Source organism: Pseudomonas sp. E45-MNA-CIBAN-0222 (assembly GCF_040310405.1).
Lineage (GTDB): Bacteria > Pseudomonadota > Gammaproteobacteria > Pseudomonadales > Pseudomonadaceae > Stutzerimonas > Stutzerimonas stutzeri_AC.
On record NZ_JBEOPU010000009.1, the window covers coordinates 57270 to 169663 of the forward strand.

A 112394-nucleotide genomic window follows, 5' to 3' on the forward strand; every position below is an offset into this window, starting at 1 on the left:
TACATTAAGCATCTGAAAATGTGAAAGTTTTTTAGGCGCCAGACTGACTATTTCCTCAGCACCTGCAGAACATCTTCCAGCTCTGAAATCATCTGCCGGATCAGTTGCTTGTACTGCGTAGTATCGTCGCGAGCCTCTTCGCCAGACATACGCTGCCTGGCCCCACCGATGGTGAAACCCTGGTCGTAAAGAAGCGCTCGAATCTGGCGGATCATCAAGACGTCTTGGCGCTGGTAATAGCGCCTGTTGCCGCGACGCTTCACCGGATTGAGCTGAGGAAACTCCTGTTCCCAATAGCGAAGCACATGCGGCTTCACCGCACAAAGCTCACTGACTTCACCGATAGTGAAGTAGCGCTTCCCTGGGATCGACGGCAGCTCGTCGTTATGACTTGGTTCCAGCATAGGCCTCGACTCTCGCTTTGAGCTTCTGCCCTGGACGGAACGTCACGACGCGACGTGCCGTGATAGGAATTTCCTCGCCTGTTTTCGGGTTACGCCCGGGCCGCTGACGCTTATCGCGCAGGTCGAAGTTGCCGAACCCGGACAACTTGACCTGCTCGTTATGCTCGAGGGCCTGACGAATCTCCTCAAAAAACAGCTCGACCAACTCCTTGGCCTCGCGCTTATTCAAGCCCAGCTCTTCATATAGACGTTCCGCCATTTCAGCTTTCGTCAGAGCCCCCATACGCTATTTCCTTAACGTGGCATTGAACCTTTCTTCCAGGGAGGTGAGGATTTTCTGCATCGCATCGCTCACCTCATCGTCGTTTAGAGTGCGCGATGGGTGCTGCCAGGTCAAGCCGACTGCCATACTTTTGCTAAGGGGATCAATACCTTTCCCTTGATAGACATCAAATAGCTTGAGGTCTGTCAGATTCTCGCCCGCAGCCTCACGAATACAACCCAGGATGTCTTCGGCCGCAATCTCCCGCCCGACCAGCACGGCAAGGTCTCGTCGAACTTCCGGGAATCGCGACAGCTCCGCAAAGGAAGGCATCCGCCCTTCGGCAATCTCGCCAAGCTTCAGCTCGAACATGTAAACCGGCTGATCGATACCCAAGGTGCTTGCCAACTCAGGATGGAGACTCCCAACGAATCCAACCAATCGCCCGTCGCGCTCGATACGCGCGGTCTGCCCTGGGTGCAGCGCCGGATGTTCTCCCGCAACGAAACGATAGACGCCAGCATTTCCGGCAGAAGCTAGCAGCGCTTCGACATCTGCCTTGATGTCGTAAAAATCCACCGCCTCGCGCGAGTTAGTCCAACCTTCGGGCTGACGGCTTCCGGTTAACACGCCGGCCAGCATGCTTTCCTGCTCAAGCTCCTGCAACTGACCAACAAAGCGCAACCCCGCCTCGAACAAGCGCACGCGTGATTGCTGCCGGTTGAGGTTGTACTGCAGCGCCTTGACCAACCCTGGCCAAAGCGACGCGCGCATGGCCGCCATATCCGCGGAGATCGGATTGGCAAGCTGCAACGGCTTCATATCAGGGCTGAACAGCTCGAACAGCTTGGGATCGATGAAGCTGTAAGTGATCGCCTCTTGATACCCTCGGGCGACCAGCAAACGCCGGAGCACCGGCAGTTCGGCACGAGCCTCAGGCTTTGCCTCAGGCGCAAGCCGAGCTTGCGGATAACGCACGGGCAGTCGATCGTAGCCATATAGACGTCCCAGCTCTTCGATCAGATCGACCTCAAGGCTGATATCGAAGCGATGACTCGGCACACAGACTTGCCAGCGACCTTTAGCCTCTTCGGTAATCACCAAGCCCAAGGATGTCAGCAGGCGCACCACTTCGGCGCCATCCATCTCCAGCCCCAGCATCTGGTTGATACGCTCAGCGCGCAAAGTTACCGGAGCGACTTTCGGCAAGTCGCTTTCGCTGACCGCCTCACTGATCGGCCCCGCCTCGCCGCCGACGATATCCAGTAGCAAACTCGTTGCGCGCTCCATCGCCTGACGGGCGAGCTGCGAGTCGACGCCCCGCTCGTAGCGATGGGACGCATCGGTGTGCAAGCCGTAGGAACGAGCCTTGCCGGCCAGCGCAATGGTGTCGAAAAAAGCACTTTCGAGGAAGATATCCTGGGTAGCAGTGCTTACGCCGCTGTGCTCTCCACCCATGACACCGGCGATGGCAAGAGCGCGCTGATGGTCTGCAATAACGAGCGTATCCCCACGCAGGGTGATCTCCTGACCATCAAGCAAGACGAGCTTTTCGCCCTCCTCAGCCATCCGAACCCGGATACCGCCCTTGATCTCGGCAAGATCGAAGGCATGCAAGGGCTGACCCAATTCGAGCATTACGTAGTTGGTTACATCGACGACCGCATCAATGCTACGGATATCGGAGCGGCGAAGGCGCTCAACCATCCAAAGCGGCGTCGGGCGCGACAGATCAACATTACGGATAACACGCCCGAGATAACGCGGGCATGCCTTGGGGGCCAGGACCTCGACTGGACAGGTGTCGTCATGGTGCAGCGGGGCCACGGCGAATTGCACCGGACTCACCACTGAGTCATAAATGGCGCCAACTTCACGAGCCAAGCCAGCGATGGAGAGGCAATCACCGCGGTTTGGGGTCAAACCGATTTCAATGCTTGCATCGTCAAGACCGAGATACTCACGAACATCGGCACCGACCGGCGCGTCGCCGCTCAGCTCCATCAGGCCGCTATCGTCACTACCCACCTGCAACTCGGTTTCCGAGCAAAGCATGCCGTTGGATTCGACACCACGGAGCTTGGCCTTCTTGATCTTGAAGTCGCCCGGCAACTGAGCGCCGATCATCGCAAAGGGGATTTTCAGGCCAGGCCGCACATTCGGCGCTCCGCACACAACCTGAAAGGTTTCACTTCCATTGCTGACCTGACAGACCCGAAGCTTGTCGGCATCAGGATGCTGCACAGTTTCGAGGACCTCACCGACAAACACACCGCTGAAGCTGCCAGCAACGGGCGTCACAGCATCAACCTCAAGCCCCACCATGGACAGACGAGCAACCAGCTCCTCGCGGGAAACCTGCGGGTTTACCCAGCTCCGCAGCCATTGTTCACTGAATTTCATCCTGCTCTCCTAATAGTTCGTTGACGGGCGGCGGTACTAGCGAAATTGCGCAAGAAACCGCAGATCGTTGTCGAAGAACAGGCGCAAGTCATTGACACCGTAACGTAGCATAGCGAGACGCTCGACCCCCATGCCGAAGGCGAACCCAGAGTAACGCTCCGGATCGATCCCGGACATCCTCAACACGTTCGGATGCACCATGCCGCAGCCCATGACCTCAAGCCAGCCGGTCTGCTTGCACACTCGGCAACCCTTGCCACTGCACATCACGCACTGCATGTCGACTTCTGCAGAGGGCTCGGTGAACGGAAAGAAGGACGGGCGGAAGCGAACACCTAGCGGCTTCTCGAAAAACACCCGCAGGAACTCTTCAATGGTGCCTTTCAGATCGGCAAAGCTTACGCCTTCGTCGATCAGCAGACCTTCGACCTGATGGAACATGGGGGAATGAGTGATATCGGAATCGCAACGATAGACGCGTCCGGGGCAGACGATACGAATGGGAGGTTGACGTGATTCCATGGTGCGCACCTGAACCGGTGAGGTATGCGTGCGCAGCAACATGTTGGCGTTGAAGTAGAAGGTATCGTGCATCGCCCTCGCCGGGTGATGCCCCGGAATATTCAGCGCCTCGAAGTTATGGTAGTCATCTTCAACCTCAGGACCTTCTGCCACGCTGTAACCAATGCGACTGAAGAACTGCTCGACGCGCTCCAAGGTACGAGTTACCGGGTGCAGCCCACCGGACGCCTCGCCGCGCCCTGGCAGTGTCACATCGATTCGCTCGGCTGACAATTTGGCATCCAAAGCAGCCTTCTCTAGGTCAGCCTTGCGAGCATTCAGGACATCCTGAACACTGCTCTTGGCGGCATTGATCAGCGCACCAGCCTGCGGACGCTCCCCAGCAGAAAGCTTCCCCAGGGTTTGCATCAACTGGGTGAGCTCGCCCTTCTTACCCAGATATTGGACGCGCACCTGCTCGAGAGCCGCAACGTCTTCACTTCGTTGCACAGCCTCAAGCGCTTGCGAGACCAGTGCATCCAAATTTTCCATGTACATAACCTCCAGAGGTTCTTGCAGAACCGCGCTGGTATCGTCCCGTAGCGACCGACTGCCAAGCGCCCTTTTGCAAAAGCCCCTTCTCAGATACGAAATAGGGGAAGAGCACAAGGCTCTTCCCCTATTGATGACGTTGCAACGAACCCGAAGATTCGCGATTGCCGGGGCTTAGGCCAGAGAAGCTTTGGCTTTCTCGACAATCGCAGCAAACGCCGCTTTTTCGTTCACTGCCAGATCGGCCAGAACCTTGCGATCAATTTCGATGGCCGCCTTTTTCAGACCGGCGATCAGACGGCTGTAAGACAGACCGTTGACACGAGCACCAGCGTTGATACGGGCAATCCACAGAGCGCGGAACTGACGCTTCCGCTGACGGCGGTCACGGTAGGCGTACTGGCCAGCCTTGATTACCGCCTGCTTGGCAACGCGGAATACGCGCGAACGCGCTCCGTAGTAGCCTTTGGCGAGTTTCAGAATTTTCTTGTGACGACGACGGGCTACGACGCCACGCTTAACACGAGCCATGAGTTATTCCTCTGAGTCTTGACCGAATCAACGAACGCGCAGCATGCGCGCCACCTTTGCAACGTCGGACGGGTGCACTTGCGAGCAACCGCGCAGCTGACGCTTACGCTTGGTGGACATTTTGGTCAGGATGTGGCTCTTGAAAGCGTGCTTGTGCTTGAAGCCGTTAGCAGTCTTCTTGAAGCGCTTCGCAGCACCACTTTTAGTCTTCATCTTTGGCATGTTCGGTACTCCACATTGTGGGTGATTACAAATAACCGCAAGGCCTGCCAGTGCCCTGGGGGTTACTTTTTCTTCTTGGGAGCGATGACCATGATCAGCTGGCGTCCTTCCATCTTCGGATGCTGTTCGACCGAACCATATTCAGCGAGATCATTCTCGACCCGCTTCAACAATTCCATCCCCAGCTCCTGATGGGCCATCTCACGACCACGGAATCGCAATGATACCTTGGCCCTGTCCCCGTCACTCAGGAAACGCACCAGGTTACGTAGCTTGACCTGGTAGTCCCCTTCTTCCGTCCCTGGACGAAACTTTACTTCTTTAACCTGAATCTGCTTCTGGTTCTTCTTCGCCGCAGCTACCTGCTTCTTCTTTTCAAACAGATGCTTGCCGTAATCCATGATCCGGCATACCGGCGGAATCGCATCGGCAGAAATCTCAACCAGATCCAGCTTCGCTTCTTCTGCTACTTGCAGCGCTTCATCAATCGAGACGATGCCAATCTGCTCGCCGTCAGCACCAATCAAACGGACCTCACGAGCCGAGATATTCTCGTTGATCGGGGCCTTGGGTGCAGCTCGTTTATCCTGTCTCATTTCACGCTTAATAGTCATTACTCCAATTCTTGGCGACCACGCCGGGAAACCGCTTGTGTCAGCATCTGCGCGAATTGATCGAGGGGCATGGACCCCATATCGACGCCTTCACGGGTGCGCACTGCAACGGATCGTGTCTCAACCTCCCTATCTCCGATAACCAAGAGATAGGGAGTCTTGAGCAAAGTATGCTCGCGGATTTTAAAGCCGATCTTTTCGTTTCTCAAGTCACACTTGGCACGAAACCCGCTTTGGAGGAGCGTTTTTTCGACTTCAGCGGCAAAAACGGCCTGCTTATCGGTGATATTCATGATCACCGCCTGCGTCGGCGCGAGCCATGCAGGGAAAGCCCCTTCATAGTGCTCGATCAGAATACCGATGAAGCGCTCGAAAGATCCAAGGATCGCTCTGTGCAACATGACGGGATGCTGTCGATCATTGTTCTCACTGACGTATTCCGCACCAAGACGCACCGGCAGATTGAAGTCCAACTGCAGCGTGCCGCATTGCCATACCCGCCCGAGACAATCACGCAGGGAGAACTCGATCTTAGGACCGTAGAACGCCCCCTCACCAGGCTGCAGATCATAAGGTAGGCCGGCACTTTCCAGGGCCGAGGCCAGAGCAGCCTCAGCCTTGTCCCAGAGCTCATCCGAGCCGACGCGCTTCTCGGGACGGGTAGACAGCTTCAGTTCGATGTCCGAGAAACCGAAATCGGCATATACCGCCTGAGTGAGCTTAATGAACGCCGCAGACTCGGCCTGCATCTGTTCTTCCGTACAGAAGATATGCGCATCATCCTGAGTGAAGCCACGGACCCGCATGATGCCGTGCAACGCGCCGGACGGCTCGTTACGGTGGCAAGCGCCAAACTCCGCTAGGCGCAACGGAAGCTCGCGATAGCTTTTCAAGCCCTGGTTGTAAACCTGCACGTGGCAAGGACAGTTCATCGGCTTGATCGCGTAATCGCGGCTTTCCGATTCAGTCGTGAACATGTTTTCGGCGTAATTGGCCCAATGCCCGGACTTTTCCCAGAGCACGCGATCGACCACCTGCGGCGTTCGGATTTCCAGGTATCCGTTTTCGCGCTGCACCTGACGCATGTACTGCTCGAGCACCTGATAAAGCGTCCAGCCATTCGGATGCCAGAACACCATGCCTGGCGCCTCTTCCTGCGTATGGAACAGATCCAGCCGCTTACCAATCTTGCGATGGTCGCGCTTTTCAGCTTCCTCGATGCGCTGGATATAGGCTGCCAGCTGCTTCTTGTCCGCCCAGGCAGTACCGTAGATACGCTGCAACTGCTCGTTCTTTGCGTCGCCGCGCCAGTACGCACCGGACAACTTGGTGAGCTTGAACGACTTCAGGAAGCGTGTATTCGGCACGTGCGGACCGCGGCACATGTCGACGTATTCTTCGTGATAGTACAAACCCATCGCCTGCTCGTCGGGCATATCCTCGACCAGGCGCAGCTTGTAGTCCTCGCCGCGCGACTGGAATACCTCGATCACTTCGGCACGCGGTGTCATCTTTTTGATGACGTCGTAATCGTGATCAATCAGCTCACGCATACGCTGCTCGATGGCGGCGACATCATCGGGAGTAAAGGGCCGCTCGTAGGCGATATCGTAATAGAAGCCCTCATCAATGACTGGCCCAATAACCATTCGAGCTGTCGGATAGAGCTGCTTCACGGCATGCCCGATCAGATGCGCACAGGAGTGGCGAATGACCTCCAGCCCTTCCGCATCCTTCGGCGTGATGATCTGCAGCGTCGCGTCCTGTGAAATCAGATCACAGGCATCGACCAACTTGCCGTCAACCTTGCCTGCCAAGGTCGCTTTGGCAAGGCCAGCGCCAATGGACTGAGCCACTTCAGCTACGGTAACTGGATGATCAAACGAACGCTGACTGCCATCGGGAAGAGTAATGGTGGGCATGGCGCCTCCTCTCCTAGTGGTGACCCGTACTAAAGGCCACATGGGTTGGGATGAGCCAGTAAAGCGATTCGGCGAGCATGCCTGCCGCACAATGGCAGGCGCTTGATGAGCTCACCTCGACCGAACCGAAGTCACTGGAGGAAAAACACGACTGGCGATGCTTTCAGAAAGCAGAAGCACTGACAAGCAAGCCAAAAAAAAGGGCCGCTTGCGCGACCCTTTAATCGAATTGGTAGGCACAATTGGATTCGAACCAACGACCCCCACCATGTCAAGGTGGTGCTCTAACCAACTGAGCTATGTGCCTTCGATGGGGGCGCATTCTAAGGCCTCAAAAAAAATAGTCAAGCGCTTTTTTTGCTAACCCACTGATATTTAGAAATTTTGAAAAGCCACTCCCCTGCCACCTGACGCCTAGCGACTTACGCAGTTAAGCGCTAGCATGCGTAAAAAATTCAGAACAGAGAGCCCAGTATGCCGCACAAAGATCACCCTGCCTCGTACTACGCTGCCACGGCAAATTCAGCAAATGCTCGGCCAGAGCTGCAGGAAAACAAGCAGGTCGACGTGTGCATCATCGGCGCCGGATACACGGGATTATCCACCGCTCTTTTTCTGCTCGAACATGGTTTCAGCGTAGCCGTACTGGAGGCTGCAAGGGTTGGCTTTGGCGCCTCAGGCCGCAATGGTGGGCAAATTGTCAATAGCTACAGCCGCGATCTGGACAGCATCGAGCGCAGCGTTAGCGACTCTGCCGCCAAGCTGATTGGAGAGATGGCGTTCGAAGGCGGCCAAATTATCCGCGACCGAGTCGCTCGCTACGGCATCGAGTGCGATCTGAAGGATGGGGGGGTATTCGCCGCATTCAACCCAAAACAGATGCGCCACCTTGAAGACCAAAAGGCGTTATGGGAGCGCTATGGCTACCAGCATCTGGAGCTACTCGATAACCAACATATAAAACAGGTTGTAGCGTGCGACCGCTATGTGGGAGGCATGCTCGATAAGCAAGGCGGTCATATACATCCGCTGAATCTGGCACTCGGCGAAGCGGCGGCCGTAGAGTCTCTGGGTGGAGCCATCCACGAGAACTCTCCTGCCGTACGCATCGAGCGAGGCAATGAGGCGCTGGTGCACACACCTAAAGGGGCGGTTCGCGCGAAGTTCGTAGTGGTGGCAGGCAACGCTTACCTGGGCAACCTGATTCCAGAGCTTGCAGCCAAATCCATGCCCTGTGGAACTCAAGTTATAGCCACCGAACCGCTCGACGAAGCGCTCGCCAAAAGCCTGCTACCCCAGGACTACTGTGTCGAAGACTGCAATTACCTGCTCGATTATTATCGGCTGTCAGCCGACAAGCGCCTCATCTATGGAGGTGGCGTCGTTTACGGGGCGAGGGATCCAGCGGATGTCGAATCCATTATCCGGCCGAAGATGCTGAAAACCTTCCCTCAACTGGAAAACGTGAAGATCAACTACGCGTGGACCGGAAATTTCCTGCTGACGCTATCGCGATTGCCACAGGTTGGGCGCCTGGATAACAACATTTACTACTCGCAAGGCTGCAGTGGCCACGGCGTAACCTATACCCATATCGCCGGCAAGATAATCGCCGAAGCACTAAGTAGCCAGGCAGCGCGATTTGACGCTTTTGCCAGCCTGCCCCACTACCCATTTCCCGGCGGTCAGCGTTTTCAAATTCCACTCAGTGCGCTCGGCGCGATGTATTACACACTGCGCGACAGACTTGGCTTCTAACCGCATCAGGGCAAAGAGCAGGACGGGGGCGGCTGGCATTGGGCCGCCGACTTTCCGGCCTGGACGGGCAGCGTCGCCTTGAACCGATCATCCTCGGGCGCCAGACGTGTGGCGCACTCACGCGCCAGCCGAGCGCCAGACTCGCACCCCTGCTCCGCCATCACCTGGGATAGATTGAACCAACCGATGGCAAAGCGCGGATCGCGACGGACACTAGAGCGCAACGACTGTTCAGCCCCCGCTCTATCCCCAGACGCATACTGACTGTTCGCCAACGCGAATAGCGTCAATGCGGAATTCCACCGCTCAGATGCGGCCTCGTAGGCCATTCGAGCCGCACGGTTCTGCCCCACCTCCTCCAGGTCGCTAGCACTGCGCAGCCAGACCGTTTCTTGCGCACCACGAGGGATTTGGTCTGGGTGGAGTGTCACTACCGCCCAGCGGTCACCCTTAGCCCAAGATCGCTCGAACTCACGAAAGCCCCCAACCCAACGCTCCGTCGTGCCGGAGCGAAGAACGATATTTTGTTCCGCAAGGTCATAGCCCACCACAACGGCGAAATGCCATTGGGGCCAGCGGTCGAAGGCAAGGTTCTGCAGGACTAAGACCGGGTTACCTGCCGCAACTTCAGCAAGCACATCCGTCAGCCGGCCCCGCAAGGGATAAACGAGGAGCCCGCTTGAGCGAGCAGCCGCAACCATCTCCACCTGCAGACTGCCTTTTCGCTGAGGGATATATACCTGCTCTACCAGCGCATCCGGAGTTGCGGGAATGCCCCGCTGCGAGAGCATGGTCGCCAACGCTGCAGGGCCGCACTGATAATCTTCCTGCGGATAGAACGGCACATCAACCAACTCGACCCGCACCGGAAGTTGTGCATCGTCGACGAGCGTGACCGTCGTACGAGCACAACCCCCGATCAAGCCGATCAGCAGCAGTATGACAAACCGCTGAATCAACGGTTAATGCAGTTGACGAAGTTGAAGATGTTGGTGGCGCACAGCATGTCAGTGATGATGAAGATCACCAGAAACAAAACGATCACACCCACCACACCAGCTCCAGCAGGCGCCTGATCGAGCTGCTGATTGAACTGGGCAAGTTCTGCCGTCGTCAGGCTGTTGATTCGCTTCTCCACCTGATCACGCTCAACACCCATCGACTCGAGCTTCTTTTGAACATCCTGATCGTCCAGCATAGTCAGTAGTTGCTGACGATCAACCTGTTGCTGCTGCTCTGCAACGACTTCCGGGGTGCCAATCATTGCCGCCTGCGCCATAGGAATCTGCGCCACAAGCAAGAGATGCAAAGCAGCCAGAATTGTCGCGATACGCTTGAGTAGTGGGGAAGTGAACATAGCGGAAACTCCTGGATTATTGTCAGCAAAGGATTGCAAAGCGCCATCAGGCAATAAGACGAGTTGATGCCGCTTCGGTTCCCCGATCTTCGCTGCTTTTTTGACGCTGCCTCACAGGTCATTAGCTGCCTTTGAATCGCCCCTATCGGCCCGCTCGCAACTTTGATAATAGTTGGCCTTACCGAAATGGCGAACAAAGGAGATCTCGTGAAAAGAATCAACAAGTTTATTCCGGCGGCACTGGCTGTGGCCGCAGCGCTCATGGCGGGTTGCCAATTCAGTACGACGGCAACCCCGAACACCGCTGGTCAGCCGTCAGCAAGATGTGACTCCAAAGCGGTGACGCATCTGGTTGGACAGATCGCGACCCCCGAATTGTTGGACCAAGCAAAGGATCAGGCAGGAGCGAGAACCGCTCGAATTCTTCGCCCCGACGACATCGTAACCCTTGAGTACAATTCGCAACGGCTGAACATCAACACCGACTCAGCCATGAAAATCGAACGAATCAACTGCGGCTGACGATCTCGCCCTGGGCCGTCCACGGCACGCCCGCCCCGGCTCAGCATGGATAGCTTGCTGGGCCGGCGGCTGAAGCATCTATTAGGCTATTACGTCAGCGCCTTTCCCGTATGGAAACGGGACGCCGCGATGCGCTTAGGCGGCGTAAGCAGGAAATGCAGCCGATAGCGGTTGATCACCACCTGGGCGACCAGTGGCGCAGCAATACCAATCAGCGTGCCAATAATCAGGTGCGCTGTAATGGAGTCAATGCCAAAGAATTTGCTGAGCACCACTCGCACGCCGCTGCCGGCAAGAATGTGCATCAGGTATATGGTCATCGAAGAAGCACCGATGAACAAAAACCAGTCGACTCGAAACTGTCCGAGCCACATTGACAAAGCAACCATGAAAAAGATGGATAGAGTGGCCAGCGCAAGCATGGGCAGCCCTCCATCTGTGTAGTTCATGCCGAATGTCACGTGAAACAGGTACTGCCCGGCCACGAACAACGCACCGAAGAACAAGGTCAACTGAGTGTGTCGTGCGAGGAAGAACGCTTTAACTTCGTTAAACCAAACACCCAGAGCGAAAAACACAGTATTGCCCAGAATGAAGCGTGTCATATTGTTTATGGTCAGCTCCTGCTGAAATACAAACAGCACGCCGAATAGCACCACGAATGGCAGGAAATATCGGCGATCAGCTCTCGCGTAGAGGAACGTACAAACCACAAATACTAGGAAAAGAGCGTAGAGGAACCAGAACTGCGCTCTAGGCATCCAGAGCAGCGAGAAAACTTCTGATAATGTGACCTGTCCATTCGTGTAGTTGGATAGCCCAACCTCGAACAAGCCCTGCAATAGAGACCACACAATAAATGGATAGACGATCGTATCCACCTTGGTGATGATCAGGCCGCCCCTGCCTCTCTTTTGCAGCGAGTCAAAAAAGAAGAGACCCGACAGGAAAAAGAACAGTGGCATGTGGAAGCTATAAATGATGCTATCCACAAGCACGAAGCTCGCCTCATCCATGGGGAGCCCTGCATTGAAAACGCCGCGCGCGACATGTCCATAGACAACGAGAATAATCCCGATCGCCTTGGCATAATCAACCCAAACATTTCTCTCCTGCATTGCGTTCTTCTCCTTGTGTCGGCCGATAAGCAGGCTGCATCCGCTGAGTCCTTGGAAAAGCGGATGGAGGAGATAGACAATGAATTTCGCCATTGGTTTAGCGAGCGGACTGCCGAACATGTCAGCCCCGAGTACACATCGGCAACTGGGTAGATGGCCGCATCGGTTGTCGATACGCAGGTGCCGGTGTTATATCGGAGTCTTTGCGCGAGCCATAACATGTTTGATTCAGAGCTACCCTCCTGCTCTATCTTGCTGCTTGCAGGCGGGCGAGGCCAGCGCATGGGCGGCCAAGACAAAGGGCTGATCGAATGGCAAGGGCGTCCGCTGATCGCCTGGCTACACGACGTTGTCCGCCCTCTGACCGACGAGTTGCTGCTGTCCTGCAACCGAAACAAAACGTCTTATGCTGCCTATGCAGACCGGCTGCTCAGCGACGAGAATGCCGGATATCCAGGCCCCCTAGCCGGTGTGCGCGCCGGCCTCACTGCAGCACGCAACCGCTGGATGATGGTACTTCCATGCGACACCCCACTGATCGACCAAGCACTACTGCACTCCCTGTATGCAGCCGCCACCCAGGCGCCCGAACAACCTGTGATGCTTCGCCACGGTGAGCAATGGGAGCCACTCTTCAGCATCATTCCCACCAGCCTATTGAGTCAGGTAGATGAGCGCTGGCTTGCCGGGGAACGCAGCCCTAAGCACCTACTTCTTCAACTGGGGGCCCATGAACTGCGGATTGCAGACGATGACAGGCGCCTGATCAACCTGAATACTCCGGATCTGCTTGCAATAGCCGGTACACATGCGGGAACTTCGTACTAGCACGCTTCGTCCCATGAGCATCAATACCCGCAGAAGGAACAGCGTCATGCGTCAACATACTATTCCCGCCCTCTTTCTCGCCTTAGGCTTCGGCATCCTCGCAGGCTGCGCCAATCCCAGCGTAATCACCCTCAACGATGGCAGGGAAATTCAGACCCTGGATCAGCCTGATTACGACGAAGACTCTGGCTTTTACGAGTATGAACAGATTGATGGCAAGCCTGGCAAAGTAAACAAGGACCAGGTGCGAACCGTTAGAGAGCTTTAAAACGGCAACCTACGCGCTACCGCCAAGGTAGCGCGCGGAGGGGCTGCTGACCGCCTTTTTTGGCGACAACCTTTGCTAAAAAAAACCCGCCTAACGCCTTGTGTAGCAAAACTATTTCTGTAGAATGCGCGCCATCTTCGGAGCGTAGCGCAGCTTGGTAGCGCGTCTCGTTCGGGACGAGAAGGTCGCTGGTTCGAATCCAGTCGCTCCGACCATATCCCGCAGTTCAGCCTGATGTTTAGCTGAACTTAAAAAACCGGCTTTTAGCCGGTTTTTTTTTGCGCGCGATTAATGCGCTATTGCGTTGCACACTGTAAGAAGCTGACCACTTGACCAGCCTCAAAGGGCCAGTCCAGTTCCGCGCCGGTATCCACGCGACGGAGCACAGGGATACGTAAACCGTAAACCTCCACCCACTCCACGTTCTCCGCAATATCAATCAGCTCAACCATCAGGCCATACTCGACTAGAGGCATCAGCACCTCTTCCGCCTGTTCGCAAAGATGGCAGCCCAAGGTCCCGAAAAGTTGGCATTCCGGCAACGACATTTGATGCTCTCGAATTTTGGTCAAGAAGATTCTAGCAAGGCCTTCGCAACACGCCATTGATTGCGACCACCGCTTTCCCAGATAACCGCCAAAAAATGTGAATCCGCCCCCACTCATTAGGCTATTGTGCGAACGCCATTCGACTCCGCCCCAGCAAAACGCTAGGATGCTGCGACCCGCGGCAGCGCAGATTGCCCGGCCACACCCTTTAGTCTTTAACCGCCAAGCTTAGCAACGTATTAACTGAACGTAGCTGATGCCGAATAATTGGCCGGCTGCGACCGTCTAGCACGTTGACTTGCGGGACTTGGCGACTAAAGTCTAAAGGTTGAAAAACCTCTGTAATGTTTTATTGCATGGCGCCGTAAAGAGCGACTTCAGAGCATCATCCAACGAGGAGAAATAAGAAATGCTCAAGACCCCCATCGCCCGGGGCGTGGCCCTCGCCACTCTGGGAGCAACACTGGCTATCCCAACCATGGCCCAAGCCGCCTTCATCGAAGACACCAAGGCTGGTCTGGAACTGCGTAACTTCTATTTCAACCGCGATTACCGAAACGATGGCGGTAACACCGCAAGCACCGCTAGCGGCCAATCCAAATCAGAAGCTTGGGCTCAAGGCTTCCTGCTTCGCGTTGAATCAGGGTATACCGAAGGTACGGTCGGCTTTGGCCTCGACGCACTAGGCCTCCTCGGCGTTAAGCTGGACGGTGGCGCTGGTCGTACTGGCAGCGGCCTGATGCCAGACAACTATGATAGCCAAACCCCAGATGATTGGTCTGAAGTCGGTTTCGCTGCCAAGGCGAAAGTATCCGACACGGTGCTGAAAGTTGGCACACTACAGTTCAAAAACCCAGCGATTGGCACCAGTGACAGCCGTCTGCTTCCGCAAACAATGCAGGGTGCCCAAATTGTCTCCAAAGAGATCAAAGGGCTGACGCTGGATGCCGGCTATGCGAACCGCATCAACCATCGTGACTCTACCAACAACCAGGTAATGGCGCTGAACACCGGCGGCCGCCGGGGTATCAGCATTGAGGGTGGCGCAGCAAACAATCAGTCCGATGACTTCCGCTTCCTCGGCGGTAGCTATCAAGTATCCAAGGACCTGACTGCCACTTACTACTACAGTAATCTGGAAGATCTCTATAAGCAGCATACGTACAATCTTGTACACGTACTGCCTATTGGAGACGGTCAGTCTCTGAAGACCGACCTGCGCTATTCGCGCTCCAAGGACGATGGCAGCAGCAACGTCGATAACAAAGCATTCGGCGCCATGGTGACTTACTCCCTGAGCGGCCACGCTTTTGGCCTCGGCTACCAAAAGATGAGCGGTGATACCGGCTTCGCATACGTCGGCGGGGCCACTGATCCGTTCCTGGTCAACTATGTTCAGATCAATGACTTCGCTAACGCCGATGAGAAATCTTGGCAGGCGCGCTACGACTTCAACTTTGCTTCCATCGGTATCCCCGGTCTGACTTTCATGACCCGGTATATCACTGGCGACAATTTCGAACGCTCTAATGGCACCGAAGGCAAAGAGTGGGAGCGTGACATGGACATCGGCTACACCTTCCAGGAAGGTGCACTGAAGAACCTGAACGTCAAGTGGCGTAACGCTACCGCCCGTAACAACTACGGCAACGACATCGACGAAAACCGTCTGATCGTTAGCTACACCATTCCGCTGATGTAATAGCGGCTGCCGCACTTAGTGTAGTAGAAAGAAAACCCGCTTCGGCGGGTTTTCTTCTGTCATGACGGATCTGAACCTCACAGTCGCTATAACGACCTATCCGAAGTGCAACCGTTTATGTGCTTCACTCCGCGCCAACGAAACGGGGAACCTTGCGACAAAGCCACGCTCGAAACTTTAGGCAACGGACCTTTCGTCCCTGCGAGATTCAAGAAGGAGCTGCGAATGTCTACCGAGTCCACTTTTGGCACCAGCGATAACACCCCTATCCCAGAGGGGCCTGCTGGCAGCACCCGCCCGCTGATTGACACCTCTGCCCATCGCCGCAATCTCCAGGCAGCGCAGAACGCGCTCATTGAGGAGTTTCATACCCTCATCGGTGATACCGAGCGACTGCTCAAGCACACGCAGGAAACTGCGGGTGGCCAAACTGAAGAACTGCGCGGCAAGATTAACGCCAACATTGCCAAGGCCCGCGAGATGCTCAAAGAACGGGAGAGCTCGATGCGCGATCAGGGCCAAGCTGCCATTCAGTGCACAGAAGAATACGTGCATACCCACCCTTGGCAGTCGATTGGCATCGCTGCCGGCGTCGGTTTTCTGCTTGGCCTGATTTCACGTCGCTGATGGGAGAGCCACCAATGGAAGCGAAGCCCGGCGCCGAGGCCCCCAAGCCATCGCTGAAGAAGCTGGGCGGCGCATTCGTCGGTCTGCTACAAGGCCACCTTGAGCTGGTTGGCATTGAGGTCCAAGAAGAGAAAGCACGTACTTTTCGACTGTTTCTCCTCGCAGGTATCAGCCTCATTTTAGGGCTATTGATTCTGGTTGGACTTTCGGCAGCGATCGTCATTGCCTTCTGGGAAACTCATCGGATGACTGCGATCCTTGGGCTATGCGCCGCTTATGCAGTGGTGATGATCATTTGCGTAAGCCGCGCAGTTTCGCTGGCTAAGCAATGCACCGCACCGTTTCAGGCAACCCTGGAAGAACTGGAGCGTAACCGGGAGCGATTACTGCCATGAGCCGACCGTTGAGCACGTCCAATGAACTGAGCATGCGCAAGGATCTTGTGAGACTGCGTATGGAAATGCATCGCCAACAGATGCTCTACCATGCGCAACCCCTGTCTCATCCCTTGCAGCATGTTAGAAGCCTAATGAGCTCGCACCGGCCATCTTCCGAGCCCTCTTCAGGGAAGGGCCCAATGATGATTGCGACGACAGTGCTGCTAGCACTGTTCGGCCGTCGGATGGGCAAGATCGGGAAATTGGCTCGGATCGCTCTGACTCTTTATCCGCTGATCAAAGGCCAGCAAAGACTTCGCGGAAAATAGCGCCACACCCGCACGAAGCAAGAAACTCAGCAAGCCTCCAGCCGTACAGGCCGGAGGTTTGTTGTGCGTGTTAGACATACGCTTTTGCTCCCAAGCGTGACAGTACCCATTGGGAGCAAGACGGTTATGATAGCTTTGCCCCAGCCCGATAATGGCAATACGGAGATAGTCCTTGGACTGGCACACACTGCTGACTCGCGAACGACTTGGTAAATCTGCTCATAGCAGCGAAGAGCTCGGACGTAGCCCGTTTCATAAGGATCACGACCGCATTATCTTTTCCGGTGCTTTTCGGCGTCTCGGGCGCAAAACGCAAGTTCATCCGGTATCGAGCAACGACCATATCCATACACGCCTAACCCATTCCCTCGAAGTCAGCTGCGTAGGCCGATCATTGGGCATGCGTGTCGGCGAAGTGCTGCGTGGAGATCTGCCAGAATGGTGCAGTCCAGCGGATCTCGGCATGGTCGTCCAATCCGCATGTCTGGCTCACGATATTGGTAACCCACCCTTCGGCCACTCCGGGGAAGACGCCATTCGCTGCTGGTTCCAGCAAGCGGCCGGCCGCGGATGGCTTGACGATATGAGCGATGCGCAACGCGCGGACTTCCTGAATTTCGAAGGCAACGCTCAGGGTTTTCGCGTACTGACGCAACTGGAGTACCACCAGTTCGACGGCGGAACCCGCCTCACCTATGCCACGCTAGGCACCTACCTCAAGTACCCATGGACTTCCCGACACGCCGAGGCGCTGGGTTACAAAAAGCACAAGTTCGGCTGCTACCAGAACGAGCAGCAATTGCTTGAGCAGATCGCTCAGAAGCTCAATCTGCCCAAGGTGGCAGATCAACGCTGGGCACGCCATCCGCTCGTCTACCTGATGGAAGCGGCGGATGACATTTGCTACGGGCTGATCGATCTCGAGGATGGCCTCGAGATGGAGTTGCTCGACTATTCGGAAGTAGAAGCACTGCTACTCGCGCTTGTCGGCGATGACATCCCCGAAACCTATCGCCAGCTAGGCCCTAACGATTCAAGACGGCGCAAGTTGGCCATTCTGCGCGGCAAGGCCATTGAGCATCTGACGAACGCAGCCGCGGCTGCATTCGTCGAGCAGCAATACAGCTTGCTACGAGGAGAACTACAGGGCGATCTCGTCGAGCACATGCACGGGCCCGCCAAAGAATGTGTGCTACAAGCGAAAGCAATGGCCCGGCAGAAGATCTTCCAGGACAAGCGTAAGACGCTGCACGAAATCGGTGCCTACACGACGCTGGAGATATTACTGAACGCCTTCTGCGGCGCCGCACTGGAGAGGCATCGCGGTGGCACACCTTCATTCAAGAACCAGCGGATCCTCGACCTTCTGGGTCGCAGTGCACCCTCACCAGAGCTGCCGCTCTATCAGTCGTTTCTGCGCATGATCGACTTCATCGCTGGCATGACTGACAGCTATGCGACGGAGATGGCGGGCGAGATGACCGGCCGCTCCAGCCCGGTCTGACAGCATGAAGCGCCTGCTGCGAGAAAGCATCCATTGGCATCCCGGACGCCCCGCCTGGGGCGCATCCATGGTCGCAGGTTTCGGTTGCGCCCTGCCATTATTGCTGGGTCTATTCAGCGGCCACCCAGGCTTCCTCTGGGCTACAGTGGGTGCATTCCAGGCGGCAAAGGCTAACCCCCTCCACCGCTTCGGCATGCTACGCATGCTGCTGCTCATCGCATTGGGTGCTGGCAGTGCAGGACTGGGTTTCTGGTCGGCAACCCATCCGCTGATCAGCCTCGGGCTGTTCGCATTCTATGGGCTACTGCTAGCCTGGCTGCAGCGTTACGGCAGCGAAGCGGGAAAGCTTGGTATCGGCCTTGCCATCTGCCTGTGTCTCGGCCAGGGACAACATGGCATAGGCGATTTCAACAACCCTTATGCGATTGCGATGCTGTTCGCTCTCGGGGGCCTTTGGGTGACGTTACTGGCGTTCGGTATGCGTGGGATGCATGGCTTGCGCATGTGGCCGTACATGCCCCGGCTTATGAGCATCCTGCGGGTGTTAAGGCGACATGCCAGACGCACACCTATCCGGCAATGGCGGGTACATGCGTTGACCTACATGCTGGCTGGGGCGCTGGGTGGCGTGATCGTCAATATGGCCCAACTGCCGAGAGGCTATTGGCTAACCCTGGCAGTATTCACCACGCTGCAGATGGATCTAGAGCGCAGCTTTGTGCGGGCACTGCAGGCAGGCCTGGGGATACTGGCTGCGGCCGCCATTCTGATCTACATCGGCCATGGTCTGGCCGACCCGCCGCTGATGGTGATGATCCTGCTGCCGCTTGTGGTACTGGGCAGGGCATTTCAGGCAAATCACTACGGCCTGTTCGTACTGCAGACCACCCTGCTCTTCCTGCTGCTGGCAGAGACCCTGGCTCAGGATTGGAACCTGCCACAGATACGCCTCATAAATGCCGCCATTGGCGTGAGCGTGGCACTATTGATCGCAACGTTGATGCACTTGCTTCATAGATTGCTGGCCAGGCGATCACTCAGGAAAGCCCAGCCGGCAGCAGCGAAATCAGACGAGAAAACTACCCCTCAGTCCTGATCGGATTTTCCGGATACCAAACGTCCATCAGCGGACTGACGCTGTACTCAGCCAGTTCGCTGCGACCTTTAAGCCAGGCGTCCACTGTCGCACGCTGCTCTTCGCTGACCGACCCCCGACGACCCAGGCAAACAAAGCCATAGTCTTCCCCGCCGATATAACCGAGTTCATTGGCCTCCATCGCTTCGCCAATGAATGCTTCGAGGAAGTCATCCACAGCCTTGCTTTCGATCCCTTCGCGATAGGTGAGATTGATCTCGAAGCCCAGTTCCTGGAACTCATCGACACAGAGTTTCTTGCGCAGACGACGCGAACGATTTGTAGCCATTGAATCGATCCTTTTTACTTGATGACGGCGCGCACTCTAACAGCAACCCTTAGCTAAGGCGATGATCGGCGGAAACTAACCGTGCCGTCGCGGTAGCCCTTGTACATCTATTTTTTGCAGTAACCTGGATGTCACAGCTACGCTTATCGGATAGAGGCACAGCGCCTCTACAGCCCGGGCATAATGGCCCGCATTCGTTCCCTTGGAGTAGTGGGAAATCGCATGCAAAATCGTATTGCCAGTCACTCCCCGTGCCTGCCCAGAGGCGCTCGTCCATGAACCGGATTTTTCGCGGCATCAGCCTCTTCGCGCTCGTTTTACCAATGGCCCTTCCACTGCACGCAGCCGGCGTTAATCAAACGCTGCCAGCCCGCGTCGAGCAGGCGCTGAAGGCCAATAAAATCAACAGTGATGCACTCTCGGTGGTGATGTTGCCACTCACCGGCGACGGCGTGCCGACCTTCATCAATGCGGATGTGTCGGTCAATCCTGCGTCAACCATGAAGCTGATCACCACTTTTGCGGCACTTGATCTGCTCGGGCCTAACCATCAATGGAAGACCGAGTTCTATGCCGACGGTCCTTTGGTGGACGGTACGCTCAACGGCAACCTTTACCTGAAAGGCGGCGGCGATCCAAAGCTGAACATGGAGAAGCTCTGGTTGCTGCTACGTGATCTACGCGCCAATGGAGTGAATAAGGTCACCGGTGACCTGGTACTGGACCGCAGCCACTTCGTCCAGCCCAACCTGCCGATATTCGATGATGACGGAGGTGATCAGAACAAACCGTTTCTGGTCGGCCCGGACTCGCTCCTGGTTAACCTCAAGGCGCTGCGCTTCATCGTCCGCAACGATGGCGGCAAGGTTAATATCGCGGTCGAACCCCCCATTGCCAGCGTGCGCATCGACAACCGCGTGCAAGCGCTGCCTGCAGCCAAATGCCCCGGCTGGCCCGAGGTGCTCTATAACCCGGTTCCAGATGGTGATGGTGTCACTGTGGTGGTTACGGGCAAACTCGCCGACGGCTGCAGCGCCCAGACCTACCTGGCACTGCTGGATCATGAACGCTATGCCGCAGGTGCCGTTCGCGCCATTTGGGGTGAACTCGGCGGCAGCATCCTGGGCCGTGACCGCGTCGCCACAGTACCCAGCAAAGCGCGCCTGCTGGCCAGAGCCTATTCTCCGGACCTGACAGAGATCATTAGGGACGTAAACAAGTACAGCAACAACACCATGGCCAAGCAGCTGTTTCTGAGCCTTGGTGCGGAGTTCCGTAACGAGGCGGATGGTGATGACGCCAAGGCGGCGCAACGGGTCATCCGCCAGTGGCTGGCGAAGAAGGGGCTCATTTCCCCGCACCTGGTGATCGAGAACGGCTCGGGGCTCTCGCGTGCTGAACGCGTCAGCGCGCGAGAATTTGGCAGCTTGCTGCAGGCCGCCTGGCGCAGCCCTTACTCTGCCGAGTTCATCTCGTCGATGCCGCTGGCGGCTGTGGACGGCACCATGCGCAAGCGCCTACGCAATACCCCGGTGGCCGGAAAGGCGCACATCAAGACGGGGACGTTGAACAATGTCCGGGCGATTGCAGGCTACAGTCGGGACGGGGACGGGAACGTCTGGGCTGTGGTCGCCATCCTGAATCACCCCCGCCCCTGGGGTGCCTCGTCGATCCTCGACCAGGTACTGGTCAGCTTGTACAACCAGCGCAGCGAGAGCACCGCGCAGCGCTGAAACTGCGCACAAGGCAGGCCGCTGGCCTGCCTTGATCGCTAAGCGGCATTCGCAAATGCCTGGACGCGGCTATAGTAGGTATTACCGCGCCTGCAATTTCCAGGCGCGGTGAATCCGCGGATTACGACGGAAATCCTCATCCAGTGTTGCGGCAGTGATTTCTTCAACGGCGTAACGCTCGCTCAAGCTTGCATTGAGCTCGAATTTGCGGAAGTTGTTGGAGAAATACAACGTCCCGCCCGCCGCCAGCCGTGCCATGGCAAGATCGAGCAGAGCCAGGTGATCACGCTGCACGTCGAAAACGCCCTCCATGCGCTTGGAGTTAGAGAATGTCGGCGGGTCGATAAAGATCAGATCATATTCACCACGATCCTCTTCCAGCCACGCCATTACATCACCCTGCTCCAACCGCTGACGGTCTGAAAGCCCGTTGAGCGAGAGGTTACGGCGAGCCCAGTCTAGATAGGTTCTCGACAGATCAACGCTCGTAGTACTGCGCGCCCCGCCTTTAGCAGCGTGCACCGTAGCCGTCGCGGTATAGCAGAAGAGGTTGAGGAAGCGCTTGCCGCCCGCTTCCTTCTGGATGCGCAGGCGGAGTGGGCGATGATCAAGGAACAGCCCGGTATCCAGGTAATCAGTAAGGTTTACCAGCAGCTTGACGCCGCCCTCAGCCACCTCAAGGAACGCGCCCTGAGAGGCCTGACGTTCGTACTGACGCGTACCCGTCTGGCGTTCACGGCGCTTGACCACGACTTTTTCGCGCGGAATGCCTAATGCCTGGGGAATGGCGGCCAAGGCATCAAGCAGGCGTACCTGAGCCTTTTCCGGGTCAATAGAACGCGGTGGCGCATATTCCTGCACATGCACCCAATCGCGGTACAGGTCGATCGCCAACGCATACTCCGGCATGTCCGCGTCATACAGGCGATAACACTCGATGCCCTCTCGGCGCGCCCACTTGCCTAGCTGACGCAGATTTTTCTGCAGACGGTTGGCGAACATCTGACCGCCTTCACTGAGACGCGCCTGCTCAACCGGTGCCTGCGGAGCATCTTCCTCACTCGCAGCGATGGTGGTGCGCTGGCCGGTCACGAACTGATCCAGTTCGACCTTGATCAGCAGCAGCTTGCACGGCAGCGCGCCGTTCCAGAACGCGTACTGCTTGTGACTGCGGATGCCCATGCGCTTGCCGAGATCTGGAGCACCCGTAAAAACAGCCGCCTCCCAACCCAGGCAGGCCTGGCGGAGGCGTTCGCCCAGGTTCTGATAGAGATAGAGGAGGCTCGCCTCGTCGCCAAGCCGCTCGCCATAAGGCGGATTACAGATGACCAAACCCTTCTGATTCTGGTCCGGGCGCGGCTCGAAGTCACCTACGTCGCCCTGGTAGACCTTGATCCAGCTCTCCAGCCCAGCACGCTCGATGTTATTGCGCGCCGGCTGAATCAGGCGTGGGTCAGCTTCGTAACCACGAATCCACAACGGTGGCTTGGCCAGCCCGACCTCCGCCCGCGCCAGTGCTTCGGCATGCAAACGGGTCCACAATGCCGGAACGTGCCCTAGCCAAGCAGTGAAACCCCAACGCTCGCGTTTGAGGTTCGGCGCGATGTCTGCCGCCATCATCGCCCCCTCGACCAGAAAGGTGCCGACACCACACATGGGGTCTGTCAGCGCGCCCCCAGCAGCGGCAATACGTGGCCAACCGGCACGGATAAGGATCGCAGCAGCAAGGTTCTCCTTGAGCGGCGCTGCACCCTGCTGCAGTCGATAGCCACGCTGGTGCAGGCTGTGCCCGGATAGGTCGAGCGAAAGCACCGCTTGCCCCTTGTCGAGGCGCAGATGCACACGCAGATCAGGGTCGAGCTTGTCGATGCTGGGACGCTCGCCAGACGCGGTGCGCAGTCGGTCGACGATTGCATCCTTCACCTTCAGCGCACCGAAATGAGTGTTGTCGATGCCGGAGCCACGACCACTGAACTCCACGGCCAGGCTGCCCTGCGGCTGCAGGTGTTCCGCCCAGTCGACAGCATGGACGCCTTGATAAAGCGTCTCGGCATCAGTCGTTGGAAAGCGACTGATCACCAAAAGCACACGATTGGCCAGGCGCGACCATAGGCACAATCGGTAGGCCACTTCCAACGCAGCAAAACCGCGGATGGCTGAAGTCTGCTCGCGCCCTTCTTCCAGCCCAAGTGCGGTGGCTTCTTCGAGCAAAAGGCCTTCGAGTCCCTTGGGGCAGGTGAGGATCAGTTCATGGCGATCGGTCATGGTGTTTCCATAAAAAGGTGCGTCGGACCGTCACGACCCTTTCGTCGGAACAAGCCCAGCAAAGAAAATAAAAGAAAGAAACGAAACAACCTCAAGACAGCGGCGCAAGCAGCTTAGCTAAGAGCTTTACACGTAGCGCCCTAAACGGCTTATGGGTAGAACCATAGATTCGTTACCTACTTATGACAAAACGATCATTCCAGCCTCTAGGCCATTGGGTTAGAACTTACCTCAGGCCGGCGTCGCAATGACGTCGGCGAAGCGCGCCACGCCGGCAGCGTGCTTCATTGGCAGTCTATCTGCCCGGTCTCGCCATGAGGCCACAGGAACACCAGTCAACCACTGAGGGCAATACCCAATGAGAAGACTCAAGCGTGATCCGATGGAACGAGCATTTCTGCGCGGTTATCAACATGGCATACATGGCAAATCTCGCGACCTCTGTCCTTTTTCGCATCCCAATGTTCGCCAAGCCTGGATAAACGGCTGGCGGGAGGGTCGCGGCGACAACTGGGATGGTCTGACCGGCACGGCCGGTCTGCATAGACTCAACGAACTTCACGCGGTCGGCTGATTCACCGATCCATCCGACTTGATACAGCACGCCCTATCCGGGCGGCGGGCTAGAAGCCCAGGGGCTCCAACCGGAGCCCCTTCCGGCATCATCAGCGCGCTTGTGAACGCAACGCCGCGATCGCGTCCACCGCCTCGCGGATCAATGCCGGTCCCTTGTAGATAAAGCCCGAATACAGCTGAACCAGGCTGGCACCCGCCTCGATTTTCTCTGCCGCATGACGACCCTCGGTAATCCCGCCTACCGCAATGATCGGTAGCCGCCCGCCGAGTGTCTGCGCCAGCACTCTGACCGTGTGAGTGCTTTTTTCCCGTACGGGTGCACCCGACAAGCCACCGGCTTCATCGGCATATGCCAGGCCGGCAACCCCTTCACGACCGAGCGTAGTGTTGGTGGCGATGATCGCATCCATCCCCGCCTGAAAAACCGCCTCGCCTACCAATGCAGTTTCCTCGTCGGTCATGTCCGGAGCGATCTTGATGGCCAGCGGCACACGCTTGCCATGCATGATCTCAAGATCCTCGCGGCGCAGGCGCAGCGCGTCGAGCAGCTTCTTGAGCGAATCGCCAAACTGCAGGCTGCGCAGGCCCGGCGTATTTGGCGAACTGACGTTCACCGTGACATAGCTGGCGTGGTGATAGACCTTATCCAGACAGAGCAGATAGTCCTCATCGGCTCGTTCCACGGGAGTATCGAAGTTCTTGCCAATGTTGATACCGAGCACGCCTTTGAATCTGGCGGCCTCAACCCGCGCCAGCAGCGCATCTACACCATGGTTATTGAAACCCATGCGATTGATGATCGCCTCAGCCTCAGGCAGACGAAATATCCGTGGCTTGGGGTTGCCTGGCTGCGGGCGCGGCGTCACGGTTCCCACTTCGATGAAACCGAAGCCCAGCTGCGACATTCCGCGAATGGCCTCACCGTTCTTGTCCAGTCCTGCTGCCAGGCCGACCGGATTGGGGAAATCAAGTCCCATCACTCGTACAGGCAACGCTGCCGGCGATTTGCCCAGCATTGAGTTGAGCCCGAGACGGCCACCTGCGCCAATCAGCTCAAGGGAAAGTTCATGGGAAGTTTCCGGAGATAACTTGAACAAAAGCTGGCGGGCCAGGTTATACATACGCAGCCTAAAGTCTCGGTAAATGTGGACGCGGAGTATAGCAGCCCGAGGCAAGTTCAGCGGTGGCCAGCATTACGAAATGCCGCGCGACAGTCAGGCTGGGACTACGACTACTTAAGCCGAAGCAGGCGTACCAGATGGCCCTGCCCATCAAATTCGAGTTCGAAGGAACCAAATACGCCTTCGTGTGTCAAAAACGGGCGCAAATGATGTGCAGGAAGGCTGACTCGCGTCCCGTCGCGGCTACGAATCAGGACTCGATTCGCATGGCCCTGGTACACCGCTTTCATTCGTTCGGCGGGCAGCGCGATATCCAGCACCAGATTTGGCATGGAGGCTCCTCATGATCTTTTCAGCGATATTGCCACATCGGCACCCGATGATTGGGCAGACCTGCTACGCAGGATCGAGCCACGGGTGGTGCAAAGCCCGTGCGCAAATGCTACGGGTCTGCCACACTTCGGCCGTAGCCCTGAGAGCTCAAGCATCATGATGAGCCTGCCCGAGCCCATGCCTTTACTGACATCCCAAATCGCCAGACTTGCGCAACGCCTCGGGCTGCGTTCCAAGGCTTCGCTTCCCGTTCAGGACCGAGCTAGCAGCTTACAGCTGCCTTTCACTCGAATGCCCGAGCCTGAACCAAGCATCTTCTGGAATGACGGCCCCTGTCTGCAGCGCTTGCTTGAACTCCCACGCGGTGCACTGTCCGGCCCCGTACAGGAAGACAAAGCGCGCGCGCATGCAGCGCTGACTCGCCTGATTACCAAGGATTGCGTCCGGACACAGCTTGACCTACGGCAGATCGACGGCTTTGGTGGTCAATGTAAGGATGCGCTGAGCTATCCAACTTTCGAAGCGTTCGCCACCACCTCGGCCTGCCGACAGGTGCGCATCATCAGCTACAAGGATTTTCTGCGGACGCTCGGCACCGCCCTGCCCGGTTTCGACAAAGGCTTGCCGATTGACGTACGCCAGGCAAGCTGGCTCGGCGAGCGCCTTTACTGGGCTGGCGAATACCACCTCGAAGCCTTTGCCTGCGCTGTAGCCTATGCAAGGCTTCGCGGCCTGGAAGTGATGCTGCCAGCGGACGTAACCGACTACCGGCTCGACCGTGGGGGCATTCATGCGCTGGACGCGGAATATCACGCCGTGACCATGCCAGCTCAGGCTTGGAGCGATCGTGAATTCATGGCCCTGCTTCTCGACAGCCAGGTCCCCTACGCTCGCTTGACGCTGCTGCGCGACGCCAGCAACTCGGAGCTGCTGTTGCTGGAAAAGCGCGATCCCACAGCCAATGCTATAGGCGAGGGTTTGAAGCTGGCTGGAGCGCCGGATTTGATCCGCTATCTGCGTGATCTGCCGCAAATCACTCGCTTCAAGGTCGGGCTACCGGCGCAAGACTAAACCTCCGACACTTAATACCGTTAACTCAGACCTACAACGCAAAAACAGCGCACCGTCCTGAGGGACGGTGCGCTGTCTGATCGCCTGAGGCCTGACCTTCTACGGACAAATCGTCCGCAGAAGGAATCTCACGGCCGTCAGCCATGCCCTACCGACTGCGCCAGCCCTTGCAGCTCGCGACTGGCGACTGCATAGATGGCGTAGTCGTTGCCGCTGGCAGCGCGCAGCTCGGCCAGCATCGAGCGCCAGCGCTCCAGCAGTACTGGTCGCTGAGACAACCAGGCGTCGACCCGCTCGCTGATCGCCTCCGGACCGTTCTCCATCTGCAGCACCGATACCGTGATGCTGCGCTGCTGTGAGTCGAGGTCGTCGCGGAAGCTTTCGCGCGCCAGGGCCTGCCAGTTGTTGGCCACGGGCAGATTGGTCAACAGATGCAGATACCAGGGAAGCTCCAGCGCGCCACCGACGGCAAAGTAGGTTGCCGCCACCTGCGCAGGCACCTGGCCGGTTTCGTCAGCGGCCTCGAGAATCGGCAACAGTGTGTACAGATGGCTGGTTCCGGCCACCATGCGCGCCAGCAGCTCCGGCACCCCGGCTTCGGTATAACGCTGATAGCGCTCCTGCCAACGGTCACGGGTCGAGCCCTGAAGCAGCTCATCAAGCTTCAGACCGAGGGCAGCTACCCGCGGGCCAAAATGCGCGACGTCGCGTGCGGCATCCAACTCGCTACGACGATTGCGCAGGAACCAGCGCGTCGCGCGGCGGCCCAAGCGCATAAGCTCATCCATCAGGGCCAGTTGCAGCTCGGCGGGCACCTTATGATCCAGCGCCTCGATCTGCCGGAACCAATGAGGCAGGTGGAAGATGTCGCGCACGATGACATAGGCGCCGGCGACATTCGCCGCACTCATGCCGGTTGCCTCGTTCAAGCGCTGGACGAAGGTGATCCCCATGTTGTTGACCAGATCATTGGCGATCTGGGTGGCAACGATTTCGCGCTTGAGGCGGTGCTGGAGCATCGCTTCGTGAAAACGCTCAGCAAGTTGCTGGGGGAAGGCGCTGTCCATTTCCCGAGTTAGGTAAGCGTCGTCCGGCACACGCGAATCCAGCAGCGCTTTCTTGAGCTCGATCTTGCTGTAGGAAATCAGTACCGACAGTTCCGGCCGGGTCAGCCCTTTGCCGATAGTCGCGCGCTCAGCCAGGGCTTCATCGGTTGGCAGGAATTCGAGCGCCCGATCGAGCTGCCCCGCTGCCTCCAGTGCATTGATCAACCGAACATATTCGGCGGCCCGCTCACGCGAACGATGCTGCGCCTGAGAAAGCGCCTGGGTCTGCTTGTAGTTGTTCTGCAGCACCAGCTCGGCCACCGCGTCGGTCATTTCGAACAGCAGTTGATCGCGCTGCTTGGCGGTCATGTCACCGGCACTGACAACCTCGTTGAGCAGGATCTTGATGTTCACTTCATGATCCGAGCAATCGACGCCGCCGGCATTATCGATGAAGTCGGTATTGCTCGAGCCACCATGCAGCGCGTACTCGACGCGTCCCAGCTGGGTCATGCCGAGGTTGCCGCCCTCGCCCACTACCTTGGCGCGCAGGTCGGCGCCATTTACCCGCACCGCATCGTTGGCCTTGTCGCCGACTTCGGCGTGGCTTTCGCCGCTGCTCTTCACATAGGTACCGATACCGCCGTTCCACAACAGGTCCACCGGTGCCTTGAGCAGCGCATGGATCAGTTCAGCCGGCGTCAGCTGATCCGCCTCAATGGCGAAGCGCTCTTTCATCTGTGGCGTAATCGCAACCCGCTTGGCCGAGCGCGGGAAGATGCCACCGCCTTCGGAGATCAGCGAGGCGTCGTAATCCGTCCACGACGAGCGCGGCAGGTCGAACAGGCGCTTGCGCTCGATGAAACTGCGCGCAGGGTCGGGATTGGGATCGATGAAGATATGCAGATGGTTGAACGCCGCTACCAGCTGCAGGGTTTCGGACATCAGCAGACCGTTGCCGAACACGTCACCGGCCATGTCGCCGATACCGATGACACTGATCACATCGGTCTGCACGTTGATGCCGCGCTCACGGAAGTGACGCTGCACGGATACCCAGGCGCCGCGCGCGGTGATGCCCATCTTCTTGTGGTCGTAGCCTGCTGAACCGCCCGAGGCAAAGGCATCGCCGAGCCAGAAGTCGTATTCGGCGGCGATGCCGTTGGCGATGTCCGAAAAGCTCGCGGTGCCCTTGTCCGCAGCGACCACCAGGTAGGGATCATCGCCGTCATAGCGCAGCACGTTGGCCGGCGGAACGACCTGACCTTCGTGCAGGTTGTCGGTAATGTCGAGCAGGCCACTGATGAAGATGCGATAGCAGGCGATCGCTTCGCCCTGAATATCATCCCGCGTACCGCTGGTAGGCAGACGACGCGGTACAAAGCCGCCTTTCGCGCCGCCGGGAACGATCACCGCATTCTTCACTTGCTGCGCCTTGACCAGGCCGAGTACTTCGGTGCGGTAGTCCTCTTCGCGATCAGACCAGCGCAATCCGCCGCGGGCCACTTTGCCACCGCGCAGGTGCACACCTTCGACCCGTGGCGAATAGACGAAGATCTCGTACATCGGCGCGGGCCGTGGCATCTCCGGGATCGAGCGCGGATCGAGCTTGAAGCTGAAATACTGTTTGGGTTTACCGTTGGCATCCGGCTGATAGAAGTTGGTACGCAGGGTCGCCTGAATCAGCGCCAGATAGCGCCGTAGAATCCGGTCTTCGTTGAGCACCGCCACATCATCCAGGGCAGTGAGAATCGCCTGCTCCAGCCGTTGTTGCTTGTCGGCCAGATCCTCGTCACCGAGCTTGCGCGCGAGGTAAAAGCGCATCTTGAATAGCCGCACCAGCTCACGGGCGATGTCCGTGTGGTTGAGCAGCGCGCTGGCAATGTAGCCAAGGTCGAAGCCCATGCGGATCTGTTTGAGATAGCGCGCATAGGCGCGTAGCAGGGCCACTTCACGCCAGGCCAGCCCCGCGGTCAGCACCAGCCGGTTGAATCCGTCGTTCTCGGCATGGCCTCCATAGATATGGATGAACGCATCCTGCAGCGCTTCGTTGATCTCGAGCAGGTCGATTTCCAGACCTTCGGCATAGGTAAAGGCAAAATCGTGTATCCAGTACTCGCGGCCGTTTCTGTCGCGCAGCCGGAACGGAAACTCGCCGAGCACCCGTAGCCCCAGGTTCTCCATGATCGGCAGGATGTCCGACAGCGGCAGCGGCGTATTCAGGTGATAGAGCTTGCAGTGCAGGCGGTTCTCTTCAGCCGTGATCGGCTGATAGAAGCTCATCACCAGCGGACGTTCCTCGCTGAGGTCGAGCACATGCTGCATGTCGACAGTGGCCGATTGCGGCGAGAAGCGCTCGCGATAACCGGCTGGGAAGCCTTTCGGGAACTCGCCAAGCAAATGTGTGCCCTTGGCCTCGCCAAAACGCTCGACCACCAAACTCAGGTAATCGTCCTGCCAGGTGCGGCAGGCCTGCAGCACTTCCTGCTCCAGACGCGCCGTATCGACCTGCAACGCCCTGTTGGGATCAAGGCGCAGGATGAACTGCACTCGCGTCAGCACCGATTCGGAGAAGTAGGTGGAAAACTCGCAATCACTGGCCTCGAGGCGCTCCTGCAGAACCTGCTGGATCTTCAGCCGTGTCTCGGTGGAATAGCTGTCACGCGGCACGTACACCAGGCAGTAACAGAAACGTCGATAGGGGTCGAAACGCAGGAACAACCGCAGTCGATTGCGCTCCTGGATCTGCACGATGGCGATGGCATTTTCGAACAACTCGTCAATCGGCGCCTGGAACAGCTCGTCACGCGGCAGCACTTCGAGGACCTGCACCAACTCCTTGGCCAAGTGCGCTGAGCTGCCGAAATTGGCGCGCTGCACGACCGTCTCGACCTTGCGGCGAATGAACGGAATACGCCGCACGCTTTGGGTGTAGACAGACGAAGTGAACAAACCGAGGAAGCGGCACTCGCGAACCACCCGCCCCTCGTCATCGAATTCACGCACCGAGACGAAGTCCGGGTAAGCCGGACGATGCACGCGGCTGGGCATGGCCGCCTTGGCAAAGGACAACAGCAAAGGCTCGCGCAGGTAGCTGACCGACTGGCCGGTAAGCGATTGCTCTTCTTCGGAGAGTCCGGTGCGCATGGTGCGCGACAGGCCCAGCAGCGAGCTTTCGTCATAGACGATACGCCCACCGTCGGCCTGCTCCTGCACGGAGAATTCCTCGTAACCGAGGAAGGTGAAGTGGTCGTCTGCCAACCAGCGCATGAAGTCACGGATCTCGTCCAGCTCATCGCCATCGATGCGCAGATTGACCTGCTCCAGCCGTCCTTGCAGCTCAACTGCTTTACCTTTCATGGCGGCGAAATCGCCCACCACCTGCCGCACATCAGCCAGCACACCCAGCAAAGACTGTTCGAGTTCGCGCAACGCCGATGGGCTGGCGCAGCGGTCGATTTCTACGAAGATCAATGATTCTGCGTGACTGTCAGAGGCACGCTGATCCTTCGGTAACAGCTCGAGCAGGGTGCCGTCGGCGGCGCGGCGAACCTGCAGCACGCTGGTCTGCAGGGTGTGGATGCTGTAGCCACGACGGGTCAGCTCCATACGCACCGAGTCGACAAGAAACGGCATGTCCGGGTGCAACACCTCGACCACGCTGTGGGTCGACTGCCAGCCATGCTTCTCGAAATCGGGGTTGAACACCTGCACTTCAGGTGTGGCGGGGTCGAAGCGCTCGAGCAGGCGCCAGCTGGCCAGCGTCGAACCGACCAGATCGCTCATGCGCCGCTCGGTGAGCTCGGGCAGCGCGACGATGCCGAAGAACTGTTCGGCAAACAGGCTCAGTTGCGGCAGGATTTTCGTGTCTACGTGTTGCGCTAATGCTGTCTGCAGTTGCTGCTGAAAGTCGGCTTTGCTGGCCGCTGAAAAGAACGCCATGTATGGCTCCGCTTGGCTTGCTGGGGAAAGGCTCGTCGGTAGTGACTGACGGCACAGGACGAAGGTTCAAGGTTAGTCTAGTTGAGGGTTAATGCAGTAAAGTGGCGCTTCTCCTACAGCCACCTGCGACTGTCTGTAGCAGCCGATAGCAGGCAGCGGCCCGGACAGCCGTGGCTGCCGATTTGCCGCCCACCTGGAAGACTTGAAACGATGGATCACCGTGAATCGATACTCGCGCTGCGACAGTTCCTGTCCACCCAGATTCTAGGCCAGGAACGGCTGATCGAGCGCCTGCTGATTGCCTTGCTCGCCGACGGCCACATGCTCGTCGAAGGCGCTCCGGGTCTGGCCAAGACCCGGGCCATCAAGGAACTCGCCGAGGGTCTGGAGGCGGAGTTCCATCGTATCCAGTTCACTCCCGATCTATTGCCTGCGGACATCACCGGCACTGAAATCTATCGCCCGGAAACCGGCAGCTTCGTTTTTCAGCAGGGGCCTATCTTCCATAACCTGGTGCTTGCTGACGAAATCAACCGAGCGCCGGCCAAGGTGCAATCGGCGCTGCTCGAAGCGATGGCCGAGCGACAGGTCAGCGTCGGACGCAGCACCTACGATCTGCCGCCGCTGTTCCTGGTGATGGCGACGCAAAACCCGATCGAACAGGAAGGCACCTACCCGCTACCCGAGGCGCAGCTCGACCGCTTCCTGCTGCACGTGAAGATCGGTTTTCCTGACGCCTCGGTCGAGCGCCGCATCCTCCAGCAGGCCCGTGGCGAGGCGATCAATGGCGAGGCGGCACCGGAGCATCGGGTCAGCCAGCAGGCGATCTTCGCCGCAAGAAAGGACATCCTCGGCCTGTACATGGCCGATGCGGTGGAGGAATACCTTGTGCAGCTGGTAATGGCCACTCGCACCCCGGCGAAATTCGATACCGAGCTGGCCGAATGGATCGCCTATGGCGCAAGTCCGCGCGGCTCCATCTCGCTGGATCGCTGCGCCCGTGCCCATGCGTGGCTGGCCGGGCGAGATTTCGTCAGCCCTGAAGACATTCAGGCAATGCTCTTCGACGTACTGCGTCACCGCCTGATTCTCTCTTTCGAGGCAGAAGCCGCCGGAATCGATCAGGATCGTGTCATCCAGCGCATTCTCGATGTGGTCGCGGTGGCCTGATGCAACCGCAGGGTTCCACCACCGGGCAGCCGAGCGAGAAGGACTCCGGTATCCGTGTGAGCCTTGCCGAGCTCATCGATATGCGCCATCGCGTTCGTGAAGTACCGCTGTTCTCTACGCCACACCGACGTAGCCCCCTGGTGGGCCTGCATCATTCCAAGCTGCGCGGGCGTGGCGTGGATTTCGACCAGGTACGCATCTATCAGCCCGGCGATGATGTCCGCACAATCGATTGGCGCGTCACTGCGCGCACCCAGGAGCCGCATACCAAGCTCTTCCACGAAGAGCGTGAGCGGCCGATCTATATCGTCGTCGAGCAGAGTCCACGGTTATTCTTCGGCAGCGGCCGCCTTTTCAAGTCAGTGTTGGCGGCTCATGCGGCAAGCCTGATCGGCTGGGCAGCACTTAGCCACAATGATCGAGTCGGCGGCTTGGTGTTCGGTAGCGAGCAACAGGAGATCAAGCCGCGGCGCAGCAAACAGAGCCTGTTGCAGCTGCTCGATCGCGTCACCCGAGCCAATAATCACCTGCAACCGGACAGCCGACTCGACCCGGAAGCCTTCAGCATGGCCTTGCGCCGGGCTCGCGAAGTGCTGCGCCCGGGCAGCCTGTCGGTAATCCTCTGCGACGAGCGAACCCTGACAGACGCGGCAGAACAGCAGCTCAGCCTGCTCGCGCGGCATGTCGACCTGCTGTTGCTGCCGCTGTTCGACCCGCTTGATCGCGCCTTGCCTGCCGCCGGCCTGCTGCGCTTCAGCGAAGGTAATGCGCGGCTGGAACTGGATACCCACGATGCGGATCTGCGTCAGCGCTACCGCGAACTGGGCGAGGCGCGCAGTGGCCGTTGGCAACGACTGGCCGATCGCCTGCGGGTACCGCTGATGCCGCTCGATACCCAGCACGACCTGATCGAGCAACTGCGCGAGCACCTGAGCGTCCGCCACCCGAGCGCACGGCCATGAATCCGCTCGATCAACTTGCGCCGCTGATCAGCCCAGAACCCATCGTTTGGTGGCCTCCAGCGCCTGGCTGGTGGCTGCTGGGGCTACTGTTCGTGATCGTTCCTGCACTGCTCTGGCGTCTTCGCCATCGGCTGCTCAAGCGCGAACCTCGTGTTCAACCCGAGCCGCCGCTGGAACCTCAGCGCCAAGAGGCGCTCATCGAGTTGTCGCGGTTGAGCAAACCCTACGGCGGGCAACCGGCCAGCCAGTGGCTGCAGCAGCTCAACGGACTGCTCAAGCGACTCTGCCGCATTCGTTACCCCAACGATCATCCGCACACCCTCAGCGGGCGCGCGTGGCTGGCCTTTCTCGACAACCGTTGCCCGGCCGCCGGGCTGACGCGCTGGATGATCCTGGTCGAAGGCGCCTATCGGGCCGAGTGCCGCCTCGACGACAAGGCCATCGACGGCCTCGAACAATCCGTCGACATCTGGATTCGCAAACATGTTTGAACTGGCCTGGCCCTGGGTCTTCCTGTTGCTGCCGCTGCCCTGGGTGCTACGCGCGCTGCTGCCCCCCGCCGATAGCGGTGAAGCCGCCTTGAAGGTCAGTTTCCTAGACGAGTTGCAGCAGCTCTCCGGGCGCCGCGCCCGCGTCGCCCTGCCCGCCTGGCGCCAGCAATTGCCCTACCTCACGATCTGGCTATTGCTGCTGTTTGCTGCCGCCCGACCACAATGGCTCGGCGAGCCGCTGCCGCTGCCTACCAGTGGCCGCGATCTGCTGCTGGCTGTGGATGTATCCGGGTCGATGGATTACCCAGATATGCAATGGCAAAACGAGGAGCTGACACGGTTGGAACTGGTCAAGGTGCTGCTCGGCGACTTCATCGAGCAACGTCATGGCGACCGCGTTGGACTGATCCTTTTCGGCAGCAAGGCTTATCTGCAGGCGCCGCTGACCTTCGACCGCCGCACCGTACGTGTCTGGCTGGATGAGGCGCGCGTCGGCATCGCCGGCAGCAATACCGCCATCGGCGATGCCATCGGCCTGTCCGTGAAACGACTCAGGGATCGCCCGGCAAACAGTCGCGTGCTGGTACTGATCACAGACGGCGCCAGCAACGGCGGCGAGATCGACCCGCTGCTCGCCGCATCGCTGGCAGCCGAAGAAGGTGTGCGCATCCATACCATCGGCATCGGCGCCGTGCCGGAAGAAGGTGGTGTGCTCAGCCGCTTCGGCTTCAATCCCGGCCTGGATCTGGACGAACCCACCCTTCGCGCCATCTCCGAGCAGACCGGCGGCGAGTATTTCCGGGCCGCCTCAAGCGCTGAGCTGAAGGCCATTGGCGATACGCTGGATCGTCTCGAGCCGGCAGCCCAGCAGCCAACCCAGGCACGTCTGGCCGAAGCGCTTTACCTATGGCCGCTATCGGCTGCTTTGCTGATCAGCCTGTTGATGGTCGCTGCCAGTCTGTGGAGTGCACAGCTGCAACGCCTGGCATGGCGAAGGGAGCAGCGCCGATGAGCGAACTACTGCCCCACCTGCTGCGGCCCTACTGGCTGATCATCCTGCCACCGCTCATCTGGTTGCTGTGGCGGCTGTGGCACCGACAGCTGCAGATCGGCCGCTGGCAGCGTCTGCTACCCGAAGCCTTCCACGCCGACCTGCTGACCCGAGGCCGACTGCGCCACAGTCGGCTGCCGTGGTTGGTCCTGGGCCTGGCCTGGCTGCTGGCAGTCATCGCATTGCTGGGCCCAAGCTGGCAGCGTTTCGAGCAACCCAGCATCAAACGCAGCGATCCTTTGGTGGTGCTGCTGGAGCTCACACCTGCGATGCTCGCCAGCGACGCACCGCCCACTCGCCTGGAGCAGGCCAAGCGCAAACTGCTGGATCTGCTGGAGCGTCGCCAGGATGTACAGACCGCCGTAGTGGTATTCGCCGGCAGCGCCCATACCGTGGTGCCGCTGTCCGACGATCTGGCGACCACTCGCAACCTGCTCGATGCCCTGCATCCGGCGCTGATGCCCGAGCCAGGCCAGCGCGCAGATCTCGCCGTTGCCAAGGGCCTCGCGCTGCTCGAACAGGCCGGCCTGGGCCAGGGGCGCATGCTGTTGATCGGCAGCAGCCTGGATGAGCAGCAGCGTGGTGCCATCACCACCCTGCTGCAAGGGCGTGGTGAGCGTTTGCTAATCCTTGGCATCGGTACCGAGCAAGGCGCACCGATCGCCGGTGAGAACGGCAGCTTTCTCAAGGATGCCCAGGGCGCGATCCTCATCCCGCGTCTGGACAATGCCAGGCTGCAACGTCTGGCTGGCGAACTCGGCGGACGCTACCAGCAAGCGCGATTGGGTGACGGCGACCTGGAAGCCCTGGGCCTGTTCGATCAAGCCGGTACACTGCAACACGACGATGAGGTCACTCGCCTGGAGGCGTGGCTGGACCAGGGTCACTGGTTGCTGCTGCCTCTGCTCATGCTTGCCGCCTTGGCCGGCAGGCGCGGCTGGCTGTTCTGCCTGCCATTGCTCCTGTTGCAGCCGCAACCTGCCAACGCTTTCGAAATTGATGACCTCTGGCTGCGTCGCGACCAGCAGGGCCAGCGACTGCTCGAAGCGGAGCAGCCGGCAAAGGCCGCCGAGCGTTTTGTCGACCGTCGCTGGCAGGCCACAGCCCGCTATCAGGCAGGCGACTATACCGGCGCCGCAGAGTTGTTCGCCGAAGGCGATAGCGCCGCCGATCATTACAATCGCGGCAACGCCCTGGCCCGTGGCGAGGCGTTCGAAGCAGCCATCGAGGCCTACGATCAGGCACTGGAACTGCAACCCGACCTGCAAGCGGCGCAACACAACAAGACCCTTATCGAAGAACTGCTGCGCAGTCGCAAGGAACAACAGCCTGAGGCTGAGCAGGACCAGAATCAGCAGGACGAACAGGCCGAAGCGTCCCAGCCACAGCAATCACCCTCGCAAGAACCGGGCTCCGCAAGTACTCCTTCGCCTGGCGACACCCAAGGCGAGCCGGACAGCGAAGCCAGTGGCGCCGCGCAGCCCTCAACAACCGAAGCAGCGAAAGAGTCGGACGAAATGGATGCCTCCACAGCCCAGGCGCAACACGAGGCGCTCCCCGACCAGGAGCGACAACAGGCGATGGAGCAATGGTTGCGCCAGATCCCGGACGATCCCGGCGAGCTGCTAAGACGAAAATTCCTTTACGAACAACGCAAGCACCAGGAAACCAATCGATGATGCGCCTGATGGCTTTTCTTCTGCTTAGCCTGGTGGCCAGCCAGGCGGCTGCCGTTGGCCTGTTCGCCCGCGTGGACCGAACCCAGCTGAGCATCGACGAAACCTTCGAGCTGAGTCTGGAAAGCCAGGGCAGTGCGGTTTTCGGCAAACCCGATCTTGAGCCACTGGATGAGCTGTTCGAAGTCTTCGATACCCGCCAGGTCAATCAACTCTCCAGTAGCAATGGTGAAGCCCGTGCGATCACGCGCTGGCTGATCACGATGCGACCGCGGCAAACCGGCTATGTCGTGATCCCACCGTTGCAACTGGGCGAGTGGCGCAGCGAGCCGATCACACTGCTGGTACAGGAATCGTTGAAAAGCAGCGAAGGCGATCAACTGGCGCCGATCTTCATCGACGCCAGCGTCGATCAGGAAAGCGTCTACGTGCAAGCGCAGGTGATCCTTACGCTGCGCATCTTTCATTCGGTTTCACTGTACGACGACAGCACCCTGTCACCCTTGCAAATGCCCGAAGCCCTGGTAGAGCGCCTCGGCGAGTCACGCACCTACGAGAAAACCATCAACGGCATACGCCATGGCGTCATCGAAGTGCGCTATGCCCTGTTTCCGCAGAAATCCGGCGAACTGACCATACCCGCCCAGCTGTTCAGCGCGACCACTGTAACCAACGGCAGCAACTCACTGTTCGGCTCGCGTTCGGGGCGCTCGACCCAGGTACGCTCGCCAAGCATTCCACTGACGGTCAAAGCCAAGCCGGCGGACTATCCTGCCGATGCGCCCTGGCTACCAGCGCGAAGCCTGACGCTGGTTGAGGCGTGGAGCCCGGAGCCGGACCAGGCGCAGACTGGCGAGTCGCTTACCCGCAGCCTGCTGCTCAAGGCCGAGGGCCTGACCAGCACGCAGCTGCCTGCCATCGGTTCTGCGCAAAGCGCCGAGTTACGGCGCTACCCGGATCAGCCGAGCCTGGCAAACGAAGTCAGCGGCGTTGGCTTGGTCGGTAGCCGCGAGCAGCGTGAGGCGTTGATTCCAACCCGCAGTGGGGCGATACAGCTGCCCGCGCTTGAGGTGGTCTGGTGGAATACCGTGGAAGACCGGCTGGAGCGCACTGCCCTGGATGAACGCATTCTGGATGTCGCCGATAATCCGAATCTCGCGCAGACACCCACCGAGCAACCCGCGGTCACGTCGGTACCCAGCGAACAGCGAGCACTCTGGCCATGGCAACTGAGTACTGCGCTGCTTGCCCTCAGCACCCTCGCCGGCTTCGGGCTATGGCTGCATGCGCGCCGACAGCCTGCGGTGCAACGGGCACTCCAACCCGGCCCGACCCCGCGCAGCTTGCTCGACGATCTGCGCCGCGCCTGCCAGGCCAACGACTCCCAAGCCACTCGACAGGCACTGGACGCCTGGGCGCGGCAACAACCGGAGACCTTGGCCGACATGGCCGCCCGCTTCGTGCCACTCTCCGATGCTCTGGACGGCCTTAATGGCGCGCTTTACAGCGAAGCCGGCCAACGTTGGCAGGGCGAGGCTCTCTGGCAGGCAATCCAAGCCCTGCCTCCGGCGATCACTCCCAACATCGAACAGGACCAGAACGCCCTACCGCCGCTTTATCCGCGCTGATCCACGGCTTGCCATCAGGGGTCGACGCGGTGCATTCGCACAGCGCCGTGCACCATTTCTACGCTGGCATATCGCTTGCTTCAGGCTTGGTACAGACCATTCCTGAGCTGTCGCACAATTTGCTGCTACCTGTGCCGCACGCTCCGCAATCGAAAAGGCGAAACACAGTATGACTGAACCCGCCACGCCGCACCGCCACGATGCACTGGCCTGGGTCGCCGGCAGCGATGCACCGGAAAAGAGCTCGGTCAACCTCGGCTTCCTGCCCCTCACCGACGCCGCCTCGCTGATCGTCGCCGCCACCCAGGGCTTCGCGCAGCCCTTCGGCCTGACGCTCAACCTGTACCGGCAGAACTCCTGGTCGGCCCTGCGCGACAAACTTACAGGAGGCGAGCTGGACGCCGCCCATGGGCTCTACGGACTGATATACGCCGTGCATCTGGGCATTGGCGGCAGTCCCGCGGTGGATATGGCAGTGCTCATGGGTCTGGCTCAGAACGGGCAGAGCATTAATCTTTCGACATCGCTGAAGGCCGCCGGCGTGACCGATCCCGAGGCATTGCGCAATAGTGTGCGCCAAAGCGGTGCACGCCTGACGCTCGCGCATACGTTCCCGACCGGCACCCATGCACTGTGGCTCTACTACTGGCTGGCGGCCAATGGCATCCACCCGCTGCAGGATGTGCGAACGCTGGTGCTGCCACCGTCGCAGATGGTGGCGCATCTCCAAGCCGGACGCATCGACGGCTTTTGCGCGGGTGAGCCCTGGGGGGCGCAAGCAATAGCAGAAGGTGTCGGCTTCACCCTGGCAACCAGCCAGTCGATCTGGCCGAATCACCCGGAAAAAGTACTCGGCTGCACCCGCGAATTCGTCGAGCAATACCCCAACACCGCACGCGCACTGGTGATGGCGGTGCTCGAAGCGAGCCGCTTCATCGACCAGAGCCAGGAAAATCGCCGCAGTACCGCACAGCTGATTGCCGGGAGCGAATACGTCAACGCGCCGCTGGCTGCCATCGAGTCACGCTTTCTCGGCTCGTACCAGGATGGGCTGGGCCACGCCTGGAATGACGAACACCCGCTGCGCTTCTTTGCCGATGGCGCGGCTAACATGCCCTACCTGTCCGACGGGCTCTGGTTCATGACCCAGTTGCGACGCTGGGGCCTGTTGCGCCAGGACCCGGATTATCAGCTGGTCGCGAGCCAGGTACAGCAGACCGATATCTATCGACAGGCTGCCGGAGCGCTGGGCATAACCGTGCCGGAGTCGCCCATGCGCAGCGCAACGCTGATGGATGGCAAGACCTGGGACGGCAGCGATCCGGCAGCCTACGCCCGCAGCTTCCCGCTGCACGCCATGGCCGACCGCGCCGTGGCGACCGCACTTTGACGAGGGGGCCGGCATGTTACGCATCCTGCTGATCGACGACACCCCACGAAAGATCGGACGCCTGAAAAGCGCGCTGATCGAGGCCGGCTTCGAAGTCATCGATGAATCCGGCCTGACCATCGACCTGCCCGAACGGGTCGAGGCGATCCGCCCGGATGTGGTGCTGATCGACACCGACTCACCCGGCCGCGACGTACTCGAACAGGTGGTACTGGTGAGCCGCGACCAGCCGCGGCCCATCGTCATGTTCACCGACGACAGCGACCCCGGCGCCATGCGCCAGGCGATCCGCGCCGGTGTCAGCGCCTATATCGTCGAAGGCATCCAGGCTCAGCGGCTCAAGCCAATCCTTGATGTGGCCATGGCCCGCTTCGAAACCGACCAAGCGATTCGATCGCAATTGCAGGCCCGCGAGCAGCAACTTGCCGAACGAAAGCGCATCGAGCTGGCCAAGGGCATGCTGATGAAGATGCGCGACTGCAAGGAAGAAGAGGCCTATACGCTGATGCGCCGTCAGGCGATGAGCCGCCAGCAAAAGCTGATCCAGGTCGCCGAGCAGATCATCGCCATGAACGAGCTGCTAGGGCAGTAACCCTGCACGCCGGCAGTGCGCTGACCGGGCAAGCGCACCACCGGCGCGCGCATGTCGCGACCCCTCAACATAGACCGCGACAGAGCTACCAGCGCCGCCCCCCGCAATGGTGCAGATTTCAGCTGAAGAAGCAGTGAAATCGGCTGGATGGCAAGCGACTTGCTAGGTTGCACTGGCCGACCCAACGAAGGCGTCCGGCAAAGACGAAGGCGTCCTTTTCCGCATGTTCCGGCATGTCGGTTCGGACGCCTTTTTTGTTGCCCGCGCGGCAGTACCGGGCGCTCACTTCAGGGATTTTCAGAATGACCATCACTGCGACCTTGGCGATCGCCTGTGCATTGCTGATGCTAGGCCACTATCTGAACAACATGGCCAGCGCTCAACACTCTCGACGCGTTACAAACTTGCGCCTGCTGGCGGTTCAGGAAGACCTGGATATCCTGCGCCTGCTGCAACAGCATCGTGGCCTTGGCGTGCAGAGTGAACCTGCTGCGGTGGCGCTGCGTTGCGCGCTGGCAACCAGCCTGACGCAACGTCTGAAACTGCGCAGCACCCTGCCCGATCCATATTCGATCGCCGAAGGCTGGCTGGTTCTGCGCAACAACCCCGCCGATTTCGACGGGCACTGCGCCCTGATCGAAACCCTTATCGACGCGCTTGAACAACGCGCACCGATCTCGAGCGACGAACCCGCCCAGACCGCTCGTGCCTGCCGCGAACTGGAAGACGTGGCACGCCTGCGCGGCCTCAGCGTCGTCGCCTCGAGTCAGGGCGGTTGCACGCCAACCCTGCAGATTCGCTTGAAGTCGCTCTGTCGACGAATCGGAAAACATACTGATCTGGAACTGATGCGAATGGTCGGCAAGCTGGAGCGCAGTGTTATCCATGCCGCCCAACCGAGGCTGAGCCCACCCGAGTGTTTTGCCCTGGTAACCCCTTTCATCGACGCGCGCCTGGATTCGATCCAGCAGCGTCTGCAGGACAATGGAGCGCAAGCGCAGCATGGCTTGCATCGAGCGGGCTGACGGATCGAGGTTGCGGAGTCAGTCTCCGCTCCATTTGTGGCCGCCAACGCATGGCTACGTGCAGGTGCCCGCTACACCGTAGGGCCTCCAGTGGGCGCGCATCTAACCCCGACGAATGACACAGCGCTAGAATGCGCGCCTTCGACCGATTACCGAGCGACCCATGGCGCGCCTTACCCTGCATTTCCCGGAAGACCAGTACTGCTTTTCCACCCAGCTCACCGTGCGAATCACCGACATCAACGCCGGCAACCATTTGGCCAACGATTCGATGATCTCGATGATTTCCGAGGCGCGCGCACGCTTCCTGTTTGCCTACGGGGTAGCCGAAACCCGCCAGGACGGTGCCGGGATCATCGTGACCGACCTTGCCACGACCTACAAAGCCGAAGCCCATGCCCGTGATGCGCTGCTGTTCGAGGTCGGCGTGATGGATTTCAACAAGTACGGCGGCGATATCATCTTCCGCATCACCCGCCCTGCCGACGGCACACTGATCGCCATGGCCAAATCCGGTTTCGTCTTCTACGACTACGCCCAAAGCCGCGTCGTCGCTATGCCCGAGGCGTTCGCCGGCAAGTTTCCGCGGGTCAACCGGATCGACTAGGGGCGTCTGCCACAGATTGCAGCAACCGCTGGACATCCTCGCGATGACACAGCTCGGTGCCCGGACGCATCACCGTCGCGGCACCTGCGGCAATGCCCCGGCGCACTGCATCCTGTAGCGAGCGTGCCTCGGCCAGCGCCAGCACCATGGCGCCGAGCATGCTGTCACCCGCCCCCACTGCGCTGACCACCGGGACGTCCGCCGAGGGCAGGCGTTGCTGCTCATCGCCACAGGCGTACAACGCACCCTGGGCTCCCAGCGACAACACGACCACTTCGGCGCAGCCCTGAGCGATCAGGCGGCGCAGCGCTTCTTCCTGCTCGGCTTCGCTGGAGACGCGGTAGCCCATCATGCTGGAAAGCTCGTCGAGGCTCGGCTTCATCAGATACGCACCGCCCTGCCGGGCGGCGTGGCGTAACGGCTCACCGGACAGATCAACGACCAGCCGGGCACCGATGCCGCGCGTCAATGCCAGCAGCTCATCGTAGAAACCCAGGCCTACGCCAGGAGGAAAGCTGCCGCTCAGCACCACATACGCCGGCGCGGGCTGCAGGGCTGCCAGGCTATCGAGGCAACGCTGAAGCTCCTGCGCGGAAAGCGTCGGACCCGGCAACACGAAACGGTACTGCAGGCCTGAGCCCAGTTCATCGACAGTGAAGCTCTCGCGGGTATCGCCGGCGATGGATACCGCGCGATGCACCAGGCCCAGCTCGTCTAGCGAGCGCTGCAACAGCTCGCCGAACGGCCCTCCAGCCGGATAGATGGCCACCGCCCTGCCGCCGAGCGCCTTTACTACCCGTGCCACGTTGATCCCGCCGCCACCCGGATCGTGACGCGACAGCGAACACCGCAGCTTTTCGGTACTGATCACCCGCTGGGTGCTAACGGAAAGATCCATCGCCGGATTAAGAGTCAGGGTCGCAATCAGGGGCATTGGTCGCTCCTTGGCAAAAGCCGATCAAGACTAACAGCAAGCACGCCTGGGTTTTGCGAGATGCCTTTGCCCTGATTTGGCGCGCCGTTGCGCGCTATCTGTGCGCTTTGCCGCCGCGAAGTTCCTGTTAACCACGGCGAACGCACGAAACTGGCGGCTTCCGCAGGCTGGCACGCTAGATGCTAGTTCCGTTTCAGGCAGGCCAACGGCGGTCTGCGCACACGACAAAGGCGTCGCATCATTCCTGCTCCGGCAGGCGTGCTGCGGCGCCTTTTTGTTTTCCGCCTCGAAGATGGGGCGGATCGAGCAGCCCCTAGTAGCGGCCAACGCCGCGCCACGAAAGCCCTGGAGCCAATCCAATGAGCACGAGTTTCTGGAAAGCCGGCCACACGCCGACCCTGTTCGCCTCCTTCCTCTACTTCGACCTTAGTTTCATGGTGTGGTACGTGCTCGGTCCGCTGGGTGTGCAGATTGCCGCCGATCTGGGCCTGACCACCCAGCAACGCGCCTTCATGGTTGCCACGCCAATTCTCGCAGGCGCTGTGCTGCGCCTGGTGCTGGGCATCCTCGCCGATCGCACCTCGCCGAAAACTGCAGGCTTATTCGGCCAGAGCGTCGTCATCGTCGCGCTGTTCGTCGCCTGGCTGCATGGCATCCACAGCTACGAGCAGGCGCTGCTGCTCGGCCTGTTCCTCGGCATGGCCGGCGCGTCCTTCGCCGTGGCGCTGCCGCTGGCCTCTCAGTGGTATCCGGCGGAGCATCAGGGCAAGGCCATGGGCATCGCCGGCGCGGGCAACTCCGGCACCGTGCTGGCGGCGCTGTTCGCGCCGGTGCTGGCGGCGATTTTCGGCTGGAACAACGTATTCGGCCTGGCATTGATCCCGCTGGTGCTCACCCTCATCATCTTCGCCAGCGTGGCGAAGAACGCGCCCAACCGCCCGGCGCCGAAGTCGCTGGCCGACTACATGAAGGCACTGGGCGACCGCGACAGCTGGTGGTTCATGTTCTTCTACAGCGTGACCTTCGGCGGCTTCCTCGGCCTGGCCAGCACCCTGCCCGGCTATTTCCACGACCAGTACGCCTTCGACCCGGTCAAGGCCGGCTATTACACCGCCGCCTGCGTGTTCGCCGGCAGCCTGCTGCGTCCACTCGGCGGCGCCCTGGCCGACCGCATCGGCGGCATTCGCGCGCTGCTGGTGATGTACACGGTCGCTGCCATCTGTATCGCCGCGGTTGGCTTCAACCTGCCCAGTTCCACGGCTGCGCTGGCACTGTTCGTGGTCGCCATGCTCAGCCTCGGTGCCGGCAATGGAGCGGTGTTCCAGCTGGTGCCGCAGCGTTTCAACAAGGAAATCGGCGTGATGACCGGGCTGGTCGGCATGGCCGGCGGTATCGGTGGCTTCCTGCTCACCGCCGGGCTGGGCGCGGTCAAGCAGTCCACCGGCGATTACCAGCTCGGCCTCTGGCTGTTCGCCAGTCTCGGTGTGCTCGCCTGGTTCGGCCTGCATGGCGTCAAGCGTCGCTGGCGCACCACCTGGGGTTCGGCGGCAGTGACCGCGGCGCGGGTGTGATGCCCACGCAGATCCTGCAGGGCGCGAATATTGCTCTGCTGCAGTACGCAATCATTCGAGAGCGACCATGCCCCTGCGATTGAGCTATGGCGAGGCCAGCGCCGCCGGACCGCGCCCGGAAAACCAGGATGCGATACGCATCGTCACCCCGGCGCCTGGGCTGGCGACTGGCAAGGGCTATCTGTTCGCCCTGGCCGATGGCGTCAGCCAGTGCGCCGATGGCGGGCTGGCGGCCCGCGCGACCTTGCAGGCGCTGGCCTTCGACTATTACGCGACGCCGGAGACCTGGGCCGTCGCGCAATCACTTGACCGCGTGCTGGTGGCGCACAACCGCTGGCTGCAGGCCAACGGTGGTAGCCAGCCGCTGTTGACCACCCTCACCGCGCTGGTGCTGCGCGGTCGCCGCTTCACCCTGGCCCATGTTGGTGACTGCCGCGCCTATCGCTGGAACGGCATTCAGCTTGAGCGGCTCAGCGAAGACCATGTCTGGGAGCAGTCGGGCATGCAACATGTGCTCAAACGCGCCATGGGCCTGGATCAGCATCTGGTGGTGGACTACCTCGACGGCGAGCTGCAGGAAGGCGATAGCTACCTGCTGCTGAGCGATGGCGTCTGGTCGTGCGTCCCCGAGCGCGACATCGCGCATATCCTGCACGATCAGCCTGACCTCGGCGCCGCAGCACGGGCGCTGGTCAATCTGGCGCACCAGAGCGGCAGCCAGGACAACGCCAGTGCATTGCTACTGCGCGTCGAAGCGCTGCCCGAAGCGGTGCTGGCCGACGCCCTCGCCCAGCTCGATCATTGGCCGTTACCGCCGAAGCTGCGCCCCGGCCAGCTGTTCGAGGGCTGGCAGGTGAATGCACTGCTGCACGAGTCGCGGCAGTCGCTGATCTACCGGGTGCTGGATGGCCAGGGCCAGCCGTGGCTGTTGAAGACGCTGCCACCCAGCCGACAGGACGAGGCGGACGCCGGGCCGGCGTTGCTGCAGGAAGAGTGGTTCATGCGCCGGGTCGCCGGACGCAACTTCGCCGAACTGCATCCGCTGCCAGAACGCCAACACCTCTATTACGTGCAGCGCGAATACAGCGGGACGACCCTGGCGCAACGCTTCGAACGAGACGGCCCGCTGCCACTGGCCGATCTGCTACAGGTCGCGTCCCGGCTGATCCGCGCAGTGGGCATGCTGCATCGGCGCAACATCCTGCACCGTGACATCAAGCCGGAAAACCTGCTGCTGGGTGAGGACGGCGAGCTGCGTATCCTGGATTTCGGCCTGGCGTTTTGTCCCGGGCTGTCTCGCGACCTGCCCAATCACCTGCCCGGCACCCCAAGTTTCATTGCCCCGGAGGCTTTCACGGGCGCAGAACCCAGCGCAGCACAGGATCTCTATGCGACCGGCGTGACGCTCTATTACCTGCTGACTGGGCACTACCCGTACGGCGAGATCGAAGCCTTCCAGCGTCCGCGTTTCGGCAATCCGACACCGGCCAGCCGCTATCGCCCGGACGTGCCGACCTGGCTGGAGGAAAGTCTTGGCCGCGCGGTTGCGGTCGATCCACGGCAGCGCTTCGAAACCGCCGAGCAATGGCTGCTTGAGCTGGAACAGGGCGAGCAGCGCAGCGCCAGTCTTCGACCACGCCCGCTGCTCGAACGCGAGCCGCTGAAGGTCTGGCGCGGCATGGCACTGCTGTCGCTGCTGCTCAACCTGCTACTGATCGTGCTGCTGATAAAAGGTGCGTGACGCTCAGCGACGGGTAATCAGCCCCTGGCGCGCCACCCGGGTCAGCTCGCGCACGCATTCTTCCAGGCGCTCAGCGGTCGGTGCCTGAATGACGGCCAGATCGAAGCTGTCGGTGGCGAAACGTGCCAGCGACTCGTCGGCCGTGGCGAACTGGATAAGCAGGGCGCGGGATTTGCGATGGCGTCGCGGCCACCCTTCGAGGTAGCGCAACAGGGACGGTTGGTGAGTACCACCAAGAAGGATTTTCGGATTGCTGGGGTGCAGGCCGCTGGTGATCGGGGCCAGGCGCAACTGGGCGTGCTTTGCGTTCATCAATTCAACTTCCGCCTCGAGGATTCCGCTGGGCAGCGGTGGGAGGCGACACCGGAACCAGCGCTTTAGCGGTATTTCGAAGCCATCGGCTCCAGGCGCCCCGCAAGTAGCTGACTAAATCGGCGCATGGGCGAAACTTTAGAAAGCCGGCCACGGCCTGTCAACGGCGTTTTTGGAGTCGCCTCCAGGGTGCTTCGCACCATCAGGGCGCAAGCCGCTGCATATCAGTGCAACGATGCTCCCCGGCCAACGCCCCATCAACCGCTCAAGCCCTTGAAAATTGGTGTATTTGCAAGTTGGCACAACCTCTGCAAAGCAGAACCTCGAAGAATCATTACGACCTGACCCTCAACGTGGAGCGGCAGGTCTCCCGATAGAGCGGGACACGGACAAAGGCGTCCTCACTGGGTAACCGGTGGGACGCCTTTTTTTGTTGTTGAAAATTTTGAGCAGGCCGGACGGCATACATCGACTGGCACGGAGAACGGGCATGAAAAAACTCAAACTGGTGATGATCGGCAACGGCATGGCCGGCGTGCGGACCCTTGAGGAACTGCTCAAGCTCACCAACGAGCTCTACGACATCACGGTGTTCGGCGCCGAGCCGCATCCCAACTACAACCGCATCCTGCTCTCCCCCGTGCTGGCCGGCGAGCAGCAGTTCGAAGAGATCGTGCTCAACGACCTCAACTGGTACGCCGAGAATGACATCCACCTCATGCTCAACCGCAAGGTGGTGAGGATCGACCGGGTCAAACGCCGGGTCATCGCCGATGACGGCAGCGAGGCCGAATACGACCGCCTGCTCATAGCCACCGGCTCCAATCCGTTCATCCTGCCGATTCCCGGAAAGGACCTGCAGGGCGTGATCGGCTACCGCGACATCGCCGACACCCAGGTGATGATGGAAACCGCCAAGACTCACAAACATGCGGTGGTCATCGGTGGCGGGCTGCTCGGCCTGGAGGCGGCCAACGGCCTCAAGCTGCGCGGCATGGACGTCACCGTGGTGCACATCGGCGACTGGCTGATGGAGCGCCAGCTGGACAAGACCGCCGGCACCCTGCTGCAGAGCGCGCTGGAAAGCCGCGGCCTGAAGTTTCTCCTGCCCAAGCACACCGCCGAACTGCTCGACAACGGCGAAGGCCGGGTCTGCGCGGTCAAGTTCAAGGACGGCGACGTGATCCCCGCCGATCTGGTGGTGATGGCCGCGGGCATCCGACCCAACAGCGAACTGGCCGAACAGGCCGGTATCCCTTGCAACCGCGGCATCCTGGTCAACGACACCCTGCAGACCTATGACCCACGCATCTATGCCGTCGGCGAATGCGCCAACCATCGCGGCACGGCCTATGGCCTGGTCGCGCCGCTGTTCGAACAAGCCAAGGTCTGCGCCAACCACCTGGCCATGCTTGGCTTCTCCCGCTACCTGGGTTCGGTTACCTCGACCAAGCTCAAGGTCACCGGCATCGATCTGTTCTCGGCCGGCGATTTCATCGGCGGCGACGGCACCGAGACCATCACCCTCTCCGACCCCATCGGCGGCGTCTACAAGAAGCTGGTGATCAAGGACGACGTACTGGTCGGCGCCTGCCTGTACGGCGACACCGCCGATGGCGGCTGGTACTTCCGCCAGGTACGCGAGGGCCAGAACGTGGGCCAGATACGCGACCACCTGATGTTTGGCGAGGGCGCCATCGGCGATGCTGGCCATCAGGGCCAGAGCAAGGCCATGTCGATGCCGGACGACATGGAGGTCTGCGGCTGCAACGGGGTGTGCAAGGGCACCATCGTCAAGGCGATCCAGGAACACGGGCTGTTCTCGGTGGACGAGGTGAAAAAGCACACCAAGGCCGCCAGTTCCTGCGGCTCCTGTGCCGGCCTGGTCGAGCAGATTCTGATCAACACCGTGGGCGGCGCCGCCGACGTCAAGCCGAAGAGCGAAAAAGCCATCTGCGGCTGCAGCGACCTCAACCACGGTCAGGTGCGCAAGGCCATTCGCGAGCACCACCTGACGAGCATTCCAGCGGCCATGGCCTTCATGGAATGGCGCACGCCGAACGGCTGCGCCACCTGCCGTCCGGCGCTGAACTACTACCTGATCTCCACCTGGCCAGGCGAAGCCAAGGACGACCCGCAATCGCGCTTCATCAACGAGCGCGCCCACGCCAACATCCAGAAGGACGGCACCTACTCGGTCATCCCGCGGATGTGGGGCGGCGTCACCAATGCCGCCGAGCTGCGGCGCATCGCCGATGTGGCGGACAAATATCAGGTGCCGATGGTCAAGGTCACCGGCGGCCAGCGCATCGACCTGCTGGGTATCAGGAAAGAAGACCTGCCGGGTGTCTGGAAAGACCTGGATATGCCCTCCGGTCACGCCTACGGCAAATCCATCCGCACCGTGAAGACCTGTGTCGGCAGCGAGTTCTGCCGCTTCGGCACGCAGAACTCGACGCAGATGGGCATCGACCTGGAACACGCCCTGTTCAACATGTGGTCGCCACACAAGGTCAAGCTGGCCGTCTCCGGCTGCCCGCGCAACTGCGCCGAATCCGGCATCAAGGACGTCGGCATCATCGGCGTGGACTCCGGCTGGGAGCTGTACATCGGCGGCAACGGCGGCATCAAGACCGAGGCCGGCGAGTTCTTCGTCAAGGTGAAGAGCGCCGAGGAGGTCATGGAGTACAGCCTGGCGTTCCTGCAGCTCTACCGCGAGGAAGCCTTCTACCTCGAGCGCACCGTGCACTACATGCAGCGCGTCGGCATGGACCACATCAAGAAGGCCGTGCTGGACGACGCCGAGCGACGCAAGGCGCTGCACCAGCGGTTGCTGTTCTCGCTTTCCTTCGAGCAAGACCCGTGGCAGGAGCAGCTCTCCAAGCCGCAGCTGAAGAAGGAATTCGACCGCATCGCCGTCAAGCAGCTGGAAAACGCCTGAGAACCTGATCTGGAGAGACACCGCATGAACTGGCTCGATATCTGCGCACTGGATGAAATCAACCCGCTCGGCTCGCGCATCATCGCCGGCCCCAAGGGCGATATCGCGATCTTCCGCACCTCCGACGATCAGGTCTTCGCCCTCGACGACCATTGCCCACACAAGGGCGGCCCGCTGTCGCAGGGGATCGTCTACGGCAAGCAGGTCGCCTGCCCGTTGCACAACTGGCAGATCGATCTGGCCAGCGGCGAGGCCTTGGCGCCGGACGTCGGCTGCGCCCATCGCCACGAGGCACGCGTCGAGAACGGGCGCGTGCAGCTTTCGCTGAATGCGCGCAAAGAGTGTGCGGCATAAGACCTACCCGTAGGGTGGGCTTCAGCCCACCGAGCCACTCGTGGCGAAAGCCGGATTACCGGTGGGCCCAAGCCCACCCTGCAGCCGAAACCGACGATACTTTCCTGGAGACGACGCCATGCGTATGACAACCGCCTCGACCTGCTGCTACTGCGGTGTCGGCTGTGGCGTGCTGATCGAGCACGACGGCGAGCGCATCCTCGATGTGGCCGGCGACCCCAGCCATCCGGCCAACTTCGGCAAGCTGTGCAGCAAGGGCTCGACCCTGCACCTGACCGGCGACCTCGACGCTCGCGCGCTTTATCCCGAGCTGCGTCTGGGCAAGGGCCTGGCCCGCAGCCGCACCGACTGGGACAGTGCCCTGGAGCACGCGTCCAGCGTATTCGCCGAGACCATCCGCGAACACGGGCCGGACAGCGTCGCCTTCTATGTCTCCGGCCAGCTGCTGACCGAGGACTACTACGCCTTCAACAAACTGGCCCGCGCCTTGGTCAGCACCAACAACCTGGATTCCAACTCGCGGCTGTGCATGTCCTCGGCGGTGGTCGGCTACAAGCGCAGCCTGGGCGCCGACGCCCCGCCCTGCTCCTACGAAGACATCGAGCAGGCCGATTGCCTGCTGATCGCCGGCAGCAACATGGCCTACGCGCACCCGGTGCTGTTTCGCCGCCTGGAAGAGGCCAAGGCGAAGCGGCCGGAGATGACCATCATCGTCGTCGACCCGCGGCGCACCGACACCAGCGAGCTGGCCGACCTGCACCTGCCGATCCTGCCGGGCACCGATGTCGCGCTGTTCCACGGCCTGCTGCATATCCTCATGTGGGAAGGCTGGATCGACCGCCGCTTCATAGATGCCCATACCGAGGGCTTCGACGCTCTGAAAAGCCTGGTGCGCGACTACACCCCAGCGATGGTCGCCGACCTCTGCGGCATCTCTGTAGATGATCTGCAAACCTGCGCACGGCTGATCGGAAGCGCGCCAGCCTTCCTCTCCCTGTGGTGCATGGGTCTGAATCAGTCTACCGCCGGCAGCGCCAAGAACAGCGCGCTGATCAACCTGCACCTGGCCACCGGGCAGATCGGCAAGCCAGGCGCCGGCCCTTTCTCGCTCACCGGCCAACCGAATGCCATGGGCGGCCGCGAAACCGGCAGCCTGTCCAATCTGCTGCCCGGCCACCGCGACGTAGCCAATGCCGAACACCGCGCCGAAGTGGCGGACTATTGGGGTGTCGAGCAGCTGCCCAAGCAGCCTGGACTGTCCGCCATCGAGCTGTTCGAGGCGGTGCGCGCAGGCAAGATCAAGGCGCTGTGGATCGCCTGCACCAACCCGGCGCAGTCGCTGCCGGACCAGCAGAAAGTGCATGAGGCCCTGGCCGCCTGCCCCTTCGTCGTGGTGCAGGAAGCCTTCTTCACCACCGAAACCTGCCGCTACGCCGACCTTCTGCTGCCGGCCGCGAGCTGGGGCGAGAAGGAAGGCACGGTGACCAACTCCGAGCGCCGCATCAGCCATGTACGTCGCGCCGTGCCAGCGCCCGGCGAAGCCCGTGCGGATTGGGCGATCACCTGCGATTTCGCCCGGTGTCTGGAACGTCACCTACGTCCCGGCGAGCCGAGCCTGTTCGCGTTCGAGAATGCCGAAGCGCTGTTCGAGGAGTACAAGCCGCTCACCGCCAATCGCGATCTGGACTACAGCGGCCTGGGCTACGCACTGATCGATACCCTCGGTCCGCAACAATGGCCGTTTCCGCCGGGTAGCGAACAGGGCACCGCGCGGCTGTATGGCGACGGTGTGTTCCCCACTGCCAATGGCCGCGCGCGCTTCATCGCCGAGCACTACCAGGCGCCGAAGGAAAAGCGCGAGGCGCGCTATCCGCTGACGCTCAATACCGGCCGACTGCGTGATCAGTGGCACGGCATGAGCCGCACCGGCACCGCCGCACGACTGTTCGGTCATGTCGAGGAAGCACTGCTCGGCATGAACGCCGAGGACATGCGTCGCCGGCGTCTGCTGGACGGCCAGCTGGTGAAGGTGAAGAGCCGTCGCGGCAGCCTGATCCTCCCGGTACAGAAGGACGAAAGCCTGCGCGCCGGCCAGGCGTTCCTGCCGATGCACTGGGGCGATCGCTTTCTCAAGGGGCTGGGCAGCAACGTCCTGACCCTGGCCAGCGTCGATCCGCTGTCGAAGCAACCGGAACTCAAGCACGCCGGCATCGAAGTCGAACAGGTCGAATTGCCCTGGCAGTTCTTCGCGCTGGTCGAGGGTGATGTGCAGCGACGTTTCGAGGCACTGCGGCCATTGTTCGAGACCTTCGACTACGCCAGTTTCAGCCTCGGCGGACGCGAGCGCTCGGCATTGCTGATCCGCGCAGCCCGGAACGCGGCGCCAAACGCTGCCGAGCTGGACGCCATCGACCGCCTGCTCGGCCTCGACGAAGGCCCGGTGCTGGCCTATGACGACCCGCGTCGTGCAGTCGGCAAGCGCGTACGCATCGAGGACGGTCGCATCGTCGCCCTGCGCCTGGCCGGCGAAACCGCCGCCCGGCAGTGGCTGCGCGGGCTCTGGGAAAGCGGCAGTGCCGACGCCGAACTGCGTCGCTGGCTGCTGGCGCCCCTCAGTGCGCCGCCTGGCGGCGCGACGGTCAGCACCGACCGCACCCTGTGCAACTGCATGAACGTCAGCCAGAACAAGGTCCGTGCAGGCATCGAGCGCGGTCTCGATCTCACCGGCCTCAAGCAGGAACTCGGTTGCGGCACCAGCTGTGGCTCCTGCGTGCCCGAAATCAAGCGTCTGCTGGCCAGCCAGCCGGAACGCGCACTTCTCTGATACCAACCAAGACGAGGATTACCCCATGAGCGCAAAAGTCTGGCTGGTAGGCGCCGGCCCTGGCGATCCGGAACTGCTGACCCTCAAGGCCGTGCGCGCGTTGGGCGAGGCACAGGTGGTGATGATCGATGACCTGGTCAACCCCGCCGTGCTCGAACACTGCCCCAAAGCACGCATCATCCCCGTGGGCAAGCGCGGCGGCTGCCGCTCCACGCCGCAGGCCTTCATCCACCGTCTGATGCTGCGCTACGCCCGCCAGGGCAAGTGCGTGGTGCGCCTCAAGGGTGGCGATCCGTGCATCTTCGGCCGCGGTGGCGAAGAAGCCGAATGGCTGTCGGCGCACGGCATCGAGGTCGAACTGGTCAACGGCATCACCGCCGGCCTGGCCGGTGCCACGCAATGCGGCATCTCGCTGACCCAGCGCGGCGTCGCCCGCGGCGTCACTCTGGTCACCGCACACACGCTCGACGACAGCAGCCCGGAATGGCAAGCGCTGGCGAAAAGCGGCACCACGCTGGTGGTGTACATGGGTGTGAGCAAGCTGGAACAGGTGCAAGCCGGGCTCTTGGAAGGCGGCCTTCCCGCCGGCACGCCGGTGGCGATGATCGAGAACGCCTCAATGCCGCAGCAACGCGAGTGCCGTTCGAGCCTGGCCGGCATGTGCCGGGATGCATTGACCTTCAAGCTAAAGAGTCCGGCCATTCTGGTGATCGGCGAAGTGGCCGCGCAGGCTGCCTTCCAGGCCATCAGCCAGAGCGCCTGACCGTAGCCCTATCGCCGAGCGGAACAACGCGATAGCCATAAAAAAACCGCGGCCCTAGGGCCGCGGTTTTCGTTATTGCGTGATCATCACGCCTTCTGACGCAGCTTCTCCGGATTGATCAGGAAGCGGGCCAGGGCCGGCAGCAGCCAGATCGCCCCGACCATGTTCCAGAGGAACATGAAGGTCAGCATCATGCCCATGTCGGCTTGGAACTTGATGTCCGAGAACACCCAGGTAACCACGCCGATCGCCAGGCACACCCCGGTGAATATCACCGCCTTGCCGGTGGATTTCAGCGTCTGGTAGTAGGCCTCCTGCAAGGTCATGCCTTGGCGCAGGAACGACTCCAAACGGCTGTAGATATAGATACCGTAGTCCACACCGATACCCACACCCAACGCGATCACCGGCAAGGTTGCCACCTTGACGCCGATCCCCATGAAGGCCATCAGGGCGTTGCCAAGGATCGAGGTCAGCACCAGAGGCAGGATCACGCAGAGCGTCGCGGCCAACGAACGGAAGGTCAGCAGGCACATGAAGCTCACTGCTGCGTAGACCGCGATCAGCATCGTGATTTCCGACTCGGCGATGACCTCGTTGGTGGCTGCCTCGATGCCCGCGTTACCCGCCGCCAGCACGAACTCCAAACCTTCGCGGTTGTTTTCCTCGGCGAAATCCTTCGCCGCGGCGACCACATGCTCCAGGGTTTCAGCCTTATGGTCGTTGAGGAACACCAGCACCGGCGCAAGCGAGCAGTCGCTGTTGTACATGCCTTCGGCGCGGGCGATGGAGTTGTTCAACACATGCTGGTTACGCGACAGCGTTTCCCATTTCAGGCTGCCCTCGTTCATGCCCTTGATGCCCTGGCGCGCAACCGAGACCATCGAAACTGCCGACTGCACGCCCTCGGTGTTCTGCATCTTCCACATCAGCTCGTCCATGGCGGCGAGCGTGTCGTAGTGCGAGCAACCTTCCGGTGCTGTCTTGACCATCACTACCAGCACGTCGGAACTGGTCGAGTAGTTGCGAATGACAAAGTCGTTGTCCAGGTTGTAGCGCGAATCCGGATGCAGCTCCGGGGCGCCCTGATCGAGATCGCCGATCTTCAGGTTCTGGCCGTACCAGAGACCACCGACCAGCGCCATAACGGCGATGGTGATGGAGATTGGCGCAACCGTAGGGCTGGCAAAGTTGGACAGTGCGCGCCAGAACGGATGATCGCGCGAGGCCTCTTCACGAGCCTGCTTGACCGCCTTCTGGCTGATGCCCATGTAGGAAATCGCTACCGGCAGCAGGATCAGGTTTGTCAGGATGATCACCGCCACGCCCAGCGACGCGCCGATGGCAAGCTCACGGATGACGCCGATATCGATCAGCAACAAGGTTACGAAACCTGCAGCATCCGACAGCAGCGCCACCATGCCGGGGATGAACAACTGGCGGAACGCCATTCGCGCTGCCGTCACCGGATCTTCCGTGTATCCGGATGCCATGGCGATGCCGTTGATCTTCTGCACGCCGTGGGAAATGCCGATGGCGAATACCAGGAACGGTACCAGCATCGAGTACGGATCGAGCCCGAAGCCCAGCGTATGCAGCAAACCGAGCTGCCAGGTCACCGCAATCAGCGTGGTGATCAGCACCGCGATGGTGCTCTTCAGGCAACGGGTGAACCACAGCAGCAGCACGAAGGTGATGCCGATGGCGACGATGAAGAACAGCGCGACACCGACCAACCCATCGATCAGGTCACCGACCTTCTTGGCGAAGCCGATGATGTGCACCTTCACATTCGGGTTCTGCGCCTGGTACTTCTCGCGGATCTTCTCTTCCAGCTCGTGGGAGAACTTCTGGTAGTCCAGCTTGATCTGCCGGCTCTGGTCTTCCGGGTCCGGGTAGGACTCCAGCAGCGGCACATCGATGATGCTCGACTTGAAGTTGTTCGCCACCAGACGGCCGATCTGACCGGACTTGAGGATGTTGTCGCGCAGATCATCCAGGCTTTCGGGCGAGCCGTCGTAGGTCTGGGGAATCACCTCGCCACCAGCGAAGCCTTCCTCGGTAACCTCGGTCCAGCGGACGTTGGGACTCCACAGCGACTTCATGTTGGAGCGGTCGACGCCGCGGATATAGAAGACTTCGTCATGGATCTGCCGCAGCGTCTCCATGTATTCCTTGGAGAAGATATCCCCGTCAACCGCCTCTACGGAAATCCGCACGGTATTGCCGAGGTTGGCCAAATCATTCTGATGTTCGAGCATCTTCTGGATGTACGGATGCCCCAGCGGAATCATCTTCTCGAAGCTGGTCTGCGGCCGAACCTGCGCCGCCTGATAAAAGAGGAATGCGCTGATCAGCAGGCAGAGAACCACGACTGCCGGCCGGTTGTTGAAGATCAGGCGCTCGAGGAACGACGCCGGCTTCTGTTGGTGCTTGGTCATGCAGACTCTCCCGGCTTTATTGTTTTGGGGCCAGATCCGCGCCCGATGGCGAGGCGATGCGAACACCACCCTGCCCTACCAGGATCAGGTTGCCTTGGGAATCGGAGCTCACGCCCGACAGCGAACGACGGTCGGGGCGGTTAAAGAGTTTGAAGCTGCGGCCCTGATCGTCGCTGGTCAATACAGCACCACCGTGCCCGACCACCGCGATGCGTCCGTCACGCAGCAGGCTGCCATCGGCCAGGCCGGACTCCAGTGCATTGCCGTTACCGTTGGCAAGCTCAATGGCATCCCAGTTGTTGCCGAAATCAGCTGAGCGGAACAGGTGACCGCGCAGGCCGAAGGCAACTACTACCCCAGGCTCCGAGCCGCCAACCACGCCGAAGAACGACCCCTGATAAGGCGACTCGACGCGCTCCCAGGTCTCACCCATGTCGGCGGAACGGAACATGCCGCCCATTTCACCGACGACGAACAGACCCGAGCCCTGGATATGAGTGATGGCGTTGAGGTGAAAGCCGTCTTCGTTGTCGAGCCGCTCACTGATGTCGTCCCAGCTCTGGCCACCGTCGATGGTTTCGATCAGCGCGCCGTAGGCACCAACCGCGATGCCGTGCTGCGCGTCTTCGAACCAGATGTCCAACAGCGGCGCTTCGCGCTCACGCTCCTCGTACTGCACCGCCCAGCTCTCACCACCGTCGGTGGTGTTCAGCACCAGAGCGTCGTGGCCGACCGCCCAGCCGTGCTTGTCATCGACGAAGTAGATGGCCGTCAGCAGCTGCCGAGTCGGCACCTTGGCCTGCGCCCAGCTATTGCCTTCATCATCGGAGTAAAGAATGTGCCCCCGATCACCCGCCGCCACGAGGCGACTACCGGCTTGGGTGATGTCGAGAAGAAGATTGGATGCGGCTTTAGCCGACTCGATCGAGTAGCGGGTCTGGCCATCGGGTGCGGCCTGGGCTGGCGCAGCTGCGGCAAGCAGCAGGAGCGAAAAGGCGCCGCACAGCGAAAGCATGCTGGCAACCGATGAGTGAAAACGCGACGCCCTCGCCTGGTTTGGAACCTCGACGCGGCCGGATAGTGTGCGCCGCTGAACGGGCTCACTCATACATACCCCCCTTTATTCTTATTAGGTAAGGCCTGATGTGCAGGCTCAGCCATCCTAGCCAGCTTACGCGGACAGGCACAATTGGCCGGACGTTATGAATTGTTAACTCTCACGCAATGATTGACGCGTGATCACCCAGGCTGATTGGGCCAGTGGCCAGTATGCGGACCGATTGATTCGGTGTGCGTTGAGGATCGGACGCAGTGTGCCAGGGGATGGTCACGGTGCTGGGCTGGCTTGGTGGGCAGAAAGCCCACCAAGCGATTTGAGTTCGGGGGAAAAGGCCAATCGTTTTGCGCGACCGGCCTTCGAGGGTCAGGCGAGGCTTTTGCTCACCACTTCGTAGACATCGCTGGACAGCTCACCGGAAGCAAGAATGCGCTCCAGTTCGCCCTTCATCAGCGCCTGGCGCGCACTGTCGTACTTGCGCCAGCGGGTCAGCGGCGCCAGCAGACGCGAGGCGATCTGAGGGTTCAGCGCGTTGAGGGTGATCACTTGGTCGGCAAGGAAGCGGTAACCGGCGCCATCAGCACGGTGGAAGTTGACCAGGTTCTGGTTGGCGAAGGCACCGATCAGCGCGCGCACCTTGTTCGGGTTCTTCAGGGTGAACGCCGGGTGCTGCATCAGCGTCTGCACCCGCTCCAGACCGCCGGGCAACGGGTTACCGGCCTGTACGCTGAACCACTGATCCATGACCAGCGGGTTGTCCTTGAAGTGCTCGGCGAACGTCTGCAGCGCCTTGTCGCGCTCGGCCTCGAACGGCGAGTTGACCAGCACGGCCAGTGCGGTCAGACGCTCGGTCATGTTGTCGGCCTGCTCGAACTGTTCCAGGCAGGCTTCCACGACTTCAGCTTTTCCGCTCAGCATCAGGTACGACAAGGCAATGTTCTGCAGGGCGCGACGGGCGAAATGTTCGGCCGAGGCGAGGTAGGGCGTACTGCGCGAGGTTTCGCGATTGGCCTGGTAGCGCTGCCACAGCGGCTCGAACAACGCGTCAGCGATGCGCTTGCGGGCAAACTCGCGTGCCGCGTGTATCGCATCCACGTCCGCCACTTCGCTGATTTCAGCCAGATAGGCTTCACCCGGCAGCGAAAGCATCTCGGCGACCATCGCTGCGTCCAGCGTCGCGTTCTGCAGCAAGGTGCGCAGCGCCGTGATCAGGCGCTCGTCCATCGCCAGTGCTTCACCACGCTGATGCTGGCCGATCAGCTCTTGCAACACCTGTACCGACAACTGCTGACCCGCCTCCCAACGGTTGAAGCCATCGGAGTCGTGCTGCATGAGGAACATCAGCTGGTCGCGGTTGTACGGATAGTCCAGCTTTACCGGCGCGGAGAAGCCACGCAGCAGCGATGGTTGCGGACGCTCGGCGACGTCGACGAAGGTAAAAATCTGTTCGGCTTCGGTCACCGCCAGCACGCGGCTGGTCCCGACGGCGGTGGCTTCACCGTCCAGACGCAGCGGCATGTCCGAACCATCGGCGGCGAGCAGGCCCAGCGCAACCGGGATCACGAACGGCTCCTTGGTCGGCTGGCCCGGTGTCGGCGGGCAGCTCTGGCGGAAGGTCAGGCTGTAGCTCTTCGCCGCCTCGTCGTATTGCTCGCTGACGGCCAGGCGCGGCGTGCCAGACTGGCTGTACCAGCGCTTGAACTGGGTCAGGTCCGCACCGTTGGCGTCTTCCATCGCCTTGACGAAATCGTCGACCGTCACGGCCTGGCCGTCATGGCGCTCGAAATAGAGGTCGCTGCCCTTGCGGAAGCCCTCTTCGCCCAGCAGCGTCTGGATCATGCGCACCACTTCGGCGCCTTTCTCGTAGACGGTCAGGGTGTAGAAGTTGGAAATCTCGATGAAGGATTCCGGGCGCACCGAGTGCGCCATAGGGCCGGCGTCCTCGGCGAACTGGTGGGTACGCAGGTAGGCGACGTCTTCGATGCGCTTGACCGTCGCCGAGTTCATGTCGGCGCTGAACTGCGAATCGCGGAAGACGGTGAAGCCTTCCTTGAGCGACAGCTGGAACCAGTCGCGGCAGGTCACGCGGTTGCCCGACCAGTTGTGGAAATACTCGTGAGCGACGATCGCCTCGACGCGCTGGTGCGCGGCATCGGTAGCGGTTTCGGCGCGGGCCAGCACGGCGCTGGAGTTGAAGATATTGAGGCCCTTATTCTCCATGGCGCCCATGTTGAAGTCGTTGACCGCGACGATCATGAAGATGTCCAAGTCGTATTCGCGACCGTAGGCCTCCTCGTCCCACTTCATCGACTTCTTCAGGCTGTCCATGGCGTGCTGGCACTTGTCGACGTTCTCCGGCTCGACGTAGATCCGTAGCGCCACGTTGCGCCCGCTCATGGTGGTGAAGCTGTCCTCGATGGCCCAGAGGTCACCCGCCACCAAGGCGAACAGATAGGCCGGCTTCTTGAACGGGTCTTCCCAGGTCGCCCAATGCCGGCCGTCGCCCTCGCTGCCGCTGGCGATCGGATTGCCGTTGGAGAGCAGCACCGGATAGGCCTTCTGCTCGGCGCTAACGGTGGTGGTGAACTTGCTCATCACGTCCGGGCGGTCGAGGTAATAGGTGATCTTGCGGAAGCCCTCGGCCTCGCACTGGGTGCAAAACATGCTGCCGGACTTGTACAACCCTTCCAGCGCGGTGTTGGTTTCCGGATGGATCACCACCGAAGTGTCGATGACGAAGCTGTCGCTGTCCGGCTGCAGGGTCAGGCAGTCTTCGCTGAGCTGGTAGTCGCCTGCGCCCAGTGCGCAGTCGTTCAGCGCGATGGACAGCAATTCGAGTTCCTGGCCGTGCAGTTCCAGCGGCGGCAGTTTGCCGACCGGGCGCTCGGGATTGCGGCGCATCACCAACTGGGCGTGGACCAGAGTGCGATCCTCGTACAGCTCGAAGGTCAGGTGGGTTTCATCGATCAGGTACTCGGGGGCCTGGTAATCCTTCAGATGAATGACTTTCGGTTGTTCGGTGCGCATGGAAACCTCGTCGGCTGAGCTTCAAGCAACTAGCTTCAAGCGAAATGTGCGATGGATTGCGGCCCTTACACAGGGCTGCGGATGAGTTCGAGCTTAGCGTCAGTCGCAGCGGACTTGTAGGGTGGAAAACGGCGCAGCCTCCTGCACGCGATATTTCCCCGGCTGTTCATCCCTGAGCCTGCGCTGGGCAGGCGGGACAATCGGTGGATAAGCGAAGCGTTATCCACCTACGCGGTAGCGCTGGCGGCGACCTGATAAGCGGTGAACTTGCGAATGTTGATCACGCCGGTATCGAGAATCAGGTACTGGCCCTTGATGCCCCTGAGCGTGCCCTCGACCACGGGTGTCTTCTCCAAATCGAGGCTGACCACCTTGGTCGGATAGGCCTCGACCGGGTAGCGAATCTCCAGCACCTCGGCATCAGCCACCGGCTGGATCGCCTGCAGCCCGTAACGCTGCTGCAACTCGCGCAGGCCATCGGCACAGGCGTCGAAGATCTGCTCGCGCATGTCGATCAGATCGATCGGCTCAGCGTCACTTTTGAGCAGCGCCCGCCAGTTGGTGCGATCCGCCACCTGGCTGCGCAGCAGGTCTTCGACCATGCCCGACTGCTGACGCGTGGCGACCCGCATGATCGGCAGCGCCTGGCTAGCGCCCTGATCGAGCCAGCGCGTCGGCAATTGTGTAGCACGGGTGATGCCTACCTTGATCCCCGAAGAGTTGGCCAGGTAGACCACGTGGTCGGTCATGCAGAAGTCCATGCCCCACTGCGGATCACGGCAGGTGCCGAAGTCGTGATGGCATTTTTCCGGGCTCATGATGCAGACATCGCACTGCGGCAGTTTCTTGAAGCAGGGATAGCAGTAACCCTGGCTGAAGCTCTTGTTGGTCTTGCGCCCGCAATGGGTGCAGTTGATTGCGCCAAGGTACTCCAGCCGCAGGGTCTTGCCGATCAGCGGATTGACCGGCACCAGTTCGTCATTCAGGCGGAAGGAATACTGCGCCGGTGCGCCGAGCTGGATCGACATCTTGCTCAGCGCGCCACGTCCCAATTCGAGCATCAGTGGCGGGTTCCCGAAGCGGGAGAGAACAGGCTGGTGTCGATGGCCGGCTCGGCCTTCTTGCTCTTGGAAGCACATTCCTGACCACCCATGAAGCCGGTGCGCTGTTCTTCCGGGAGGTTCTTCATCTCCCAGGCGATCACCGCCTGCATGCAGGTCTCCTTCTGCTCGGGGGTCAGCTTGCGGCCGTCAGCCCATTTGCCGACCTCGAGGGCCTGCTTGAGGCTTGCATAGATTTCGGGGGTGATGTTTTCGGCGGTTTGGATAAAGGTCGACATGGCCTGCTCCCAGGGAAACGAGCGGCCATTCTACCGGGCAGTTGAGCTTTAGGGAAAAGCCTCAGCGGTGGCGCCGACGGCGCGCCAGGGCACCGCCAATCACACCGGTGACGCAACCGGCAACCAAGCCGCCGACATGCGCCGCGTTGGCGATGGCCAGCGCGCCGAAACTGAGCACCTCGATGACGCCGGTCAGACAAATCACCAGCCACACCAGCATCAGCACGACCACCCCGGGTGGTAGCCGGTAGGCCTCGTTGGGGGCAAGCTTCTGATAGAGCCAGCAATGCCCCAGCAGGCCGTAGAGCACGCCGGACAGGCCACCGAAGATGCCCGGCCCGCCGAACAGGTACTGGGCGAAGTTGGATACCAGACCGAACAGCAACGTCAGCGCCAACAGCATCCAGGCGCGCTGAAGGGCTTCGATGCGCCGCCCCAGTTCCCAGAACCACATGCTGTTCATGGCCAGGTGGAGGATGCCGAAGTGCACGAAGATCGGCGTGATCAGTCGCCACCACTGCCCGGCGGCGAGTGTCTGCTCCAGCGTGGCGAAGTAGGCGTATTCACCATCGACCCGGAAGTCGACGAAGTTCAGCCAGCGGATCGCCGCGAAACTCTCACCAAGCAGCGTGATGGCGGCGACAACCAGGGTGATAACCAATATTGCTGCGGTCAGCGGGCTGGCGCGCAGGGCGGCGACGAAACCGCCGCCGCGGCGCCGGGGCTGTTCGATGACGACGCTGTCATCGCCATGGGGATGCCGTGCATACAGGTCGCGAACCTGCTCGACGACCTCAACCGGCACGCGTAGCACCTGTTGATCGCCCTCCTCCGACACCCGGCATGGCACCCGCAGGCGGCGCAGCAAGGCAATAAATCCGCTCAGATCCTCTGACAGCGGCAGGCGCAGGGCCTCGGCAACAGACACGCTCATCGGAAGACCGCCTGCACATCGACCCAGACGAACTTGGCCGGGTCCAGCCGGGTTTCGCGATCCAGTCGATACGCCACCAGCTTGCCGTTCTTCACCGCGCTGTAGTCCAGGCAGGCCAGATTGTCGCGAAGCGGCCCGGGACGGCCGCGGCGCCAGTAGTGGCCGACGAACAGCAAAGGCTCGTCCGGGCCGTAGAGGAACAGGCGATTCTTCTGCTGTTGCGATAAGGGCATGCGTGCCGCATGGTCCGGCAGGCCGTCGGGCTGGAACACGACATCACCGTAGGTTTGCGGGTTTTCTTCCCAGAACTTGGTGCGGAAGAAGGTCCGCACGAAGCCTTCCTCACTGGTCAGGGTCATGCCTTCGGGCAGCGGCATATCGGTACCGCGCAGCAGGCGATCCAGCGCCTGGCAGATGAAGGTGCCCGGCAGGCCGGCCTCGCGCAGGATCGCCGGATTGATGCAGGCGTCGGTAAGGAACGGGCGCAGACGCGCAATCACGTGGCTGTCCCAGCAGGCGTGCACGACGCGGAAGCGTTCCGTTTCGAGAAACAGCGGCAAGCCGTAGAACCAATCACGAAAGGCTTTCCATTCCTCGGGATAGGGTTCGAACTGCTGGAAGGTGTCCTGCAGCAGCCGAGCGAAACGCGGCGAATGTTCGCGGACGAAATCGCGTCCGCTGCCCGGCGGCGCCGGCATGTACCAGCCCAATGCATTGAATTCGTGGTTGCCCATGATGCAGTAGGCATGGCCGCGGTCGACCATGTCGTAAACCAGATGCAGCGCCTCACGAATGTGCGGCCCGCGGTCAATGATGTCGCCGAGGAAGATTACCTGTCGCCGCGAATGGCGCCAGACGCCACCCTGGAATCGGTAGCCCAACGAATCCAGCAACCGCGCCAGCGAACGGCCGCAGCCGTGCACATCACCGATCAGGTCGTAGCCGCGCTCGGGATCAAGCAGCATCAATCGCCCCCGCCGAGGCGGCTACCCCAGCCCAGCTTGGTTCGGCAGACTTCGTAGTAGTTGTGGTCCAGAGGATGGATCAGATGCAGCTTCTGTGGCTTCTTGCGCACGGTCACGGTATCGCCCGGCGCGCAGGTGAAGTGGTTCTGGCCGTCGCAGGACACTTGCGGGTATATCTGCATGTTCGGCGACACGACGATCTTCAGCTCGCTGTTGCCATCGACCACGATCGGGCGACTCGACAGCGTGTGCGGGTACATGGGCACGACGACGATAGCGTCCAATCGCGGATGCATGATCGGCCCGCCCGCCGACAGCGAGTAGGCAGTGGAACCGGTGGGGGTCGCCACGATCAGGCCGTCGGCCTTCTGGCTGCAGACGAACTGGCCGTCGATGTACAGCTCGAACTCGATCATGCGCGTGGATTTGCCCGGATGCAGCACCACATCGTTGAGCGCATCGCCCTCGCCGATCGGCTCATCGAAGCGTCGCGCCTGGGCTTCGAGCAGGAAGCGGTTTTCCAGGGTGTATTGGCCGTTGAGTACTTCAGCGACCTTCTCCTCCAGCTCATCCGGGCGGATGTCGGTGAGAAAGCCGAGGCTGCCACGGTTGATGCCGAGTACCGGCACCCGGTGCTTGGCCATCGCCCGGGCTGCGCCCAACAGACTGCCGTCGCCACCGACCACGATCACCAGGTCACAGGATTCGCCCAGCCGCTGCCGTGAAGAGGTCTGCATGCCATGGCCGGGCAGCACCTCGGCAATGTTCTCTTCGAGAATCACATGCAAATGGCGCTCGACGAGGAATCGCTTCAGCCGGCGAATGGTATCCAGCACCTGGGAGCTACCCAGGCGGCCGATGATGCCGATATTGCGGAATTGCTCCATTGACGTTCCCTGGTGTGGCTGGGCAGATGGTTGCGGGCAGTTGCAACGCGCGAAAATAACACGCAGCACGTTGGCGAGATCGCATCGGCGATACGCCTGGTTTCCAGCACAGGCGTTAGAGCCTCTGGCCGGTGGCATGTTCAGCTGCAGCGGATTATCAGCGAAACGCCGGACCATCGGCAAACCGACAGCTATGCTGCACCCATGAACCTATGCAGTCTCGCCGACCTCCCCAACCGCCTCCAGCATCCGCAGGTGCGCGATCTCGCCTGGACGGTTCTTTCACCGCCATTGCTGAGCGAGGCGCCGCAGTATCAGCGTCATCCGTTGAGCGCAAGCCGCTGGAACAGTGAGCCGGGACTGCTAGCCGACTGGCTGCTGCGTCAGGATGCCGAGCCGTCCATCCTCGAAGCCTGGCTGTCGCTGCACAGCATTCGCAGGCTGGGCCTGTATTACGAGCGGCTGTGGCAGTACGCGCTGTCCCAAGCGCCAGATATCCAGCTGCTCGCCGCCAATCTTCCGATCCGGCAGAACGGCAGTACCCTCGGCGAGCTGGACCTGCTGTTCTGCGATGACCAGGGCGTGCACCATCTCGAGCTGGCAGTGAAGTTCTACCTGGGGCTCGGACCGGGCGATGGCAGCCAACACGCGCACTGGCTCGGCCCTGGCAGCCATGACCGCCTCGACCTCAAGCTGGTCCACATGTGCCAGCACCAGCTGCCGCTGTGCAGCCAGCCAGCGACACTGGCTGTGCTCGCCGAACTCACCGGCAGGCCAGTACAGAGCAGCTTTTGGCTGGGTGGCTATCTGTTCCAGCCCTGGCCGAACGGCTGCTCGCCGCCACTCGGGGCCAATCCGCACCATTTGCGTGGCCAGTGGCTACGTCAGTCTGACTGGCCAGCCTACGAGGCCGAAGGACCCGGAGCGGTCTGGCAGCCTATCGAGCGCAGTGCATGGCTAGCGGCAGCGCGCATCCCGGCTGCGCAGCGTTGGGACACCAGCTGTTTCGCCGACTGGTTGGCCAGCGGACCGGCCGCCGCACGAGCTCAGCTGCTGGCACGCCTGGAACCGGATGACGCAGGCGCCTGGCTGGAACGGGAGCGGGTATTTCTCGTTGCCGACGATTGGCCACGCAACAGCACTACGACGCAGCCCCTGTCACCCAACTGACACCTTCACCGGCTAGACTGCCTGCCCGACTCGACCCTTTAGATCTACTCATCGACGGACCTGCATGCCTACCGACCCACACCTTGATTCGGCAACCGCCCGGCTCGACGCCTGGACGATTTTCCTGGTGTTTCTACGCCTTGGCCTGACCTCCTTTGGCGGGCCGATCGCACATCTCGGTTACTTCCGCAACGAGTTCGTCCAGCGACGCCGCTGGCTGGATGAACGCAGCTACGTCGACCTCGTTGCGCTCTGCCAATTCCTCCCCGGACCAGCCAGCAGCCAGGTTGGCCTGGCGATCGGCCTGTTGCGTGGCGGTTATCGCGGCTCGCTGGCAGCTTGGGCGGGCTTTACCCTGCCATCGGCAATCGCGCTGACGTTGTTCGCGCTTGGCATCGCCAACTGGGGTGATGAACTACCCAGCGGACTTCTTCAGGGCCTGAAGATCGTAGCCGTCGCCGTGGTGGCGCAGGCGGTCTGGGGAATGGCGCGCACGCTATGCACTGATGGGCCGCGAGTGGCCATCGCCTTGGCTGCCGCCAGCGCCGTGCTGCTGCTTCCGTTCGTCTGGGGCCAGGTTGGCGTCATCGTTGCGGCCGGTTTGCTTGGCCTGCTGATATTCCGGCCAGCCGCCACAGAGTCGCCTTCTGCATTGCCGGTCGCGGTCACAGGGCGAACTGCATTGGCGGCACTGGTCCTGTTCTTTGCGTTGCTTGCGTTACTGCCGCTGCTCGCCAGCGGCACGGACAGCCAGGCATTGGCACAGGTCGATGCGTTCTACCGTACCGGCGCGCTGGTGTTCGGTGGCGGCCACGTCGTGTTGCCTCTGTTACAGGCGGAAGTAGTGCCGTCAGGCTGGGTGGATAATGATGCTTTTCTGGCCGGTTATGGTGCCGCACAGGCCGTGCCGGGACCGCTGTTCACCTTTGCTGCCTTTCTCGGCGCATCGATGAATGTAGGGCCCAGCAACTGGCTGGGCGCTGCACTGTGCTTGGTAGCCGTATTTGCACCATCGTTTCTTCTGGTGATCGGCGTTCTGCCGTTCTGGGAGCGGCTGCGCAGCAATCGTCGCACTCAGGCGGCACTTGCGGGAGTAAATGCCGCGGTAGTCGGGCTGCTGCTGGCGGCGCTTTACGATCCGGTGTGGACCAGCGCGATCAAGGCAGCGGAACACTTCGTCCTGGCCCTGCTCGCCCTTGCCGCGCTGATGTACTGGAAACTGCCACCCTGGCTCGTGGTGCTCGGTGGCGCCGTTGGTGGCGCCCTCGTCGGCCTGGTGAACTGAGGGCATCAGCTCTCCAGTACCAACAGCACCGCGCTGGCCACCAGAAAAATGCTGAACAGAAAACGCAACAGCCGTTCCGGCAACGCATGGGCTAGGCGAACCCCCATGCTGATGCTGAGCAATCCGCCAACGGCCAAGGGCAAGCCCAGCAGCCAGTTGACCTGATGATGCAGCGCGTAGGTGACCAGGGTGACGCCCGTGCTCGGCGCCGCCAGCGCTAGCGAGAGCCCCTGGGCGACCACCTGAGAGGTGCCGAACACGCTGGTCAGGATCGGCGTGGCGATGACCGCCCCCCCAACACCGAACAGACCACCTAGAGCTCCAGCACCGGCACCGAGCAGGCCTAGCCATGGCCAGGGATGGCGTAGCTGACCGTCACCGGGTGCCGGGCGTAGAAACACCCGCAATAACGTGTACGCCGCCAGTGCAAGGAGAAACCCGACGAACGCCAGGCGCATGCGCCCGGGGTCCAAGGACACGGCAACGGCCGCACCGACGATCGCAAAGACGAAACTGGCGCTGCCCAGCGCAAGAGCATGGCGCCAATCGATGCGATTGCGCTGGTGATAGCGCCAGATGGCGAGCAGCACATTGGGCACTACCATCACCAGCGCCGTGCCCTGCGCCAGTTGCTGGTCCAGGCCGAACAGCACGCCCAGCACCGGAATCGCGATCAGCCCGCCGCCAATACCGAACAATCCGCCGAGCGTGCCTAACGCTAGCCCCAGCAGGACGTTCAAAGCGATATCGAGCAGCATGCCAGCACTCCAATGAAATGGGCGCTCATCGTACGCCGCCGTCGCTGGCGCGGGTACGCATAGCCACGCACAATGGCTTTGCGCAAATCGCACAAGCAAGGAACCCTCCGATGTTGCCCGACGCACTTTCCGCCCAACTCAGCCTATTCATCGACGTGCTCGACGCGGGCAGTTTTTCCGCCGCCGCGCGCCGCCATGGCCTGACACCTTCGGCCGTGGCTCGACGTGTCGACGCACTGGAGCAGGCGCTTGGCTGCCAGTTATTCAGTCGTAGCACCCATGCAGTGCGACCGATGCCCGCTGCCCTGGCATTTGCCGAGCGTGCCCGACGAATCGTGCAGGAACTGCATTTAGCCCGTGCGGAGGCAACATCGCTGGACAGCGCGCCGGAAGGCCGAATTCGGATCGACGCACCCGCCCCGTTCGGTCGACGTCATCTGGCACCGGCACTGGCCGAATTTCTCCAGGCCTATCCTGGAGTCGATATTCAGCTGCGTCTGATCGACAGTTTCGTCGACCTGCAGGGTGAGCATCTGGGGGAAGTCGATCTGGTGCTACGCATAGGCCCACTGGCCGACACCCGGCTGGTCGCTACACCGCTGGCACCGATGGTGCGCGTCGTCTGCGCGAGCCCAGCCTATCTCGAACGCCGCGGCATGCCGTTGCAGCCCGAAGAACTTCCCGAACACGAGGGGCTGGATTGGGATGCCCTGGCGCCGCCGCACGCCTGGCGCTTCGAGCGTGGCGGGCGACCGCAGCTGCTACGACCTGGCCGACTGCGTATGGTGGCGAACAATGCGGAGGCGTTGCTGGCCGGGGTATTGGGCGGACTTGGCATCGCCCATCTACCAACCTGGTTGATCAGCGATTACCTGCTGCGTGGTGAGCTGTTGCCGCTGTTCTGCGAAGGGGGATTACCGCCACCCGAAGCGAGCGGGATCTATGCACTCAGGCTGACACGCGAAGCGGATTCGCGGAGCCGACTTTTGCTGGAGTTTCTGAAAAATCGCTTTGGCCCGGTCCCTCCCTGGGACCAGGCACTTCAGAGCGGTTTCAAAAGGGAGTGAGTGAGGATCAGGCTCTCTGACCTTCGAGCTCCTGAGTGACGCCCCAGCCATCGAGCACCCCACCAAGGGGTTCGACCAGATACTCAAGATCCTGCTCGAAATCGCCGATGCCGTCGAACGTTGCGTACATCACCTTGCTGATCTGCAGATTCCAGTTTCCGTCCTCACGCGGAAATACCTGCGTATTGATGGTTTCGCCGCGGAAATTCTGCGCGGCTCGCTGGGCACGGTCCTGCTCGGGAAATACCGCGTAGAACTCGATGGGATGCACACGGGCAAAATCGAAACCGCCCTCCTTCATCCGGCGCAGAACGGTGCTGCTGACATCCTCGTGGAAGGTGGTGCTCATGAATCAGCCTCCTCTCATACTGGATGGAGTTGCCACGAGCTCAGCGGGAGATCGGCTCCGTCGTCAAGACATCGGGCAAACGGGAGTCGCAACAGCTAATCGAAGTAACGCGGTGGACAATGTCCACAACGACAAGCTAGCAGGCTGCGGAGCCAACTGCGAGGGCTTAATGACATGACGCCAAGCACAGCCCAAAGCTCGCGACCTTATTCCAGTAGAGCCTGGAGAACTCCTGGCAGTTCAACGCATCTGCCGGATGCAAAACGGCCCGCACCGTTGCCGGGCGGGCCGTGGGTCAGGCGTGGCGCGCGTTGCCACGCGGCCAGCGAGTCAGGGATCAGTCGTTGCTGGGCTTGGCAATCGCATGCAACACGTACTGCGGCAGCGCAAAAGCACCAATATGCACGTGCGGGTTGTAATACCGGGTAACGATGCCACTGCCGGCGAAGCGCTGCATCAGGGTTTCCAGCGGCAGCTTGCGGCTCTCGGCGCTACACGCCCCCCAAGCGAAGGACATGGCACCGCCGATGTAGGTCGGCACGGCCGCCTGGTAGAAATGCCAGTCGGCAAACAATCCCTGCACGCGCCTTGCGGTGGTCTGCAGCTCGCCCAGCTGCATGAATGGCGCACCGTTCTGGGCAACGAGGATGCCCCCTTCGTTCAGGCAGCGGCGGCAAGCCTGGTAGAAGTTCTCCGAGAACAGCACCTCGCCCGGGCCGACGGGATCGGTGGAGTCGGAAATGATTACGTCGAACTTCTCTTCTGTGGTCGCCACGAAGTGCATGCCGTCGTCGATCACCAGGTTCAGCCGCGGATCCTCGAAGGTGCCTGCAGAATGATTCGGCAGAAACTCCTTGCACATATCAACCACAGCACCGTCGATTTCGACCATGGTGATGCTTTCGATATCGCGATGGCGCGCCACCTCACGCAGGATACCGCCGTCGCCACCACCGATGATCAGCACGCGGCGCGCCAGTCCATGGGCCAGAATCGGCACGTGGGCGAGCATCTCGTGATAGATGAATTCGTCGGCCTCGCTGGTCTGGATCACACCGTCGAGGGCCATAACGCGTCCCATGCGGGCATTTTCGAAGATCACCAGGTGTTGATGCTCGGTGCGTACTTCGTGCAGCAGCTTGTCGATCTGGAACCGCTGCCCATATCCCTCGTAGAGAGTTTCCTGAAAGTCGCTCATGGGGGTGTCTCCCTTGGCCGGGCCCGAAGCAGCGCTCCGGTGCCTGATAGCTGTCTGGCGTGACGGGCGATACAGCCTGCCCAACGAAAAGAGGCGCATTCTACGTTGGCCAAGATGACAGCGGGAACCGCAGGCAGCAAAAGCACACTTCGGGACGACAAAGCGACGGGTAGCCCCTAGAGTCTGGTCATGACCGAAACCATCCAATTGCCTTACCTCGAACCCTGGGACTGGCAGCAATTCCACCGCCATTTTGCCCTGCGTCTGCTGCCAGGCGTGGAGCGCCTGGACGCTGACGGTTATGCACGCACGCTGCACCTGGGCGCTGCTCGCGGCTGGCTCGGCGTGCGCACACTGGATGACCGCCCAGCGCTCGAACTGACGCTCAGCGCCTCGCTGCGACACGCCACCCAACCGCTCATCAGCCAGGTGCGCAAGATGTTCGACCTGGATGCCGATCCACAAGCCATCGCCGCGCATTTCGCCAGCGATCCCGCCATAGGGCCGCTGATCGCTGTGCAACCCGGCCTGCGCCTGCCCGCCGCCTATGATCCGTTCGAACAGGCCGTGCGGGCGGTGGTCGGCCAGCAAGTCACGGTCAAGGCGGCGGTGACCATCACGCGACGCTTGGTGGAACGCCTCGGCGAGCCGCTGCAGGACCCGCCATCGGGGCTGGAGCTGCTCTTCCCTTGCGCACAAGCGATAGCCGATGACCCGCTGGAAAACATCGGCATGCCATCCAAACGAGCCCAGGCGCTGCGCCGCCTGGCTGCCGCCGTCGCCGAAGGCGCGCTGCAGCTGCATGTAGAAGATGGTGCCGATGCGCTGGTGCGACGACTCTGCGAACTGCCGGGGATCGGGCCCTGGACCGCCGAGTACATCGCGCTAAGGGGGTTCGGCGTCGCGGATGCCTTTCCCGCAGCCGATCTCGGTTTGCTGAAAGCGCCACTGTGGGGTGCAGAAGGCATCACCGCCAAGGCGCTGGCCGAACGCGCCGAAGCCTGGCGTCCGTGGCGCGCCTATGCGGCCATCCATATCTGGGACAACTATTCCAAAGGGGACAAGGTTGGCTAGGGCGGCGCGATGCGCGTCAGTACCTTGGGCGGAGTCGTCAGCGGACGCTCCAGAATCAATCCCTCTCCCGATTGCGGGAAGATTCCCGTCAGCGCGGTGATGTTGACCTGGTGAGTGACCAGCACCGCCACCTCATCGGCCTGCAACTGCTCGACGGCCTCGCGCAGCGCTGCGGTGTGAGATTGCTTGTTAGCGGGAGATGCGAAAAACGAATCCAAGGCAGGCAATGGCTCGACCGAGCCGAGCGTCATCTGGTCGGCAGTCTCGAGCGCGCGACACCAGCGGCTACTGAACAGTCTCACCTTGCCAAGACCTGCTTCGCGCAGCCTTACGCCCCAGCGCTGGGCCTCTTCGCGGCCCTGCTGATTCAGATTTCGTTGAGTTTTGCAGTCTTCGAGAACGAAGCCCTCAGGGTCGCCCAGGCCAGAAGCGCTGGCGTGACGCATGATCAGAACGGCCCGGCCCTCGCGCAGTGCCTGCCATGCCGCCGCGTCGTCAGCCAGAAGCTGGTCGGCCCCAAAGACCAACAGACCGATCAGCAGGCCGCTGCGCCACATAGGTCACAGCCGCGCCTTGCCGAACGGCCCGGCTGCTACTGCCCACATGATCAAGCCGACCACGGGTAGCAGCAGGATCACAAACGACCAGACTACCTTGCGGCCAAACTCGATACGGCTACGCCACACATAAGCGATGGCCAGGATATCCAGCACGAGCACCGCAATTGCCAATGGTCCGCTCAGACTTTCCATCAGCGGCTACCGGTACGGTCCGCGCGAGTCAGGGCGATTGCCGCGCGGCCCCATGATTCCCCAGATAATCAGGCCGAGTACTGGCAGAAGTACGATCAAAAGAACCCAGAGCACTTTCTTGCCGCTGGTACTGTCACTGCGAATGATGCTGATGATCGCCCAGATATCCAGTAGCAGGATGAGCAGGCCGAAAATACCGCCGAAGGCGTCTCCCATGGGTACGCTCCTGTTTGGGTGAGTACCTAATCTAGGATGCCAGCGCGACGGCAGGGTTCAGTAATCGCCCGGCGCCTCAGTAGTGCCGGGGGTCGATCTGCGCAAAGCTGGCGACGGTTTCATGCTCACCGAGCACACCGCCATTGCGGCCCAGCCCGCAGACACGCATGCCGGCTTGCTGCGCGGCATCGAGTTCTTCGACCACGTCAGAGAGGAACAGCACCTCGGCAGCTGCCACGCCGATGGCTTCGGCGATGCGCTGGTAGGAGGCCACCTCGCGCTTGTGCCCGCTGGTGGTATCGAAATAGCCGGAGAACAGCGCCGTAAGGTCGCCAGCCTCGGAGCAGCCGAAGATCAGCTTCTGTGCCTGGATCGAGCCGGACGAATAGACGTACAGATCGAGTCCCTGCGCCTTCCACTGGTGCAGCGCAGCTACCGCATCGGGATAGACGTGCCCCTTGAGCTGCCCCGCTCGATAGCCCTGGGCCCAGACCATGCCTTGCAGCGCCTTGAGCGAGGTGGCTTTGCGATCGTTGGCAATCCAGCTGAGGAGGATCTCGATGACACGCTCGATATCGGCATCGGCCTCACCGCTTTCGCTGCGCACCGCCTCAATCTGCGCGGCGACCGCGGGCTCACCGGCGTGGCTGCGGAGGTACGCCGGCAAATGCTCGCGTGCATAGGGGAACAGCACGTCGAAAACGAAGCTGACGGAGCTGGTGGTGCCTTCAATATCGGTGAGGATCGCCCTGATCGGCATCTCAGTCATCCAGCCGTGGGAATTGATCGGCGATGCGTTCGCCGGTGAATTCCGCGACCCAGCCTTCCGGGTTGTTGAACAGGCGGATGGCGACGAAGTGTGGCTCTTCACCCATGTCGAACCAGTGACGCGTGCCGGCGGGCACGGAGATCAGGTCGTTCTTTTCGCACAGCACGGCGTAGACCATGTCATCGATGTGCAGGGTAAACAGCCCGCGCCCGGCAACGAAGAAGCGCACTTCGTCCTCGGCATGGCGATGCTCGTCAAGGAACTTCGCGCGCAGTTCGTCCTTCTGCGGGTGATCGCGGGTCAGGCTGATCACATCCACCGTGACGTAGCCACGCTCGGTCATCAGCTTGCCGATCTGCGGCCGGTAGGCGGCGATCACCTCTTCCTGGCTGGCCCCGGCGGCGATTGGTGCGCTGGCCTCCCAGCGCTCCAGCTGCACACCGACGTTGGCCAGCGTCGGGGCGATGTCTTCGAGGTGGGTCAGCACCTTGAGCGGCTGATCGGGTCGGGTCTCGTGATAGACGCTGAGGACACTCATGTTCGACTCTCCGAAAAGGTCGTCTGACCGGTCGCTACCGGGCAGGCAGGAATTTATCTGGGCTGCAGGGCACGCATCTTCAGTTCGCATTCGAACAGAAATTCGAATGCCTCGATCTGTCGCAGCGCATCGCTCATCGTCTCGCCCCAGGTGTACAAGCCGTGGCCGCGAATCAGGTAGCCGACGCAATCGGGATGCTCGTCAAGCCACGGCTGCACCCTGGTGGCCAAGGCGGCGATGTCCTGGTCGTTGTCGAAGATCGGCACCAACACCTGCGATTCATGGCTCGAGATGCCGCTGAAGGCCTTTTGCAACTCGTAATCGGCGAACACCAGCGAATCGGCCAGGGCGACGCGGGACAGCACCGTGGCATTGACCGAATGGGTGTGCAGCACCGCGCCGATCTCCGGTTTCCAGCGATACAGCTGGGTATGCAGCAGTGTTTCCGCCGACGGCCTCTTGCCCTCTTCCAGGCTGTTGCCGTGCATGTCCACGGCCAGCAGGTCATCGGCAGTCAGCTCGCCCTTGTGCCTGCCGGAAACAGTCAGCAGCAGCTCGGCGCTGGTCAGGCGCGCCGAGTAGTTGCTACTGGTCGCCGGCGACCAATCACGGCCATACAAGAAGCGGCCTGCGTCAATGATCGCCTGACTCAGGTGCTGGCGGGTAGCAGTCATGCGCGGTCCTCCTGCAAACGGAAGGCAATGATAGCGGCTGCGGCTAGCGCCGCCAGGCTGGCGATGGCGAACGACCAGCCCGGCCCGAGACCGGACCAGGCATAGCCCGCGTAGAGCGCACCGAGCGCTCCACCGATGCCGGACAGGCTGGCATACAGCGCCTGACCCTGGCCCTGCTGGCGGTGGCCGAAACTGCGCTGGACGAAGTGAATGGCGGCGGCGTGGAAACTGCCGAAGGTCGCGGCGTGCATCAGCTGCGCGATCAGCAGCACGGTGAGGTGCTCGGCGAACTGCCCGAGCAATACCCAGCGCAGCGCGGCAATCAGGAAGCTGGCCAGCAGCACTTGGCGCAGCGAGAAACGCTCGAGCAGGCGCGCCATGACCAAGAACAGCAGGATCTCCGCAACCACGCCCAGTGCCCACATCAGCCCGATGAAGCTGCGGCTGTAGCCCAGCGCTTCAAGGTGAATACTGAAGAAGGTGTAGTACGGCCCATGGGCCAGCTGCATCAACGCCACGCAGCCGTAGAAGGCCAGCACGCCAGGTCGGCGCAGCTGGGCGAGAAACCCGCCCTGCCCGGCCACCTCGGTACGTTGCTGCGGATGGGCGTTGGGCACCCAGGCGCTGCTCAGCACGATACCGACCATCACGAAGGCCACCGCGGTCGGGTAAAGATCGAGGCTCAGCCGCTGGAACAGCAGTCCGAGCCCTACCACCGCGAAGATGAAACCGATGCTGCCCCACAGCCTGACCTGGCTGTAGCGCTCAGTCTGCTCGTGCAGATGCGCCAGGGTGATGACTTCGAACTGCGGCAGCACCGCGTGCCAGAAGAACGCATGCAACGCCATCACCAGCGCCAGCCAGGCGAAGCTCTTGTCGAAGAAAATCAGCCCGAAGGACATCAAGGTACACAGCGCACCGAGACGAACGATCTCCAGCCGGCGGCCAGTGGCATCGCCCAGCCAGCCCCAGAGATTCGGCGCCACGCAGCGCATCAGCATGGGAATGGCGATCAGCTCGCCGATCCGCTCCGGCGAAAAGCCGAGATGATCGAAGTACAGCCCGAGAAACGGCGCCGTGGAGCCGAGCAAGGCGAAGTAGAAAAAATAGAAGCCGGACAGGCGCCAGTACGGCAACGGAGCATTCATACGCGGCTGACTTCAGGCCGCAAGCGGAGGCGTCGAGGCCAACCGCATGCGGATCGCAGCCTGTCGATTGCGGCTCAAAGCTGGCCCAGCACCGGCGTCGTCACCTGCACATCGGCGTTCTGCCCCCGATGACGCAGCAGGTGATCCAGCAACACGATGGCCATCATGGCTTCGGCGATCGGCGTGGCACGAATGCCGACGCAGGGGTCATGGCGACCCTTGGTGATGACGTCCACCGGCGCGCCGGTGACATCGATCGAATGGCCTGGCGTGGTGATGCTGGACGTGGCTTTGAGCGCCAGGTGGGCGATGATCGGCTGTCCACTGGAAATGCCGCCCAGAATGCCGCCTGCGTTGTTGGAGAGGAAACCCTGCGGCGTCAGCTCGTCACGATGCTCGGTGCCGCGCTGGGCGACCGAGGCGAAGCCGGCACCGATCTCCACGCCCTTGACCGCGTTGATGCTCATCAGCGCGTGGGCCAGTTCGGCGTCCAGACGGTCGAAGATCGGCTCGCCAAGGCCCGGCGGAACACCATCGGCAACCACGGTGATCTTCGCGCCCACCGAATCCTGATCGCGACGCAGCTGGTCCATGTAGGCCTCCAACTCCGGCACCTTGTCCGGGTCGGGGCTGAAAAAGGCGTTCTGCTCGACGCTGTCCCAGGTCTTGAACGGGATCTCGATCGGGCCGAGCTGGCTCATATAGCCACGCACCTGGATGCCCAGGGTCGCCAGATACTTCTTGGCGATGGCACCGGCAGCCACGCGCATGGCGGTCTCGCGCGCGGAGCTGCGGCCACCGCCGCGGTAGTCGCGCACGCCGTACTTGTGGTGATAGGTGTAGTCGGCATGGGCCGGACGGAACTGATCCTTGATCGCTGAGTAGTCCTTGGACTTCTGATCGGTATTGCGAATCAGCAGGCCGATCGGGCAACCCGTGGTCTTGCCTTCGAACACACCGGAAAGGATTTCCACCTCATCGGCTTCCTGGCGCTGGGTGGTGTGCCGGCTGGTACCAGGCTTCCGGCGGTCGAGATCACGCTGCAGATCTTCCAGCGACAGCTCCAGCCCGGGCGGGCAACCGTCGACGATGGCCACCAGCGCAGGACCATGGCTTTCGCCGGCAGTGGTGACGGTGAACAGCTTGCCGTAGGTATTGCCGGACATGCAGGACGCTCCGCGATCGACCGAAAAACAGGGGCCGGAAGTATACCTGAGGCCGCTGCGGTTTCATCGCCCCTGTTGCCGGCGCATACTGACCTTTACGGCGATTGCCGCGTCCAACCTGCTCTGTTATCGACGAAGTCCCTCCATGCGTGCCCTGCTGATATTGCTGCTACTGACCATGTCCTCTTCTTTCGTACGGGCGCAAACCCTGCTCAATCAAACCCTGAATCTGGACACCGGCAGCGGCGTGCTGCAGGGCAGCCTGCTACTGCCCAAAAGTGAACGGGCAGTGCCGGTAGCGCTGTTGATCGCTGGCTCCGGTCCGACCGATCGGGATGGCAACAATCCGGCCGGACGCAACGACAGCCTCAAACGCCTGGCCCAGGGCCTGGCCAAAATGGGCGTGGCCAGCCTGCGTTACGACAAGCGCGGCATCGGCGCGAGCCAGGCAGCCGGCCCGGACGAGCGCGGGCTCAGCGTCGACGGCTATGTCAGCGATGCGCTGGCCTGGGGTGAAAAGCTCAAAGGCGACCCGCGCTTCAGTGAGCTGATCCTCATTGGCCATAGCGAGGGGGCACTGATCGCCAGTCTTGCGGCACCGAAGTCCGAAGCGGCAGCCTTGATCAGCATCGCCGGTAGTGGCCGACCGATCGACGAGCTGCTGCGCGAGCAATTGCAGGGGCGCCTGCCGCCAGCCCTACTCGCTACCAGCCATTACCTGATCGACGAACTAAAGGCCGGGCGCGCCCACGCCGAGGTACCCGAGCCCCTGCAGGTGCTGTTCCGGCCCAGTGTGCAGCCTTACCTGATATCGCTGTTCGCATACGATCCGGCCGAGGCCTTCGCTGCCGTCGATCTACCCGCGCTGATCATCCAGGGCCGCCATGACATCCAGGTCGGTATCGAAGACGCCGAAGCACTGCAGCGCGCCCAGCCCGATGCCCGCCTGGCCATGGTCGACGGAATGAACCACGTTTTGCGCATCGCCCCGGCAGACGCCAGCCAGCTGGCGTCCTACAACGACCCCGACCTGCCGATCGCACGCGGTCTGCTACAGGAGATACAGCGTTTCCTGCAGGATAATGGCATGCTGCCAGCCTCCAGTTAGTCGCCGCGCAGCCGATAGCCCGCGTGACGATGGCCCGATACGAATCCTGAACGAGCCGCCGCGCAGGCCCAGGAACGCGCAGATGACTGACACCGAAATCACCCAGACCACCGAGAAAGACCAGGCAGCACCGCCGAAGCATCCGTGGGCAGAGCTCAAGCCTGACCGTTTCCGCCTGCTGCGCTTGGCGCCGTTGCCTACCGAGCGCGACGGTGGCGCGCGCCCGCTGCGCTTCGTCGAGCTGGCACAGCTGGAGCGACACACGCCTGAGCAGAGCCTGCTGCGGATGTGCATCAACATCCCCGGCCAGGTGCGTTCGCGTAAGAACAATGTGCTGGAAGTCTGGGCCGATCACCGCAGCAAGGAACTACGCTTCGGCCCGGACACTGGCTTGCGCCTGGAGCCGGTGAACCGAGGGCTTGGTCGTTTTCTGCTGGCGCAAGGGGCCGCATGGGCACAAAGACGTTGGGGCCACTATCTGGTCGAAGGCGGCGCGTTGCCCAAGGATGTCTCAAGTGACGACCAGCGCCTGCGTCGCGACCACTGCCTGCGTACCCAAGGCTTTGACGTCGACTACCCACAGACAGAGCCGCTAAAGCCAACCTATGGAGCGTCGCGCGTCAGTGCACTGCGCCAGGATTGGAATGGTGAAAAGGTCCAGGTGGTAGAGCTGCAGGAAGCGGCGGCGATGCTGGAACAAGCCGACCGCAACCTGCAGGCGCAGGAAAACCAGATTCGTGAGCTGCAGGAGCGAATCGCCCGCTTCCGCCGTGAAGACGGTGCGCTGCGATTCACCATCGTTTGCCTGATCGCGCTGGCGCTGTTCCAAGCCGGCCTGCTGATCTGGATGGCGACGCGCTAATCCGCGACTTTTACCACCAGTGCTCCACCTGTACGCCGAAGTTCGAGCCGTGTTGCGCACTGCCGAACGCGCCGGTATCGGACAACGCCGAGCCCTCGGCCATCAGGTTGGCGGCTCGCTGCGCGGCATCGTTCCAGCTGGCATAGGTGTAATACAGACGGAACTCAGGCCGCGCCCAGAAGCCTGGGCCGGAAGGTGACCAGGTCGGCGCGATGGTGAACTTGCTCAGCTTGCGCGTGCCGTCGGTGGCGTCGATCTGGTCATGGCCCACCTCGGCGACGAGTTTGAACTGTTCGTTGATCGCATAGGCAGGACGCGCGCCCACCGACCACCAGTCCTGGTCGCCGCCGTCGGCGCGCTTGTCCTTCTGATAGACCACCTGGAACTGGCCGCCAAAGCGTGGCGTCAGCTGCCAATCAAAGTACTCCACCACTCGCCAGCTCTTGGCGCTGTCGTCCAGGGTCACGTCGCCGGTATAGCCGAGGCCGGTACCGGGCCCTTCGCCATACTGCAACGCCAGGGTGTTCTTGCCACCGAGAAAGTCGGACTGCACGTGCTGCACCGTCACCGCCCAGCCACTGTGGGCATCGTCTCGGCTGGGTTTGTCGATGTAGCTGAGGCCGAACTCCAGCTCACCGCCCGGATTGCTATCGAAGCCGCCGACGTTGAAGTCGTGGCGATTGACATAGTCTTTCTGGAACACGCTGTCCTTGCGAGAAAAGGCGTAGCTGTACTTCAGCCCACCGATCTCCATGTCCTCGACACCGGCGCCGGTGGCGCTCTGGTTCCAGTAGTAGAAATCTGAGATATGGATGTCGTTACGCTTGTAGAAGCGCCGGCCAGCCCAGAACGAACCATTGTTCAGCGCCGGCACCTTGCTCCACTCGGCATAGGCCTGCACCATCCGCGCCCAGCCATGATCACCGGTGAACTTCGGGGTATGGTTGTACTGGTTGTACAGCGCCGCCATGCCTTCCACGCTAAGCACCGAACCATCGGCAAAGGTGTAAAGGTCGTGACGAAGATCCAGCTCGCCGTACTGCTCACATTCGTTACCGAGGCGATACTTGGTCGGTGCACCGGGCAATTGGAAGCACGATTGCGAGTCGCTATTGACCGATTCACCCACGCCGCTACGCATGTAGCCGGTGAACTCCAGGGCATGGCCGCTCAATGGCAGGGCCATCGCGGCAACGGCAGTCGCTACGCCCAGGGCTGTCAGTGTTTTTTTCATATCCACTCCGCTTTTGTTGTTATTGATCGCTGGATCGAGCCGAGACGACTCTGTTCATTCCTGTAACCGTCACTTTCATCGACCGCCTGCTGGCAAGGCAGGCGGCATTTCACTGCGCGGTACCCGCTCCGTTGGAAACCAGCCGGGTTACCTTGCTCTCACGCACCGGCTCAGGCTGCACCACACCCAGCCGCTCGCCGGTTTGCGCATCGAACAGCAGCGCCTTGCGCGGATCGAATTGCAGGTGGAGCGTTTCGCCCACCAGCGGCGCTTGATCCGGAGCCAGGCGGCAACAGGCCTTGACCTGATTCAGGGTGAACACCACCAGCGTGTCTGGCCCGGTCGGTTCGACCACCTCGATGTCGACCGACAAAGCAAAATCCGCTGATCCGACCCCGGCGATCCCGATCTGTTCAGGGCGGATGCCGAGGATGAGTTCGCGATCACGCAGCCCCTCATCAGTGGCGATCGGCAGTGGCAGTTCACAGCTGCCCTGCTCGCTGTTGAGCACCCCCACCCAGCGCCCGTCACGCTGGCGAATGCGCAGCGGTACGAAGTTCATCGGCGGTGAGCCGATGAAGCTGGCGACGAACAGGTTGGCCGGGTTGTTGTAGATCTCGTGGGGCGTGCCGAACTGCTGGATCACGCCGTCCTTCATCACCGCGACCTTGTCGCCGAGGGTCATCGCCTCGATCTGATCGTGGGTGACATAGACGGTGGTGGTCTTTAGCCGCTGGTGCATCAGCTTGATTTCGGTGCGCATCTCCACCCGCAGCTTGGCATCGAGGTTCGACAGCGGCTCGTCGAACAGGTAGATCTTCGGCCGCCGCGCCAGCGCCCGGCCCATGGCCACACGCTGCTGCTGGCCACCCGACAGCTGCGACGGCTTGCGCTCAAGCAGCGGCTCGATCTGCAGCAGCTTGGCGACCCGCGCCACCTCCTCCTCGATCTTCGCCGCCGGCACCTTGCGCATCTTCAGGCCGAAGGCGATGTTGTCGCGCACCGTCATGGTCGGATACAGCGCGTAGGACTGGAACACCATGGCGATGTCGCGATCCTTCGGGCTGGCTTGGCTGATGTCCTCGCCGTCGACGAGAATCTCGCCGCCGGTGATGTTCTCCAGCCCGGCGATGCAGTTCATCAGGGTGGATTTACCGCAGCCGGAAGGGCCGACGAGGATGAGGAATTCACCGGCGTCGATCTTCAGCGCGATGTCCTTCAGCGTTGCGATCTGGCTGTTGCCATAACTCTTATGAACGTTGCGCAGTTCCAGGGAAGCCATCGTTGTTCTCCTCAACCCTTGACGGCGCCGGCAGTGAGCCCGCGCAGGAAGTATTTGCCGGCGACCACATAGACCAACAGCGTGGGCAGGCCGGCGATCATCGCGGCGGCCATGTCGACGTTGTATCGCTTGGCGCCGGTGCTGGTGTTCACCAGATTGTTCAGTGCCACGGTGACTGGCTGGGTGTCGCCACTGGCGAACACCACCCCGAAAAGAAAGTCGTTCCAGATCTGGGTGAACTGCCAGATCAGGCAGACCATGATGATCGGCACCGACATCGGCAGCAGGATGCGCCCGAAGATGGTGAAGAAACCGGCGCCATCCAGCCGCGCCGCCCGCACCAGCGCTTCCGGCACGCTGACGTAGAAGTTGCGGAAGAACAGTGTGGTGAACGCCAGGCCGTATACCACGTGCACCAGCACCAGACCGGTGGTGGTATTGGCCAGGCCCAGCTTGCCGAGGGTGAAGGACGCCGGCAGCAGGATCACCTGGAACGGCAGGAAGCAGCCGAACAACAACAGACCGAAGAACAGCTGCGAGCCGCGGAAGCGCCACATCGACAGCACATAGCCATTGAGCGCGCCCAGCGCGGTGGAAATCAGCACGGCGGGGATGACGATCTTCACCGAATTCCAGAAGTAGCCACCGATACTGTCCCAGGCAGTCAGCCAACCCATCGCGCTGAACGCTTCAGGCCAGCTCAGCAGGTTGCCGGTGCGGATGTCTTCCGGCGTCTTGAAGCTGGTCAGTAGCATCACGATCAGCGGCACCAGGTAGACGGCGCAGGCCAGCAACAGGGTGGCATGGATGGTCAGGCGCCCGAGGGTCAGGGGCGGTTGCGCGAAGTCAGACATGGCGCTTGTTCCTCAGCTCGGAGTACAAATACGGCACGATGATCGCCATCACCGCGCCGAGCATCAGCATGGCGCTCGCCGCACCCAGGCCCATCTGGCCGCGAGTGAAGGTGTGGGCGTACATGAACATCGCCGGCAGATCGCTGGAATAGCCCGGCCCACCGGCGGTCATCGCCGCCACCAGGTCGAAGCTCTTGATGGCGATATGGGCCAGGATCATCAACGCACTGAAAAACACCGGACGCAGGCTCGGCAGCACGATGCGCAGGTAGATGGTCGGCAGGCTCGCACCGTCCACCTGAGCAGCGCGGATGATCGACTGATCGACGCTGCGCAGGCCGGCGAGGAACAGCGCCATGACGAAGCCCGAGGCCTGCCACACCGCCGCGATCACCAGGCAATAGATGACCCGATCCGGATCAACCAGCCAGTCGAAGCGAAAGCCTTCCCAGCCCCAGTCGCGCAGCAGCTTGTCCAGGCCCAGGCCGGGATTGAGCAGCCACTGCCAGGCGGTGCCGGTGACGATCATCGACAGCGCCATGGGGTACAGGTAGATGGTGCGGATCAGCCCTTCGCGACGGATGCGCTGATCCAGCAGTACGGCAAGCACGACGCCGATGATCAGGCTGATGGCGATGAACAGGCCGCCGAAGACCAGCAGGTTCTGGCTGGCGACCCACCAGCGGTCGTTGTCCCACAGGCGCTCGTATTGCTGCAGGCCGACCCACTTGTAGCTGGGCATGAAGCGCGAATTGGTGAACGAGAGCAGGAAGGTCCAGCCGATGTAGGCGTAGAAGCCGACCAGCACGATCAGCATGCTCGGCGCCAGCACCAGCTTGGGCAGCCAGCGCTGCAGGGCGTCGAGCGGCGAGGCCTTGGCGGGCCTGGCTTGAAGCGCGATGGAGCTCATGGATTTGATCCCTCATGGAAATCCGGGATGTCGTCGCCCGCGGCACAGGGCAAAGCCTGTACCGGGACGAACGTTTCGGGAGCCGGGCGGACGCGGTCCGCCCTTAGCGTTACTGCACGGCCTTGATCGCCGCCGCCAGCTGCTTGGCCGCCTTTTGCGGGTCGGCCTTGGGGTCGTTGAAGAAGTTGGTGACGACGTCGAACACCGCGCCCTGCACGTAGCTAGAAGCAGCCATGCCATGGGTCAGACTGGGCTGCAGACCGCTGCCCTTGGCGGCTTCCTTGAAGTCGGTCATCGACTGCTGGGCGCAGGCGTCGAACTCGCTCATGTCCTGGTCCTGGCGAACCGGAATCGAGCCCTTGTTCTGGTTGAAGAAGGTCTGGAACTCAGGCTCCAGTACGGTGCGCGCCAGGTCTTCCTGGGCCTTGCGGTTGTCGTCGTTGCTGAGCTTGAACATCGCCAGGGAGTCGATATTGAAGGCGAAGCTGCCCTGGGTTCCGGGGAACGGCAGGCACTGGTAGTCCTCGCCAGCCACCTTGTTGGCGGCGGTGAACTCGCTCTTGGCCCAGTCGCCCATGATCTGCATGCCGGCCTTGCCGTCGATGACCATGCCGGTGGCACGGTTCCATTCGCGCCCGGCCGCGTCGGCGTCGATGTAGTCGCGCAACTTCTTCAGTGCGGTGAAGGCCTGAACCATCTTGTCGCCGGTCAGGGTGTCGTTATCCAGCTCGACGAAGGCCTTGTGATAGTCGTCCGGGCCGAGAATGCTCAGTACAAAACCCTCGAACACGGTGCCGTCCTGCCAGGGCTGGCCGCCGTGGGCAACCGGAATGAAGCCGGCAGCCTTGAGCTTGTCGGCTGCGGCGAAGAATTCGTCGAGGGTCTTCGGCGGCGTGGCGCCGGCCTTCTCGAACACCTCCGGGTTGATCCACAGCCAGTTGACCCGATGCACGTTGACCGGCACGGCCACATAGGAGCCGTCGTACTGCATGATCTTGCGCACCTGCTCGGGCAGCAGTTCGTCCCAGCGCTCGCTCTTGGCGGTGTCATCGAGGTTGGCGAGCAGGCCGAGTTCACCCCACTCCTGAATGTCCGGGCCCTTGATCTGTGCAGCGGACGGTGGATTGCCGGAAACGGCGCGGGTTTTCAGTACGGTCATGGCAGCCTCGCCACCACCGCCGGCAACGGCGAAGTCCTTCCAGCTGTGGCCTTTCTGCTCGACCAGCTTCTGCAGGGTGTCGGCCGCGCGCTTTTCACCGCCGGAGGTCCACCAGTGCAGAACTTCGACTTCGCCAGCGTGGGCGAGTACAGGCAGGGCGAGGGAAATGGAAAGAGCGAGACGATGGATCGCTTTCATGTAGAGGCACCTTCTTGTTTTTATCCTGCAAGTCATGGTCGCTTGCGATGGATCGAGTCTATGCGCAGAAAAATGGACACTGGGTAACGAAGGGATGGCCGATGGTCACGAGGCGGTTACAAAACCGCAGCACTCGTAACGAGGCGTACTGTGCGGACTCAACGGGGTAGCGTAAGCGTCACCCTCAGCCCTCCTTGCGGCAGGTTGCGCATGCTCAGCTCACCGCCGTGGGCATGGGCGATGTTGCGCGCGATACCCAGGCCCAGCCCGTAGCCCTGCTGCTGGCCGGAGAGCCGTACATGGGGTTCGAAAACGTGCTCCAGGCGCTGCTCCGGCACACCCGGGCCCTCGTCGTCAACGTGCAGCACCAGCGCCTCCTTGCCATCCTCGACGTGCAGGTGGGCACGCTCGCCATACTTCAGGGCGTTGTCCAGCAGGTTGCCGATGCAGCGCTTGAGTGCCAGCGGCTTGCCGGGGTAAGTCGCCAGCGCGCGTCCATCCAGGGTCACGCGGGTCTGGTCGCAGGCCTGGTAGGGCTCGACGATGTGTTCGAGCAGCAGATTGAGGTCCACGGCCTCGATGTTCTCGTGGATATCGGTGTCCTTAACACACTGCAGGGCACCCTTGACCAGCAGTTCCAGCTCGTCGAGATCGCGGTTGAACTTGACTTGCTGGGCCTCGTCCTCCAGCAGTTCGACCCGCAGCCGCAGCCGTGTGATGGGCGTACGCAGGTCGTGGGAGATGGCGCTGAACAACTGGCCGCGCTCGGTCAGATAGCGGCTGATGCGCTCGCGCATGTTGTTGAAGGCGCGGCTGACCTCGACGATCTCGCTGGCACCGATCTCGGCCAGCGGCCTCACTTCGCCTCCCACCGACAGCTCCCGCGCCGCCTTGGCCAGGCGCTTCAGCGGCCGGCTCTGCCAGCGCACCAGCAGGCCGATGAACAGCAGCAGGAAGGCGCTGGTCAGCACGATGAACCACAGCTGCTGCACCGGCAGCCCCTCGTCTTCCAGGCTGACGTAAGGCGCAGGCATCAGCGAGGCGAGGTAAAGCCACTCCTGCGGCGCGATCTGGATCTGCGTCACCAGCACCGGTGGCGCCAGCGGTTCGAAACCCAGCGCGTAGTGGGCCCAGGAGCGCGGCAGCTCCTCGAGCTTGATGCCGCTGTTGAAGATGCGCAGATCGTCCGGGCTGACGAACTCGATGGTCAGGTCCACCGCGCCACCCAGACGCTGGCGCAACACCTGCTCCACCTCGTGCAGCACTGCACGCTTGCGTGGCGTCTCAGGAAGGATCTTCATCTCCAGCGGCTTGTCGTTGAGCGAGACGAAGAAGCGCGTGCCGCCCATGCTGCGCAGCTGGTCCAGCACCAGTGGTCGGTAGCCGAGCGGCAGCGAACGGAAGTAGCTGACGCTTGCCCCCATCGACTGCGCCAGGCTGCGGGCGCTGGCCAGCAGTCCCTCCATCTGGCTGGCGCGCAGCTGCGATAGCCAGATCAGGCTCGACAGCCCTTGCGCCAGCAGCACCGCGAGCAGGGTCAGCAACAGCATGCGTCCGAGCAGCGAGCGCGGCACCAGCCGCAGGCGCCGCCGCTCAGTGCGCAGATTCATGGTGCGGCGTCACCTGGGTAGCCAACAAGTAACCGCTGCCACGTACCGTGCGAATCAGCCGCGGCGACTTGCCGGTGTCGCGCAGGCGCTGGCGCAGGCGACTGACCGCCATGTCGACGATGCGCTCCAGCGGCATCACCTCGCGGCCACGGGTGGCGTTGGCAATGGTGTCGCGGTCGAGGATCTGCTGCGGATGATCGAGAAACAGCTTGAGCAACGCGAAATCGGCACCGGAAAGAAAGACTTCCTCGCCATCGGCGTGGAACAGCCGGTGGCTGATCATGTCCAGCCGCCACTCATCGAAGGCCAGCACATCGCTGCCGCGCTCCTGGGCGAAGCTGACCCGTCGCAGCAGGGCCTTGATCCGCGCCAGCAGCTCGCGTGGGCTGAACGGCTTGCCGAGGTAATCGTCGGCGCCCAGCTCTAGACCGACCACCCGGTCGGCCTCGTCGGAACTGGCGGTGAGCATAATGATTGGCATCGAGGCCAGCCGCTCGTGCTGGCGAATCCAGCGGCAGAGGCTGAAGCCGTCCTCATCGGGCAGCATCACGTCGAGTATCACCAGATCGGCCGGTTCGGCGCACAGCGCGCTGCGAAACTGCGCGCCGTCCGGCACGCCGCGGACCTGAAAGCCCGAGCGGCTGAGATAGGTCTGCAGCAGTTCGCGGATTTCCTGATCGTCGTCGACCAGAAGGATGTTCTTACCTGCTTGGCTCACGTCACGTCCCTTTTCTTGTTGTTATCCGATCGCCCGTCGCCTTTCCCTGCCAGCCGGCTAGACGCCCTCCAGCAGCGATTGCAACGCCACGCCGGCGCCTTCCAGGCCCGGATAAGGCGCGGTCACCAGCCATACCGGCAGGCGATCGAAATAGCCACTCATTTGGCCCTTCTCGCACAGGGCCTCGCAAAAGCCGCTGTGCATGAAGAACTCGGCGAAGCGCGGCACCACGCCGCCGACGATATATACCCCGCCGCGTGCACCGAGCGTCAGCACGTTGTCGCCGACGATGCGCCCCAGCCAGCGGCAGAACTGCTCCAGCACGGCGACGGCGTACGGCTCGCCAGCCAGCGCGGCCTTGGTGATCCCAGCTGGAGAGTCGTGTTCGGCCGCTCGGCCATCCAGCGCGCAACAGGCACGATAGAGCGTCAGCAAACCCGGCCCGCTGAGCACGGCTTCGGCATTCACGTGGCCCTGTGCGCGGTGCAGTTGCGTCCAGATCGCCGCCTCGCGCTCGCTGCCGATCGGCAGACAGATATGCCCGCCCTCGCCCGGCAACGCGCGCCAGCCGCCGCCGACCAGCGGCAGCAGCCCGGCGACCCCCAACCCGGTGCCGGGGCCTATGACCAGACGCGGCCGGCCGGGTTCAGGCTCGCCCTCGCGGACCGTGACGCGCTCGTCATCGCGCAGCCGGGTCATACCCAGGGCCATGGCGGTGAAGTCGTTGATCAGCAGCAGATCCTTCAGGCCCAGTTCGCGGCAGAACGCCTGTCGGCTCAGCTGCCAGTGGTTGTTGGTGAAGCGGAAGTGATCGCCGCTCACCGGCCCGGCACAGGCCAGGCATACTGCTTCCAGCGCATCCAGCGGCTGGCCCACTTCGTCGAGGTAGGCGCGGATTGCCAGCTCCGGACGCGCATGGTCTGCCGTGGGCAGCACGCGAATCTGCTCGATCCGCTGATCGCGCCACAGCGCGAAGCGTGCATTGGTACCACCGATGTCGCCAACCAGCGCTGTCTTCACTTGAGCGCCTCCAGACTCTCGGTGAACGCGCTGGCGCCCTGCTCTGCCGTGCTGAAGGACGCGCGCATGAAGGCGAACAGCTCGCGACCGCAACCGATACCCATGTCTTCCGGGCGGATGGCCGGCTGGCGCGTCGCCCAGTCGGCCGGGTCGACCAGCGCCCGCAGCTCTCCGGTCTCGCCATCGACGCGGATGATGTCGCCATCACGGACCAGCGCCAGCGGCCCACCATCCAGCGCCTCCGGGCAGACATGGATGGCCGCCGGCACCTTGCCGGAGGCGCCGGACATGCGCCCGTCGGTAACCAGCGCCACCTTGTAGCCGCGGTCCTGCAGCACGCCAAGGAAGGGCGTGAGCTTGTGCAACTCCGGCATGCCATTGGCCTTCGGCCCCTGGAAACGCACCACGGCGATGAAATCGCGCTCCAGCTCGCCGGCCTTGAAAGCGGCTGCCAGCTCGCTCTGGTCGATGAACACCCGTGCCGGCGCCTCGACCACACGATGCTCCGGCGCCACGGCCGAGATCTTGGTCACGCCGCGTCCCAGGTTGCCTTCCAGCACACGCAGGCCGCCCTCCGGCGAGAAGGGCCGCTCTGCCGGACGCAGGATGGTTTCGTCCAGGCTCTGAGCGGGCCCATCGCGCCAGACCAGCTTGTCACCTTCGAGGAACGGCTCCTGGATATAGCGGCGCAGGCCCTTGCCGACCACCGTGTGCACATCCTCATGCAGCAAGCCGGCGTCGAGCAGCGTGCGCACCATGAAGGGCACGCCGCCGCAGGCATGGAAATGGTTCACATCGGCCTGACCGTTGGGGTAGACCTTGGCCAGGGTCGGCACCACCTCGGAAAGGTCGGCCATGTCCTGCCAGGTCAGCTGGATGCCGGCGGCGCGGGCGAATGCGGGGATATGCAGGGTGTGGTTGGTCGAACCGCCGGTGGCGTTGAGCGCGACCACCGAGTTGACGATGGACTTCTCGTCGACCACCTGGCACAGCGGCGTGTAATTGCCAGCCTGATGGGTCAGGCGGGTGACCTGCTGCGCGGCTTCGCGGGTCAGCGCATCGCGCAGCGGCGTGTAGGGATTTACGAACGAGGAGCCCGGCAGGTGCAGGCCCATGATCTCCATCACCACCTGATTGGTATTGGCGGTGCCGTAGAAGGTGCAGGTGCCCGGGCTGTGATAGGACTTCATTTCCGATTCCAGCAGCTCCTCGCGAGTCGCCTTGCCTTCGGCGTAGCGCTGGCGCACCGCGGCCTTTTCCTTGTTGGGGATGCCCGATGGCATCGGCCCACCCGGTACGAAGATCGTCGGCAGATGGCCGAAGCGCAGCGCACCGATCATCAGCCCCGGGACGATCTTGTCGCAGATGCCGAGCATCAGCGCGGCGTCGAACATGTTGTGCGACAGCGCCACCGCGGTGCTCATGGCGATCACTTCGCGACTGGCCAGGCTCATCTCCATGCCCGCCTCGCCCTGGGTCACGCCGTCGCACATTGCCGGCACGCCGCCGGCGAACTGGCCGACCGAACCAATCTCGCGCAGCGCCTGGCGGATCATCTCCGGAAAATGCTCGTAGGGCTGATGCGCCGAAAGCATGTCGTTGTATGCCGACACGATCGCGACGTTCGCCGCGTTCATCAGGCGCAGGCTCTGCTTGTCCTGAGTGGAATTGCAGCCGGCGACGCCATGGGCGAAGTTGGCGCATTGCAGCCCGCCTCGCTGAGGGCCCTCGCTGGCAGCGGCGGCCATCATCGCGAGGTAACGCTCACGCGTCTTGCGGCTGCGCTCGACCAGGCGCTCGGTGACTTCCAGAACTCGCGGGTGCATGCGTCTCTCCTGCTGCGGAATTTTGTTCTTCGACAACCATAAACCATCCGGAGTCGGTTGGCGTTCGGACAGGACGCAAGGCCAATGGTTGCACACGACATGCAGCTGCAGAGCTATGTCCCCAGCGGCGGGCTGCAGCGAGGCCGCCGGCGCCCCGGCGACATGCCTGGGCTCAGGGGGTCGATTGCTCCTCGTCGGAGTCGATGTCCGCGGCTTGCGCTTCGAGCAGGTCGTCGAAGTCGGTCTTGAGCCCCTGTTCCATGCCATCGAGTTCGGCCAGCAGGTTACGGAAGCTGGTCTGCTCGCGCGCGGGCGCCTGCGGCTCGTCCAACGTCTCGTCGGCGCGGGTCTGCAGGGCGACCGGCACGGCCGCATCGTCGTCGAGCAACGGGCGCAGCTCGGGCTCCATTTCCCGCAGCACGGCCAGCGGCGGCAGTTCGTCGAGGTTCTTCAGATTGAAATGGTCGAGGAATTGTCGGGTGGTGGCGAACATCGCCGGGCGCCCCGGCACGTCACGATGGCCAACCACGCGAATCCACTCGCGCTCCTGCAATGTCTTGACGATCTGGCTGTTGACCGCAACGCCGCGAATGTCCTCGATCTCGCCACGGGTGATGGGCTGGCGGTAGGCGATCAGCGCCAGGGTTTCCAGCAGCGCCCGGGAATAACGCTGCGGACGCTCCTCCCAGAGCCGCCCGACCCAGGGCGAGAAGCGCTGGCGCACCTGCAGACGATAACCGCTGGCCACCTCCTTGAGTTCGAAGGCGCGCCCCTTGCAGGACTTGTCCAGGACTTCGAGGGCCTTCTTCAGCTGCGCCGACGAGGGTCGTTCATGCTCCTCGAAGAGCTCGCCGAGGCGCTCCAGGGAGAGCGGCTTGCCGGACGCGAGCAGAAAGGCTTCGAGCAGCGAAGCGAGATCCTTGGGATCGGACAGGTCCACGGTTGACTCCTGCAAATGCCTATTCGGTACGACTGCGCACATGAATCGGCGCAAAGGGCTCATTCTGCACCAGCTCGACCAGCGACTCCTTGATCAGCTCGAGCACGGCCATGAAGGTCACCACCACGCCAAGGCGCCCTTCCTCGATCCTGAACAGCGCCACGAAGGGGACGAAGGCGCCACCCTTCAAGCGTTCAAGCACCTCGCTCATGCGTTCGCGGGTCGACAGCGCCTCGCGGGTCACCTGATGGCTCTCGAACATGTCGGCGCGGCGCAGCACCTCGGCCATCGACACCAGCAATTCTTCCAGGCTGACGTCCGGCAGCAGCTTGCGAGCCCGCGCCTCGGGTGCATCGAGACGCGGCACCTGCAGGTCGCGGCCGACACGCGGCAGTTCGTCGATGTCTTCGGCTGCGGCCTTGAAACGCTCGTACTCCTGCAGCCGGCGGATCAGCTCGGCACGCGGATCGTCTTCTTCCTCGGCGACCTCCGCCGAACGCGGCAGCAGCATGCGCGACTTGATCTCGGCAAGCATTGCGGCCATCACCAGATACTCGGCCGCCAGCTCCAGGCGTACCGATTTCATCAGCTCGACGTAGCCCATGTACTGGCGGGTTATCTCGGCCACGGGAATATCGAGAATGTCGATGTTCTGCTTGCGGATCAGGTAGAGCAGCAGATCCAGCGGCCCTTCGAACGCCTCGAGAATGACCTCCAGCGCGTCCGGAGGGATATACAGATCCAGCGGCAGTTCGGTGACGGCCTCGCCATAAACCAGCGCCAGCCGCAGCTGCTCGCCGGGCTGGATCATTTCTGTGCTGTGAGGCTCGCTTTGCTGCATGGACATCCTTGAGGCTGCGCGGGCGACCGTCAGCGGTAATTCAGGCCCATCGCCTGGCGTACTTCGATCAGGGTTTCGCGGGCCTCGTCGCGGGCACGGTCGGCGCCTTCGGCAAGGATGCTGCGGACCAGGTCGGGGTTCTGCTCGTAGTCCAGCGCACGCTCCTGCAATGGCGTCAGATCAGCCTTGATCGAGTCGATCAGAGGCCCCTTGCACTCCAGGCAGCCGATGCCGGCGCGGCGGCAACCCTGCTCGGCCCACTGGCATACGGCTTGTTCGGAGTGCACCAGGTGCATCTGCCACACCGGGCAGCGCGTCGGCTCACCAGGATCGCTGCGGTGCACGCGCGCAGGGTCGGTGGGCATGCGACGGATCTTCTCTTCGATCTCGTTTGGCGTGTCGCGCAGGTAAATGGCGTTGCTGTTGGACTTGGCCATCTTGCCGCCGTCTAAGCCGGATATCTTCGGCGATTCGCCGAGCATCGCCTGAGGCTCGGGCAGCAGCAGTTTGCCGCAGCCTTCCAAGTAGCCGTAAAGCCGCTCCTGGTCGCCGATGGTGATGGTTTGCTGTTCCTTGATGACCGCACGTGCGGTATTCAGCGCCTCGACGTCGCCCTGCTCCTGATAGCTCTTACGCAGGCTGACATAGAGTTTGGAGGTCTTCTTGCCGAGCTTGCGAATCGCCGCTTCGGCCTTGTCCTCGAAATCCGCCTCACGGCCATAGAGGTGATTGAAGCGCCGCGCCACGTCGCGTGCGAATTCGATATGCGGCAGCTGGTCGGCCCCGACCGGGACCAGCCCGGCACGATAGATCAGGATGTCCGCCGCCTGTAGCAGGGGGTAGCCAAGAAAGCCGTAGGTATCCAGATCCTTGTGCTGCAGGTTCTGCTGCAGCTCCTTGTAGGACGGTACTCGCTCCAGCCAACTCAGCGGGCAGATCATCGACAGCAGCAGGTGCAGCTCGGCGTGCTCCGGCACCTGCGACTGGATGAACAGCGTGGCGGAGCTGGGGCTGACGCCAGCTGCCAGCCAGTCCACCGCCATATCCATGATGCTCTGGGAAATTTCGCCGGAGTTTTCGTAGTCCGTCGTCAACGCATGCCAATCGACAATGCAGAAGAAGCACTCATATTCGTGCTGCAGCTTGACCCAGTTCTTCAGTACGCCGTTGTAGTGACCGAGATGAAGCCGGCCACTGGGACGCATGCCGGAAACCACACGTCGCTGTGAATCCATGGAGCTCAAAAGGGTGTCCTTGATTGATGTTGTTTGGGCACGCCGCTATCCAGGCTTAGACCATGAAAGGTGCGGGATCGCCACAGCCGACCCGCACCACCTCAGGCTGATCGTCGACCAGGCTGACCACAGTCGATGCCTCGAGGCCACCGTAACCGCCATCGATGATCAGGTCTACCTGATGCTCCAAAGCGTCACGCATCTCGTATGGGTCGCTCATCGGCAACTCCTCGCCCGGCAGGATCAGGCTGACGCTCATCAGCGGCTCACCCAGCTCCTCCAGCAGCGCCTGGGCAATCGGCTGGGCCGGCACACGCAGGCCAATGGTGCGGCGCTTGGGATGCAGCAGCATGCGCGGCACTTCGCGGGTGGCCGACAGAATAATGGTGTAAGGCCCTGGCAGATGCGCCTTGAGCAAACGGAAGGCAGCGGTATCAACCTTGGCGAACAGGCCCAGCTGCGACAGGTCGCGGCAGGCCAGAGTGAAGTTGTGTTTGTCATCCAGCTGGCGCAGCCTGCGGATGCGCTCGATGCCTGCCTTGTTGCCCATCGAGCAGCCAACGGCATAACTGGAATCAGTCGGGTAAACCACTACCCCGCCCTTGCGGATGATTTCCACGGCCTGCTTGATCAGGCGCGGTTGCGGGTTGTCCGGGTGAATCTGAAAGAACTGGCTCATGGAAACTCCCTGTTCAGCTGGCAGCAGGTATGCGGCGCTCATGATCGAAATGTCTCCAAAGCGGCGACAGGTCCTCCGGCAGGCTGCGGTACAGCCCCAGCTCCGACCAGTCGCCGGGCGCGTGAAAATCACTACCAACGGTCGCCATCAGGCCGAACTCACGCACCAGCGTCGACAGCCCGCCAACCTGTTCCAGCGGCTGCATGCCGTTGACTACCTCCAGCGCGTGGCCACCGGCCTGGGCGAAATCGATGACCAAACGGCGCCGCTTGCTGCGGGTGAAATCGTACTGCCACGGATGCGCAAGGCTGATCCATGCGCCGGACTCGCGCAACGTCTGCACCGTCTGCTCCAGGCTCGGCCAATGCTGTTTCACATCACCGAGCTTGCCGGAACCGAGCCATTTGCGAAACGCTTCGGCACGGTCGCGCACATAACCGGCGCGCACGAGGAAGTCGGCGAAATGCGGACGAGCAGGCGCATTACCACTGTCGCCGAGCTCCTGCTGGATCGCCCGTGCGCCTTCGAGGGCACCCGGCATGCCCTTCGCTTCCAGCCGCTGACCGATGAGCTCGGCGCGGCGCCAGCGGCCATCGTGCAACTGCGCGATAGCCTGCTGCAATGCCGGAGCATCAGCGGTGAAGGCATAACCCAATATATGAATGGTAGCCCCGTTCCACAGGCATGAAAGCTCGATCCCATTGACCAGTTGCATGCCCAGCGCCTGCGCGGTCGTTCGCGCCTCGACGAGGCCGTCGACCGTGTCGTGGTCGGTGAGCGCCAGCATCTCGACGCCGCGTGCATGGGCACGCTCCACCAGCTTGGCCGGCGCCAGCATCCCGTCCGAGGCTGTGCTGTGGCAATGCAGATCGACAATCATCTAGTAACGCACTCCAGTGAGGTGCTGACACCTCGAGAAAAAACCGTGAGACCTGGCGAAAGAAGACCAATCGGTCGCCATCTGGACACCAGGACGCTCAGGTAAAAACGGCCGACTAGTCTAACGCCGCGCCGGAGCTTTGGCTTGCACCGTCGTTTTCGCAAGACTCGCCAGCTGCCGGTGCGCCTGTTTCCGCTGCTGATTCGACCACCGATCCTGGCCGCCGTGCGATGCCTACTGGAGCGAGGGCGAGCGTAGCGCTTCCGCCGCTGGCACCGTTTGCTATGATGGCGCGCCGCGCCGCGAAGGCAGCGGCCACGCGCCATGAAGGCCTCGAACAGGCCGCTTGCAGTGTCGCCACCGGGCTTTCACTTGCGCTTACAGACGCAACCCACGCGAACGAGGAACGACCATGCTGTACGCCGTTATCGCCACCGACGCACCGAATTCCCTACAGGACCGCCTCGCCACCCGCCCGGCCCATCTGGCCCGCCTGGAGCAACTGAAGAACGAAGGCCGGCTGGTCCTGGCCGGGCCGCACCCGGCCATCGACAGCAATGACCCAGGCGAAGCCGGTTTCAGCGGCAGCTTGGTGGTTGCCGAATTCGACTCCCTGGAAGCAGCGCAACAGTGGGCAGACGCAGATCCTTATAAAGCAGCGGGCGTCTACGTGAGCGTGGTGGTCAAGCCCTTCAAGAAAGTGCTGCCCTGAGCCGACACAGCGGGGATAGCGAATCTGCCCGGCCGCTGGGTTCCCACGGCCTTGTTAGGAAATAGGAGTTCCGATGCGTCAACGACCGCTGTCTCTGCTGCTTGCCTTGGCCCTGCTCGCCCCTGCGCTGCACGCCGAGGAAGAGGCGATAGAGCCTCCCTCTGAAATGACCGAGCCCGCTGCCTCCATCGAGTTCGACGAGGTAGAAGTCGCAGTTGAGCCGCAACCTGCGGGTCTGTCTGGCGATACCACCGAAGCACTGCTGCTGCGCTTGCGCGAGGAGAACCGCCGCCTGCGCCTGCAACTGCAAACCGAGCAGGCAAAGGCGCTGCCTGCCCTGCTCAACGAACAGCAACAATGGTTCGCTGTTGGCGGTGCGGTCGGGGTTATCAGTTTCACCCTAGGCCTGCTGGTAACGCGCGGTCGCCGCCGTCGCCAGTGGCTCAACTGAGTGCCAGAGCTGAAATGAGTGAATTACTGCTTATCGACGACGACCAGGAGCTGTGTGAGCTGTTGATCAGCTGGCTCGCGCAGGAAGGCTTCGTCGCCCATGCCTGCCACGATGGCCAGAGCGCGCGGCAGGCACTGGCGCAACACCAGCCGGCGGCCGTCATTCTGGACGTTATGCTGCCCGACGGCAGCGGCCTGGAACTGCTCAAGCAACTGCGCAGCGAGCATCCGGAACTGCCAGTGTTGATGCTCTCGGGCCGCGGCGAACCGCTGGATCGCATTCTTGGTTTGGAGCTCGGCGCCGACGATTACCTGGCCAAGCCCTGTGACCCGCGCGAGCTCACCGCACGCCTGCGCGCCGTGCTGCGCCGCAGCCATCCCGCTACCGTGCCGAGCCAGGTCGAGCTTGGCGACCTTTGTTACAGCTCCGCCCGCGGTATCGCGAGCGTTGGCGGTCACGACGTCAGCCTTACACTGTCCGAAGGACGCATCCTCGAGACGCTGCTCGCGCAACCTGGCGAACCGATCGACAAGCAAACCCTGGCTCAGCACGCGCTGGGGCGCAAACTCACTCTCTATGACCGTAGCCTGGACATGCACGTGAGTAACCTGCGCCGCAAGCTGGGGCCACATGCCGATGGCAGTCCGCGCATCGTCGCGTTGCGCAGCCGCGGCTATCTTTACTCGGTTTAGGGTCTTTACCCAGGCTTTACCCTGGGTTGACCGCCACTGACCTTGCACTGCGTAGACTGAACTCATCCGGTCACAGACCTGCCGCCAGCACCGATCTGGATAGCACGACGGCACGGCCGGTTTCCCTACATAGGAGAGTTTTCACCATGCGCAAATCACTCGTAGCCCTACTGTTCGCCGCAACCCTGCCGACCCTTGCATTCGCGATGCCCGGCGGCATGCACGACGGCCATCACGGTGGCAAGAAGGCCCCGCACATGTTTCAGGAGCTGGACCTGACCAAGGAACAGCAGCGCGAAATGCGTAAGCTGATGGTTCAACAAATGAAGCAGCAGAAGGAAATCACTCAACGCTATCTCGACAAGCTGCCCGAAGCCGAGCGCAAGGCCATGCAGAAGGAACTTGATGCCAGCCGTGAGCAGACTCACCAGAGCATGCGTTCCCAGCTCAAGCCCGAACAGCAGAAAGCCTTCGACGAGAGCGTAAAAAAGATGGAAGAGAAGCGCGCTGAACGTGCTGAATTCCTCAAGTGGAAAGCTGACCGCGATCAGAAGAACTGATCCTCCGGAGCCATCCTGAACCGCCCGGCAGCGCCCGCCTGCCCTTCATGTGAGGGCGCGGAGCTGACCGGGCTTTTGCCGTGGAGAGGACTAGTGCGATCACTGTTCTGGCGCATTCTCGCAACGTTCTGGCTGGCCATCGCACTGGTGGCCGGCCTGGCCATGCTGCTCGGCCACGCGCTGAATCAGGATGCCTGGATTCTCGGTCGTCATCCGGCGCTGCAGGGCCTCGCCGAGACCTGGACCGAGGTCTATGAGCGACAGGGGCCAATTGCCGCGCAACGGCTGCTCGAGCAACACCGCCACCGCTCCCGCGTCGATGTCCAGGTACTGGCTGAAAATGGCCAGCCGATCATCCGTGGCACCTTTTCCGACCGCGCCGCAGCCTTTGAAGCACGCCATCAGAACCGGGAGCGTCATCTACCCTGGCGACGCCTGACTGCTGATTACATCAGCCCCACCAGTGGCGAAACCTATCTGTTCATCTACCGCATCCCGCATCCCGAGCTGCAGGCTTGGCACCGTGGAAGCCTGGCCTGGCCGTTGAGTGCCCTGGGCATAGCGCTGGTAGTACTGACCGGCTTCAGCCTACTACTTACGCTTTCCATTACCCGGCCGCTGGATCGCCTGCGCCGCGCCGTACATGACCTAGGCCAGACGACGTACCAGCAGCAGTCGCTGGCCCGCCTGGCGACGCGTCGCGATGAGCTCGGCGTGCTGGCGAGCGACTTCAACCGCATGGGTGCGCGGCTGCAGGCGCTGATCAGCAGCCAGCGCCAGCTCTTGCGCGATGTATCCCACGAACTGCGCTCACCGCTCGCCCGACTGCGCATAGCACAGGCTCTGGCCGAGCGCGCGACCCCCAGCGAGCGAGAAGTAATCTGGCCGCGACTGGCCAAGGAGTGTGATCGCCTGGAAGCGCTGATCAGTGAAATTCTCGAACTCTCGCGCCTCGACGCCGAACCTGGTGCGGTTACCACCGTGGACTTGCCGTCGATGTTCGAACAGTTGAAGGACAATGCCCGCATCATCTGTCCCGCTCAACATATCGACAGCCGAGTGGAACCAGGCGTACATCTGAGCGGCTGGAGTGAAATGCTCGAGCGTGCGCTGGACAACCTGTTGCGCAACGCCCTGCGTTTCAACCCCGAGGGGATGCCGATCGAACTGAGCGCGCGGCGTGAAGGCCACGAGCTGGTGTTGAGCGTTCGCGACCATGGACCCGGCGTCGCCGATGAGCACCTGCCGCAACTGAGCGAGCCATTCTTCCGTGCTCCCGGGCAGACGGCAGCTGGTCATGGCCTTGGACTGGCCATCGCGCGCCGCGCTGCAGAGCGCCACGGCGGACAACTGCAATTAGCCAACCATCCCGGCGGCGGCTTTATCGCCAGCCTGCGCCTACCGCTATCCGGAGGCCAGCCCGGCGCCGCAGACGCTTAGACGTCTCGCTGACCGCCCCAGCCGCTGACGAATGCCTGCGGCTCAAGCACTGGAGCGACACGCACGCGCCCTTCCGGTGTGCCGACGTACATGAAGCCCAGCAAGCGCTCGTGTTCGCTCAGACCGAGTCCCTTGAGCACATGGGGGTCATAGGAGAAATCGCCGGTGCGCCACACGGCGCCAAGTCCCTGGGCATGGGCGGCCAAGAGCAGACCGTGGGCCGCGCAGGCGGCGGCAAGCACCTGCTCGTGTTCCGGCACCTTCGGATGCGTTTTCACACTGGCAATCACCACGATCAGCATTGGCGCTCGTAGCGGCATGTTTCGCGCTTTCTGCAGCGCCTCCTCCGCAGCATTTGCCTGCCGCGACTGCAATGCACTGGCAAACAGCTCACCAAGCTCGTAGCGCGCAGCGCCCTCGATAGTCAGGAAGCGCCAGGGATGCAGCTGTCCGTGATCCGGGGCACGTAGCGCCGCGCGGAAGAGCAGGTCGAGTTGAGCGGCATCAGGGGCCGGCTCGCACAGGCGAGTGACAGATACGCGATTGAGCAGCAGGTCCAGAGCGTCCATCCATTACCTCCTAAAGGGGTCGGACATTCTAGAGGGTGTTACCGCCTTACCGCGAGTGATGGCGGGTTAGCGGCAACGGCAACACCCGCTGCGATTGCTGTTTTCAGGCTACCCGATCTGGCGAAAGCTGCGGTTGCAGCGGCGGCACCAGCGGTGGCAAACCATGCGCCGCACGTGCTGTGTCGCAATGGGGGTTATGTTCTCCGCGCTCCCAGGACGCCTCGAACTCGCGACAGGCGCTGGAACGCTGCTCATACATGCTGCAGCGCACCCCACACCCCACATCTCCCAACAGCCCCACGCAACGAGATGGCTTGCTGTCCGTGCCGAGCATGGCCACATGGAAGGGCGAAACTTGAACCGTCAGATGGTCGGGGACCACCCCCCCGGCTGACACGCATTCACCAAAATAGAAGGACACACGAAAGTACGCGCAGCAAGCGCCGCACGTGAGGCAGGGATTGTCGATGGACATGGCAGGTGAACACCCAGAAACCGGAATGGGCCGGCGCCCGGGCGGCTATTCTATTCATGGCAACGGCCTTGGGAAGGGGCTGCAAGCTGGCATCGAAAACATTTTTCCAACGAGCCGCGCAGCGGTTTACTGCCACCGAGACACGAGTAGAATGTCGGCCCTCTTCCACCGTGCCGAGCACCTCTACATGGCCCTGCCGACGCTGCGCATCATCGGTTTCATTCTCGGCATATTCCTGATTACCCTGGCCGTCAGCATGATCATTCCGATGCTCACGCTGCTGGCATTCGAACGCACCGATGATCTGCAGGCGTTCATCTGGTCGAGCCTGATCACCTTTTCCTGCGGCTTCGCGCTGGTCGCCCCAGGACGGCCAGCCAATACCAATCTGCGACCGCGAGACATGTACTTCCTGACGACCCTGAGCTGGGTAGCGGTGTGCTGTTTCGCCGCCCTGCCGCTGATGTTGACCCAGCACATCAGCTATTCCGACGCCTTCTTCGAAACCATGTCCGGCATCACCACCACCGGCGCCACGGTGCTCTCGGGGCTGGACAACCTGTCGCCAGGCCTGCTCATGTGGCGATCACTGCTTCATTGGCTAGGCGGTATCGGCTTTATCGGCATGGCGATCGCCATTCTCCCGCTGCTGCGGGTCGGCGGGATGCGGCTGTTCCAGACCGAATCCTCCGACTGGTCGGAAAAGGTCATGCCACGCTCTCACGTTGCCGGCCGATATCTTATTACTATCTATGCGGTTTTCACCCTGGCAGCGTTCGTTGCCTTCCTGCTGACAGGCATGAGCTCGTTCGATGCGATCAACCACGCGATGTCTACCGTGGCAACCGGCGGCTTTTCAACTTCTGATGCGTCGATGGGCAAGTTCGGTCCGTCAGCCCATTGGGTCGCGGTCTTCTTCATGCTGCTCGGCAGCCTGCCGTTTACCCTTTACGTGATGACGTTGCGCGGCAACCGCACGGCCCTGTTCAGAGATCAGCAAGTACGTGGCTTTGTAGTGATGCTGACGGTTACCAGCCTGCTGTTCAGCGGCTGGTATTGGTTGAACAATGAAATCCCAATGTTGGATGCGTTGCGCGTTGTCACCTTCAGCGTGGTTTCCGTAGTGACCACTACTGGATTCGCCGTCGACGATTACACTCAGTGGGGCGGATTCGCCGTCATGGTGTTCTTCTACCTGACCTTCGTAGGAGGCTGTTCAGGCTCGACGTCGGGCGGCCTGAAGATGTTCCGCTTTCAAGTGGCCTACTCGCTGCTGCGCGCCAACTTCAAGCAGCTGATTCACCCACGTGCGGTGATTCGCCAACAATACAACGGCCATAATCTCGACGAAGAAATCGTCCGCTCGATTCTCACTTTCTCCTTCTTCATCACCATGACCATCGGCGTGCTGGCGCTATGTCTGGCGCTACTAGGGCTCGATCCGATCACCGCGCTCACCGGCGCTGCGACCGCCGTGTGCAACGTCGGCCCAGGGTTGGGTGAGATCATCGGCCCAGCGGGCAATTTCTCAACATTGCCCGATGCGGCCAAATGGCTGCTATCGATAGGCATGCTGCTCGGCCGCTTGGAAATCATCACCGTGCTGGTGTTGCTGACCCCTGCCTTCTGGCGGCATTGATCAGGCGGCGGCTCGGACTACCGCCTGAATAGCCGGCTACCAGCGCCACACCGGCACGCCAAACGTAGCGCCAGCACACCGCCAAGCCCCGCTACCACGTTGGGCGCCCCTAGGGGCTGCTCTTAAGCACACCTTTCGTACGCAGTACATTGGTGGGCTGAAGCCCACCCTACACTCTTGCAGAATGACGGCTGGCAGCTGTTACCTAGGTAGATGGGAGCACATGCTTCGTGCCCGGTTGTCGCTGCTGCCGTGCTGCAGCTACGCGGACACATACCGACATCTACGGACGGGACCGCGTCGCCAGGCGGTATTCACCGGGCGTCACGCCAAACCAGCGTTTGAATGCGCGATAGAAATTGCTCGGATCGGCAAAACCGAGCAGGTAGGCGATCTCCAACGGTGCAAGATTGGGCTGGGCGAGGTATTGCTCTGCCAGATCGCGTCGTGTGTCATCGAGCAATTGCTGAAAGCTGCTGCCTTCATCATGCAGGCGCCGCTGCAGCGTGCGCTCCGAAAGACACAGCGCTTGCGCCACTGTTTCGCGCCTGGGCTCGCCTTGAGGCAGCAGCCGGCAAAGAATCTGACGCGCACGATGCATGACCCGGGTATCGGCGAAGCGCGCCAGATAGTCACCCGCGAAACGATCATGCAACTGCGCAAGTGCTTCATTGGCTGTCGGCAAGGGCATTTCTACGTCGCTGCGACTGAACAGCAGCGCGTAGCGCGGCGCCTCGAACCGCAGCGGGGCTTGGAATAGACGCTGGTAAGGCTCCAGATCCCGCGGCGCACAGCCCTGGAAACTCACTTCCAAAGGCTGCAACACCGTTCCGGTCAGCCAGCGACAGAAGGTCAAGCAGCCGGCGAGCGAACCTTCCGCGCTTTGCCGGGCCGGCGGGAGACGATCACCGTGGATCACCAAGCTAAGTCGATAACCTTGCGAACATTCCTGAAAATCAAGGTCGGCACCCTCGGCAATGATCCGCTGGTAACGCACCAGCCTGGCAAAACCCTCCTTGAGATTACGGCTGGACATCAGCGCATAACCGACCACATTCAGCGCCGCCGGCCTCACCTGCCGCGCCATGTCCAAACCGATTGCCGGATTGCCGGAAACCGCGACGGCGCGCTGCCATAGGCGCGTCATATCGTCCTGAGCGAAGCGAGCCTCGGCGTCATTCAGCGCCATGTAATCCAGGCTCAGCTCGTTGAACAGCTGGCGGCAGTCGATCCCTGCAGACTCGAGAGCCTGGACGATTCCCTGCGCCCAACTAGAGGAAGTGGTGCGTTCGGTCATGTTGCTTCTTGTTCTACGGATGGTCGGGCGGCTGCGTCCAAGGCTACTAAACTGGCCCTGATTGTCACTGACTCACAAGCCGCTGGATGACTAAGCTGTGCGACGACAATAACAGGAGGTACGCCATGAGTACGCAAACCGCCGAACGCTTCTCCCGCTTTGCCGATTTTTACCCGTTCTATCTTGCCGAGCACAGCAATCGAGCCTGTCGTCGACTGCATTTCATGGGCAGCTTGCTGGTCCTGATCATTCTTGGTTACGCACTGGTATCCCAGAAGTGGGTTTGGTTACTCGCCATGCCCTTGGTGGGTTACGGCTTTGCATGGATCGGCCATTTCGTATTCGAGAAGAATCGGCCTGCCACGTTTCAGTACCCGCTCTACAGCTTTCTCGGCGACTGGGTAATGTTCAAGGACATGCTGACCAGGCGTATCCCGCTCTAAATGCGACGGCACCGACATATCCGACCGATGCGTCACTGTTTTCGAACTGTGATTTGGCGATGAGGTGTCGCTTGGTTATGATCAGTCAGCTGCTGCTAGGGCGGCCTCCGCCGAGCCGCCCTAGCAGCCGCAAGACTGCCCCTGAAGCGCTTGATCCGTTCGTCGTTTGCAGAGTGACGAGTCCGCCAAGCACGGCGTCAGTCTGCTAGGCGCACGGAAAAAAGGCGTCGACAAACCATCAGGAACCGTACACATACATGACTTCCACCACGGCTGAGCGCCGCAATGGCCTCGCCACTCGTCCGTTGCGCGAGTATTACTCCCGAGTAATTGCGTACCTGACTTGCGCCGCCACGCTTGCGGCAGGCACCTACACCCATTATTTCTCGATGGACCTGCTATGGATGGTGCCGTACGCCCTGCTCTATCCGCATCTGGCCTATCACCTGAGCTATCGATTCAAGCGCGATCATCCAGAACGCACCTCGCAAACCCTGCTTTGTCTGGACGCTCTGAATGCAGGCGCCGGCATCCTGCTACTCGGCTTTTCTATCGTGCCCAGCCTGATGTTCCTACTTACGCTCGCCTTTAGCGCGCTGGTGAGCGGTAGCCTGCGCAATCTGGCATTGGCCATGGCGTGCGTTGCAGTGGGCATTGGCTTGGCGTATCTGGTAGCGCCGCTGGAATATCAGGGCACCACCCCCCCACTGGTTTCGCTCGCCAGCATCTTGTTCACCAGCTTCTACGTCTGCGCTACGGCTTACTTCGTTCACCAGCAGGGCCAACGGCTGGCCCAGGCCCGCAAGGAAATCGAAACAGAGCAAGCCAAAGCTGCCCGCCTGGCCCGTAATCTTGCCAAGTATCTTTCACCGCAAGTGTGGGAGTCGATATTCACCGGCAAGCGCAGCGTTCGGCTGGAAACACAGCGCAAGCGGCTGACGGTGTTCTTTTCCGATATCAAGGGTTTCACCGAACTGGCCGAAGAACTGGAAGCCGAAGCCCTCACCGACCTGCTCAACAACTATCTGAACGAAATGTCGAAGATCGCCCTCAAGTACGGCGGCACTATCGACAAGTTCGTCGGCGACTGCGTGATGGTGTTCTTTGGCGACCCTTCCAGTCAGGGTGCCAAGAAAGACGCAGTGGCGGCGGTGTCCATGGCCATCGCCATGCGCAAGCACATGAAAGTACTGCGCCAGCAATGGCGCGCGCAGGGCATTACCAAACCCATGGAAATCCGCATGGGCATCAACACCGGCTACTGCACAGTGGGCAACTTCGGTGCCGATACGCGAATGGACTACACCATCATCGGCCGCGAAGTGAACCTGGCCAGTCGCCTGGAAAGCTCAGCCGAGGCTAGCGAGATTCTGATTTCCCATGAAACCTATTCGTTGATCAAGGACGTGATCATGTGTCGCGACAAGGGGCAGATTCCTGTCAAGGGCTTCTCGCGGCCGGTGCAGATCTATCAGGTTGTGGACTTCCGCCGCGACCTTGGCGCCACCTGCAGTTTCCTGGAGCACGAGCTGCCCGGCTTCTCCATGTACCTTGACACCAACGGCGTGCAGAATTTCGACAAGGAACGCGTAATCCAGGCTCTGCAGCAAGCCGCTGAGAAACTACGCGACAAGGTCATCCTCTGATTTTCTGATCGCTGGCGGCCAGCCGTCGACTACCCGAACCTGGCCCAGCCAGCGGGCCTGCTTCGGGACAGCCGCAAAATGCTAACGCTGCGCAACTACCATCACGAACTCATCGCCCATAGCCACGAACACCCACAACTGGTGTTTGGCCTGAAAGGGCTTCTGGAATTCGAGATTGCCGGGCGCGGCAGCCGCGTCGGCGAGCAGAGTCTCGCAGTGATTCCGTCCGCCACGCACCATACCTGCGCCAGTGTTGCCGGCAGCCACTGCCTGGTGCTCGATCTCCCGTCCGAGAACTGGGTTCGCCAGCGTCTGGGCCACCACACCGAGCCCAGCCTGCGTCTGATCGATCGACCGGATACCGTGCGCCTGAGCGCAAGCCAGCAGAGCCTGGTCGCCTGGCTGGCGCACAGCCCGATCAATGATCCATTGATCGCCGAACAGGGCGCGGTGTTACTGCTGGCCAGTCTGGCAAATGGACAACAAATCCAGCACGGCCAGCACGCGCTGCCAGTCGCCGCCATCGACGCTTTCATCGATCAGCACTTATCTCATCCGCTTCAGGTTGCCGATCTGGCGCGTATCGCCGGGTTATCGGTAGCAGGCCTGCATGCGCGCTTTCTTCGCGAGATAGGTCGAACGCCGATGGAGTATGTGCGCCAGCGGCGCTTGCAGCGTGCCGAAGCGCTGTTGCACGACACCCGCCTGCCAATCGGCGAGATCGCCGCGCAGGTGGGTTATGCCTCGCAAAGCGCCTTCACCGCCGCACTGGTTCGCGCACGTGGATGCTCGCCGCGCACGCTACGCCGCGAGTTGCGCGACAAAACTGATGACTGACGCGACAGACACACGCCCTGCGACGGCCTAGCATGGCCCGGATTCGCAAGGTTCAGGTAACCATGACCCCACACGCTTATTCCCGCACCGCTGCACGCATGCGCCACCCGCTCAGATCGACCGCCCAATGACGCCGCGTAATGCCCTGTTGGCCATCCACCTCGGTGCGCTGATGTTCGGCCTGTCCGGTGTGCTCGGCAAATTGGCGGAAAGCTCGGCACTGATCATCACCTTTGGTCGAGCGCTGTTCGCCGTGCTGGCCCTGCTGCTGGTGGCGCAGTTGTTGCGGCCCAGCGGCGCAACCCCAAACTGGCGGCAGCGTGGCGGCCTTGCCTTGGGCGGACTGTTACTGGGTGCGCACTGGCTGACGTTCTTCATCGCGGTGAAGATCGCCGGCGTCGGCATTGCAACCCTGGGCTTTGCCAGCTTCCCCGCGTTTACCGTGCTGCTCGAGGGCCTGCTGTTCCGCGAACGCACCCGCGCCATCGAGTTCGCCATGGTCGGGCTGGTCTGTGCCGGCCTGCTGCTGGTTGCTCCGGCATTCGACCTCAACAGCGGCCCGACCACCGGCCTGCTCTATGGCGTGCTGTCAGGTCTGCTCTTCGCCCTGCTGTCGCTGCTCAACCGCGCCGTCACCCGCGGCCTCGATCCGGTTCGATCGGCTCTATGGCAGAACCTGGCGATCCTCGCCGGCCTGCTGCCATTCAGCTGGTCGGCGATCCCCGCGATACCGGCGCAGGACTGGCTTTGGCTGGCACTGCTAGGCGTGCTCTGCACAGGGCTGGCGCACAGCCTGTTCGTGGCCAGTCTGCGGGTGCTGAAAGCACGCACGACCTCGGTGATCTTTGCTCTCGAGCCCGTCTACGGCATCGCCTTCGCGTGGTGGCTGTTCAATGAGCAGCCAACACTGCGCATGCTGCTCGGCGGTGCCTTGATCATCATCGCGAGCGTGGTTACCAGCCGCCTGAAAAGCCCGTCAACCGCCGCCGCCAAACCCACCAACTGACACTTAGCGGTCGTTATGCCCCAATGAGCGCTGCGGATCGATGCAGTCCCGCACGCGCTGCTTGAGCTCCTTGGCCTCGGGAAAGCCACCATCGTTCTTTCGTTCCCATATCTGCACGCCGTCGCAGCTGATATGGAAGGTTCCGCCAGTGGCGGGCACCAGGCAAACGCGCCCCAAATCATCGGCGAAGGTCGACAGCAACTCCTGAGCGAGCCAGGCAGCTCGCAGCAGCCACTGGCACTGGGTGCAATAGGTGATGACAATTTCCGGCTTGGCTGAGGTCATACGTGGCGTCTCCGACAGGGTCACAGCGGCCTATAATAGCCGCCTTCCGCCACGTACTTCCTTGGTTCAGCCATGCGCCGCGTTTTGATTTCCATGCTGTTTTTGCTTGCCATGCCAATGGTTGTTGCACAACCGGCTCAGCCAAAGACCGGGCTAGTCCTATCTGGAGGCGCAGCGCGCGGGCTGGCACACGTTGGCGTGCTCAAGGCACTGGAGGAGCAAGGTGTACGCATCGACGCCATCGCCGGCACCAGCATGGGTGCCGTGGTTGGCGGGTTGTACGCTGCGGGGTACAGCGTCGCCGAGCTTGAACGCCTTGCACTGACGCTAGATTGGCAACAGGTACTCTCCGATGACCCGCCACGCCAGGACATTCCCTATCGACGCAAACAGGATGATCGCGACTTCCTGATCAAGCAGAAGCTCAGCTTCCGCGACGACGGCAGCCTTGGCCTCCCCCTGGGGGTGATTCAAGGCCAGAATCTCGCCCTGCTGCTCGAGCGCCTGCTGGTACATGCCAGCGACACCCGCGACTTCGATCAGCTGCCGATTCCCTTCCGTGCCGTGGCCACAGACATCGCCAACGACGAAAAAGTAATCTTTCGCCGCGGCCACCTGCCTCAGGTTATCCGTGCCAGCATGTCGATTCCGGCCGTATTCGCGCCAGTGGAGCTGGATGGCCGCCTGCTGGTCGATGGCGGCATGGTCGATAACATCCCGATGGACGTGGCCCGCGATATGGGCGTCGACCGCCTGATCGTGGTGGACATCGGCACCCCGCTCAAGCCACGCAAGGAGTTATTGACCGTCGTCGATGTGCTCAACCAGACCACCACCATGATGACCCGCCGCAACTCCGAGGCCCAGTTGGCCACGTTGCAGCCGCAGGATCTCCTGATCCAGCCGCCGTTGGCCACATACGGCTCCACCGACTTCGACCGTGCCGAGCAACTGGTCGACGCCGGCTATCGCGCCACGCTTGCACTGGAGGGTCGTCTGGCCGACATGCGAACTACGAGTGGCGGCAACCCGGCCCTGAGCCTGGCGCGCTCCAGAGACCCGCGCACACCGATGATCACAGCGATAGAGGTAGAGAACGACTCCAAAGTCAGCGATGCAGTGATCCGCCGGCATATTCGCCAGGAGCTGGGCGCTCCGCTGGACCTGGAGCATCTGCAGAAGGACATGGGCACGCTCTACGGTCTGGATTACTTCGAGCGTGTCGAATATCGGGTCCAGCGTGGTGAGCTCGGCAATACGCTCATCATTAGTGCCCGCGAGAAGCGTACCGGCACCGATTACCTGCGCCTTGGGCTGAGCCTCTCGGACGACTTTCGCGGGGACAGCGTCTTCAACCTGGGCGCCAGCTATCGCAAGAACGGCATAAACGAGTTGGGCGCCGAATGGCTCACACGCCTGCAGTTGGGTGATCGCCAGGAGCTATACAGCGAGTTCTATCAACCGCTCGATGCCGGGTCACGCTGGTTCATCGCGCCCAACCTGTTTCTCGAGGCCCAGAACGTCGAGTCCATTCTCGACAACGACCCGATCGCTGAATATCGCCTGCAGCGCTACGGTTACGGGCTGAACGTAGGACGGCAGATCGCCAACAATGGCGAGATCCGTTTCGGAGTCGGTCAGGCCTGGGGCGAGGCGGACGTGCGAATCGGCGAGCGTGACCTACCGGATTTCAGCTTCACCGAGGGCTATTACGAGCTGCAGTATTCCTTCGATACGTTGGACAACGTCGACTTCCCGCGCGAAGGCGAGGACATTCGCCTGACTCTGCGTCAGTACGACCCGACGCTCAGTTCGGACCAGCGCTACCGGCAGTGGAACATCAAGCTGGACAAGGCGCTCAGTCACGACGCCAATACCTGGGTATTGGGCGGGCGCTATGGACGCACGATGGACGATGCAGAAGTCGTGACCTCAAGCTTTCTGCTTGGCGGTGCCCGCCAGCTTTCGGGCTTCCGCCAGGACGCATTGGCAGGCCAGAACATCAGCCTGGCTCGTATGGTGTACTACCGCCGCATGACGCAGCGGTCATTTCTGCCGTTGTCATTCCCGGTCTATCTGGGTGGGTCGCTTGAGCGCGGTCGCGCCTGGAACAACGACAATGACTTCGACAGCGGCTACATAAATGCCGCCAGCATCTTCCTCGGGTACGACACGCCGTTAGGTCCGCTGAACTTCGGATATGGCGTCAATGACGAGGACGAACAAGCGCTGTACATGAATCTGGGTCGTAGCTTCTAAAGCAAACCTAAGGCACATCAGCCCAGACGCTGCGGGAAACAGCCCAAACCCTGCGCGGGTCAGGCCTGTAACGCAATGGGCCGCTGATCTGTAAAAGACAGGCGCCTGCCCTATTTGAATGCACTCACAGCACCTAGGGGGCAGAAAGCACGCACTTGCTTCAGCTAATCAACGCTTATCCAGATTGGCGAGAATGCGCGCATGCACCTGCTGGCATTTGCGCAAATCCTCTTCGTCGATGCCGGCGAAGGCGTCATGCCGGACCTGCGTGGAAATGGCCTCGATCTTCTCGATCAGCGGCAATGCCGGAGCACCGAGGGAAATGCGCTTGGCCCGACGATCTTCGGCCGAAGCTTTACGATGCACCAGCCCCTGCGCCTCAAGGCTGTCCAGCAGGCGGGCCAGGGTCGGCCCTTCTACCGCAACGCTTTGCGCCAGCTCCCGTTGTGTGGGCTCATGGTCGAACCGGGCGAGGTGTAAAAGCACCAGCCAACGCGCCTGTGACAATCCGAGATCGGCTAAACGTCGATCCAGTTCCGCGCGCCAGCCACGCGAGAGTTGCGCCAATTGCATGGCAAAACGATGTTGCTCGGCGTACATGTACGGCCATTCCTGCAAAAACTAATTATTAGTGAGCTAACCACAGCTCTGAAAGGCAGGCAAGACGACCTTAGACCGTTGATAGGGCGGCAAAAGGCGTAATGATGGCATCGCCAAAGCTCAAGAGGCTGTCAGGCAGCCCCGGCGCGGCCTCCATAATGGGAGGCCAATATGCACCTGGTTACAATTCGAACTCGACCTGCAGGGCTGCACGCACGCAATAGAGCACCTGCTCTGATACACGACCGGCAAACTGCTCCGCCACAGCACTCACGGGCGGCAACTCGCCTTCGCCGTCCAGAAACGCCTCCTGAATCTCCCCAAGCATATCCTCAGGCAGGTCCAGCGCTTGCTCCAGGCTTAGCTGCTGCAACCCGATTGCCTCGGCGAGCATGGTGTAAACGTTTTTCTCGCTGCAATCGAGTTGACGAGCGATCTGTGCGGGCGTCATGCCGGAGCGCGCAAGGGTGATCAGTTCATGACGCAGATCGGCAGGCGATTTGGCCGCAGCTACATTGCCCTGTAGTACTTCCAGAAATGCCTGGCCGTATCGCTCCAGCTTGCGTGCCCCTACCCCACTGATGGAGGCCATGTCCGACAGCGACGCTGGCTGGCTACGCAGCATCTCCAGCAGTGTGGCGTCAGGGAAAATCACATACGGCGGTACGCTGTGCTCCTCCGCCAACTTGCGGCGTAGTGCGCGCAGCGCTTCCCAGGTCTCACGTTCTTCGCTGCGCACCAGCTGACTGGCAGCGCTGGCGGCGGGCTTTGCGGTCTTGCTGGCCAATTCGCGACGCAACTCTAGGGTCACCTCTCCGCGCAGCAACGGGCGGCAACTGTCGCTCAGACGCAACCCGCCAAAGCCTTCGAGATCGACATCAGCCAGCCCCCTGGCCACCAACTGACGGAAAAGTGACCGCCACTCCGGCTCCGTAAGCGCTTTGCCGACACCAAATACAGACAGATGCTGATGGCCAAGGCCGCGCACCTTGTCGTTATCGCGTCCCAGCAGAACATCGACCAGATGCCCCACCCCATAGCGCTGTCCGCTGCGATAAATGGCCGAGAGCGCCTGACGCGCCGGTTCGGTGGCATCCCAGGTCTGAACGCCATCCACACAGTTGTCGCAATGACCACAGGGGTTGGGCAGCTCTTCATCGAAGTAGGCGAGCAGTACCTGCCGGCGGCAGCGAGTCTCCTCACACAGCGCCAGCATCGCATCGAGCTTGTGCTGCTCGACCCGTTTATGGCGCTCGTCGCCTTCGGAGTTATTGAGCATCTGCTTGAGGAAGATCACATCCTGCAGACCGTAGGCCATCCAGGCGTCGGCCGGCAATCCGTCGCGCCCTGCTCGCCCGGTTTCCTGATAGTAAGCCTCCAGGGATTTGGGCAGATCCAGGTGTGCGACGAAGCGTACGTTGGGCTTATCGATACCCATGCCAAAGGCAATGGTCGCCACCATTATCAGCCCTTCCTCGTTGAGGAACCGCTTCTGATGGTAGGCACGCAGCTCGCTGGGCAAGCCTGCGTGATAAGGCAGCGCCGGGAAGCCCTGCTCGGTCAGAAACGCGGCCAGGTCATCGACCTTCTTGCGCGACATGCAGTAAACGATACCGGCGTCGCCGCGTCGCTCGGCAAGGAAGCCCAGCAACTGCTTGCGTGGCTGCTCCTTGGGCACGATTCGATAGAATATGTTCGGGCGATCAAAGCTGGAGAGGAAGCGCTCGGCATTCTCCAAATGCAGGCGCTGAACGATCTCTTCCCGAGTGCGCTTGTCCGCGGTCGCCGTCAGGGCAACACGCGGCACTCCGGGGAATAACTCGGCAAGCTGGCCGAGCTGCATGTACTCAGGGCGGAAGTCGTGCCCCCACTGGGAGACGCAGTGGGCTTCGTCGATGGCGAATAAGGCGATATCTAGCCTTTGCAGGAACGCCAGCATACGCGGCTGGACCAGCCGCTCCGGCGCCAGGTAGAGCATCTTGATCTCGTTGCGGCGGATACGCTCGGCGATGTCACGCTGCTCGTCGGCGCCTAGCGTCGAATTGAGTGCCACGGCCGAAACGCCCAGCTCGTCGAGGGTCGCCACCTGATCGTCCATCAGCGCGATCAGCGGTGACACCACCACCGCAAGCCCTTCGCGCAAAAGCGCTGGAACCTGGTAGCACAGCGACTTGCCGCCACCGGTCGGCATCAGAACGAGCGCATCGCCGCCACTGCCGACACGCTCGATGATCGCGCCTTGGTTACCACGAAACGCGTCGTAGCCAAATACGTCTTTGAGGATGCGCTGTGCCTGGTCGAGCATGCCGGTCTCCGAAACAAGGCGCGCAGTATACGCGAGCGAACCGCGTAGTTAAGGACCGTTGCGCCGTTACAGATCAGATGCCGCTGTGCGCATGCATACGGAAGGCGAGTAGCCTGCGCCCCCCGCCTCGTCTAGAATCCCGGTTGTCTTCCAACCCCAAGGTAGTTCCAGATGTCATTCGCCGAGCAACTCGCCCGCCTGCAAGTCTTTCTTGATGCAGATGATCTGCACGAGGAAGCACTGGATTACATCGCCGCCCATGGCTACCTGACCGCGCTTTGTATCTGCTCCGAGCAGGTGCCCGAGCGCGAATGGATCGATGCCCTGTTCTCCGAGCCGCCCAAGTACCAAGACGACACCGAACGTGAAGCCATCGAGGCTACGCTCATCCAACTCAAGGCACACATCGCGCGCCAACTGGCTAGCGACGAAGACATGGAGCTGCCGTGTGAACTGGACCTGGGCGAAGAGCCGGACGAATCCGACCTGCGCGGCTGGTGCATCGGCTTCATGGAAGGCGTGTTCATGCGCGAAGCGATCTGGTTCGAGGACTCTGAGGAAGAAGTCAGCGAGCTGCTGCTGCCGATCATGGTTGGCTCGGGTTTGTTCGACGAGCAGCCTGAGTTCGCTGACATTGCCGATGACGCCGACTTGGTTGACGAAATGGTCGCGCAGATTCCGGAGTTACTCACGGCGCTGTACCTGATCTGCCACGCCCCTGAGGAAAAGCCTGCCCTACTCAAGCCTCGTCGCCACTGACCCGTCGGCGTGCACCAGCCTTAGCGCAGGCTTTGGCCCACTGCGCGGATCGCCGGCCCGCGCTCTCGCTGCCCCCAAGCGGCCCGTTGGGGGCATTGCAGAAGGAGAGAGCCTTGCCCTACATGTCTCGGTGCTCGATCGTTCGGCACTTGCCAGCTAGCGACGAAACCGGCGTAAGCTGGCGCCGCAGTGCATTTCGCAGCACGCCGACAAGCGCCCCTGGATAGCATCGTGGCCCATCGAGATATTCAGCAACATCGCAACCCGCTGGTTCGTTCGCTACTGCTGGCAACAGGCTGGCTCGCGGTGGCGCTGGGGGTCATCGGTATCTTCCTGCCCGTCCTCCCAACCACGCCA

General features: G+C 61.5%; 107 protein-coding genes and 2 tRNA genes (1 of these 109 only partly in view). 49 read left to right on the top strand and 60 right to left on the bottom strand.

The genetic code is table 11. The annotated features are described in order from the left end of the window. Positions 1–47 precede the first annotated feature (47 nt). The 9 genes from AAEZ08_RS14615 to AAEZ08_RS14655 form a co-directional block, all read right to left on the bottom strand. Entirely contained in the window at positions 48–404 is a 357-nt protein-coding gene (locus AAEZ08_RS14615) for a MerR family transcriptional regulator (protein ID WP_003282573.1), read from the bottom strand. Then, positions 385–687 (bottom strand): integration host factor subunit alpha, encoded by a 303-nt coding sequence (gene ihfA / locus AAEZ08_RS14620; protein ID WP_003282572.1) that lies wholly within the window; start codon positions 685–687, stop codon positions 385–387. The genes AAEZ08_RS14615 and ihfA overlap by 20 nt, the downstream gene beginning before the upstream one ends. A gap of 3 nt (positions 688–690) precedes the next feature. After that, entirely contained in the window at positions 691–3069 is a 2379-nt protein-coding gene (gene pheT / locus AAEZ08_RS14625; protein ID WP_003282571.1) for a phenylalanine--tRNA ligase subunit beta, read from the bottom strand. 36 nt (positions 3070–3105) lie between these two features. Then, the gene (gene pheS / locus AAEZ08_RS14630) at positions 3106–4122 is read right to left on the bottom strand and encodes a phenylalanine--tRNA ligase subunit alpha (RefSeq protein WP_003282570.1); all 1017 of its coding nucleotides are present in this window, start codon (positions 4120–4122) and stop codon (positions 3106–3108) included. A 174-nt stretch (positions 4123–4296) separates the two neighbouring features. After that, positions 4297–4653 carry a 50S ribosomal protein L20 gene (rplT, locus tag AAEZ08_RS14635; protein ID WP_003282569.1) on the bottom strand — a complete coding sequence of 119 codons (357 nt, stop codon included), beginning with the start codon at positions 4651–4653 and terminating at the stop codon, positions 4297–4299. A gap of 27 nt (positions 4654–4680) precedes the next feature. Further along, positions 4681–4875 (bottom strand): 50S ribosomal protein L35, encoded by a 195-nt coding sequence (gene rpmI / locus AAEZ08_RS14640; RefSeq protein WP_003282568.1) that lies wholly within the window; start codon positions 4873–4875, stop codon positions 4681–4683. A 62-nt stretch (positions 4876–4937) separates the two neighbouring features. After that, positions 4938–5489, bottom strand: a complete 552-nt coding sequence (gene infC, locus AAEZ08_RS14645; RefSeq protein ID WP_177333394.1) for a translation initiation factor IF-3 — start codon at positions 5487–5489, stop codon at positions 4938–4940. Then, on the bottom strand, positions 5489–7411 hold the full coding sequence (gene thrS, locus AAEZ08_RS14650) for a threonine--tRNA ligase (protein WP_500124613.1): 1923 nt from the start codon (positions 7409–7411) through the stop codon (positions 5489–5491). The genes infC and thrS overlap by 1 nt, the downstream gene beginning before the upstream one ends. Positions 7412–7641: 230 nt before the next feature. Further along, positions 7642–7718: transfer RNA gene (locus tag AAEZ08_RS14655), tRNA-Val, on the bottom strand. A gap of 167 nt (positions 7719–7885) precedes the next feature. Between AAEZ08_RS14655 and AAEZ08_RS14660 the strand changes: the two genes are divergently transcribed. After that, the gene (locus AAEZ08_RS14660) at positions 7886–9169 is read left to right on the top strand and encodes an NAD(P)/FAD-dependent oxidoreductase (protein WP_500124614.1); all 1284 of its coding nucleotides are present in this window, start codon (positions 7886–7888) and stop codon (positions 9167–9169) included. Positions 9170–9174: 5 nt separating this feature from the next. Here AAEZ08_RS14660 and AAEZ08_RS14665 read toward each other — a convergent pair whose 3' ends face one another. Together AAEZ08_RS14665 and AAEZ08_RS14670 are read right to left on the bottom strand one after the other, a co-directional pair. Then, complete coding sequence (locus AAEZ08_RS14665) at positions 9175–10128, bottom strand: PA2778 family cysteine peptidase (RefSeq protein ID WP_482696150.1); 954 nt, start codon at positions 10126–10128, stop codon at positions 9175–9177. After that, positions 10125–10526, bottom strand: a complete 402-nt coding sequence (locus AAEZ08_RS14670; RefSeq protein ID WP_003282563.1) for a PA2779 family protein — start codon at positions 10524–10526, stop codon at positions 10125–10127. Before AAEZ08_RS14670 ends, AAEZ08_RS14665 begins: the two co-directional genes overlap by 4 nt. 207 nt (positions 10527–10733) lie before the next feature. Between AAEZ08_RS14670 and AAEZ08_RS14675 the strand changes: the two genes are divergently transcribed. Then, positions 10734–11048, top strand: a complete 315-nt coding sequence (locus tag AAEZ08_RS14675) for an I78 family peptidase inhibitor (RefSeq protein WP_500124615.1) — start codon at positions 10734–10736, stop codon at positions 11046–11048. Positions 11049–11137: 89 nt separating this feature from the next. Here the strand turns inward: AAEZ08_RS14675 and AAEZ08_RS14680 are convergent, their stop codons facing one another. Beyond that, positions 11138–12166, bottom strand: coding sequence for an acyltransferase family protein (locus AAEZ08_RS14680; protein WP_482696390.1), 1029 nt, complete (start codon positions 12164–12166; stop codon positions 11138–11140). A gap of 219 nt (positions 12167–12385) precedes the next feature. Between AAEZ08_RS14680 and mobA the strand changes: the two genes are divergently transcribed. The 3 genes from mobA (at position 12386) to AAEZ08_RS14695 (ending at position 13477) form a co-directional block, all read left to right on the top strand. Next, positions 12386–12994, top strand: a complete 609-nt coding sequence (gene mobA, locus AAEZ08_RS14685) for a molybdenum cofactor guanylyltransferase MobA (protein WP_500124616.1) — start codon at positions 12386–12388, stop codon at positions 12992–12994. Positions 12995–13040: 46 nt separating this feature from the next. Continuing rightward, positions 13041–13262: a YgdI/YgdR family lipoprotein gene (locus tag AAEZ08_RS14690; RefSeq protein ID WP_003282559.1), complete on the top strand. Its 222-nt coding sequence runs from the start codon at positions 13041–13043 to the stop codon at positions 13260–13262. Between the two features lie 138 nt (positions 13263–13400). After that, a tRNA-Pro gene (locus AAEZ08_RS14695) sits at positions 13401–13477 on the top strand. A gap of 81 nt (positions 13478–13558) precedes the next feature. Here the strand turns inward: AAEZ08_RS14695 and AAEZ08_RS14700 are convergent. Continuing rightward, positions 13559–13810, bottom strand: a complete 252-nt coding sequence (locus AAEZ08_RS14700) for a glutaredoxin family protein (protein WP_003280756.1) — start codon at positions 13808–13810, stop codon at positions 13559–13561. A 409-nt stretch (positions 13811–14219) separates the two neighbouring features. Between AAEZ08_RS14700 and AAEZ08_RS14705 the strand changes: the two genes are divergently transcribed. From AAEZ08_RS14705 to AAEZ08_RS14730, 6 genes are all read left to right on the top strand, one after another. Further along, positions 14220–15512, top strand: coding sequence for an OprD family porin (locus tag AAEZ08_RS14705; RefSeq protein ID WP_102819626.1), 1293 nt, complete (start codon positions 14220–14222; stop codon positions 15510–15512). A gap of 225 nt (positions 15513–15737) precedes the next feature. After that, the gene (locus tag AAEZ08_RS14710) at positions 15738–16139 is read left to right on the top strand and encodes an ElaB/YgaM/YqjD family protein (RefSeq protein WP_003280752.1); all 402 of its coding nucleotides are present in this window, start codon (positions 15738–15740) and stop codon (positions 16137–16139) included. A 14-nt stretch (positions 16140–16153) separates the two neighbouring features. Continuing rightward, on the top strand, positions 16154–16534 hold the full coding sequence (locus tag AAEZ08_RS14715) for a phage holin family protein (RefSeq protein ID WP_003280750.1): 381 nt from the start codon (positions 16154–16156) through the stop codon (positions 16532–16534). Continuing rightward, positions 16531–16845, top strand: coding sequence for a hypothetical protein (locus AAEZ08_RS14720; protein WP_036990951.1), 315 nt, complete (start codon positions 16531–16533; stop codon positions 16843–16845). The genes AAEZ08_RS14715 and AAEZ08_RS14720 overlap by 4 nt, the downstream gene beginning before the upstream one ends. Before the next feature lie 172 nt (positions 16846–17017). Further along, entirely contained in the window at positions 17018–18349 is a 1332-nt protein-coding gene (locus AAEZ08_RS14725) for a deoxyguanosinetriphosphate triphosphohydrolase (protein WP_003280747.1), read from the top strand. Between the two features lie 4 nt (positions 18350–18353). Continuing rightward, a complete protein-coding gene (locus tag AAEZ08_RS14730) occupies positions 18354–19445 on the top strand; it encodes an FUSC family protein (RefSeq protein WP_102819625.1) in 1092 nt (363 codons plus the stop codon). On the opposite strand, the gene AAEZ08_RS14735 is transcribed toward AAEZ08_RS14730, so the two are convergent. Further along, positions 19429–19773, bottom strand: coding sequence for a YggL family protein (locus tag AAEZ08_RS14735; RefSeq protein WP_003280744.1), 345 nt, complete (start codon positions 19771–19773; stop codon positions 19429–19431). The genes AAEZ08_RS14730 and AAEZ08_RS14735 overlap by 17 nt on opposite strands. 275 nt (positions 19774–20048) lie before the next feature. On the opposite strand from AAEZ08_RS14735, the gene dacB reads away from it, so the two are divergent. Beyond that, positions 20049–21506 (top strand): D-alanyl-D-alanine carboxypeptidase/D-alanyl-D-alanine endopeptidase, encoded by a 1458-nt coding sequence (gene dacB / locus AAEZ08_RS14740; RefSeq protein WP_500124617.1) that lies wholly within the window; start codon positions 20049–20051, stop codon positions 21504–21506. Positions 21507–21587: 81 nt separating this feature from the next. Here the strand turns inward: dacB and rlmKL are convergent, their stop codons facing one another. Beyond that, on the bottom strand, positions 21588–23771 hold the full coding sequence (rlmKL, locus tag AAEZ08_RS14745; RefSeq protein WP_500124618.1) for a bifunctional 23S rRNA (guanine(2069)-N(7))-methyltransferase RlmK/23S rRNA (guanine(2445)-N(2))-methyltransferase RlmL: 2184 nt from the start codon (positions 23769–23771) through the stop codon (positions 21588–21590). A gap of 358 nt (positions 23772–24129) precedes the next feature. On the opposite strand from rlmKL, the gene rmf reads away from it, so the two are divergent. Next, a complete protein-coding gene (gene rmf, locus AAEZ08_RS14750) occupies positions 24130–24345 on the top strand; it encodes a ribosome modulation factor (protein WP_003280740.1) in 216 nt (71 codons plus the stop codon). A gap of 91 nt (positions 24346–24436) precedes the next feature. Here the strand turns inward: rmf and AAEZ08_RS14755 are convergent, their stop codons facing one another. After that, positions 24437–25468, bottom strand: a complete 1032-nt coding sequence (locus AAEZ08_RS14755) for a quinone-dependent dihydroorotate dehydrogenase (protein ID WP_500124619.1) — start codon at positions 25466–25468, stop codon at positions 24437–24439. A 110-nt stretch (positions 25469–25578) separates the two neighbouring features. Beyond that, positions 25579–25800, bottom strand: coding sequence for a DUF2835 domain-containing protein (locus AAEZ08_RS14760; protein WP_003280737.1), 222 nt, complete (start codon positions 25798–25800; stop codon positions 25579–25581). Positions 25801–25957: 157 nt separating this feature from the next. Here AAEZ08_RS14760 and AAEZ08_RS14765 point away from each other — a divergent pair, with 157 nt between their 5' ends. Beyond that, positions 25958–26872, top strand: a complete 915-nt coding sequence (locus tag AAEZ08_RS14765; RefSeq protein WP_500124620.1) for a DUF6685 family protein — start codon at positions 25958–25960, stop codon at positions 26870–26872. Between the two features lie 137 nt (positions 26873–27009). Here AAEZ08_RS14765 and AAEZ08_RS14770 read toward each other — a convergent pair whose 3' ends face one another. Further along, positions 27010–31860, bottom strand: coding sequence for an NAD-glutamate dehydrogenase (locus tag AAEZ08_RS14770; RefSeq protein ID WP_500124621.1), 4851 nt, complete (start codon positions 31858–31860; stop codon positions 27010–27012). A gap of 210 nt (positions 31861–32070) precedes the next feature. On the opposite strand from AAEZ08_RS14770, the gene AAEZ08_RS14775 reads away from it, so the two are divergent. The 8 genes from AAEZ08_RS14775 to AAEZ08_RS14810 all read left to right on the top strand — a co-directional run bounded on the left by AAEZ08_RS14775 (position 32071) and on the right by AAEZ08_RS14810 (position 40820). Next, positions 32071–33030: an AAA family ATPase gene (locus AAEZ08_RS14775; RefSeq protein ID WP_058064626.1), complete on the top strand. Its 960-nt coding sequence runs from the start codon at positions 32071–32073 to the stop codon at positions 33028–33030. Beyond that, positions 33030–33992 carry a DUF58 domain-containing protein gene (locus AAEZ08_RS14780; RefSeq protein WP_003280731.1) on the top strand — a complete coding sequence of 321 codons (963 nt, stop codon included), beginning with the start codon at positions 33030–33032 and terminating at the stop codon, positions 33990–33992. The genes AAEZ08_RS14775 and AAEZ08_RS14780 overlap by 1 nt, the downstream gene beginning before the upstream one ends. Next, positions 33989–34483, top strand: coding sequence for a DUF4381 domain-containing protein (locus AAEZ08_RS14785; RefSeq protein ID WP_003280730.1), 495 nt, complete (start codon positions 33989–33991; stop codon positions 34481–34483). The genes AAEZ08_RS14780 and AAEZ08_RS14785 overlap by 4 nt, the downstream gene beginning before the upstream one ends. Then, the gene (locus AAEZ08_RS14790; RefSeq protein WP_003280728.1) at positions 34476–35495 is read left to right on the top strand and encodes a vWA domain-containing protein; all 1020 of its coding nucleotides are present in this window, start codon (positions 34476–34478) and stop codon (positions 35493–35495) included. The genes AAEZ08_RS14785 and AAEZ08_RS14790 overlap by 8 nt, the downstream gene beginning before the upstream one ends. Further along, positions 35492–37213 (top strand): VWA domain-containing protein, encoded by a 1722-nt coding sequence (locus tag AAEZ08_RS14795; RefSeq protein ID WP_500124622.1) that lies wholly within the window; start codon positions 35492–35494, stop codon positions 37211–37213. Before AAEZ08_RS14790 ends, AAEZ08_RS14795 begins: the two co-directional genes overlap by 4 nt. Then, entirely contained in the window at positions 37210–38838 is a 1629-nt protein-coding gene (locus tag AAEZ08_RS14800; RefSeq protein WP_427703180.1) for a BatD family protein, read from the top strand. The genes AAEZ08_RS14795 and AAEZ08_RS14800 overlap by 4 nt, the downstream gene beginning before the upstream one ends. Before the next feature lie 169 nt (positions 38839–39007). Further along, positions 39008–40228: a CmpA/NrtA family ABC transporter substrate-binding protein gene (locus AAEZ08_RS14805; RefSeq protein ID WP_181066940.1), complete on the top strand. Its 1221-nt coding sequence runs from the start codon at positions 39008–39010 to the stop codon at positions 40226–40228. Positions 40229–40241: 13 nt separating this feature from the next. Further along, a complete protein-coding gene (locus tag AAEZ08_RS14810) occupies positions 40242–40820 on the top strand; it encodes an ANTAR domain-containing response regulator (protein WP_003280721.1) in 579 nt (192 codons plus the stop codon). A 118-nt stretch (positions 40821–40938) separates the two neighbouring features. Here AAEZ08_RS14810 and AAEZ08_RS14815 read toward each other — a convergent pair whose 3' ends face one another. Next, positions 40939–41130, bottom strand: a complete 192-nt coding sequence (locus AAEZ08_RS14815) for a hypothetical protein (protein ID WP_141566783.1) — start codon at positions 41128–41130, stop codon at positions 40939–40941. On the opposite strand from AAEZ08_RS14815, the gene AAEZ08_RS14820 reads away from it, so the two are divergent. Both AAEZ08_RS14820 and AAEZ08_RS14825 read left to right on the top strand, forming a co-directional pair. Next, entirely contained in the window at positions 41123–41845 is a 723-nt protein-coding gene (locus AAEZ08_RS14820; protein ID WP_003280720.1) for a hypothetical protein, read from the top strand. The genes AAEZ08_RS14815 and AAEZ08_RS14820 overlap by 8 nt on opposite strands. Before the next feature lie 163 nt (positions 41846–42008). Then, on the top strand, positions 42009–42452 hold the full coding sequence (locus tag AAEZ08_RS14825; protein ID WP_003280718.1) for a thioesterase family protein: 444 nt from the start codon (positions 42009–42011) through the stop codon (positions 42450–42452). Here AAEZ08_RS14825 and AAEZ08_RS14830 read toward each other — a convergent pair. Beyond that, complete coding sequence (locus tag AAEZ08_RS14830) at positions 42436–43386, bottom strand: 1-phosphofructokinase family hexose kinase (protein WP_427703178.1); 951 nt, start codon at positions 43384–43386, stop codon at positions 42436–42438. The two genes, AAEZ08_RS14825 and AAEZ08_RS14830, sit on opposite strands and share 17 nt — an antisense overlap. 359 nt (positions 43387–43745) lie before the next feature. Between AAEZ08_RS14830 and AAEZ08_RS14835 the strand changes: the two genes are divergently transcribed. Then, positions 43746–44957 (top strand): nitrate/nitrite transporter, encoded by a 1212-nt coding sequence (locus AAEZ08_RS14835; RefSeq protein WP_500124623.1) that lies wholly within the window; start codon positions 43746–43748, stop codon positions 44955–44957. Between the two features lie 67 nt (positions 44958–45024). Then, positions 45025–46698 carry a bifunctional protein-serine/threonine kinase/phosphatase gene (locus tag AAEZ08_RS14840; protein ID WP_427703176.1) on the top strand — a complete coding sequence of 558 codons (1674 nt, stop codon included), beginning with the start codon at positions 45025–45027 and terminating at the stop codon, positions 46696–46698. Positions 46699–46701: 3 nt separating this feature from the next. On the opposite strand, the gene AAEZ08_RS14845 is transcribed toward AAEZ08_RS14840, so the two are convergent. Further along, positions 46702–47010, bottom strand: coding sequence for a hypothetical protein (locus AAEZ08_RS14845; RefSeq protein ID WP_015276770.1), 309 nt, complete (start codon positions 47008–47010; stop codon positions 46702–46704). Positions 47011–47500: 490 nt separating this feature from the next. Here AAEZ08_RS14845 and nirB point away from each other — a divergent pair, with 490 nt between their 5' ends. From nirB to cobA, 4 genes are all read left to right on the top strand, one after another. Then, positions 47501–49951 (top strand): nitrite reductase large subunit NirB, encoded by a 2451-nt coding sequence (nirB, locus tag AAEZ08_RS14850; protein WP_500124624.1) that lies wholly within the window; start codon positions 47501–47503, stop codon positions 49949–49951. Positions 49952–49975: 24 nt separating this feature from the next. Continuing rightward, the gene (gene nirD, locus AAEZ08_RS14855) at positions 49976–50305 is read left to right on the top strand and encodes a nitrite reductase small subunit NirD (protein WP_500124625.1); all 330 of its coding nucleotides are present in this window, start codon (positions 49976–49978) and stop codon (positions 50303–50305) included. A 118-nt stretch (positions 50306–50423) separates the two neighbouring features. Further along, entirely contained in the window at positions 50424–53129 is a 2706-nt protein-coding gene (locus AAEZ08_RS14860; RefSeq protein WP_500124626.1) for a nitrate reductase, read from the top strand. A 25-nt stretch (positions 53130–53154) separates the two neighbouring features. Continuing rightward, a complete protein-coding gene (gene cobA, locus AAEZ08_RS14865) occupies positions 53155–53892 on the top strand; it encodes a uroporphyrinogen-III C-methyltransferase (protein WP_181066945.1) in 738 nt (245 codons plus the stop codon). 86 nt (positions 53893–53978) lie between these two features. On the opposite strand, the gene AAEZ08_RS14870 is transcribed toward cobA, so the two are convergent. From AAEZ08_RS14870 to AAEZ08_RS14905, 8 genes are all read right to left on the bottom strand, one after another. Further along, positions 53979–56333, bottom strand: coding sequence for an efflux RND transporter permease subunit (locus AAEZ08_RS14870; RefSeq protein ID WP_102819607.1), 2355 nt, complete (start codon positions 56331–56333; stop codon positions 53979–53981). A gap of 16 nt (positions 56334–56349) precedes the next feature. After that, on the bottom strand, positions 56350–57348 hold the full coding sequence (locus AAEZ08_RS14875) for a WD40/YVTN/BNR-like repeat-containing protein (protein WP_036990947.1): 999 nt from the start codon (positions 57346–57348) through the stop codon (positions 56350–56352). A 408-nt stretch (positions 57349–57756) separates the two neighbouring features. Then, on the bottom strand, positions 57757–60417 hold the full coding sequence (gene pepN, locus AAEZ08_RS14880; protein ID WP_500124627.1) for an aminopeptidase N: 2661 nt from the start codon (positions 60415–60417) through the stop codon (positions 57757–57759). Positions 60418–60644: 227 nt separating this feature from the next. After that, positions 60645–61478, bottom strand: coding sequence for a DUF2797 domain-containing protein (locus AAEZ08_RS14885; protein WP_058064641.1), 834 nt, complete (start codon positions 61476–61478; stop codon positions 60645–60647). After that, on the bottom strand, positions 61478–61756 hold the full coding sequence (locus AAEZ08_RS14890) for a YeaC family protein (RefSeq protein ID WP_500124628.1): 279 nt from the start codon (positions 61754–61756) through the stop codon (positions 61478–61480). The genes AAEZ08_RS14885 and AAEZ08_RS14890 overlap by 1 nt, the downstream gene beginning before the upstream one ends. Before the next feature lie 61 nt (positions 61757–61817). Then, on the bottom strand, positions 61818–62690 hold the full coding sequence (locus AAEZ08_RS14895) for a rhomboid family intramembrane serine protease (RefSeq protein WP_500124629.1): 873 nt from the start codon (positions 62688–62690) through the stop codon (positions 61818–61820). Beyond that, positions 62687–63655, bottom strand: a complete 969-nt coding sequence (locus tag AAEZ08_RS14900; RefSeq protein ID WP_058064644.1) for a metallophosphoesterase — start codon at positions 63653–63655, stop codon at positions 62687–62689. The genes AAEZ08_RS14895 and AAEZ08_RS14900 overlap by 4 nt, the downstream gene beginning before the upstream one ends. After that, positions 63655–64542: an NAD(+) kinase gene (locus tag AAEZ08_RS14905; protein WP_003280695.1), complete on the bottom strand. Its 888-nt coding sequence runs from the start codon at positions 64540–64542 to the stop codon at positions 63655–63657. The genes AAEZ08_RS14900 and AAEZ08_RS14905 overlap by 1 nt, the downstream gene beginning before the upstream one ends. A 204-nt stretch (positions 64543–64746) precedes the next feature. Here AAEZ08_RS14905 and AAEZ08_RS14910 point away from each other — a divergent pair, with 204 nt between their 5' ends. Then, positions 64747–65712 (top strand): DUF1853 family protein, encoded by a 966-nt coding sequence (locus tag AAEZ08_RS14910; protein WP_500124630.1) that lies wholly within the window; start codon positions 64747–64749, stop codon positions 65710–65712. Between the two features lie 64 nt (positions 65713–65776). Then, positions 65777–66997 (top strand): chromate efflux transporter, encoded by a 1221-nt coding sequence (chrA, locus tag AAEZ08_RS14915; protein WP_003280691.1) that lies wholly within the window; start codon positions 65777–65779, stop codon positions 66995–66997. A gap of 5 nt (positions 66998–67002) precedes the next feature. Here chrA and AAEZ08_RS14920 read toward each other — a convergent pair whose 3' ends face one another. Beyond that, complete coding sequence (locus AAEZ08_RS14920) at positions 67003–67755, bottom strand: sulfite exporter TauE/SafE family protein (RefSeq protein ID WP_058064646.1); 753 nt, start codon at positions 67753–67755, stop codon at positions 67003–67005. Positions 67756–67865: 110 nt separating this feature from the next. Between AAEZ08_RS14920 and AAEZ08_RS14925 the strand changes: the two genes are divergently transcribed. Beyond that, positions 67866–68822 (top strand): LysR family transcriptional regulator, encoded by a 957-nt coding sequence (locus AAEZ08_RS14925; protein ID WP_058064647.1) that lies wholly within the window; start codon positions 67866–67868, stop codon positions 68820–68822. Positions 68823–68829: 7 nt separating this feature from the next. Here AAEZ08_RS14925 and AAEZ08_RS14930 read toward each other — a convergent pair whose 3' ends face one another. Beyond that, on the bottom strand, positions 68830–69171 hold the full coding sequence (locus AAEZ08_RS14930; RefSeq protein ID WP_003280687.1) for a ribonuclease E inhibitor RraB: 342 nt from the start codon (positions 69169–69171) through the stop codon (positions 68830–68832). A gap of 337 nt (positions 69172–69508) precedes the next feature. Further along, a complete protein-coding gene (speE, locus tag AAEZ08_RS14935) occupies positions 69509–70369 on the bottom strand; it encodes a polyamine aminopropyltransferase (protein WP_003280684.1) in 861 nt (286 codons plus the stop codon). Positions 70370–70558: 189 nt separating this feature from the next. Here speE and AAEZ08_RS14940 point away from each other — a divergent pair, with 189 nt between their 5' ends. Then, on the top strand, positions 70559–71443 hold the full coding sequence (locus AAEZ08_RS14940; RefSeq protein WP_500124631.1) for a DNA-3-methyladenine glycosylase family protein: 885 nt from the start codon (positions 70559–70561) through the stop codon (positions 71441–71443). Here AAEZ08_RS14940 and AAEZ08_RS14945 read toward each other — a convergent pair. The 8 genes from AAEZ08_RS14945 to aroC all read right to left on the bottom strand — a co-directional run bounded on the left by AAEZ08_RS14945 (position 71440) and on the right by aroC (position 76706). Beyond that, on the bottom strand, positions 71440–72000 hold the full coding sequence (locus AAEZ08_RS14945; protein ID WP_500124632.1) for a histidine phosphatase family protein: 561 nt from the start codon (positions 71998–72000) through the stop codon (positions 71440–71442). The two genes, AAEZ08_RS14940 and AAEZ08_RS14945, sit on opposite strands and share 4 nt — an antisense overlap. A 3-nt stretch (positions 72001–72003) precedes the next feature. After that, positions 72004–72195, bottom strand: a complete 192-nt coding sequence (locus tag AAEZ08_RS14950) for a PLDc N-terminal domain-containing protein (protein ID WP_058064650.1) — start codon at positions 72193–72195, stop codon at positions 72004–72006. A gap of 6 nt (positions 72196–72201) precedes the next feature. Further along, positions 72202–72411, bottom strand: a complete 210-nt coding sequence (locus AAEZ08_RS14955) for a PLDc N-terminal domain-containing protein (RefSeq protein WP_003280678.1) — start codon at positions 72409–72411, stop codon at positions 72202–72204. Between the two features lie 76 nt (positions 72412–72487). Then, the gene (mtnC, locus tag AAEZ08_RS14960; RefSeq protein WP_427703163.1) at positions 72488–73171 is read right to left on the bottom strand and encodes an acireductone synthase; all 684 of its coding nucleotides are present in this window, start codon (positions 73169–73171) and stop codon (positions 72488–72490) included. 1 nt (position 73172) lies between these two features. Further along, positions 73173–73718 (bottom strand): 1,2-dihydroxy-3-keto-5-methylthiopentene dioxygenase, encoded by a 546-nt coding sequence (locus AAEZ08_RS14965; RefSeq protein ID WP_500124633.1) that lies wholly within the window; start codon positions 73716–73718, stop codon positions 73173–73175. Between the two features lie 53 nt (positions 73719–73771). Continuing rightward, complete coding sequence (locus AAEZ08_RS14970) at positions 73772–74392, bottom strand: methylthioribulose 1-phosphate dehydratase (RefSeq protein ID WP_500124634.1); 621 nt, start codon at positions 74390–74392, stop codon at positions 73772–73774. Then, positions 74389–75540, bottom strand: coding sequence for an MFS transporter (locus AAEZ08_RS14975; RefSeq protein WP_003280672.1), 1152 nt, complete (start codon positions 75538–75540; stop codon positions 74389–74391). The genes AAEZ08_RS14970 and AAEZ08_RS14975 overlap by 4 nt, the downstream gene beginning before the upstream one ends. A 74-nt stretch (positions 75541–75614) precedes the next feature. Continuing rightward, a complete protein-coding gene (gene aroC / locus AAEZ08_RS14980) occupies positions 75615–76706 on the bottom strand; it encodes a chorismate synthase (protein WP_003280671.1) in 1092 nt (363 codons plus the stop codon). 145 nt (positions 76707–76851) lie between these two features. Here aroC and AAEZ08_RS14985 point away from each other — a divergent pair, with 145 nt between their 5' ends. Together AAEZ08_RS14985 and AAEZ08_RS14990 are read left to right on the top strand one after the other, a co-directional pair. Next, positions 76852–77814, top strand: a complete 963-nt coding sequence (locus AAEZ08_RS14985) for an alpha/beta hydrolase (RefSeq protein ID WP_500124635.1) — start codon at positions 76852–76854, stop codon at positions 77812–77814. 82 nt (positions 77815–77896) lie between these two features. Further along, positions 77897–78676, top strand: a complete 780-nt coding sequence (locus AAEZ08_RS14990; protein ID WP_058064655.1) for a hypothetical protein — start codon at positions 77897–77899, stop codon at positions 78674–78676. Positions 78677–78686: 10 nt separating this feature from the next. Here AAEZ08_RS14990 and AAEZ08_RS14995 read toward each other — a convergent pair whose 3' ends face one another. The 14 genes from AAEZ08_RS14995 to AAEZ08_RS15060 all read right to left on the bottom strand — a co-directional run bounded on the left by AAEZ08_RS14995 (position 78687) and on the right by AAEZ08_RS15060 (position 94062). Beyond that, positions 78687–79910, bottom strand: a complete 1224-nt coding sequence (locus tag AAEZ08_RS14995) for a maltoporin (RefSeq protein ID WP_003280666.1) — start codon at positions 79908–79910, stop codon at positions 78687–78689. A 109-nt stretch (positions 79911–80019) separates the two neighbouring features. Beyond that, a complete protein-coding gene (locus AAEZ08_RS15000) occupies positions 80020–81192 on the bottom strand; it encodes an ABC transporter ATP-binding protein (protein ID WP_500124636.1) in 1173 nt (390 codons plus the stop codon). An 11-nt stretch (positions 81193–81203) separates the two neighbouring features. Continuing rightward, positions 81204–82046 carry a carbohydrate ABC transporter permease gene (locus AAEZ08_RS15005; RefSeq protein WP_500124637.1) on the bottom strand — a complete coding sequence of 281 codons (843 nt, stop codon included), beginning with the start codon at positions 82044–82046 and terminating at the stop codon, positions 81204–81206. Continuing rightward, positions 82039–82956: a carbohydrate ABC transporter permease gene (locus AAEZ08_RS15010; protein WP_058064658.1), complete on the bottom strand. Its 918-nt coding sequence runs from the start codon at positions 82954–82956 to the stop codon at positions 82039–82041. The genes AAEZ08_RS15005 and AAEZ08_RS15010 overlap by 8 nt, the downstream gene beginning before the upstream one ends. 109 nt (positions 82957–83065) lie before the next feature. Continuing rightward, positions 83066–84313 carry an ABC transporter substrate-binding protein gene (locus AAEZ08_RS15015; protein WP_500124638.1) on the bottom strand — a complete coding sequence of 416 codons (1248 nt, stop codon included), beginning with the start codon at positions 84311–84313 and terminating at the stop codon, positions 83066–83068. 158 nt (positions 84314–84471) lie between these two features. Then, positions 84472–85887: an ATP-binding protein gene (locus tag AAEZ08_RS15020; RefSeq protein ID WP_500124667.1), complete on the bottom strand. Its 1416-nt coding sequence runs from the start codon at positions 85885–85887 to the stop codon at positions 84472–84474. A gap of 19 nt (positions 85888–85906) precedes the next feature. Further along, positions 85907–86641 carry a response regulator gene (locus AAEZ08_RS15025; RefSeq protein WP_063540451.1) on the bottom strand — a complete coding sequence of 245 codons (735 nt, stop codon included), beginning with the start codon at positions 86639–86641 and terminating at the stop codon, positions 85907–85909. 57 nt (positions 86642–86698) lie between these two features. Next, the gene (locus AAEZ08_RS15030) at positions 86699–87661 is read right to left on the bottom strand and encodes a glucokinase (protein ID WP_019406092.1); all 963 of its coding nucleotides are present in this window, start codon (positions 87659–87661) and stop codon (positions 86699–86701) included. Beyond that, positions 87658–89487, bottom strand: coding sequence for a phosphogluconate dehydratase (gene edd / locus AAEZ08_RS15035; RefSeq protein ID WP_500124639.1), 1830 nt, complete (start codon positions 89485–89487; stop codon positions 87658–87660). Before edd ends, AAEZ08_RS15030 begins: the two co-directional genes overlap by 4 nt. A gap of 172 nt (positions 89488–89659) precedes the next feature. Then, positions 89660–90427: an SMC-Scp complex subunit ScpB gene (scpB, locus tag AAEZ08_RS15040; RefSeq protein WP_283259067.1), complete on the bottom strand. Its 768-nt coding sequence runs from the start codon at positions 90425–90427 to the stop codon at positions 89660–89662. A 19-nt stretch (positions 90428–90446) separates the two neighbouring features. Then, positions 90447–91268, bottom strand: coding sequence for a segregation and condensation protein A (locus AAEZ08_RS15045; RefSeq protein ID WP_102819586.1), 822 nt, complete (start codon positions 91266–91268; stop codon positions 90447–90449). Between the two features lie 29 nt (positions 91269–91297). Next, positions 91298–92503 carry a tryptophan--tRNA ligase gene (locus AAEZ08_RS15050; protein ID WP_500124640.1) on the bottom strand — a complete coding sequence of 402 codons (1206 nt, stop codon included), beginning with the start codon at positions 92501–92503 and terminating at the stop codon, positions 91298–91300. Positions 92504–92558: 55 nt separating this feature from the next. After that, positions 92559–93182 (bottom strand): L-threonylcarbamoyladenylate synthase, encoded by a 624-nt coding sequence (locus tag AAEZ08_RS15055; RefSeq protein ID WP_003280647.1) that lies wholly within the window; start codon positions 93180–93182, stop codon positions 92559–92561. 13 nt (positions 93183–93195) lie between these two features. Continuing rightward, the gene (locus AAEZ08_RS15060) at positions 93196–94062 is read right to left on the bottom strand and encodes a PHP domain-containing protein (RefSeq protein ID WP_003280646.1); all 867 of its coding nucleotides are present in this window, start codon (positions 94060–94062) and stop codon (positions 93196–93198) included. Between the two features lie 412 nt (positions 94063–94474). Here AAEZ08_RS15060 and AAEZ08_RS15065 point away from each other — a divergent pair, with 412 nt between their 5' ends. From AAEZ08_RS15065 to AAEZ08_RS15085, 5 genes are all read left to right on the top strand, one after another. Next, positions 94475–94774 (top strand): YciI family protein, encoded by a 300-nt coding sequence (locus AAEZ08_RS15065; protein WP_003280644.1) that lies wholly within the window; start codon positions 94475–94477, stop codon positions 94772–94774. A gap of 73 nt (positions 94775–94847) precedes the next feature. Further along, on the top strand, positions 94848–95225 hold the full coding sequence (locus tag AAEZ08_RS15070; RefSeq protein WP_003280643.1) for a hypothetical protein: 378 nt from the start codon (positions 94848–94850) through the stop codon (positions 95223–95225). A gap of 14 nt (positions 95226–95239) precedes the next feature. Beyond that, a complete protein-coding gene (locus AAEZ08_RS15075; RefSeq protein WP_003280641.1) occupies positions 95240–95917 on the top strand; it encodes a response regulator transcription factor in 678 nt (225 codons plus the stop codon). A 146-nt stretch (positions 95918–96063) separates the two neighbouring features. Then, positions 96064–96477, top strand: a complete 414-nt coding sequence (locus AAEZ08_RS15080) for an ATP-binding protein (RefSeq protein ID WP_181066961.1) — start codon at positions 96064–96066, stop codon at positions 96475–96477. Between the two features lie 93 nt (positions 96478–96570). Continuing rightward, the gene (locus AAEZ08_RS15085; protein WP_058064666.1) at positions 96571–97917 is read left to right on the top strand and encodes a sensor histidine kinase; all 1347 of its coding nucleotides are present in this window, start codon (positions 96571–96573) and stop codon (positions 97915–97917) included. Here the strand turns inward: AAEZ08_RS15085 and AAEZ08_RS15090 are convergent. Then, a complete protein-coding gene (locus AAEZ08_RS15090; protein ID WP_058064667.1) occupies positions 97914–98486 on the bottom strand; it encodes an NAD(P)H nitroreductase in 573 nt (190 codons plus the stop codon). The genes AAEZ08_RS15085 and AAEZ08_RS15090 overlap by 4 nt on opposite strands. Positions 98487–98589: 103 nt before the next feature. Then, positions 98590–98961, bottom strand: coding sequence for a YkgJ family cysteine cluster protein (locus tag AAEZ08_RS15095; RefSeq protein ID WP_181066962.1), 372 nt, complete (start codon positions 98959–98961; stop codon positions 98590–98592). 187 nt (positions 98962–99148) lie between these two features. On the opposite strand from AAEZ08_RS15095, the gene AAEZ08_RS15100 reads away from it, so the two are divergent. Further along, positions 99149–100600, top strand: coding sequence for a TrkH family potassium uptake protein (locus tag AAEZ08_RS15100; protein WP_003280632.1), 1452 nt, complete (start codon positions 99149–99151; stop codon positions 100598–100600). Positions 100601–100883: 283 nt separating this feature from the next. Here the strand turns inward: AAEZ08_RS15100 and AAEZ08_RS15105 are convergent, their stop codons facing one another. Further along, positions 100884–101897 carry an AraC family transcriptional regulator gene (locus AAEZ08_RS15105; RefSeq protein ID WP_003280631.1) on the bottom strand — a complete coding sequence of 338 codons (1014 nt, stop codon included), beginning with the start codon at positions 101895–101897 and terminating at the stop codon, positions 100884–100886. A 125-nt stretch (positions 101898–102022) separates the two neighbouring features. Here AAEZ08_RS15105 and AAEZ08_RS15110 point away from each other — a divergent pair, with 125 nt between their 5' ends. The 4 genes from AAEZ08_RS15110 (at position 102023) to AAEZ08_RS15125 (ending at position 105829) form a co-directional block, all read left to right on the top strand. Next, positions 102023–102340, top strand: coding sequence for an Mpo1-like protein (locus AAEZ08_RS15110; RefSeq protein ID WP_058064669.1), 318 nt, complete (start codon positions 102023–102025; stop codon positions 102338–102340). 257 nt (positions 102341–102597) lie between these two features. After that, positions 102598–103986: an adenylate/guanylate cyclase domain-containing protein gene (locus AAEZ08_RS15115; protein ID WP_003280628.1), complete on the top strand. Its 1389-nt coding sequence runs from the start codon at positions 102598–102600 to the stop codon at positions 103984–103986. Between the two features lie 78 nt (positions 103987–104064). Further along, positions 104065–104823, top strand: a complete 759-nt coding sequence (locus AAEZ08_RS15120; protein WP_003280626.1) for a helix-turn-helix domain-containing protein — start codon at positions 104065–104067, stop codon at positions 104821–104823. Between the two features lie 127 nt (positions 104824–104950). Beyond that, on the top strand, positions 104951–105829 hold the full coding sequence (locus AAEZ08_RS15125; protein ID WP_003280625.1) for a DMT family transporter: 879 nt from the start codon (positions 104951–104953) through the stop codon (positions 105827–105829). 3 nt (positions 105830–105832) lie between these two features. On the opposite strand, the gene AAEZ08_RS15130 is transcribed toward AAEZ08_RS15125, so the two are convergent. Beyond that, positions 105833–106114 (bottom strand): Rdx family protein, encoded by a 282-nt coding sequence (locus AAEZ08_RS15130; RefSeq protein WP_003280624.1) that lies wholly within the window; start codon positions 106112–106114, stop codon positions 105833–105835. Between the two features lie 72 nt (positions 106115–106186). Here AAEZ08_RS15130 and AAEZ08_RS15135 point away from each other — a divergent pair, with 72 nt between their 5' ends. Further along, the gene (locus AAEZ08_RS15135) at positions 106187–108373 is read left to right on the top strand and encodes a patatin-like phospholipase family protein (RefSeq protein WP_500124641.1); all 2187 of its coding nucleotides are present in this window, start codon (positions 106187–106189) and stop codon (positions 108371–108373) included. A 168-nt stretch (positions 108374–108541) separates the two neighbouring features. On the opposite strand, the gene AAEZ08_RS15140 is transcribed toward AAEZ08_RS15135, so the two are convergent. Next, positions 108542–108973, bottom strand: coding sequence for a MarR family transcriptional regulator (locus AAEZ08_RS15140; RefSeq protein ID WP_003280620.1), 432 nt, complete (start codon positions 108971–108973; stop codon positions 108542–108544). Positions 108974–109154: 181 nt separating this feature from the next. After that, positions 109155–111278: a DNA helicase RecQ gene (gene recQ, locus AAEZ08_RS15145; protein ID WP_500124642.1), complete on the bottom strand. Its 2124-nt coding sequence runs from the start codon at positions 111276–111278 to the stop codon at positions 109155–109157. A gap of 171 nt (positions 111279–111449) precedes the next feature. On the opposite strand from recQ, the gene AAEZ08_RS15150 reads away from it, so the two are divergent. Further along, on the top strand, positions 111450–112037 hold the full coding sequence (locus AAEZ08_RS15150; protein ID WP_003280617.1) for a UPF0149 family protein: 588 nt from the start codon (positions 111450–111452) through the stop codon (positions 112035–112037). Positions 112038–112268: 231 nt separating this feature from the next. After that, on the top strand, positions 112269–112394 hold the 5' end (the start) of the coding sequence (locus AAEZ08_RS15155) for a YbaN family protein (protein WP_102819583.1). Its footprint extends 294 nt past the window's final position; only the first 126 of its 420 coding nucleotides appear in the window; its start codon is at positions 112269–112271; its stop codon lies off the right edge, out of view.

Excerpts from the sequence above, each read along its gene's own strand:
- AAEZ08_RS14615 (WP_003282573.1), bottom strand. The coding sequence starts at position 404 with ATGCTGGAACCAAGTCATAACGACGAGCTGCCGTCGATCCCAGGGAAG.
- ihfA (WP_003282572.1), bottom strand. The coding sequence starts at position 687 with ATGGGGGCTCTGACGAAAGCTGAAATGGCGGAACGTCTATATGAAGAG.
- pheT (WP_003282571.1), bottom strand. The coding sequence starts at position 3,069 with ATGAAATTCAGTGAACAATGGCTGCGGAGCTGGGTAAACCCGCAGGTT.
- pheS (WP_003282570.1), bottom strand. The coding sequence starts at position 4,122 with ATGGAAAATTTGGATGCACTGGTCTCGCAAGCGCTTGAGGCTGTGCAA.
- rplT (WP_003282569.1), bottom strand. The coding sequence starts at position 4,653 with ATGGCTCGTGTTAAGCGTGGCGTCGTAGCCCGTCGTCGTCACAAGAAA.
- rpmI (WP_003282568.1), bottom strand. The coding sequence starts at position 4,875 with ATGCCAAAGATGAAGACTAAAAGTGGTGCTGCGAAGCGCTTCAAGAAG.
- infC (WP_177333394.1), bottom strand. The coding sequence starts at position 5,489 with ATGACTATTAAGCGTGAAATGAGACAGGATAAACGAGCTGCACCCAAG.
- thrS (WP_500124613.1), bottom strand. The coding sequence starts at position 7,411 with ATGCCCACCATTACTCTTCCCGATGGCAGTCAGCGTTCGTTTGATCAT.
- AAEZ08_RS14660 (WP_500124614.1), top strand. The coding sequence starts at position 7,886 with ATGCCGCACAAAGATCACCCTGCCTCGTACTACGCTGCCACGGCAAAT.
- AAEZ08_RS14670 (WP_003282563.1), bottom strand. The coding sequence starts at position 10,526 with ATGTTCACTTCCCCACTACTCAAGCGTATCGCGACAATTCTGGCTGCT.
- AAEZ08_RS14680 (WP_482696390.1), bottom strand. The coding sequence starts at position 12,166 with ATGCAGGAGAGAAATGTTTGGGTTGATTATGCCAAGGCGATCGGGATT.
- mobA (WP_500124616.1), top strand. The coding sequence starts at position 12,386 with ATGTTTGATTCAGAGCTACCCTCCTGCTCTATCTTGCTGCTTGCAGGC.
- AAEZ08_RS14690 (WP_003282559.1), top strand. The coding sequence starts at position 13,041 with ATGCGTCAACATACTATTCCCGCCCTCTTTCTCGCCTTAGGCTTCGGC.
- AAEZ08_RS14700 (WP_003280756.1), bottom strand. The coding sequence starts at position 13,810 with ATGTCGTTGCCGGAATGCCAACTTTTCGGGACCTTGGGCTGCCATCTT.
- AAEZ08_RS14705 (WP_102819626.1), top strand. The coding sequence starts at position 14,220 with ATGCTCAAGACCCCCATCGCCCGGGGCGTGGCCCTCGCCACTCTGGGA.
- AAEZ08_RS14710 (WP_003280752.1), top strand. The coding sequence starts at position 15,738 with ATGTCTACCGAGTCCACTTTTGGCACCAGCGATAACACCCCTATCCCA.
- AAEZ08_RS14715 (WP_003280750.1), top strand. The coding sequence starts at position 16,154 with ATGGAAGCGAAGCCCGGCGCCGAGGCCCCCAAGCCATCGCTGAAGAAG.
- AAEZ08_RS14720 (WP_036990951.1), top strand. The coding sequence starts at position 16,531 with ATGAGCCGACCGTTGAGCACGTCCAATGAACTGAGCATGCGCAAGGAT.
- AAEZ08_RS14730 (WP_102819625.1), top strand. The coding sequence starts at position 18,354 with ATGAAGCGCCTGCTGCGAGAAAGCATCCATTGGCATCCCGGACGCCCC.
- AAEZ08_RS14735 (WP_003280744.1), bottom strand. The coding sequence starts at position 19,773 with ATGGCTACAAATCGTTCGCGTCGTCTGCGCAAGAAACTCTGTGTCGAT.
- dacB (WP_500124617.1), top strand. The coding sequence starts at position 20,049 with ATGAACCGGATTTTTCGCGGCATCAGCCTCTTCGCGCTCGTTTTACCA.
- rlmKL (WP_500124618.1), bottom strand. The coding sequence starts at position 23,771 with ATGACCGATCGCCATGAACTGATCCTCACCTGCCCCAAGGGACTCGAA.
- rmf (WP_003280740.1), top strand. The coding sequence starts at position 24,130 with ATGAGAAGACTCAAGCGTGATCCGATGGAACGAGCATTTCTGCGCGGT.
- AAEZ08_RS14755 (WP_500124619.1), bottom strand. The coding sequence starts at position 25,468 with ATGTATAACCTGGCCCGCCAGCTTTTGTTCAAGTTATCTCCGGAAACT.
- AAEZ08_RS14760 (WP_003280737.1), bottom strand. The coding sequence starts at position 25,800 with ATGCCAAATCTGGTGCTGGATATCGCGCTGCCCGCCGAACGAATGAAA.
- AAEZ08_RS14765 (WP_500124620.1), top strand. The coding sequence starts at position 25,958 with ATGATGAGCCTGCCCGAGCCCATGCCTTTACTGACATCCCAAATCGCC.
- AAEZ08_RS14770 (WP_500124621.1), bottom strand. The coding sequence starts at position 31,860 with ATGGCGTTCTTTTCAGCGGCCAGCAAAGCCGACTTTCAGCAGCAACTG.
- AAEZ08_RS14775 (WP_058064626.1), top strand. The coding sequence starts at position 32,071 with ATGGATCACCGTGAATCGATACTCGCGCTGCGACAGTTCCTGTCCACC.
- AAEZ08_RS14780 (WP_003280731.1), top strand. The coding sequence starts at position 33,030 with ATGCAACCGCAGGGTTCCACCACCGGGCAGCCGAGCGAGAAGGACTCC.
- AAEZ08_RS14785 (WP_003280730.1), top strand. The coding sequence starts at position 33,989 with ATGAATCCGCTCGATCAACTTGCGCCGCTGATCAGCCCAGAACCCATC.
- AAEZ08_RS14790 (WP_003280728.1), top strand. The coding sequence starts at position 34,476 with ATGTTTGAACTGGCCTGGCCCTGGGTCTTCCTGTTGCTGCCGCTGCCC.
- AAEZ08_RS14795 (WP_500124622.1), top strand. The coding sequence starts at position 35,492 with ATGAGCGAACTACTGCCCCACCTGCTGCGGCCCTACTGGCTGATCATC.
- AAEZ08_RS14800 (WP_427703180.1), top strand. The coding sequence starts at position 37,210 with ATGATGCGCCTGATGGCTTTTCTTCTGCTTAGCCTGGTGGCCAGCCAG.
- AAEZ08_RS14805 (WP_181066940.1), top strand. The coding sequence starts at position 39,008 with ATGACTGAACCCGCCACGCCGCACCGCCACGATGCACTGGCCTGGGTC.
- AAEZ08_RS14810 (WP_003280721.1), top strand. The coding sequence starts at position 40,242 with ATGTTACGCATCCTGCTGATCGACGACACCCCACGAAAGATCGGACGC.
- AAEZ08_RS14820 (WP_003280720.1), top strand. The coding sequence starts at position 41,123 with ATGACCATCACTGCGACCTTGGCGATCGCCTGTGCATTGCTGATGCTA.
- AAEZ08_RS14815 (WP_141566783.1), bottom strand. The coding sequence starts at position 41,130 with ATGGTCATTCTGAAAATCCCTGAAGTGAGCGCCCGGTACTGCCGCGCG.
- AAEZ08_RS14825 (WP_003280718.1), top strand. The coding sequence starts at position 42,009 with ATGGCGCGCCTTACCCTGCATTTCCCGGAAGACCAGTACTGCTTTTCC.
- AAEZ08_RS14830 (WP_427703178.1), bottom strand. The coding sequence starts at position 43,386 with ATGCCCCTGATTGCGACCCTGACTCTTAATCCGGCGATGGATCTTTCC.
- AAEZ08_RS14835 (WP_500124623.1), top strand. The coding sequence starts at position 43,746 with ATGAGCACGAGTTTCTGGAAAGCCGGCCACACGCCGACCCTGTTCGCC.
- AAEZ08_RS14840 (WP_427703176.1), top strand. The coding sequence starts at position 45,025 with ATGCCCCTGCGATTGAGCTATGGCGAGGCCAGCGCCGCCGGACCGCGC.
- AAEZ08_RS14845 (WP_015276770.1), bottom strand. The coding sequence starts at position 47,010 with ATGAACGCAAAGCACGCCCAGTTGCGCCTGGCCCCGATCACCAGCGGC.
- nirB (WP_500124624.1), top strand. The coding sequence starts at position 47,501 with ATGAAAAAACTCAAACTGGTGATGATCGGCAACGGCATGGCCGGCGTG.
- nirD (WP_500124625.1), top strand. The coding sequence starts at position 49,976 with ATGAACTGGCTCGATATCTGCGCACTGGATGAAATCAACCCGCTCGGC.
- AAEZ08_RS14860 (WP_500124626.1), top strand. The coding sequence starts at position 50,424 with ATGCGTATGACAACCGCCTCGACCTGCTGCTACTGCGGTGTCGGCTGT.
- cobA (WP_181066945.1), top strand. The coding sequence starts at position 53,155 with ATGAGCGCAAAAGTCTGGCTGGTAGGCGCCGGCCCTGGCGATCCGGAA.
- AAEZ08_RS14870 (WP_102819607.1), bottom strand. The coding sequence starts at position 56,333 with ATGACCAAGCACCAACAGAAGCCGGCGTCGTTCCTCGAGCGCCTGATC.
- AAEZ08_RS14875 (WP_036990947.1), bottom strand. The coding sequence starts at position 57,348 with ATGCTTTCGCTGTGCGGCGCCTTTTCGCTCCTGCTGCTTGCCGCAGCT.
- pepN (WP_500124627.1), bottom strand. The coding sequence starts at position 60,417 with ATGCGCACCGAACAACCGAAAGTCATTCATCTGAAGGATTACCAGGCC.
- AAEZ08_RS14885 (WP_058064641.1), bottom strand. The coding sequence starts at position 61,478 with ATGCTCGAATTGGGACGTGGCGCGCTGAGCAAGATGTCGATCCAGCTC.
- AAEZ08_RS14890 (WP_500124628.1), bottom strand. The coding sequence starts at position 61,756 with ATGTCGACCTTTATCCAAACCGCCGAAAACATCACCCCCGAAATCTAT.
- AAEZ08_RS14895 (WP_500124629.1), bottom strand. The coding sequence starts at position 62,690 with ATGAGCGTGTCTGTTGCCGAGGCCCTGCGCCTGCCGCTGTCAGAGGAT.
- AAEZ08_RS14900 (WP_058064644.1), bottom strand. The coding sequence starts at position 63,655 with ATGCTGCTTGATCCCGAGCGCGGCTACGACCTGATCGGTGATGTGCAC.
- AAEZ08_RS14905 (WP_003280695.1), bottom strand. The coding sequence starts at position 64,542 with ATGGAGCAATTCCGCAATATCGGCATCATCGGCCGCCTGGGTAGCTCC.
- AAEZ08_RS14910 (WP_500124630.1), top strand. The coding sequence starts at position 64,747 with ATGAACCTATGCAGTCTCGCCGACCTCCCCAACCGCCTCCAGCATCCG.
- chrA (WP_003280691.1), top strand. The coding sequence starts at position 65,777 with ATGCCTACCGACCCACACCTTGATTCGGCAACCGCCCGGCTCGACGCC.
- AAEZ08_RS14920 (WP_058064646.1), bottom strand. The coding sequence starts at position 67,755 with ATGCTGCTCGATATCGCTTTGAACGTCCTGCTGGGGCTAGCGTTAGGC.
- AAEZ08_RS14925 (WP_058064647.1), top strand. The coding sequence starts at position 67,866 with ATGTTGCCCGACGCACTTTCCGCCCAACTCAGCCTATTCATCGACGTG.
- AAEZ08_RS14930 (WP_003280687.1), bottom strand. The coding sequence starts at position 69,171 with ATGAGCACCACCTTCCACGAGGATGTCAGCAGCACCGTTCTGCGCCGG.
- speE (WP_003280684.1), bottom strand. The coding sequence starts at position 70,369 with ATGAGCGACTTTCAGGAAACTCTCTACGAGGGATATGGGCAGCGGTTC.
- AAEZ08_RS14940 (WP_500124631.1), top strand. The coding sequence starts at position 70,559 with ATGACCGAAACCATCCAATTGCCTTACCTCGAACCCTGGGACTGGCAG.
- AAEZ08_RS14945 (WP_500124632.1), bottom strand. The coding sequence starts at position 72,000 with ATGTGGCGCAGCGGCCTGCTGATCGGTCTGTTGGTCTTTGGGGCCGAC.
- AAEZ08_RS14950 (WP_058064650.1), bottom strand. The coding sequence starts at position 72,195 with ATGGAAAGTCTGAGCGGACCATTGGCAATTGCGGTGCTCGTGCTGGAT.
- AAEZ08_RS14955 (WP_003280678.1), bottom strand. The coding sequence starts at position 72,411 with ATGGGAGACGCCTTCGGCGGTATTTTCGGCCTGCTCATCCTGCTACTG.
- mtnC (WP_427703163.1), bottom strand. The coding sequence starts at position 73,171 with ATGCCGATCAGGGCGATCCTCACCGATATTGAAGGCACCACCAGCTCC.
- AAEZ08_RS14965 (WP_500124633.1), bottom strand. The coding sequence starts at position 73,718 with ATGAGTGTCCTCAGCGTCTATCACGAGACCCGACCCGATCAGCCGCTC.
- AAEZ08_RS14970 (WP_500124634.1), bottom strand. The coding sequence starts at position 74,392 with ATGACTGCTACCCGCCAGCACCTGAGTCAGGCGATCATTGACGCAGGC.
- AAEZ08_RS14975 (WP_003280672.1), bottom strand. The coding sequence starts at position 75,540 with ATGAATGCTCCGTTGCCGTACTGGCGCCTGTCCGGCTTCTATTTTTTC.
- aroC (WP_003280671.1), bottom strand. The coding sequence starts at position 76,706 with ATGTCCGGCAATACCTACGGCAAGCTGTTCACCGTCACCACTGCCGGC.
- AAEZ08_RS14985 (WP_500124635.1), top strand. The coding sequence starts at position 76,852 with ATGCGTGCCCTGCTGATATTGCTGCTACTGACCATGTCCTCTTCTTTC.
- AAEZ08_RS14990 (WP_058064655.1), top strand. The coding sequence starts at position 77,897 with ATGACTGACACCGAAATCACCCAGACCACCGAGAAAGACCAGGCAGCA.
- AAEZ08_RS14995 (WP_003280666.1), bottom strand. The coding sequence starts at position 79,910 with ATGAAAAAAACACTGACAGCCCTGGGCGTAGCGACTGCCGTTGCCGCG.
- AAEZ08_RS15000 (WP_500124636.1), bottom strand. The coding sequence starts at position 81,192 with ATGGCTTCCCTGGAACTGCGCAACGTTCATAAGAGTTATGGCAACAGC.
- AAEZ08_RS15005 (WP_500124637.1), bottom strand. The coding sequence starts at position 82,046 with ATGTCTGACTTCGCGCAACCGCCCCTGACCCTCGGGCGCCTGACCATC.
- AAEZ08_RS15010 (WP_058064658.1), bottom strand. The coding sequence starts at position 82,956 with ATGAGCTCCATCGCGCTTCAAGCCAGGCCCGCCAAGGCCTCGCCGCTC.
- AAEZ08_RS15015 (WP_500124638.1), bottom strand. The coding sequence starts at position 84,313 with ATGAAAGCGATCCATCGTCTCGCTCTTTCCATTTCCCTCGCCCTGCCT.
- edd (WP_500124639.1), bottom strand. The coding sequence starts at position 89,487 with ATGCACCCGCGAGTTCTGGAAGTCACCGAGCGCCTGGTCGAGCGCAGC.
- AAEZ08_RS15045 (WP_102819586.1), bottom strand. The coding sequence starts at position 91,268 with ATGCAGCAAAGCGAGCCTCACAGCACAGAAATGATCCAGCCCGGCGAG.
- AAEZ08_RS15050 (WP_500124640.1), bottom strand. The coding sequence starts at position 92,503 with ATGGATTCACAGCGACGTGTGGTTTCCGGCATGCGTCCCAGTGGCCGG.
- AAEZ08_RS15055 (WP_003280647.1), bottom strand. The coding sequence starts at position 93,182 with ATGAGCCAGTTCTTTCAGATTCACCCGGACAACCCGCAACCGCGCCTG.
- AAEZ08_RS15060 (WP_003280646.1), bottom strand. The coding sequence starts at position 94,062 with ATGATTGTCGATCTGCATTGCCACAGCACAGCCTCGGACGGGATGCTG.
- AAEZ08_RS15065 (WP_003280644.1), top strand. The coding sequence starts at position 94,475 with ATGCTGTACGCCGTTATCGCCACCGACGCACCGAATTCCCTACAGGAC.
- AAEZ08_RS15070 (WP_003280643.1), top strand. The coding sequence starts at position 94,848 with ATGCGTCAACGACCGCTGTCTCTGCTGCTTGCCTTGGCCCTGCTCGCC.
- AAEZ08_RS15075 (WP_003280641.1), top strand. The coding sequence starts at position 95,240 with ATGAGTGAATTACTGCTTATCGACGACGACCAGGAGCTGTGTGAGCTG.
- AAEZ08_RS15080 (WP_181066961.1), top strand. The coding sequence starts at position 96,064 with ATGCGCAAATCACTCGTAGCCCTACTGTTCGCCGCAACCCTGCCGACC.
- AAEZ08_RS15090 (WP_058064667.1), bottom strand. The coding sequence starts at position 98,486 with ATGGACGCTCTGGACCTGCTGCTCAATCGCGTATCTGTCACTCGCCTG.
- AAEZ08_RS15095 (WP_181066962.1), bottom strand. The coding sequence starts at position 98,961 with ATGTCCATCGACAATCCCTGCCTCACGTGCGGCGCTTGCTGCGCGTAC.
- AAEZ08_RS15100 (WP_003280632.1), top strand. The coding sequence starts at position 99,149 with ATGGCCCTGCCGACGCTGCGCATCATCGGTTTCATTCTCGGCATATTC.
- AAEZ08_RS15105 (WP_003280631.1), bottom strand. The coding sequence starts at position 101,897 with ATGACCGAACGCACCACTTCCTCTAGTTGGGCGCAGGGAATCGTCCAG.
- AAEZ08_RS15110 (WP_058064669.1), top strand. The coding sequence starts at position 102,023 with ATGAGTACGCAAACCGCCGAACGCTTCTCCCGCTTTGCCGATTTTTAC.
- AAEZ08_RS15115 (WP_003280628.1), top strand. The coding sequence starts at position 102,598 with ATGACTTCCACCACGGCTGAGCGCCGCAATGGCCTCGCCACTCGTCCG.
- AAEZ08_RS15120 (WP_003280626.1), top strand. The coding sequence starts at position 104,065 with ATGCTAACGCTGCGCAACTACCATCACGAACTCATCGCCCATAGCCAC.
- AAEZ08_RS15125 (WP_003280625.1), top strand. The coding sequence starts at position 104,951 with ATGACGCCGCGTAATGCCCTGTTGGCCATCCACCTCGGTGCGCTGATG.
- AAEZ08_RS15130 (WP_003280624.1), bottom strand. The coding sequence starts at position 106,114 with ATGACCTCAGCCAAGCCGGAAATTGTCATCACCTATTGCACCCAGTGC.
- AAEZ08_RS15135 (WP_500124641.1), top strand. The coding sequence starts at position 106,187 with ATGCGCCGCGTTTTGATTTCCATGCTGTTTTTGCTTGCCATGCCAATG.
- AAEZ08_RS15140 (WP_003280620.1), bottom strand. The coding sequence starts at position 108,973 with ATGTACGCCGAGCAACATCGTTTTGCCATGCAATTGGCGCAACTCTCG.
- recQ (WP_500124642.1), bottom strand. The coding sequence starts at position 111,278 with ATGCTCGACCAGGCACAGCGCATCCTCAAAGACGTATTTGGCTACGAC.
- AAEZ08_RS15150 (WP_003280617.1), top strand. The coding sequence starts at position 111,450 with ATGTCATTCGCCGAGCAACTCGCCCGCCTGCAAGTCTTTCTTGATGCA.